Here is a 115343-nt window from a genome sequence, read left to right as displayed (position 1 = left end):
CAGTGCTAGAAGAAGCTTACTCTGTTGCAACAGGTACCGTACTAACTATCGATACTAAAGCGAAAAAGCTTTACAACGGTTCACAAGAGCTAGCAGACGTATCTGCATCATTTACTCCTCAGAAAATGGAGTTCATGAAAGCGGGTGGTTCTTACGCAGTAGTATTCGGTAAGCAGCTACAATCTTTCGCAGCACGTACTTTAGGTGTTAAAGCGCCAGCGGTTTATGCACCGTCGAAAGAAGTGTCTCACGAAGGCCAAGGTCTAACAGCGGTTGAGAAAATCTTTAACCGTAATGCAGTAGGCGTAAACTCAGATGCACCGCTTCACGCTGGTTCTGACGTTCGCGTTAAAGTTAACATCGTAGGTTCTCAGGACACTACGGGCCCAATGACTTGCCAAGAGCTAGAGTCAATGGCGGCTTCAACAATTTCTCCAACAGTTGATGGTGCTTACCAGTCGGGTTGTCACACGGCGTCGGTATGGGACAAGAAAGCGCAGGCTAACATTCCTAAGCTAATGTCTTTCATGAACAACTTTGGTGTAATCACTGCGCGTGACCCTAAAGGCGTTTACCACTCAATGACTGACGTTATTCACAAAGTGCTTAACGACATCACAGTAGACGACCGTGCAATTATCATCGGTGGTGACTCGCACACGCGTATGTCTAAAGGTGTAGCATTCGGTGCTGACTCAGGTACGGTAGCGCTAGCGCTTGCGACAGGTGAAGCGGCAATGCCAATTCCAGAGTCTGTGAAAGTTACCTTTAAAGGTAAAATGAAAGAGCACATGGACTTCCGTGACGTGGTTCACGCTACTCAAGCGCAAATGCTTAAGCAGTTCTCTGGCGAGAACGTGTTCCAAGGTCGCGTAATTGAAGTACAAATTGGTACGCTATTAGCGGATCAAGCGTTCACATTCACTGACTGGTCTGCAGAAATGAAGGCGAAAGCGTCAATCTGTATCTCTAACGACGAGACAATGATTGCGTCACTTGAGCTTGCGAAGAGCCGTATCCAGATTATGATCGACAAGGGCATGGACAACGAAGCGAAGATGCTTCAGGGTCTTATTGACCTTGCTGACAAGCGTATCGCTGAAATCAAGTCGGGTGAAGAGCCAGCGCTTGCACCAGATGACAACGCTAAGTACTACGCAGAAGTGGTTATCGACCTAGATCAAATCGATGAGCCAATGATTGCTGACCCGGACGTAAACAACGAAGACGTATCTAAGCGTTATACCCACGACGTTATCCGTCCAGTTTCTTACTACGATGGTAAGCCTGTAGATCTAGGCTTTGTTGGTTCTTGTATGGTTCACAAAGGTGACATGCAAATTATCGCACAAATGCTGCGTAACCTAGAGAAGCTTAACGGCTCTGTAGAGTTCAAGGCGCCGCTAGTTGTTGCGCCACCTACATACAACATCGTTGATGAGCTTAAAGCAGAAGGCGATTGGGAAATCCTTCAGAAGTACGCAGGTTTTGAATTTGACGACGCTAAGCCTAAAGAAGCGGCGCGTACTAAGTACGACAACATTCTTTACCTAGAGCGTCCTGGATGTAACCTATGTATGGGTAACCAAGAAAAAGCTGAGCCAGGCGACACAGTAATTGCGACGTCTACTCGTCTTTTCCAAGGTCGTGTTGTAGCTGACTCTGCTGAGAAGAAAGGTGAATCACTACTTGGCTCTACGCCGCTAGTAGTACTTTCAACGGTTCTTGGTCGTTTCCCGACGACAGAAGAGTACAAGCAAGCGGTTGCAGGCATTGACCTAACTAAGTTTGCTCCTCCTTCAGAAGACTTAGCAGTTAAGCCAAAGTTTGAAGCTGATGTAGCGGTTAAGCGCGTATAAGCACCTAACGCTTTCAAAAACATTTAAAAGCCCCAACCCCGGTTGGGGCTTTTTTGTACCCGAAACAAAAAATTGGGGTCAGAGTACATTAATAGGGTAATAAACCCTGCGGTAGCCAGCTAGAAATAATGGGGTCAGAGTACATTAATAAGAGTACATTAATACGATTGCAGGCCTAGTGGTACACAGCTAGAAATGTACTCTGACCCCATTACTTTTGTTGTAGGATTGAACAATACCGCTAAGCTACTACACTGAAGCGATATAGTGGTTGTTTTGTTCATTGTGTACTAGGGAAAGGTAACCTATGAAAAATTTAACGATATTCTTCTTCCTGCTCGGGTCAGCCATTTTGTTGGGGGGCTGTAGCACCACCAGTATGGTTCATACCGATAAGTGCATTGAGCAAGTAAACAAAGACGAAATTAACAGCGCCGAAGTGGCAAACACACGTTTGCAACATTGCCTTGATGAATCATATCAGGTTAGAAGAGCCGAGCGCTCCACAGCTGGAGCACTTTTCGGCGACCTTATGGTGGCCATTTTGGAACGTGCATTTACTAGTAGAAATTAAGTTGTCTAAAAATTGGGGTCAGAGTTAATTATTGAGAAAAGTACTCTGACCCCATATTTTTTCTGCAGAGTTGCTGTTTCGTACTTATACTGAGTTATCAGACATTTAATAATTATTAGAACGCCTAATGCCGAAGCAGTACATTACAGAGCCTGAATCACTTGGTGAAATTACCACCGCCTTGCGAAGTGCAGGTTTTAAAATTCTGCTGGTCTTTTCGTTACTTATTTTGGTCGTGATCGTCATCGCGCAACCCCAAAATGTTTATGTCGCGTCTTTTTTTGGTTTGTCCTGGTGTGCAATATCTATTGCAGGGATTTCGTTACCTAACTATAGGGAATGGTTCGCAAAGTTGTGGGCTGTACTCACTATCCCGGTGGCGCCCTACCTCGTCATAAGCAATGGACTTTTGCCTGCAACCTTGGTTCCTATCGCCACAATATTCCCTATATTGTTGCTTTCAAATGGATGGCGTGTGAGTGCGATGGTCGTCCTAGCGAGTTGCACGTTCTTAGTGCCATTTTTTGATGGTGACTATGACGAAGGCTTGTGGCTGAGGCTGTGTGTCACTAATCTGGTCGTATCGCTACTTATTTATGCACTTGCCAGCCAACTGGAAAAGGCACTGGTTGAGAGTAAAGAGAAAACGCGCGAATTAAACCGGGCGCTTGAAAGCGAAAAGCAGGCGTCGGCGGCACAGTCTAGGTTTCTCGCTACCATGTCTCACGAAATTCGTACGCCACTAAATGGAATATTGGGGCTTACTGATGTAGTGCTTTTCCATGAAATCTCGGAAAATGCTCGGCCTAATTTGGAGAAAATCCAGCGTTCAGGGCTCTCCCTTAATCGCATTTTGAACGACATATTAGATCTCTCCAAACTGAATGCTGGGAAACTCGCGCTAGAAACTATTTCCTTTGATTTAAAAACGACGGCCAAAGATTGCGTTGCTTTCTATGCGCAACTTGCAAAGAACAAAGGTATTTCACTGAGAATTAATGTAGATAAAACACTGAATACTAGTGTGGTGGGAGACGCAACGCGCCTCTCTCAAGTGCTCAATAATTTAGTGAGTAATGCGATAAAGTTTACACATCAAGGAAGTGTGACGCTTACTTTAGATAAAGGAGAAACCTCATCAACTCACCAAATTGTCAGGTTTTCTGTAAAGGACACAGGTGAGGGAATTGATGCATCTGAACAAGAACGGGTTTTCGAAGCGTTTACGCAAGCCAATAGCAGCATTAATAGAGTGCATGGGGGAACAGGGCTTGGGTTACAGATAGTTAAAAGCCTGGTCGAGGCAATGGGGGGCGCGGTATCTTTAAAAAGTGCAGTGGGTGAAGGGAGCGAGTTCTACTTTGAATTACCGTTCGAAGTTGCAGATAAAGTGGTATCTACTCGCGAGACAAATATGGCCCCGTCGTTCTCGAACCTCACCGTTCTGGTGGCCGAAGATAACGATATTAATCAGGTAGTAGCCAAGTCTTTACTTGAGGATACAGGACTTAACGTAGTGCTTGCTAATACCGGTAAAGAAGCGGTAGAGCTTGCGCAAAGCCAACCTTTCGACCTCATTTTAATGGATTTGCATATGCCGGAAATGAATGGTTCGGAAGCTGCGTTAGCACTGCGACAGGCAAACATCACCATTCCCATTGTTGCGTTCACAGCGGCGGTGGTGGTAGAAGAAATAAATAAAGCGTTAGCGTCCGGAATGAATGGGTATCTTACAAAACCGGTCAATAAAACGGAATTACACGCTATGCTGATTAAGTATTTACACCCTGATATGCCTACCGATAATTCTCAGATTGCCAAAGCCGTTCATACCGAGTAACGTTCCTTTTGAAGCGTTGCTCGCTTCACTCCCCTTGTTTTAGAAAAATTAAAATAAAAACGCGCTTGTTCAAATTGAGTAAACATTAAAATTTGAGAAACAAGAATTAGTACTCGATGTATGCAAGCGCCCTATAAAAGGATTTAAGTTTGAAGTCACAAGTTTATACTATTATTGCCGTACTCATTCTTGCTTTACCAAGCCTTTCAGTGAAAAGCGAGACAGGTAATAACAGTCTGCGTTACGAACTGAATATAGAGAAACTCCAATCTAAAGTGTTGAACGAACAGCGAGAAGTGGTTGTTCAGCTTCCTAAAAGCTATGCCGAAAACCCCGACAAGAAATACCCCGTTATTTATCGACTAGATGGTGCGGGCAATCTCACTATGATGAATGCAGTGCTAGAATCGCTTCAATCTCAGAATGCTGCACCGGAAGTCATTATAGTCGCCATTGAAAACACCGACCGTCTTCGCGATCTATACCCCACGGCGAATGAAGATCCAAACGGGCCCGTAGGCTATGGCGGTGGTGGTGCAAACTTTCTTTCCTTTATAACCACTGAGCTTATGCCAATGGTAGAGAAGAAATATCGCGTGCATGACTTTCGAGTGATAGAGGGTGCATCAGCCGCAGGCGTATTTGCGTTGTACGCACTTACCCAGAAGCCTGAACTTTTTAACGCCGCGCTGACTTACAGTGCTGCTGTGTGGTGGAACTATGGCGCATCAGCAAAAAGCACGGTTGCATTTTTAAAATCTGCCAATCTCTTAGACCACTTCATTTACACGTCTATCGGCAACGAAGGCGCGCCCATGCGCCCTTACTATAACGATATGATTTCTGGAATGCGGACAAACCAACCTGCCGGATTGAGATGGGAAAACGAAGCTTACGAGGGTGTTACACATAATTTGGTTTCAGCTGCTTCAACCTTTAGTGCTTACCACCATTTGTTCTTGTCAGCCTATTTAACCCCGCAGCAGTACAGTGGGAATATTAATAGCATCGACGAATATTATGCCCGTGTTTCAAAACAGCGGGGCGAGAAACTTGAAGCGCCGGAGTGGGTCATACGCGAGTTGGGCTATCACTATGTTCGTGCACAAAACTATGACCAGGCCATTTCCCTGTTCAAGCACGATATTGCTAAGTATCCTCAAACGCCAGATGCACACAACGGCCTGGCGTACGGATACGAGCAGATGGGGGAATATAAAAAGGCGCTGGAAAGCGTGAATAAGGCTCTAGCTCTTTCCACACCTGAGTACGATGGCCATAAGGTCTATGTAAATAGGCAACAACGCCTTCAATCGTTGCTTAAGGAATAGTTTAAGTGAAGCAAAGGCGCGTATTTGAACAGCTAATCTGGTATGTAAATGCGGCTGTAATTGTTGTAATTACAGCAAGTATAAGCGGCTGCAGTATGTTTACTAATAAGCAAACGGAACACTGCATTGAGCAAGCCAACAGCACAGATTTACATAGAGTTAAACTCCCGATGAGGAGCTAAATGCTTGTCTGGAAAATTACCAATTACAGCGTGACAATGAAAGAACAACAGGTGAAGCCATTGTTGAAGATGTAATTTTTGCCATTCTCGATATCGTTACTGACTAATACCGTTTCCCCTCACCAAATACGTTCTTTTGTTCAGTTAAAAAAGCGTCGAAGGCAGAGTAATTTACTCTGCCTTCTTTGTTTTCGCTTCTTTTCTAAAAGCGTTAAAGCAAGGTTTAACGATTTTGAGGAAGCTTCAATGCGATATTTTCTGACTGCTGTAAGTGTATTTTTAATCACTGCTATTGCTAACGTTAGTGCAAAGCCCAAGTTCGATGTTGTCGAAGGGCTGCAGCTTGCTAAGCAATACAATCAAAACCGCACAGTTATTAACGTGGCTGACTATTGGGTTAGTGAGAAGCTAGACGGTATTCGCGCAAGGTGGGACGGCACCGAGCTACGTACTCGCAACGGGAACAAGATATACGCGCCTGCGTGGTTCACGACTAACTGGCCAGAAGCAACTATCGATGGTGAACTCTGGATAGCGAGAGGGAAGTTTGAGCTTACGGCTTCCATAGTTCTTTCTAAGTTGGCGAACGTTGAACCTCACTCTTTAGGCAGCCATTTATCTGGCACTGAATCTACAAAAGGCGCTAAATCTGTAGCGAGCCACGAATTAAGTAGCCGCTGGTCTCGGGTTAGGTTCATGGCTTTCGACATGCCTGCGGCGGGCATTTCCTTTGATAAACGACTTAGCGCGCTCAATCGTATAGGCAAAGTCACCGCTAACCCAACATTTGCCGTAGTTTCTCAGTTTAAACTGGCAACCCTCGATGCGCTTGAAAGAAAACTAGATGAAGTAACGCAAGGCGGTGGGGAAGGGTTAATGCTTCATCATGGAGAAGCGCTATACGCAGCCGGTAGAAGTGATGATTTACTTAAAGTAAAAAAATTTGAAGATGCAGAAGCAAGGGTGCTTGCAATACTTCCGGGGAAAGGGCGGTTTAAAGACATGATGGGCTCGCTTCTAGTCGAAACGAGAGGTGGCATTCAATTCAAACTGGGAACGGGCTTTTCAGAGAAAGAGCGCCAAGCGCCCCCCGTCGTTGGCAGTTGGGTAACCTTTAAGTTTTATGGTGTGACGAAAAACGGTAAGCCGCGGTTTGCGAGCTACCTTAGGACTAGGCCATTGTCTGATTTGTCTTTGACCGACATGCCTTAGTAGTATGCCTGACCTTTTGAACAACTGACTTAAAACGACTGTTGTCTATCGTTTACGTTTTTCTCTTATTGCGATATCCCTGTCTAGCGCTAACCCTTGTCTTTATCTCTAAAAGCCTTATAACTTACTTATAGGTTAATTACTAAAGTCGCTTTATTGAATTTTAATTAATCGCTTTTTGCGTTTAAAAGTAATGCGATGAATAGCGATTATAAGTGAATTAAAAGGGCTTAAAATTTAAAAAATGAGTCCGTGAAGTTATACTGTTGATGATTTATTAAACACACCTTGCGTCAAGTGCGTACAAGACCGTTTACTCCCATTGCGCAAGCTAACTTAGAGGAAGAGACTGTGTTACAAGACTACCGCAATCACGTTGAAGAACGTGCCGCTCAAAATATTCCACCAAAACCACTTAATACTGAACAGGTAGCAGCCCTTGTAGATTTATTAAAGAATCCGCCAGAGGGTGAAGGTGAATTCCTTTTAGAACTGATTTCAGAACGCGTACCGCCTGGGGTTGATGAAGCGGCTTACGTTAAAGCGGGTTTTTTAAGTGCAATCGCTAAAGGCGAAGACAGCTGTGAGCTTATCTCTAAAGAAAAAGCCGTTGAGTTATTAGGTAATATGCATGGTGGCTATAACATTGCCACCTTAGTTGAGCTACTTGATGACGAGGCGCTTGCGCCGTTGGCGGCCAAAGAGCTAAAACACACCCTTTTAATGTTTGATGCTTATCACGATGTGGAAGAAAAGCACAAGGCGGGTAATGAGTACGCCACTGACATCATTAAATCTTGGGCGGAAGGTGAATGGTTTACGTCGCGTAAGTTAATGGACGACAAAATCACTTATACCGTATTTAAGGTGACCGGTGAAACCAATACTGATGATTTGTCGCCAGCCCCGGACGCATGGTCTCGCCCAGATATTCCTCTGCACGCCCTAGCCGCTTATAAAATGCCCCGCGAAGGTCTAGAGCCAGAAGAGCCAGGTGTTAAAGGCCCAATGGCGCAGATAGAAGAAGTCAAAAGTAAGGGGTATCCCGTAGCGTTTGTCGGTGATGTAGTTGGAACTGGCTCGTCACGCAAGTCGGCAACTAACTCTGTATTGTGGTTCTTTGGTGAAGACTTACCGGGTGTGCCTAATAAACGAGGCGGTGGTGTGTGCATTGGTTCAAAAGTCGCGCCTATCTTCTTCAACACAATGGAAGACGCCGGTGCGTTGGTGTTTGAAGCTGATGTAGACAAAATGAACATGGGTGATGTGATAGACATCTACCCGTTTGAAGGAAAAATCACCAACCACGAAACTGGTGAACTTCTCGCTGAATACAGCTATAAGTCGAAAGTGATTCTAGATGAAGTGCGCGCAGGTGGGCGTATCAACCTGATTATTGGTCGTGGTCTTACCGAGAAAGCGCGTGAGACATTAGGCTTAGGCCCGACGGACTTATTCAGAAAACCTGAACAACCAAAAGACAGCGGTGCGGGATTCTCGCTTGCCCAAAAAATGGTGGGTAAGGCGTGTGGTGTTGAAGGTATTCGTCCAGGCACCTACTGCGAACCTAAAATGACTACCGTGGGTTCACAAGATACTACAGGCCCTATGACTCGCGATGAGCTCAAAGATCTAGCTTGTCTTGGCTTTACTGCCGATTTAACCATGCAATCATTCTGTCACACTGCCGCTTATCCAAAGCCGGTGGATATAGAAACGCAGCACACGCTACCTGATTTTATAATGAATCGCGGTGGTGTATCGCTTCGTCCTGGCGACGGCATTATTCACAGCTGGTTAAACCGCATGCTGCTGCCTGACACAGTAGGCACGGGTGGTGACTCCCATACCCGCTTCCCATTAGGTATTTCATTCCCTGCAGGTTCAGGTCTGGTCGCGTTCGCTGCCGCTACTGGCGTTATGCCGCTAGATATGCCCGAGTCGGTACTAGTGCGATTCAAGGGTGAAATGCAGCCGGGCATTACGCTACGCGACCTAGTACACGCCATTCCGCTGTACGCCATTAAACAAGGCTTATTAACGGTCGAGAAAAAAGGCAAGATCAATGCCTTCTCTGGCCGTATTCTTGAAATCGAAGGGCTAGAAAACCTCACCGTAGAGCAGGCGTTCGAGCTGTCCGACGCGTCGGCGGAGCGTTCAGCAGCAGGTTGTACTATCAATCTATCTGAAGCGTCGATTGCTGAATACCTGCGTTCAAACATTACCATGCTTCGCTGGATGATTAACGAAGGTTATGGTGACCCTCGTACGCTAGAGCGTCGAGCGCAAAAAATGGAAGAATGGTTAGCTAACCCAGAGTTGATGCGCGCCGATGCAGACGCTGAATACGCTGAGGTTATCGAAATCGATCTTAACGAAATTAAAGAGCCAATTGTGTGCTGCCCTAACGATCCTGACGATGCGAAAACCTTATCTGACGTTGCAGGTGACAAGGTAGACGAGGTCTTCATTGGTTCATGTATGACAAACATTGGTCACTTCCGCGCAGCCGGTAAGCTACTTGAGCAGTACAACAAAACACTGCCCACCCGTTTATGGATGTCGCCACCGACTAAGATGGACAAAGCCCAGTTAATGGAAGAGGGCTATTACAACATTTATGGTCGCGTAGGCGTACGTACAGAAATGCCCGGCTGCTCACTGTGTATGGGTAACCAAGCAAGGGTGGATGCGGGAACAACCGTACTTTCAACGTCTACTCGTAACTTCCCTAACCGCTTGGGCGATGGGGCGAACGTATATTTGACCTCAGCAGAGCTTGCCGCGGTGGGTGCCATTGTTGGGCGCATTCCAACTGCTGAAGAGTACATGGAATACGCCAGCAAAATTAATGCAATGTCGGGTGAAGTATTCCGTTACTTAAACTTCGACAAAATGCCTAGCTTTAAGAAGGCTGAAGAAGAAGCGAAAGCGCGCATTATTCCAACATTGAATGTTGCTTAAAATAGTGTATAAACTACAAAGCCGGTGACCGTAATGGTGACCGGCTTTTTTATGGCGAAAAGGAATGTCTAATGGGAAAATCTTTCTTTATTGTTGCTGCACTTGTATTAACCTTAGGGTGTGCAAAAGCGCAGGTTGACCCTGTATCGTCGCTGAACTCAGTGGACTTCGAATCCATTACGCTGGAGATTGGCGGCAAGCACTATGAAGTTGAGTATGCCAAAACCTTTGAACAACGCGCGCAGGGCCTTATGTTTCGCAAAGCCTTGTGCGAAGACTGCGGTATGTTTTTTAAGTTTTCTAGCCCAAAATTTGCGGGCATGTGGATGAAAAATACCTTTGTTCCTCTAGACGTGGCATTTATCGACAGAAAAGGCGTAATAACGGATATAAAACCTCTCACTCCGCATAGCTTGGAGTCGGTCGGATCATCGAAAGAGGTACTTTACGCGTTGGAAATGAACCAAGGGTGGTTTGCCGAGAATAACATAAAAGTAGGCGACCAAATAACGATTGATTAACCGCGCAGATCGCGCGGTTGCCGCTAGCGAAATGCTAGTTTTATTCTGGAGTTAAATATAGTGACAAATGCCTTATCGATAGCTAAGTTCGGTGGAACTAGCGTTGCGAATTACGAAGTAATGCAGAACTGCGCCCGAATTGTTGCCGGTAATGACAAAACGCGCATTGTAGTAGTGAGTGCTGCGGCGGGTGTAACTAATCACCTGGTAAGCCTAGCGCACACACCTATGACGCAACAGCAAATTGAAGAGACCTGTCAGGCTATCATCAATATCGAGCTGGCCATTCTAAACAAGTTGAAAGACAAAGATGTTATTGAGCCAAAGCTCAACGACTTGTTAGATGAAATGCGAAGCTTAGCGTTTCACGAAGAGATCCTTCACCGTGATGATTTGAAAGATCAACTGCTTTCAATGGGCGAGCGAATGTCATCGCTAATGTTCTCTTCCGTGCTTGCAGAGCAGGGCGTAAAAACCATGAACTTTGACGTACGTAAGGTGTTACGTACGGACAGTGAGTTTGGTGAAGGCGCGCCACAAATCGAAGAAATCGAAAAGCTATCTAAACAATTGCTTGCGCCTGAAATTGAAAATGCAATTGTGGTTACTCAAGGTTTTGTCGGCGCTGATGAAGAAGGCCGTACCACAACATTAGGTCGCGGTGGCTCAGATTTTACCGCAGCGCTACTAGCCGAAGCGCTAGACGCTGAATCCTGTGAAATTTGGACTGACGTAACTGGTGTGTATACAACCGACCCGCGTATTACTGCGGCTGCACACCCATTACCTGAGCTTAGCTTTGAAGAAGCGGCGGAAATGGCCACCTTTGGTGCCAAGGTACTACATCCTGCCACTATGGAGCCTGCACTTCGCAAGGACATAAAGGTGTTTGTAGGCTCTAGTAAGGAGCCAGAAAAGGGTGGTACTTGGATTGTGCGTGATTGTGAGCACGAACCACCGTATCGCGCTATTACTCGCCGTAAAGAGCAGGTAATGGTGACAGTGAAAACACCGAAGATGATGTATGCGCAAGGCTTCCTACAGCAGGTTTTTGCCATCATCGCTAAGCACAAGCTAAGTGTTGATTTGGTAACCACGTCAGAAATCTCGGTATCGTTTACTCTTGATAACCCAGCCAACTCGGTGGCCCAGCGTTTGAATAAAGAGACCATTGCTGAACTTGAAACCATCTGTGATGTGAAAGTGGAAAAAGGCTATGACCTTGTCACCGTTGTAGGTAACAACATGCAAACCGCTGTGGGTGTTTCAAGTAAGATTTTTGCTGCGGTTTCAGACTTCAACCTGCGCATGATTTGTTTTGGTGCCAACCCGCACAACCTATCGTTCTTGGTTAACGAGACCGACAGTGACGACGTGGTTCGCAAGCTTCACACGGCGTTATTTGAATAAGCACCTACTGTGCTGAATGACCCCAAAAAACGGTCGCCTTAAAGGCGGCCGTTTTTATTTCACATCAGTTTGTAGATGATTTCAAAATGTCGACCGGTACAATGATTTCGTGACGTTTATTCCACGGTAGGGTGAAAGGCGAGTCGTAGCCCATATAGCTAGGTTCACCATCAAGCTCAATATTATTGTCCCTAAGGGCTTTAAGCAGTTTATTCGTATACTGCTTCTTATCGCTGTCCTTGTTGAAACCTGAATAACGAATAGCGGCTACCGTTCTCGCTGGTACAGTAACCAGCGATACATCTTTGTGCGTAGGCACAGGAGCGCTTTTAATGTCATATTTGCTGGGCAAGAAAAACATCATTGTTTCTGAAGATAAGACTTCGACAGGAGAGGTCATTGCAATTTCTTGAGAGCGCTTTCCAACTTCTACGGGGGACGTCATTGACACATTGCTACTGGATGTATTCTCACCAGAGATATAATTAAAGAGTAGCTGAAATGCTCCGTTATCTTCATTCCCACTAGACATTACGCCTAACGCTTCATTGTAATGCCTCACTTCAATATCTTCATCAAGGGTCTCGATAATGGAATAGGGAAGGGTTTCTGTATCTTTGTAATATGATGGCTCAGCCTGGATCATTGTTGACACCAATAAAGTAGTAATGAAAAGAGGCAAGCGAAAACGGGAAAATATCATTCTTTTTTAGTGGTTTGTTACGAATAGTCCTTATACGAATTAAAGCCGATTAATGCTCAGTTGAACGGTTCTAAAGTAACTATCTATGCATTCCTAAAGTGTGCCAGATTAATTGTTAGACACAAAAAAGGGGCTAAAAGCCCCTTCTTAAAACAGGTTTGTAAAAAGCGTTACACTTTAAACTGTCTAATAGACTGCTGTAACTCTTCAGCAAGTCGAGCCACTTCATGACTAGACTCAGACGTTTGCTGTGCACCAGCTGTCGTCTCTTCGGCTATACCTACAATAGTTTCAAGCTTTTCACTGATTTCTTGCGATACCGTATTCTGTTCACGTGCAGACTGCTCAATTTGAGAGCTCACGTCATGGGCTTTGTGAACTGCGTCTGAAATGATATCCAGTGCCTGTGTAGCCTTCTCAGTTTGCGCCACACAAGCTGCCGTTTGCTCTTTACCCTGATTCATCACTGCTACCGCTTTTTCAGCACCAGCCTGAAGTACTTCAATCATGGCATTGATTTCTTGTGTCGACTCTTGAGTACGGCTTGCAAGCGTTCTCACTTCGTCGGCAACTACCGCAAAGCCTCGACCTTGTTCCCCAGCGCGGGCAGCCTCAATGGCAGCATTCAATGCTAACAGGTTGGTTTGATCTGCAACACCGCGAATAACATCCAAGATGCCACCAATACTTGCGCTGTCTTGGTGAAGCTTATTAATAACATCAGCCGCTTCTTGAACGTCACGAGATAAGATCTCAATGGTGTTCTTATTTTCTAGTGAGATTTGGCGCACGTTCTCAGCCTCAGCATCCGCATGGCGAATTTGACTTAACGTATCTTCAGCGTTTTGCACAACCAGCTGCGACGTAGAGTGCATTTCTGTGGTTGCTGTTGCTACTTGGCCAATTTGTGATTTCTGATCCTGAATAGAGTGGGTGGTTTGCGCTGTTACCGCAGACGTTTGCTCTGAAGCCGCTGCCAACTGTTCTGCACGAACGTTAATAGCGGTGATAAGTTCCTTAAGATTGCCAATAAGTGTATTACAGTTACGGGCTAAAAGACCAAACTCGTCTTGTGCCGAATCGTCTAGACGGTGAGTAAGATCGCCTGATGAGGCCACTGTAAGAAGTTCATTTACACGGTATAGCGGACGTGTAATAGCGCGAACGGTTACATAGCCAATGAAGGCCGCTACCGCAATAGAGATAATAACTACAACTATGACAAAGGTGTTACCTGTCGCAATGGCACTATTCACCTGGCTTTCTACGTGTGACGCTTTCTTATCCGCTAGGTTAAGCAGGTTTTCCAAAGCCACAACAGCTTGTGCAATATTTGAATCTGATGCATTCAGCGCTTTCTCTGCATCGTTTCTGCGCTCTAGACGATCAACATGAAGCTGAACTACACCATCGTTAGCTTTAATCGCATTGATTGCGTTGTTAACCAAGTCGTTAATGTCATCAAGCGTGCCAGAGTCATCGCGACCACCTGCGGTTTGCATCATATCGCTTAACTGTGTCACTACTTTTTCAACAACCAGATCAACTTCGTTACCTAGTGTCTGCGAGCGAAGTAGTGTTTCGGTCTTAATGTATTCGTTAGAAACGGTTAATAATGAAAGCAATGACGTCTCAAGTTGGCCACCAATCTCAGCTGCACGTCGTAAGTTAGGGTCGCGCTGAACGGCGTCTAAGTCTGAGAAGTCCAGAAGGTACGTTGATGCATCGTCTGCGTTGTCTTCAGCGTCACCCAGTCTGTCTTGAATCGTGTTGCGAATATCAAGATACATTTGATGATTTTTATACATCGCCTCAACATTAGTGATATACGCTTCATAGGACTCTCGTACAGTGTTAAGCGTATTCTTGAGTTCCTGCTGGTTATCGACGGCTTGGGCAAGTTTCTTATACTCACTTTCAAAGTTATCTTTGGCTGAGTTAAAAGACGATCTTTTGTCTTTTAAGCCATTTAGATCTTCTTCGATGTAACTTTCAAAGGTAAGGCGGCCCATATTGAGGAAGCTTGCTTTGAGTGCATTACTACCTGCTACCGTGGGTAGAGCAACGTCATTAACTTCTTCCGTTGCTGAGCCAATTGAGTTGAGGTTATAAAGTGAAACAACACTAATGACGATCAGAAGTGCGCTAATCGCTACAAATCCCCCGATTACGCGTGTGGCTACCGTTATTTTCATCGGAACTCCTGGATGAGTGTTTTTTATTTTTATCCCTAACGATATTACCCGTCTCAGCAAACAAAATATAGCCATTAAACAAGCTACTTTGCTCTATTTCTGAACAGATAATTAAGACTTCATCGTTACTATCGTAAGTAATTGTATCGGCTACAGTGACTTAATGTTTATTTTATTTCGCACCTAAGTGTATAAACTTCAACTGGTAGTACCAGTTAGAGTGAAATTCTAAGGTCTGTAACCGCTTTATTAGGATAGCTCATGCGCTCGTTGAGCGTTATTTTACGCACTAACGCTCACAAGCGAAGAAGCATTGAGGTTTAGCAGCGTCATACTTTGACCCCACACATACCCTGTATCCAATCCTATAAACTGGGGGTTATTAGTTTGACCGGACAGAGCAGCCCAGTGTCCAAACACCACGCGTTGGTTTTGGTTTAGCTGTGTATTCTCTACATCGAACCACGGCTTTAAAGTACTACTAGTACTGTGTGAAACTGCGCTGGGGTGTGACTTATTGTCAAAATCGAGAGTGCCATCGGTATGAACAAAGCGCATGCGTGTACAGGCATTTACAATAAAACGCAGTCGCTCCTTGCCTTTAAGTTCACTCGACCAGTTACTTGGCTTATTCCCGTACATTTCTGAAAGAAAAGCTGCGTAATTGTCGGATTTTAGGATGTTGCTAACTTCGTCACTAAGTGAAACACACTCATCTATAGACCATTTAGGGTAAAGCCCCGCGTGCACCATTACTGACTGCTCGTCTAACTTCATTGCCAGCGGAAACTGGCGAAGCCAGTCAATGAGTTCAGTCAGTTCTGCGGCATTGAGTAGAGGCTCTAACTTGTCTGATTTTTTGGCTTTACGGATACCGTTAACAACAGCAAGCAGGTGAAGATCGTGGTTACCTAGAACACTGTTGAAGTTGTTACCAAGAGACTTTAAAAAACGCAGCGTACTTAACGAGTCCTCTCCTCGCGCGACCAAGTCTCCCACCGCGAGTAGCTTATCTTTTGATTCGTCGAATTTCACTTTATCTAGCGCTCGACGAAGGCCATCGTAGCAGCCTTGTATATCGCCGATGACGTACGTATTACCTTGCGACATAGACACCTTAATGAAGAATACTTGGAATGGCTAAACGAAAAACGTTAATAGGAACGCGAAAGCGCTCACCGCCTTCCATTTCCATCACGTAGTAGCCTTCCATATTCCCAACGGGTGTGTCAATGACAGCACCACTGGTATAGTCAAAGTGCTCGCCTGCTTTCATGATAGGCTGCTTACCTACAACACCATCACCTTCTACTTCTGACGTCTTGCCGTTTGCATCAGTGATTTTCCAATAGCGGCTGAGTAGCTGTACCGTATGGTCGCTATTGTTCTCAATCGTGATGTGGTACGCGAAGGCAAACTGCTTTGAATCTGAAGGGAGGTGGTCAGGAAGGTGGCGGGTTTTCACCCGCACCTTAATATCAAGTACATCCATAGAGAACTTACTGCTCTTGTTGGTGCTCTTTTGCCGATACGGCATTAGCGATCGTGGCAAAATCATTAAGTGATAGCACTTCCGCACGAGAGGTTGGGTCAATACCTAAATCTCGGATCTCTTCCTCACTCAAACTGTCTTTTAGCGAGTTGCGAATGGTTTTTCTGCGCTGATTGAATGCTTGTGCGCAAACGCGCTCAAGGGTATTTACCGACTCAACGTCTACAGGAGGAGTCCGATGAGGTACGAGCTTCACTACCGCAGAATCTACCTTCGGTGGTGGCTTAAACGCGCCTGGCGGAACATTCAACACTGGAATGACGTGGCAGTAATACTGGGCCATAACCGAAAGTCTGCCGTAGTTTTTCGAACCCGGCCCCGCGGCTAAACGATTTACTACCTCTTTTTGAAGCATGAAATGCATGTCTTCAATGCAGTGAGCGTGGTCAAAAAGATGGAACATCAGCGGCGTTGAAATGTTGTAGGGCAAGTTACCAAACACGCGCAGCTTCTTGTCTTTTATCGGCATCTCTTTCGAAAGGGCGCCAAAGTCCATGGTCATTGCATCTTGTTCAATAACCGTTAGCTTATCGCCATTAAACGGATGATGTCGTAATCGCTTGGCAAGATCTCTATCTAGCTCAATGACTGTCAGTGCGTCGACTTCTTCACAAACAGGGTCTGTTAGCGCACCTAAACCTGGCCCAATTTCTACCAGGTTTTGTTCATTTTTCGGCGCGATGGCTGCAACAATCTTGCCTATCACATAGTCGTCGTGAAGGAAGTTTTGACCGAATCGCTTTCTGGCCGTATGGCCTAAATGTGTTTTACTCATTGTTGATGATGTGCAAGCTCGATGGCTTTTTCCAATGCTTTTCTGAAACTACCGGCGTCGGCTTCACCAGTTCCTGCTAAATCTAACGCAGTACCGTGATCTACCGAGGTACGAACGAAGGGTAACCCTAGCGTGATATTCACTGACGCCCCAAAACCCTTATATTTTAGCACGGGTAAGCCTTGGTCGTGATACATAGCGAGTACCACATCAGCGTTTTCTAAGTATTTGGGCTGAAATATTGTGTCAGCAGGCAGAGGACCTGTGATCTTTAAGCCTTCTTCTCTAAGCTCGTTAAGCGCGGGAATGATAGTGTGGATTTCTTCAGTACCAATATGACCGTCCTCACCCGCGTGAGGGTTCAAACCACATACGTAGATATGAGGTTCTTTAACGCCAAACTTCAATTTAAGGTCGGTGTTGATGATATGAATGACCTTATGAAGACGTTCTCGAGTGATAGCCTTCGCCACATATTCAAGGGGAATATGTGTGGTAGCAAGTGCCACATTAAGGCCTTCAGTTGCCAATAACATAACCACATCAATGGTATTGGACTGATAGGCAAAAAATTCAGTGTGGCCGCTAAATGAAACGCCCGCTTTGTTAATAATGCCTTTGTGCACGGGGCCGGTGACTACAGCGTCGAAGTCGCCATCCATATTAGCCTGACACGCCTGGCGCAGGGTTTCGACCACATATAACCCGTTTTCGCTATCGAGCTCGCCCGGCGTAACATCAACGGATTTATCTATCTGCTTTATAAACAACGAACCCGCATCTTGAATTTGCGGGTTAGTGGCATCGTAATCGATTAGCGTTAAAGGCAACCCCAAGGTGCTTGCTCGCGCCCTGAGCATGTCGCCATCGGCAAACACGACAAGCTGTGCTTGCCATGTTTCTTGGGCCAGTTTGATTATCAAATCTGGCCCGATACCTGCCGGTTCTCCCGGCGTTATTGCTATTTTAATTGGTGTGCTCATGAATAACTTATAATTACGATTCGACAACTTCTACGTAAGCGGCATCGCGCATCTCACGTAACCAGTTTTCTGTCTCTTCTGCAAATTTACGGTTGAAGATCAGCTGATAAGCTTTGTCTTCTTTACGCTTGTCAGTGGCATCGTCAATGCGACGGTCGATAAGCTGGATTAAGTGCCAGCCGTGCACGGTGCGTACAGGCTCGCTGAACTCGCCCGGCTCAAGCTGTGCAAGTGCATCTTTAAATTCAGGCACGTAAACACTCGGATCTGACCAACCTAATTCACCACCGCGAAGGGCTGAGCCAGGATCTTCCGAATGCTCTTTGGCTAACTCTGCGAAGTCAGCGTCGCCGTTTTTCACTTCCTCTTTGAAGCGGTTAAGCATGGCTTTTGCTTTGTCTTCACTAAGAATGATCGACGGCTTAACAAGAATGTGACGAGACTTAACCTCTTCCACGGTGACTTTCTCTATACCGCGAGTATCTAGCACTTTTAGTATGTGAAAACCCGCACCGCTTCGAATTGGGCCAACCAGTGTATCTTTTTCTTTGTTTTGAATAGCTTCAGCAAAAAGAGTAGGCATGGCGTTAATATTTAACCAGCCCATGTCACCACCTTCTAGTGCTTCATTACCCGACGAAGATGCAATAGCAATTTTAGCAAAGTCAGAGCCAGACTCTAAAAGCGAAATTACTTTATCAGCGCGATCGCGCGCAGCTTGAATATCTTCATCTGTTGGTTCTGGTGGGAAACCAATTAGAATGTGGCCTAAGCGGTACTCTGCTTGCTCAGCACCTTGTTGCTCCATTAGGTCAACTAAGGTATCGATTTCTTGTGGCGTAATATAGACGCGACGACGTACGTTGGCACGGCGAACTTCACCCATGATAACTTCTTCGCGAATGTCTTCGCGATAATCGTCATAGGCTATACCTTCTGCTGCTAACTGAGTACGAAGCTCTTCTATGCTCGCATTTTGGTTAGCGGCAATGTTGCTAATGGTTTGCTCTAGCTGTGGGTCGCTGATACGAATACCCATACGCTCTGCCATTTGTAGTTGAAGGCTTTTTGAGATTAAGCGCTCAATAGCCTGTGTACGAAGCGCACGGTCTGACGGTAACTGTTGATTATTCGCTTCTGCGTTGCGTTTAACGTCTTGTATTAGCGCATCGATTTCGCTTTCAAGTATTACGCCTTGGTCAACAATCACAGCAACGCGGTCTAGCATGACCTCTTGCGCAATACTGTTAAACGAGAGTAGGGCACCTAACATCAATGCACGGATAATGAACTTCATACACACTCTTTTATTATTGGTTGATTGCATTTAAGCGCGTTTGAGCGCTCAACTGCGGGTTAATTTAAACTATAAGGCTGACGATAGCCAAACATACCGTCTTGAAGCATGCTTCTTTGAGTACCAGATGACCCAATGCCTTTGAAAATAAATTGTAGCGATATACCAGAGTCGAAATCGTCTGTGGTCTGTTCGCCGCTAGCGTTATAACGGTTATTTAGACTACGCTGTGCGACTAGTCGCACTGCCCAACAGCATGATTCGTACTGAATACCTGCGTAGGTTTCCACACTTCTATTGCGTTCAAGATCACGGTAGGTACGACCAACCCATTGCCAATTTTCAGAAATAGGCCAGCTTGCCGAAATACCAATTTGATCTATGGTTTCACCACTGAGATCGCGAACATAGCGATGACTTAATTGAATAAAGCGCGCATCATCTTGGCGGTATTCAATACCTACACTACTTAAGTCAACTTTGTCTGTGTCAGTGGTCACTTGCACATCAGAATGGAAGAACCAGTTTTTATTAAAGCGCCAGTCAACTTCAGCGGCGAGCGCTGAACGATCTTGATTCTTGGTTGCCGCTATGACCTTATTATCTTCAAGATAGAATATCTGACCCACGCTAAGAACAAATTGTTCCCGATTGTTTTTATCCAACATGCGTGTGGTCGCGCCAAGGGTGATTTGGTTATTGTCACTTATTCTATCTAAGCCAGTGAATTCCTGACCTCTAAACAACCCCTCAACGTCAGTTAGTAGTGGGGTCGAGTCATAGAATCCAATAGCAGTTTGGTCTTCATAAGATGTATAAAGATATTGCACTTTGGGCTCTAAGGTCATCGACATATCATCGCTGAACCACGACGTATCTCGTTCGAAATAAAGTGCCCCGTATAGACGGGCTTGACCCAGCGTTCGCTCTACATCTTCTTTTAAATTAGTACCTTCAACGTTGTCTTGTTGATAAACCGTCTGAAACAGTGTGGTTTCAGCCACGAGTTCACCCCATGCAGCGCGAAGCGGCACCGCTAGAGTAGGCGCAACGTGGAAACGGGTAGCCGTAGGTGCGGTATCCAGAGTGTTGTCAAAATGCGCAACCTCTGAGTCGAGGTTAAACTCTAAATATTCACCTAGGGCTTTGTTGTAGTTAATTTTGATTTCAGGAACGGCGCGATAACTATCTGCTGTATTGCCTAGTACTTCAAAGTCTTTTATCTGCATGCTCACGGATAAATTTTGAGAGTAGTAACTCAAGCCTACGCTACGATAAAGATGGGTGTCAGCCCGACTGTAATAGTCAGAACCCAAATCAACTAAATAGTTGTCATCACTTAACCCGTTGAAATCGACGTTGAGCAGCCAATCGTCAGCAATCAGCCCTTGATGTTCTAAGCGGTAAAAGTACCGATCAGGATTATCAGTGATATCTGAGTCGCTCGGCAAGTATTCAACATAAGCCTTACCCTGACTGCGCTCTGTTAAATAACGGAACTCAGTGTTTAGCTGCACACCGCGAAGGGTCATCAATCGCGGCGATATCGTCATGTCGTAATTAGGGGCAATGTTCCAGTAAAAAGGCTGCGTGTAGTCAACACCAGTTCTGCTTGAACTGGTTAGCTCTGGAAACAATAAGCCAGTTTGACGTTCGTTGCTTACAGGGAATGCAAAATACGGAAGATAAAACACCGGAACGTCGGCAATATAGAAGCGGGTGTGTTTGGCTTGACCCCAAACGGTCCCTTTTTCCAGACTTATTTCACTGGCACGTATCAGCCAATCTTCGTCACCTTCTGGACACGTGGTGAAGCTTACCTCTTTAAGCACTATACCTGTGTCAGTGTCTAAGACGATATCTTTTGCCGCCCCTTGGCCTACAAAACCCGTCAGTTGATAGCGGGTATTTTGCATCTCTAAACGCTCTTCTTCTGAACGAAGCGTTACTGCGTCGCTTTCTACTTTTAACTGCGCGTCTTGATAAGTTACGTCACCTTTTGCAATAAGGTCTCTGCCATTACCGTTAACTTGTGCTTGTGATGCACTGATCACCGCGGTGTCTGAAGTAATATCAACGTTTCCCGAAAATAAGGCGACGGTATTTTGAATTATTTCTGTTCGGTTGGCTTCAACTTTTACATGGCCTTTAGGCATTAATGCCTGGCTACTGAAAGTAACAGGTTCGACTGAGCAGAATGCAAGAGGCGCTGCATCTGACACTGATTTAGAATTTGAAACTGTCGTTTCCTGTGCAAACGCGACCGTAGGCAAAAGAGTCGCGGAAACAAGCATGGCGCAGGTGTTTTTCATGCGTTAATGGGCGGCCTGTTTTGTTGTATGTTGCTTTTAAACCCAAGTAAGACGGCAACCGTCCCGGTTAGTTCGACATAACGTTTAAAAAAACAGTGATTATGCACATTATTTCTTGGCAAAGAGATAATGTGGCGTTCACTCGCTATTACAATTTATATAAGCGCTCAATTCTAAGCACTTCTGGCACAATTACCAACCATTCAGACAAAAAAATGCACTTTTAAATACATTACTTATCAAACAGCGAACAAATAAAGGAGTGAAACTTGATTTTAAGTCACTCTGACCAAAAGTTTAACGTCTGGGGCGGCGTGAATGTTAACGTGCAATTTGTTGGTATTTCATAAGTCTTTTAATCGTCAAACGGTTCTGTAGCCCTAGTTAATTAATGTAAGCATTTGATATGATGATGTACTTATCGCGCTGAGCACGGCGTGTACTAATAACTGCACCATCGACTTTTTTGCAGTGCACTAATGGAGTATGACGCGATGTCAATTTGGGGAAAAATCCTCGGCGCCTTGTTCGGCTTTATGTTTCTTAAAATTCCTGGAGCGATCCTTGGGCTATTGGTCGGGCATTTTTTTGATAAAGCCTACCGACAGGATTTCAATCAACTAGGTGGTTTTGGCCGCTTTTTTACTGATCAGGATAACGTAAAGCAACAGGCAATTTTCTTTCACAGCCTATTTAGTGCGCTAGGTCACCTTGCCAAGTCAGATGGCAAAGTAACAGATCGAGAAATTCAAATAGCCACAGCGTTGATGGATGAAATGCGTCTGACAGGCGATGCTCGTCGTGAAGCGCAAGATGCATTTAGAGAAGGCAAAGCGCGGGACTTTCCATTAGTTGATACCTTAAAAGGTTTCTACGACGCCAGCCACGGTAGACGGGATATACTTCAAGTGTTCTTAGAGATCCTTATACAAGCCGCGTTCGCCGACGGTCAGCTTTCACAAGAAGAGTACAATGTACTTGAAAAAGTAGCGAAACCACTGGGCTTCAGGCGCCGTGATTTGGACTATCTTATTTCGATGTACGAAGCTGAGATTCGCTTCAGGCAGCGCTCTACATCCGGCTCAGGGCAACGCACTCATTCAGGTCAACGTCAGCACAGCCAATCAGCTTATTCAGAGCAGCAAAGTTTAGATGATGCCTACCGCATATTAGGTGTGGCGGCATCTGACGATGAAAAGACAATAAAGCGCGCCTACAGAAAGCGCATGTCTGAGCATCACCCAGATAAACTGGTGTCTAAGGGGCTACCTGAGCAGGCGATGGAAATTGCAAAAAAGAAAGCGCAAGATATTCAATCAGCCTACGAACTGATTAAGCAAAAGCGTGGCTTTTAAATGGCAAAAACTGAACGTGAGTTAACTTATGTGCCTGCGGCGAGTCAGGCGCATATCGATGGTTTTATCGAAATGCTATGGCTTGAGAAAGGACTGTCAGATCATACTCAACAAAGCTATCGCACCGACCTCACTAAGCTTGCTATCTTCAGCAACAATCAAGGCGTAAAAGATATTGCTGTGCTGACTACTGAACAGCTTCAGGATTATTTAGCCTATCGCCACGACCAAGGGATCTCTACGCGCAGCACCCAACGGGCGCTCAGTGCAATTCGGGCCTTTTTCGTCTTCCTAATCAGTAAGCAAGTACGTGTAGACAGCCCGGTGTCCGCGCTTTCAAACCCTAAAACGCCCAAAGCTTTGCCTTCTTCACTCAGTGAGCAACAAGTTGAAGATTTGCTGAATGCGCCTCTTACCGACGACCCTATTGAGTGTAGGGATAAGAGTATGCTTGAAGTGCTTTACGCAACCGGCCTTCGTGTGAGTGAGCTTATTGGGTTAACAATGGATCAAATAAGCCTTCAGCAAGGCGTGGTTAGGGTTGTGGGTAAAGGGAATAAAGAGCGCTTAGTGCCCCTTGGTGAAGATGCAATAGAATGGTTGCTGACCTATATCAAAACAGCACGACCAATACTCGCCAGTAAAGCCTCTGATGTGGTTTTTCTAAGCAAGCGCGGACAGAAAATGACGCGCCAAACATTTTGGCATCGCATTAAATACTATGCGGTGAAAGCGGGAATTGAGCAGCACCTTTCCCCCCACACATTGCGCCATGCCTTTGCGACACACCTTTTGAATCACGGTGCTGATTTACGTGTCGTACAAATGCTGTTGGGCCACAGCGACTTATCGACGACTCAAATTTATACTCACGTAGCGACAGAGCGTCTGCAAACGCTAATTCACAGTCATCACCCGCGAGGCTAAATGACTTAAAAGCCTTAAATTATAATGCTACAAATTGTGTACTGCATACGATGAGGTTAAGTGCGGGCATGTATAAAATAGTGCGGTCTATGTTAGGATACATGGAGTATATTTATATAAAAATGACTACCCTCACATTTTATTAAGTACACCAAGTTGCATGTTGCTGTAGCAAGGGTAAAAATCTGGTGGTAGACAGACAATTTGCATGGTAAATGCAATTTTTTGTTAGGTTTGGTGGTCTGACATAATAAGTGTGAAAATTTTCAGCGGTTGCCGTTTGCCATGGGGCACATAGTCGAGCAATCGCATTCTACGCCAATAAGCGAGAATGAGCTTAAATGGCATAATGGAGAGTTTTAGTGAAAGCAGTAAAGAAAGTATTGTTAGCCAGTGTAGTTGCGGCGGGATCATTATTAGGTCTTAGCGCGCAGGCAGCTGACGAAGCCGCTATCCGCAACAAGTTATCGTCAATGTTAGGGTTGGATGTAGAAACCATTGCCGACTCTCCAGTATCTGGCTTGGTCCAAGTATCTACAAACCGCGGCTTATTTTATGTTAGTGAAAACGGGCAGTATCTGCTTCAGGCCCGCGTGTTTAACATTGATGAAGAAATGCGTAACGAAACAGAGCTGGCGCTTTCAGGGCTGCGCAAAGAAGGCGTAAAAGAGATGGAATCATCGTCTATTACGTTTAAGGCCAAAAACGAAAAGCATGAGATAAGCGTATTTACCGATATTACGTGTGGTTACTGCCGTAAATTTCACAACGAGATTGATGAACTCAACGATGCAGGCATTACCGTACACTACCTCGCGTTCCCACGTTCTGGGCTAAACAGTGAAAACTACAACGACATGGTATCTGTTTGGTGTGCTAAAGACCCGCAAAAAGCGTTAACTAAAGCCAAAGCAGGTAACGACGTGGCTAGCGCAAGCTGTAAAAACAAAGTGGCAGAGCAGTACATGTTAGGTCAAAAATTAGGGGTGAACGGCACGCCAAATATCGTATTGCCAGACGGTTCACTTATTCCTGGTTATCAGCCAGCTGCGCTTCTTGCAAAAGCATTAGAGGAAGTTGAGTAGCCATTTAGTCCCTAACGTTAAATATGAAAAAAACGCACGCTCTGTGCGTTTTTTTGTTTTCTGCGGTATGATTCGTTCCCATATTTTCTAGCGTTTTTCGTATCGTTTTGCTTTACAGTTCACTCGGGCGTTTACTTGGAATCTGCACTAATTATCCAGTGTCCCGACTCCATTTTTTTATTTAGAGCCTGTTTGAACTGGCATCGACAACTGCATTTACAGTATTGGTTTAGTGGTATCTATGATTTTGCCTATTGTTCGCCGCGAAGTTTCCGGCCCCTCGTTAAGTTCAGATTTACACCCTGTTATTGATAGAATTTATCGCGGTCGTAATATTGCGAATATGGATGACTTAGAGAATGGCCTAAAAGGTCTTACTCACTTCAACGTATTAAAAGGGATGCCGCAGGCGGCGCAAATTCTCGCCAATGCTGTAGTGCAAAATAAACGTATTATTATTGTCGGCGATTTTGATGCTGATGGGGCAACCAGTACATCTGTATGTATATTGGCGCTTCGAGCCATGGGCTATCACAACGTTGATTTTCTTGTGCCTAACCGCTTTGACTTCGGTTACGGGCTTAGCGTGCCTATCGTGGATGAAGCTGCCAAACAGGGGGCAGAGGTTATTGTCACAGTGGACAATGGCATATCCTGTATTGACGGTGTAACCCACGCAAAGTCGTTGGGAATGCAGGTTGTTGTTACCGATCACCATTTGCCAGGCGATGTTCTACCTCCTGCTGATGCGATAGTAAATCCTAACCAACCTGGCTGCGAATTCCCGTCTAAGAATTTGGCTGGGGTAGGCGTTGCCTTTTATATCATGCTTGCACTTAAAGCCGAGCTACAGCAGCAAGGACATTTTGAAAAAGCGGGGTTAGCACCACCAAACCTAGCGTCGCTACTTGATATTGTTGCTGTTGGTACCGTGGCCGATGTAGTGGTGCTGGATAAAAACAACCGAATTTTAGTTCATCAAGGCCTTCAGCGGATTCGGGCGGGTAAGTGTCGACCTGGCATCAAAGCCTTGGTTGAAGTGGCAAACCGAGATTGCGCTCACTTAACCTCAACTGATTTAGGCTTCGTGGTTGGGCCAAGGCTTAATGCCGCGGGTCGATTAGACGACATGTCTCAAGGTATTGCGTGCTTATTAGAAGATGAAACCATTCAAGCGCGAATGATTGCCGCCGAACTCGATGCGCTTAATAAAGAACGCCGTGAAATTGAAACTGGCATGAAAGCGCAAGCGGAAAGCGTGCTAGAGCAAATGGCACTGGATGAAGGCGATATGCCAAGCGCACTGGTGGTTTATCGCGAAGACTTCCATCAAGGGGTTATTGGTATTGTGGCAGGGCGTTTGAAAGAGAAGTATCTTAAGCCTGTTATCGCTTTTGCCCATCAAGACGACGAGATCATTAAAGGTTCGGCGCGCTCGATTCCTGGCGTGCACATTCGCGATGTACTTGATGAAGTCAATACACGCTACCCGGGCGTTATCGAAAAATTTGGTGGGCATGCCATGGCCGCTGGATTGAGCTTGCCCGTAGCTAAACTTCAAGACTTCGAGCGGGCTTTTGTTGATATTGCGCGTGCGCATATGGAAAAGCTTGATGGTAATCATGCCTTACTTTCCGACGGGGACTTGTCGTCGGAAGAGCTGTGTTTACCCTTTGCGCATTTATTGCGTCAAGCAGGTCCGTTTGGACAGGGCTTTGAATCACCACTATTCGATGGTGAATTTGCATTACTTGACCAGCGCTTAGTTGGCCAAAAGCACTTAAAAATGGTGTTAAAAAGTGACGGCGCTAACGAGGTTGATGCTATTGCGTTTAACGTTGATTTAAAATCATGGCCGAATGCCATGGTTAAACGTGTGCATATTGCCTATCGACTTGATATCAATGTGTTTCGCGGTCAGGAAACCGTGCAACTTATTGTCGAGCAAATAGAAGCGCGTTAGCAGCAGCGAGTTCACACGCAGGCGATGGCAATAAGCCTAGCAAGCAATAAGTGTATGCAGTGGAAAAGGGGCAAGGGTGAAAAGCGAAAGACAGAAGCTGGTGGAAAAGCATAGTCAGCTGAATCAAACCGACAATGCTAAAGTGATTTCTCACGTTCAGCGGGAAGAGAAAGACAGCGACTGGGTACGCCACACCATTATGCTAGAAGGTATTGATGTTCCTTTTATCTACCGGCGCAAACAGCAATACCAAAGCTTAAAAGGCGCGCGGGTGAACGTAACCTATTATCGCCACGTTGAAGAGGTAGCTGGCATTGAGTTTGAAACCATGAAAGTGGTACGGATTAAACGCAGCTAATATTAACACTGCCACCGGCACCCCTTCGAGAACAACTAACACAGTGAGCAACAATGAATAATGAATGGTTAAATGCCTATGTATTGCATAGACGCCCTTACAGGGAGACCAGCTATATTGTTGACTTTTTTACCCTGGAAGAAGGGCGTGTTAGTGCAGTGGCGAAAGGGGTGAAGAACAGTAAATCAGACAAGAAAAGTCTGCTCCAACCTTTTCAACATCTCCGTTTACAGCTAAGCGGAAAATCGGAGTTAAAAAACTTACGTCACGTAGAAAGTGTCGCGCCCTCTATCAACCTTGTTGGGACAGCGTTGTTTTGCGCCATGTATGTTAATGAGCTAACCAATCGCGTTATGCCGGCAGGGCTTGCCAGTGATGGCGTTCACAGCGCTTATGAAAATGCGCTGCTGTCTCTTCGCGATGAGAGCGACATAGAGGTGACCTTACGTCAGTTCGAATTTGCACTGCTTGATGAAATGGGGCTGTTGCCTGATTTCACCACTGATGTCGAATACGAAATGCCCATAGAGGAAACTGGCAGCTATCATTTTCATATAGATGCAGGTTTTGTGAGACTGCCTGACGATATGGCTGGTCTCCGCGGTATGCGAGGATTTCCTGGACAAGCGCTGCTTAGTTTGTCACAAGGGGAGTTTACGCCGCTCAGCAAAAAAGTGGCAAAGGTGCTTTGTCGCGACCTACTTAAACCGCTAATTGGTGACAAGCCACTAAAAAGCCGGGAACTCTTTATGCCAAAGCCCCGTTAGTGGGTTTTTACCTAGTCCTTAAATGATCACATTTACAAGCGCTTAGTTTTTGGTAAAGCGTATTAACTACCCTAAAACTAGTCTAAATGCCTTAAATTATTTTCTCTTAACTCAAACGCTTAATAAGCACGTTCTACAAAAAAATTTGCTACAATTGCGACTTTCCTCAGAAGGGTATTTTTACCCTTAAAGTAACGTATTAAACACGAAGAGCAGGCCTCTTCTATCGCTCTTACAGGTTAGGTGGTGAAATGAGCACGATTCTATTAGGCGTTAACATCGACCATATCGCAACGCTACGCAATGCGCGCGGCACGCATTACCCAGATCCCGTGCATGCTGCGGATATCGCCGAGCGCGCAGGCGCAGACGGCATTACGGTTCATTTACGTGAAGACCGCCGCCATATTAAAGACCGAGATGTACGCATTTTAGCGCAGACCATTAATACCCGTCTAAATCTGGAAATGGCGGTAACCGAAGAAATGCTGGCAATTGCAGAAGAAGTAAAGCCTGTTTTTTGCTGCTTAGTACCAGAAAAGCGCGAAGAGCTGACTACCGAAGGTGGTCTTGATGTGGCAGGGAATTTTGACAACATCAAGGCGGCGTGTGAGCGACTCGCTAATGCAAACATTTTGGTGTCGTTATTTATTGATGCAGACAAAGCGCAAATTGACGCGGCCGCAGCATGCAACGCCCCTTACATTGAAATTCATACGGGCCAATACGCAGAAGCCACTAGCGAAGAAGAGCAGCACAAAGAGCTAGCGCGTTTAGTTGAAGGTATTGAGTACGCCGATAGTTTAGGGCTTAAAGTGAATGCGGGTCACGGCTTGCACTATCACAATGTTAAGCCTATCGCGGCTATCCCTCAGCTAATTGAGCTTAATATTGGTCACGCTATCATTGCCCGTGCTGCCTTCGATGGCCTTCACACGGCAGTGGCGGATATGCGAAAGCTTATGCTTGAAGCGCGAGCGGGCATTTAACCTTAAATACAAAAGGGTGTAGATAACGTGGCGATTGCAGGGCTAGGTACTGACATTGTAGAGATAGCGCGTCTTGGTAAGGGCGACGGTGCTAATGAGCGTTTGGCCAAGCGAGTACTTACGCCTGCCGAGTGGCAGCAATTTAGTGAGCACAGTACGCCAGTACGTTTTTTGGCCAAACGTTTTGCCGCCAAAGAGGCGGCGGTGAAAGCCTTAGGTACTGGGATTGGAAACGGGATAAGCTGGCAGCATATAGAAGTGCGAAATAATCACCTAGGTGCGCCAGAACTTCACTTCACTGGCGAGTTTGCTGCTTTGTGTGAAACCCGAAGCATTACTCGAAGTGTGGTCAGTATCTCAGATGAACAACATTACGCCGTCGCAACCGTTATACTGGAATCAGAATAGGCCAATAAGTTAAAAACTAAAGTAGCTGTCTTACGCACACGCTAATCATTGGCTTACTACACTGTAATTATGCAATTACGCGCTTTTTGAGCAAAGCTTGATGAGCCAAACTCGTTAGATCTAGCTTATTGAAGTTGTCCTATCGACATTAAGTCGGCGAAATCTGTTTGAGTAGCGCGTACAAGAATCTCTACTAACATCAAACCACGTTAAGCAAGTAACCGGAGTCACACTTGGCAAACCTTTTTAAACAATCTCGCAGTAAGCAAAAAAGTAAAACGTCTCTTACTGAACGTGGCGCTTCAAAAAAGGGGAATGCCAGAGCCAACGCGCAGGTCGCAGGACTTCGATTTGGGAAAAGCAAAAATGCAGCGGATACCAGTGAAAGTCAAAAGCCTAACACGGTCACCATTGAAGATTTAGACTGGATGGGCAATGGCGTAGTGCGCGGCAATCCGATGGTATTTGTTGAAGGTGCCCTCGTAGGAGAAACCTGCGACATAGAGGTGGTATCTAGCAAAAAGAAAGTCATTAATGCCAAGGCGACAAATATTCATTTGCCAAGTGATGAAAGACAAGCGCCTTTTTGCCCTGTGTTTGATGTATGTGGTGGGTGTCAGCTACAGCACATAAAGCCCGACGCTGCCCTTGTGCAACGTGACCGTGCTCTTAGAGTGATGATGGAACGTCATCTCGCGATGAAGCCAAACGTTTGGCAAGCACCTTTAGCAGGGCCGCGCCCTCAATATCGCAGAAAAGCAAGGCTGGCTATAGATGCCCGCAACCCCAATCAAATTAAGTTGGGCTTCCGTGAAGCAAATAGCAGTAACGTTATCAATGTAGAAACCTGCCCAATACTGGTTGACCCGCTATCTAAACTCATTGGCCCTTTACGGGATGCGCTTTCAGGGTTCGAGTCAGCGCGTCATATTGGGCATATCAGCCTTATTGCTGGCGATAACACCTCGCATCTTGTTATTAAACACACCAAAGCCCTTGAAGCTGAGCTTATTGATGCAGTGAGCGAACTGGTGAACACGAGTTCATCGGTTGGTGACTACGGTATTGAATTAAAGCTTGAAAATAAGCAGGGGCAAATTCGCAGTGTGGGTCGTGGTACTGATATGGTTATGAACACGGTAAATGGCTGCTCAATTTCACCTAGTGCTAACGACTTTATTCAAATTAATAAAGTGGTTAACGAAAAAATGGTTAATCAGGCAATAGGATGGCTAAACCCAAAGCCCAACGAACGTATCGCTGATTGGTTTAGCGGGCTGGGCAATTTTACTTTACCTATTGCTAAGTTAGGTGCAGAGGTTCAGGCGGTAGAAGGCGTGGCAGAGATGGTGCGCCGCGCCAAAGACAATGCACAGCAACAGGGCATTGAAAAAGTAGAGTGGCTGCATTTGGATTTGGCCGATAAGACCAACGTCGAGGCTTCATTACAGCAGGGCTTTGATAAGGTATTGCTAGACCCTTCAAGAGAAGGGGCGTTGACCGTTTGTCATGCGCTTGTAAAAGCACTACCAAAAACGATAGTGTATGTTTCTTGCAACCCAAGTACGTTTTCTAGAGACGCAAAGGTGTTGATAGACGGAGGTTACGAAATGGAAAAAGCGGGCGTAGCAGAAATGTTCCCCTTCACCCATCACATGGAAATGATGGCCTTGTTTACGCGAAAGCAGCAGTAACGAGTAAAGGATATGGTATCGACAAGAAAGGTCCACCAAGCCGACCGACCACCCTTTGAAGCGTGGTTAGATAGCCTTGAGTTAAGTGCAGAAACAAAAGAAAAACTAAGTGCAGTGTCATCTATTCCCGAGCGACTGTTGGTTGGTCAGGAAATGGTTGAGATTTTGTGTCAGCTCAATATGGATGACGCAACGCTTCAGGCAGCCTTGGTTTTTCCATATTGCGAACAGCACGCCTTAAGTGAAGACGATATTTATGAAGAATTCGGCGGGGAAATACGCGACCTGATCGTTGGCGTGCGCCGAATGGATGCCATCAAGTCGTTACATGCGCGTAAAGTAAAAGGTTCTGGCTTTGCAGAAAAGTCGGACGAACAGCACATAGACAGTATTCGTCGTATGCTGCTGGCGATGGTAGAAGACGTGCGTGCCGTTGTGATCAAAATGGCAGAACGCATTTGTGCATTGCAACAGGTTAAAAAAGCCGACGAAGAAACCCGCGTTATGGTGGCCCGCGAATGCGCTAGCATCTATGCGCCATTGGCAAACCGTTTGGGCATTGGTCAGTTAAAGTGGGAGCTTGAAGACCTTGCGTTTCGCTACCTACATCCCATCACCTACAAGCAAATAGCTCATCAGCTTGACGGCAAGCGCCGAGAGCGTGCCGAGTACATAGAAACAATAGTAGGCGACTTGCAAGGCTTGCTTGATAGCGAACAAATCCGCGCTGACGTATACGGCCGCCCTAAGCATATATTCAGCATTTGGAAGAAGATGCAGAAAAAGCGCCTTACGTTTGAGCAGCTTTTTGATATTCGTGCAGTGCGTATTATTGCCGAGCGACTTCAAGATTGTTACGCCGCGCTTGGTACGGTTCACGCCAGCTATAAGCACCTACCGAACGAATTCGACGATTACATTGCAACCCCTAAACCTAACGGTTACCAGTCTATTCACACGGTTATCGTGGGGCCTGAAGGGAAGTCGGTAGAGATTCAAATTCGCACGCAAAAAATGCATCAGGATGCAGAACTGGGTGTGGCTGCTCACTGGAAATATAAAGAGGGTAGCACGGGCAAGCAGTCAGGCTATGACGAGCGTATAAACTGGCTTCGCCGCATACTAGCGTGGCAAGAGGAAGTGGCCGAATCTGGCGATTTGGTTGAAGAACTTCGCAGTCAGGTGTTTGACGATAGGGTGTACGTGTTCACACCCAAAGGCGATGTTATTGACCTTCCCCAAGGAGCCACGCCGCTTGATTTTGCTTACTATATTCACAGTAATGTGGGCCACCGCTGCATTGGCGCAAAAGTGAATGGGCGAATAGTCCCTTTCACTTATTTACTGCAAAGTGGCGATCAGATAGAAGTACTCACCGGAAAAGAGCCAAACCCAAGTCGCGACTGGATGCACCCGGGCCTTGGCTATGTGCATTCATCACGGGCGCGTGCCACTATCCATTCCTTCTTTAAAAAGCAGGATAGAGACAAAAACCTGGCTGCAGGTAAAGAACTACTAGAACGCGAACTTCAGCGTGCTCATTTGCCTGCCAAAGTACCCAATGAGGCATTTGAGAAGTTTAACTTACAAACCCTCGATGACTTGTACACTGCGGTAGGTGCCGGTGATGTGCGCGTTATGCAGGTGATTAATTTTATTCATCATTTGCAGGAGCCGCCAGCCCCAGAACCCGAAATTAGCCCTAAGGTTAAAACGCGCAAAACTGCAGCCGGATCAGGTAAAAAAGATGCAGTGGTGGTGCAGGGCGTGGGGCACTTAATGAGCCAGCTGGCGAATTGCTGTAAGCCAGTACCAGGCGAAGCTATTTTAGGCTATATCACACAAGGCCGTGGTGTAAGCGTTCATAAAGAGAGCTGCGACCAGCTGCAACACTTGTTGTCACAACACCCTGAGCGTCAAATAGAAGTGAATTGGTCACAAGAGCTTAAAGTGGGCTTTGAGACAGGCATAGATATATTTTGTCACGATAGAACCGGGCTGTTGCGCGATATCACCACGGTGCTGGCGAATGAAAACGTGCCGCTTTTGGGAGTTAACAGCCTAAGTGATAAAAACAGACAGACGGCGCTTATCACCATTTCGATAGAGGTGCACGATCTCGACACCGTATCAAAAGTGTTAACCCGATTGCGACAGCTTAAAGGCGTGACTGATGCAAAACGCAAACAAAGCTAAGCTTAGTGAAACGCAGCGGCTGCTTGACATTATGGCGCAGCTGCGCGATCCGCAATCTGGATGCCAGTGGGATGTAAAACAAACCATGGAAAGCCTAACTCGCTACACCATAGAAGAAGCCTACGAAGTGGCTGATGCTATTGCCACTGGTGATATGCATGACATCAAAGATGAGTTGGGTGATTTGCTGTTTCAAGTGGTGTTCTACGCGCAGATAGCCAGTGAATCTAGCGTATTTACTTTTGACGATGTGGCGCAAAGCATTAGTGATAAGCTCGTGCGTCGTCACCCTCATGTTTTTGCTAACCCGCTCGCATCTGAGGGTGCAGGGGATACAAATGAAAACGTCACGGTCGAACGTACCCAATTGAACGACAGTGCTTTAAACGCGCAGTGGGATGCTATCAAAGCCCAAGAAAAGCAGCTTAAAAAGCAGCGTTTGAAGCAAGACGACGAAGCAATAGAGCCCAGTATTCTAGATAGTGTACCCAGAGGTATGCCTGCACTTATGTATGCGCAAAAGCTGCAGAAAGCCTGTGCAAAGGTAGGTTTTGATTGGCCTGATGCCGCTCCAGTCATAGATAAAGTGCGCGAGGAAGTGGAAGAGATTCAGCAAGAGCTAGACTTCAAGCAGCGAGCAGAGGGGGCACTGGATGCTGGTGTTGCACCTTTAAAAAGTGGCGTGCCCGACAACCAACAAGCAATTGAAGAAGAAATTGGCGATGCACTTTTTGCCATGGTTAACTTGGCAAGGCATTGCAAGGTAGATGCGGATACCGCTCTTAGAAACGCCAGTAACAAGTTTGCTAACCGTTTTAAAGGTGTAGAGCGCTTGGCGGCAGAGCAGGGCGAGAAGCTCGACGCATTGACGCTTGATGAAATGGAAGCGCTGTGGCAGCAGGTTAAACAGTCGTCCGATAGGAAGTAGTTTATCCTTCTACAACTTCACCGTTAAGGTTGAAAATAAGCCAGATAGTAAGGTCTCGGATTTGCTCATCACTTTTAACCGTGCAAATGTTAGTACTACAAATTTAGACCAATGAAGGTGGAAACCTAGTTATTTTGGCGTATGGTTAAAAGGTAGGTTTGATTTATAACAAGGCTACATAGATCCATACTATCTAAAATGACTGTATAAATTTAGCACTTCGGAAAAGTGTTCAGCGGGTGTGTGGTCACAGCACCTACCAAGGAATCGGCTAGCATTGGGCGTTGGTATTTCATGAAAAAAGTACTGTATTTATCACTCGGGTTGTTTTTTACCCTTCTAGGTATTATTGGCGCATTCTTGCCGGTAATGCCAACAACTGTTTTTTTGATAGGTGCGCTTTTTTGTTTTACTCAATCTTCACCACGCCTTGAAAGCTGGTTACTTCAACACCCTAAATATGGCCCCAGTCTTGTTGCGTGGCGAAAACATGGTGCAATTTCGAAAAAAGTGAAATGCATAGCGTGTTGCAGTATGTTGGTGAGCTTTATTCTGGTTTGCCTGTTCGCATCAATGCCTATTCCAGCTTACATAGGCATAGGTCTATTTATGGGAATAGGCGCGTACTTTGTTGTTACGCGCCCCAGCATACCTGCTGTATAATTTCTCTATACAGAATTTAGTTACCTTCGGCAGTAGCGCACAGTTTATTCGAACTGCATTGCTAAGCGTTAGGTGACAGGTTTAAAAACCTTTAACGGTTTCTACCCAGTCGCTCGTGACTGCTTACCCATTCGTCTGCGACGACTGCAGAACCTAGCGAGAGATCGCCACACAATACGGTCGCAGCGACAATTTCCGCAAACTTATTTACGCTGCCCCTTTCTGTGCAGCCAAGTACGCTTAAACATTCGTTTTGTGTCGCTAAACCGGTTCCACCACCGTATGTAGCAACGATTAACGATGGAATAGTCACAGAGAAGTAGTAGTCTCCATTTGGCGTAATTTCAGCGTAAGTAAACCCCGCCGACGACTCCGCCACATTAGCGACATCTTGCCCGCAAGCGATAAACATGGCGGTGATGCCGTTAGCGAAGTGGGCACCGTTATTAACACTACCTGCCATTAGTGCGCCCATATTTGAATACTGGCGCTGTTTAAATAATGCTTCTGGCGGGCAATGCATAATGTCCGTCATAAGTTTTTTTGGCAGGGTGATTTCTGCTACAACGCGCTTTCCGCGGGTATGCAGCGAGTTTAAGTGAGAGTGCTTTTTATCGGTATCAAGATTAGCGGCCAGTACAAAGTGCTCGATAGGGCGTGGGTAGTTCGCTTGTATCCACTCACAACCCGCTTTAGTGGCTTTACTTACCATGTTCTGACCAGCCGCATCGCCGCAGGTGAAATTGAATCTTAGCCAGCGAAGCTTAGACGCAGCGTACTGCTCGATATCCCTTAGTTTGCCCACGCTGGTGGTGTTATCACTGGCGCGTTTGATGGCTTCAAAGTTTTGCTCAACCCATTTGCCAAAGTCGAGGGCTTCTCTTGCGTTAGAAAACGCGAACATAGGCGCTCGCTGCATGGCATCATCAATGACTGTGGTAGTTATGCCCCCAGCCTCTCTTGTTAAGCGCATGCCTCTACTGTAGCTGGCGGTCAAGGTGCCCTCTGTTGTTGCCATTGGAACGTAGAACTCACCTTTGGCGTGCTCTCCATTCACTAGCATTGGCCCTGCGAAGCCAATAGGCACCTGTGCAACACCGGCGAAGTTTTCTATGTTTCCCGACAAAGTTTCAGGCGGTATAGAATAGTGTCCTAAGTGATTTAGCTGAGTGCCGGTTTCGCGCGCAATAAACTCGCGGCGTGTTCGGCTCATCTCTTGGGTATAGTCGTTGTCTGAGGAACGTGGGATTTTAGGCATTGGGCCACTCCTTTTTTCTTTCATAATAGGAGTGCTGATACCGAATGAGAACTGTTTACAATTTATACATGAGGATAAGTGCCACCTATGTATGCGCTTTTTATTTAGAAAGGCGTTAAATTCTCCTTTCTACACGCAAAAAGCGGGGATATTGCTTATTTCGAACTCATTTGCGACGCGCGATAGCCCCGCATAAAGCAAATGATACTATGCTTTTTTATCCAATTTTGCCTGAAGTATAGCAATCTCTTCTCTGCGTTTTTTATCGGCTAGAGGGCGGTTGGCTTTTTCAGGCGCGTTTTGAGCACGGATTAAAAACCCTTGGGCTTCTTCGTATTCACCATCGTCGAAAAGAAACTCAGCATAAAAGAAGTTTTGGTCCATAGCTTTTGGGTTAATTTCCAATGCGCGCTTAAATAATTGTTTTGCCTTCTTATCGCTTCCAAAGCTAACTGGCCAGCCTGGTACTTTATGATAAAGTGCCGCTAATACAGTGAGTGCCGTCCCCTCTAATACCGCTTCCTCTTTTTCAATGGCACGTTCTAAGTTTTCCTTCGCACTTTCAGCAAAGTCCAGGGCACCTAAACCGCCTTTCGCACTTGCAGTGCTTGATTGAGAGATAGCTAGCCAGGTCAGTGCTTCAGCGCTATTTTCTGATTGCTCGACTAACACTTTCGCCTGCGCTATCAATGTAGAAAATGCCTCTAATTGGGCTTCACCTTCAAGCTCATAGTTCGCTTTTGCCCACGCGTGTTGTAACGGTAGTAAATCAGGGGGGCTTGCATGAACCGTAGATATCGACAACGTAGTAATAAGGATGAATAGAAAAGGAGAGAAGAAATTCTTTTTCTGCATGAAAAGTCGCCTTTATAAGATAGAGGTAGTTAGGAATAAACGAGATAACTCGACGAAATTGTTAGTAATTTCATGAATTATCGTTGAATCGGCGGCTAATCTAACGGTATTTGCAGCGAAAATCTAATACTTGTTGAAAATGGAAAGGCAATAAGAGCATTGCCTTTCCCTGTATACCTTTGGGGTGACTAACTTTTTCTCGCTATCTTCGCTTCCAATAAAGCGATCTCTCTTTTGCGACCTGAATCTGCAATAGGACGATCTGCGCGCGCTGGGGCGTCGAGCGCTTTCTTGGCAAACTTGAGCGCTTGCTCGTATTTTCCATTATCGAACAAGTACTCGGCGTAGAAATAGTTGGGGTCTATCCCGTCAGGGTTTATTTCAAGTGCATGCTTCAGCAATTTCTCAGCTTTTTTGTCGTTACCAAAGCTAATAGGCCAACCCGGAAGCTTATGGTACAGTACGCCTAGACTGGTCATCGCTGAGCCCGAGAGTGCATTTTCATCTAGTCGCATTGCATGTTCGAAACTCTTACGAGCATCCTTTGCGTAGTCCAGAGCACCAAGTCCCCCTTTGGCACCGGCTGTACTGGATTGAATTATGCCTTGCCAAATCAATAACTCAGGGTTATTGGGCTCTGCCTTTACGAAAGATTTAGCGGTATTAATAAGGGCGACGAATGCTTTTTCCTTTTCTGCATCATCAAGTTCATAGTTAATATGTGCCCATTGATGCTGAAGTATCTTTAAAGGGCTGGTAGCCGTTTCGCTTAAGGCTGATGTCGGCGCTGTACTTTCTGTGACTTCGTTAGCTTGAGCCATAGCAGTGTGACTTAATGCCAGACCGAGTCCCAGAATTACCGTGGAGCTAAGCGTGGTTAATTTCTTCATAATAATGTCCTCGTGTTAAACCAGCTTGTTACCTAGGCGGGTATCGTTTTGAGCGCTGGTCTGTTTGTCTTGCGATTGCGTTTTTTGAAAGGCATAGCGTTTAATTGTTGGGAGTTTATTTGCCAGCGCATTGTCAACAACACTGGGAACTAGCGCGTTAAGCTTGGCAAAAAAGCGTTCAGCACGTCCGAGCGCGACCCTTGGCAAATTGTTTTCTAACTGTTTAATGAATGCTTGCGCTACTGCATCAGGCTCGTCTGTCTGGTTGCCCAATGCCTCATTTAGCGCATTAGCGCGTTCGTCATTTATATCGGTACGCGTTGCGCGTGGCGCTAGATAGTGAAATTTAATTTTGCTATCGCTGAATTCTCTGTGCATCGCTTCCGTCCAGCCTTTCAAAGCGAATTTTGTTGCGCAGTAGGTTCCGTGCGCAGCAAAACCTATGCTTCCAAAAGCTGAGCCTACATTCACGACGTGCGCAGACGGTCTACGTTCGAGTAACGGCAGTAGGCGTTGGGTTAGTAGCATCGGAGCCAGCATATTTGTCGACACAATTGACTCGATTGGGGTGCCCTCAAACTCGCCCACATAGGTAATGCCAGCATTGTTAACCAGAATACTTAAAGGAAGTCGTTGGCAGGCACTTACTACTCTATCTCTGCCTTCATCTGACGTAATGTCAGCCACAATGGCAGTATGATGAAGGGTTAAATTTTGTTGCAGCTGTTCGAGCTTTGCCTTACTTCTGCCAGTTAGGATAATGTGCGCACCTTTTTCATCAAGCGCCTTGGCTATTGCTTGACCAATACCGCCAGTTGCACCTGTAAGAAGTACCACTTGATTACGCCACTGAATATTCATTGTATTTACCTTTACGTGTTAGCAATTTACCTCGGCGCATAAGCACCAGAAGTAAACCCTTGAATTCAAGCAACCTGTTCCAAGCCGTGTTCAGGTGTTAATTCGCGAAAGATATCTCCGTATAAGCGATAAAACATGTTCGCGCTGTGAATGATCATTTGCTGCTCTTTGGGGTCAGTAATTTTGTTCATAAGCCCTTCAAAGAAAACAATGTGCTCTTGGTCTAGCGCACCGTGAGAGGTAAGGTATTTAAACGCTGATTTAGGCAGAGATAACTTGTCTTTGATTTGTTTTGCAGCCGCGTCGGCAAGCGCAATACTTGTGCCCTCTAAAACGAATACCATGCCGAAGAAATACAGTGGGCTTTTGCGTGCTATTGCATCAAAAGCATAGGCAACCATTAATTCGGTGGCGGGTGCAGGCTGACTTTTCCTCGCCTGTTCTTTATCAACGCCACAGGTTGCAAGGTCGTTAAGGATCCACTCTTGGTGACCCATTTCTTCTTCAATGTATTCACCAATTGCTTCTCTTAGCCATTCCTTATCTTCGTTGAGTTTGGCACCTGTAGCCATAAGCAGGGGAACAGTAAACTTAACGTGATGATAAGCCTGTTGAAGAAAGGCAATATAGTCGTTCAGGTTAAAATCACCGTTAAAGCAGCGTTGTATAATCGGCGCCTGTAAAAATGACTGTCTGGCATGTTCGGTGTTGCTTTGAAGTTGCTGATAGAAATTCATAAATTAGTCCTTGATAACAAATTGAGAAGAAAATGCTGTTGTACTTTGAACGCTGTACTGGTGTTGGTCTTGGCCCTGGTAGAGCATGTCTAAGTCAGTCGCATAGCGGGCAATTATTGCGTCACGCTTCAGTTTTCCCGTTGGGGTAAGCAGTTGGTTTTCTGGCGTGCAAAGACCGATGGTGGCGAAACTAACAACTTGCGCATAGTCAGGTAACTGCTTATTGATAAGCGCAAGGGCGCTTTGAATCTGTGTATTAGAAATAGTATTGGAAGCGGGTACGAGGAGCGCGACACAGTAGGGTTTAGCTTCGCAATACACCAAAGCCTGCCTAAACAGTCCCGTTCCCAGCAATAAAGATTCAATCCACTCTGGCGATACGTTTCTGCCAAAGCTGTTCACCATTATGTTTTTTATACGCCCATTCAGCGTAAGTGTGTTGTCAGAAAAGACGCCTAAATCGCCGGTTCTGACCTGGGTCGGATAAAATGAGGAAGGTTGATTCAGATAGCCCAGAAAGTGGTTGCCTGTAACTACGACTTCACCCTCTTCGATGTGCAGTTGATTATGACCAAGCGTTTTTCCGGCACTGCCCATCGTATTGCAATTGGGCGTGTTCAATGTTGATACTGATACCGCTTCAGATAAGCCATAACCTTCAAAAACTGGTAGTCCCTTCGCTTGAGCTTGCGCCAGCAAAGTGGGCGCTACATGCGCACCGCCAACAGCAATGAACATTAGTGATGAAGGTGGTGTCCAGCCCTGATTACATGCCTGTACTAGCACCATTAGCAAGTCGGGCACCAAAATCACAGACGATGGTTGAACGCGGTCTATCAGTGACAGCAGTGCGTTTGGATTGACGAGTTTGCTTCCTTGAAATCCGCGCTCAGATGCTGTGGCTAAATAAACCGTGCCGCCGTGGTACAGAGGGGCGTAAACACCTGCAATATTTTCAAGTAGGGTAGACAATGGCAATAAACACAGGTGGTTCACTATTTCTGGTTGAACAGCGCGCTCAATAGAATGGGCAACTTTCCATTGCGATTCAGTTGACAGGCACACGCCTTTCGGTGAGCCCGTAGAGCCAGAAGTAAAGGTTATTTTATTGGTTCCTACAGGTGTGTATACACGAGAGTCATGTTTGAGTGGATGAGCGACAATGTCGTTTTCGCTATCAAGAACAGCCGGTGACTCACTCCATTCACTTAGTTCACCACCGCGATTGGTCAATAAAAAGTGACACTGGCTCTCATTTAATACATGTTCTTGTTGGGAAGCGCTAAAAAATAGCGGAACGGGGACGCAGCAAACGTTAGCCTGTTGGCAGGCTAAATCAGCAATCACCCATGCAAAGCTATTGTCAAAGGCAATGCCGACCCTCTCGGCATTGTGGTTTGTTATCCAGCTTGCGAGGTTCTCGACGGCGCTCATAAGGGCGCGGTAAGTCATTGAACCGTCTTTGCATTTCAGCGCAACGTCATCGTCGTGCCCGTTTATATACTGATTAAGCAACATACGCTGTTTCCTTTTTTGTGCAGATATTTTGCGTTAACGCATCCACATTTGCGGAAATAAGCTCAATTGCACGTTGGTAATGAGCATTAAGTTCAGGGCAGCCAATGATGTGTTGGGTTACGTGATTTAGCGACAGGGCAGTAACCTGAGGAGCGGTGTCATAATAGGTGCCCCAATCATCGCTATTCCCTTTAAGTTTTGACGCATCGGCTTTAACAAGGGGGAGGAGTTGAATACCCGCGCCCATGAGTAAAGAGGTGAGCTGTGAGGTCGCACTGAAAACCAGATATTTGCTACCACATCGTTTTAAAACGAAGAACAGGGCAAATAACAAGGGGAGGGTATAGCGCGATGCACTGCTAAAAAGGTTACCAACTTCAGCAATATGCGCTCTGTTTACGGTTATCCCTTGTAAGGTGAGGGCAGTTTCTACCGAAGTGTTAAGGTATTGCTCTATAAAAAGAGAATTATACTGACCATCATAGGCGGCAAATCTTGCGCCTGCGGCGGCTTTAACTCCCTTAGCGTCAAGAGCAAACAGCATAGGCATAAAGGAAGTCACTCGTGCGTTGTAGCGAGCTTTAAAACCACTCGCTATAAACGCTTCAATACGGCGGCGGGCATTATGTCCATGTTTTGCCGCGATAAAGGTTATAGCGGGCTTTTCCTTTGAGACAATCGCAGATTGCTGACTAGCAACCTGGGTTGGAACAGAAGCTAAAACGTGACTCATAAACATGCTCATTGGTTTTGCGATGTTATGAGTATTTACGCGAGACCTTAAGAGAACCTTAAGGGGGAAAAACTTTTATAAATGTCAGCCCAAAATGTTAAGAACGCCCAAGCTAATTAATCGCTTGAGCCGTCATAGCTATTAAAAACTGGGCCGTTAGCTGGTAAATCACAGGTAACGTTCGCTGCAGTGGCAGGAAGCAATAACCATTCGTCACGGTGGGCTACACCCAGTGAGGTGGCTTGTGATAAGTCTACACATTGAAATTTGTAGTCACTTGGAACTAACAAAAAGCGTTGACGTATTGGCGGTCTAACCCGCTGGCCTGAAATCTTTGTCTGCTCGCGGTAAGGCTCGGAAGTATCGGTCAACCAAGCCCACGCTGTACCGTTTTCTACTTCTTTAGGGGTATGGTAACCAAAATGAGCCATTTTAAAGGGTGAATAAAGCAAATACTGTTCTTTAAAGCTGACTATCCCTACCTCGAAGGCAGTTAAATCCTTCGTCAACATATTACTTATTTGGCTTTCTGCACTTTGAAGGACTATACGGGGAGTACGGTAGTTGTTTAGCAGCCATGCACCGAATGTGGAAGGAATTACAGTTAAAATGAAAAGCCATGCCAGTAATTGGCGGGCGAGTAATTCTCCATCCCCTGCGTTACGCTTTTTATTGTAAACATAGTAGACAATATGAGTACAAAGCCCAGCGAAACCGAGTACAAGTAATACAATGCTTAAACGAACAAGGGTTTCGCTGTCGCTGTCAAAACGCGTCATCAGCTTAACAGCGGTGGGCTCGTGAAATAGCAGTGCTAAGCCAGCAATCAATAAAACGGCAGAGATTAACGAAGTAACTGCGCGCGCAAATAGCACCAACCCTCTTGATACAGTTGAATTCGCAAGTACCAGACCTGCAACCATACTCAACGCAGGCAGTGCCGGTAGAACATAAACACCACGTTTACCTGGGCTGATACTAAAGAAAATGACAACCAACATTACCCATATAAACAGCGATGAGTAAGCGGGGTTGTGAGTAAGTACATCTTTTAACGACTTAGCTTTTGATACAAGTATGCCAATTGGAGCTATCCAAAACACAGGGATAACTTCAACAATATAGTAATACCACGGCTCTATGTGGTGCCAGGCATTGGCATATCGCTCAGCGGTTTGTTTAAACAAAATATTCGACAAGTATTGTTGTATTTGAGGCTCTTGTTTTATCAAACCAAGATAAAGCAGAGGTGCAAGCCACATCGCCACAACTGATAGCATGATTAAGGGGCCAAACAACATGCGCAATGACCACTTGCCGCGATGTAAGCCGTTGGTAAATGCGAAAAATACAATGGGGATAAATAAAAGAACAGGTAAAAAGCCAACGCCTTTGGTTATGATCCCAAGCCCCATAAAGAACCATGCTGCAAAGTACCACCGCCAATTAACATGCACATAAAAGTGCTGAATGAGTCCGTAGACGCCAATCCAGATAAAGCAGGCGACAAGGGCATCTATTTGAGCGAATTTGGCTTGAATAAGAAACTGAGGGCTCAGTAGAAGTACGAGCATACTCAACATTGCCGCTCTTTCATTGGCAAGTCTTAGCGATAGCTTGTAGGTTAACCCCAACGTGACAAGGCTTGCGATAGCGTTAGGCAGGAGCATAGCCACCTTCAGGCTACCCGTTATAAGGTAAAAGAAGGCAATACACCACATAAACACAGGGGGCTTGTCTGGATAAATTTCGCCACCGCGCATGGGCACAAGCCACTGTCCGCTGTTCACCATCTCTTTTGCGACCAATGCGAATCGAGGCTCATCGGGTGGCCAAGCATCTCTTAAACCCAGACCAACAAATATCAGAGCACAGGCAAAAAAGAACAGGGTAGATGCATGGCTATTTGAATTAAGCACAAGCCTCACGACGGCTCACTCCTACGAGAAATGCCTGATAAGGATAGAAGTAGAAGAAGGCTAATGATTAAGCCACCAATTTGTAAAGGCTGTTCGAGGGAGCTGACAAATCGAGAACCGCTTCCAAGCAAGGTAAACAAAAAAGTTTGAGGCGCAAAGCCGATTGCACTTGCAGCAATAAACGGGACAAACGGAACGCTTAGCACACCTGCGACGGCGTTTGTGATTAGGTTGGAGCCAACAGGGAATAAACGAACAATTAGCACATTGCGAAAACTTCGCTTGGCCAGTTTGTTTTCAACAGGCTTTAATTTTGTACCTAAAAGACGGACGGCAAGTGAGCGCAGAGGGCCATTTGCTAATGCGTAGGCTATGCATGCAGACAATACCGTTAGCAACAAGGCAATTAATCCTCCCTGCAATGCGCCAAAGCCCACTCCGCAAAAAAAACTGACAGCCTGACGGGGAAAACCCATGGTTAAAAGTACAACACAACCACTCAGTATCATGCACAGCGATTGCCAATTTAGATTTGAAATATAGGCATTCAACCAATCTGTATCATCACCGTGCTTCCATACTTCACCAGTGACCTCAAGCGACACATAGCAGACAAGCGCGATGCTTGCTGCCCCGATGAAAAACTGTATGAATCTTTTCAGGCGGCGAATATTAGTCTTCATGACCAATTCCGCTGGCAATGTGATTAAGCTTATTTCTGTACATTAGCCATCTGACGCCAAGCATATCGATGATCCCTGCCCAGCCACGATTCCACGCTGTGTAATTTGATTTACCTTCTAAGCGCGCGCGATGATTAACCGATACACATACCACTTCTCCCCCAAGCCTTTTGGTTAAAGCGGGAATATATCGGTGCATATGGTCGAAGTAGGGCAAAAGTAAAAAGGTACTTCTTGGGAGGAGTTTCAAGCCACAGCCCGTGTCTGGTGTGTCGTCCTGTAGGATCCACTGGCGAACACGATTGGCAACTTTAGACTGAAATCGCTTCCACGGGGTATCTTTTCGCTTTTTACGATGTCCGATAACGCAGAAGTGCGCTGCATTAGTCTCTTTAGCTGCGCGAATCAGTCGCGGTACATCAGCAGGATCGTTTTGCCCATCAGCATCTAGGGTGATGATCCACTTGCCTTTTGCCTGTAAAACGCCGTGAAAAACCGAAGTGCTTTGACCGCAGCTCATAGGGTGGACGATGACACGACAACTTACCGGCAAGGTGCTTGAAAGGTTATGCAGCAAGGATAGGGAGTCGTCGCTGCTACCGTCATCAACAACAATAATTTCTGTTGTTGTACTTGGAACCACTTCTGCAATTTCTCGTAACAAAGCAGAAAGGTTTTTGGCTTCATTTTTAGCAGGTAAAACAACGCTGACGTCAAACTGGTGCATAAGAATATTTGGTAAATCATCGAATGACGTGCACTTTAAATGTTGAACCTTAAGGAAAGCTTAAGTTAGGCGCTAAAGTGCAAACTTCCATTAAAATTCGTATTCCAACGACATGCGAAGTGTGTGATCTTTACTGTCACCATTTAGTCCAGCAATGAAGCCCAGTTCCCATTTTAGCTGTTTCTGTCGGTCAAAGCGTTTTATACCCATGAATGCTGGACCAACCCCGATAAAGTCCTCTGCTACATACACTTCCAATCCAGGTTGTACTTCAGGGATCCAGCGATACCTAAACTTGGCTTTAAATTCGCTTTCCCATTCATTCTCAACAGTTTGACCCCACTCGTACACCAAGCTAACGTTAGTTGTTAAACTGAATTGGCCAAATTCTTTTTCTGTTAATATCCCCGCTTTAACTTCCCAGTCATCGGTATTGTGCTGCTTTTCCAGCTCAAACAGCGTTGCCCAGTCAGCCCAGTATCGCCCTTGTTCAGTCATCATCCAGCGTAACTCTACTTCGTAGCTTTCTAAGCCAAAATCTTCATTTTCATCCCGCGCACCGACAAGATATGTCTCAAGGATCATAAACTCTGAAAGTGCATGGCCGAAAGAGAAGCGCTGCATTAAAACATTGCCATCGTCATTTTGTCTTGAGGTAAGTCGCCACTCAAACTCACGTTCAAAGGGTAATACATAAGGGTGATAAACCTTATCTACGGTAAAATTATCTGCATAACCGTTACTTGAAAATACGGCGCATAATGCGATAGCAGTAAGGAGAAAACGTCTCACTGTGCGACCTCCTGAATTTCATCAGAGAATCTCTTTTTTGAAGAAAAGAAAGCAATTAAATTAGGCACGATAAGTGCGAAGAAAAACACCAATAAATAGCTCGTCGAGGGCGTAGCCTCATAGCCAACGAGAGAATTCAGAAGATGACCATATTCGCTATTGTCGCTAATTATTGTGCTGCTATCCCATAGCTGCCTTGGCGATGGGAAGGTGTCAGTTTGTTCCAATAATAATGCGATATTAGCGGTTTGAGCTGCCACAAATGTGGTTGCAAAAAAGTATGTTGCTCGCTTGCTAACAAAGTGGGTGAGCAAAATATTAAGTAGAATAGCGATGCTAATACTTATACCCAAACCAATGATAGTGCCCAAGAGCAATAACGTACTATCACTATTACGTGATAACTCGGAAACAAAATAAACTAAAAAGTGCAGCGAATTGGGTAAGCCAATACCTATTACTAGCAGGGTGAGGCCTAGACTGAACCTATTCGAGATACGTGACGGCAAAAGTACAACGAGGCACATACCCAACCACGCAATAAAAAACAGTATTGATTTGAGATACTCAAATCCGGCGCCTTCTGATAGCTGCGATACCAGCCCTAGCTGGGGGTAGGTAAATATAGCGAGCAATACCAGCAGCAACACCCGCCACGCAACGGCAAGCGTAGACACACGCGGCAGCGCCAGCAATACACTAATGAGCAGGAATATGGGCAAGGTGTCACGCAAGAAGAGAACGACAGTATTAATTAGCATCCAGCGTGTCCTCTTTGTTTTTAACTATTACCTTTCCTACGGCGCTATTAGGATGAAACTCGCCAAAAAAAGGATACTCACCGGCTTTTAATGGGCCAATAAAGATGGTCCCTCGGCTTTTCGCAAATATCACTTTTTCTCTGTTCAAAGAAAAGCTATCTATTTCTTCGGGAGTATCATCGAAATTGACAAAGGTTAGCTTTACTTTTTGCCCTGCAGGCACAATCACTTCCTGAGGAAAGAATAAGTGCTCTTTAATTTCCACCACTACTTCAGGTAAAGCGAACGCAAGGGGCGTATAAAAAGCACAAAGGGCTGAAAAGCAGAATAAAGAAATCTTAGAGTATGTAGTCATTGAAAAATGCCACCCTAACTTCTAATCCCCCGAGCGAACTTTCATCTAAAGAGAGCTCAGCACCGTGTAATACAACGATTTGTTCTACAATGGCTAGCCCCAAGCCGCTTCCCGAATGAGGGGAGCTGTTAGATGCTCTTTTGAACCGATTTAGCACGACAGCGCGCTGGTCAGCAGGGATGCCAGGCCCAGAATCGCAGACGCTTAAAATAAGCTCGTCTTTCCGTCGTTCAATCCTAATTATTATTTGTGCACCGCTAGGAGAGTATTTACTCGCATTGCTCACTAAGTTCTGAAGCAAGGTGTAAAGGACAAATTGAGAACTTAGCAACCAGGCCTCTTCTCCTTCCAGTGCTATTTCTTGGTTTTTATTTTCAATAGCGCCGTATAGGTCACCAATTACCTCTTGCGCGACCACGTGCACATTTACAGGTTCTCGCTGATCTGCAAACGTTTCTGGGCTGGTGCGAGTAAGCAAAAGGAATTGATTTACCGCGTGGATCATTCTGTCAGTGTCTGTTTTGAGCGGAGCCAATACGTGGCCTTTTTCACCTAACTCGTTCGCTATATTGTGAATGTTTATTTTCATCACGCTGAGCGGAGTTCTAAGCTCATGCGCCGCGTTTGATGCGAATTGCTGCTCTCGTTCGAACGCTGAATTCAGTCGCGTGAACATAGTGTTTAACGTAGTAACAACAGGGCTAAGTTCACTGGGCTCACGGGATAACGCAATGGTAGAAAAATCATTACCCTGTCGGCTGGCAAGGAGTTTTGATAGGTGTTTTAACGGCGATAGTCCCCAAGTTATGCCAAAAAAGAGAATGAGTGCAAGAATAGGCACACTAATTATAAAAGGGGTGATGGCGGCTACAGTTAGCGAGTCAGTTAAAGTGAAGCGACTACTTACGGGTTGAGCCACCATATACCAGCTATCATTATTCGGGTTAAACCGGGTATGTACCCGCCAGCGTGTACCCAGTGCGTTTACTTCAGAAAAGCCCTCGGAGAAGCTAGTTAATGGCGTGCTTAACGCATCAGTAGATGAGCTGGCCAGCTTACCTTGTTTCCATACCTGGAAGAAAAGTGTCTGTTGCTGTGTGCGGGTGCCGCTATCTACGTATGAGATTGCGCGGGATAGCTCAACTAACTCGTTATCTAACAAGGTATTCGATATATCCAGCGTTGCGCGGTAGCCTTTAAGTGCTGCACTAAATATCACTAAAACAAGCGCGCTGATCAGTGTAAGAATTAGAAAGCGGCGAATTGAAGACAATTCACTCCCCCGATTTTGAAATGCAATAACCGACGCCTCGAATAGTCTTAATAAACTCAGGAGGCATTTTCTTTCGCAAATTACTCACGTGTACTTCTATTGTGTTGCTTGCCACTTCCTCTCCCCACTCATAAAGTTTATTTTCCAGCTGATCTTTACTCAGTATGCGCCCTGCGTTTTCAATAAGCGCTTTTAGTAGCATGAGTTCACGTCGAGGTAAGTGAACGTTTTGATTGTCGATAGTAAGCGTATGATGGGCAGTATCAAGGCTAACATTCTTAACGCTAACAATGGTGTGAGATGCTGTGCTCAGACGACGCTCAAGTACTCTAATCCTAGCTAACAGTTCTTCTATTTCAAACGGTTTAGGTAAGTAGTCGTCGGCGCCTGCATCTAAGCCAGAGATTTTGTCTAGCGTTTTATCCCGTGCAGTTAAGATCAACACAGGAAGCGTTGCGTTTTTCTTTCGAATAGATTTTAGTACGTCGAGGCCATCTGTGTCGGGTAAACCCAAGTCAAGAATGACAATGTCACTTTGGCCCGCTCGAAGCGTTGCAAGGGCATCTGCGCCTGAATAAACACAGTCTACCGTAAAGTTGGCATTCTTTAGTGAAAGGGCGAGGGCGTCAGACAACGGCCTATCGTCCTCTACGAGCAGTACACGCATAAAAAACTCATTGATAAAAAACAAATCAAAACACTAAACGAGAGACCTTAAGAAAACCTTAAGTGCTTAGTGTTTTACTCTGACATCTCTTTTTCGAGTGCGCGTATTGCTAAATCTTTGTATTTATCCCACCGCGCGTAATCTAGTTTATAAGGTATTGTTGGGTTGCCGAGTTCGTGAATTTTTCTACTTTCAGCATCGGCAAGCATTTCTGCTTTTCTGTGCCCTTCGAAGCTATCGAAGATACGTTCGAGTTCTCCATCATCTAGAATCCTGACAAGACCTAATCTCAATCTATTCGCGAGGGCAGGGTTATCTGGGCTAACAAAAAAGTACTCATAGTTGGGGTATTTTAATAGATGGAACTGCTCTAAAGAGACATGTTTATCTTTGTGGCGTTCTAAATCGCGGTGTACTTCGATAATATTGCGGGGAAAGGCGTCGACAAGATTGCGAGAGACCATTGAATACATTGAGCCAAACCACGAACTCCAGTCTTCTCCTTCAACTTTGTACCCATTTGCCGTTAAGACGTCCATATCTGGCCAATCAGTGCCTTGAACCATTGTAAGGTTTTTCAAGGTTCGGCTATCGGCATCTTCGGTGAGTTCGCTTTGCCGTGATGGGTTAATAACAAGCACTCTGAATCCAGCAAAACCTTTGAGTAAAGGAAGCTTAATAGGAATGAGCTTTTGTTCTCGAGCCTGGTTCGTTACGCTCCACATTACGTCTGCTTCTCCCTTTAATAGGGATAGCATCTGACGACTTTGCGTCATGGGCTGAGGATGAGGGACAAGGGTTATATCGCCATATTCCTTTGTTGCCTTAAACACGGCATTGAGCACAGCTACATGATAATTGCCATAATCATCATCGGCAAACGCACGTGTGTATACCAATTCCTTAGCATTTACACCGGCGGCAAGTAGCGTGTGTAGCATCATCAATGAGGCTACGATACGAGACATTTTCATTTGTTTTTATATTGGTTCCGAACACAACAGTTTGACGTTACCTTAAATCTGTTTCTATGTCATCGGCAGATGATGGAATTTTATCCATATTTTTTGTTCTTAGGGGTTCGCATTTCCTTCAATTCCTGTATAATTCGCGCCCTGCCCAGTTACGCCCACCTTTGGGAAGGTGGAAGAATCAGCCGGCTCGAAGGGGTCATTGTGTTGATTTTAAGGTGATTTCTGGTGTTCAGAAATCAGTAACGACGATATTATTCGGGTGAATTTGAAAATGAAAACTTTTGTTGCTAAGCCAGAAACGGTACAACGTGACTGGTATGTGGTAGACGCCACAGACAAAACTCTAGGCCGTTTGGCTTCTGAAATCGCACTACGCCTTCGTGGTAAGCACAAGCCAGAGTACACACCTCACGTGGACACTGGTGATTACATCGTAGTAATCAATGCTGAGAAAGTTGCGGTAACAGGCCGTAAAGCGCAAGACAAAATGTACTATGCGCACTCTGGTTACCCAGGTGGTCTTAAAGAGACAAACTTTGAAAAACTAATTGCTCACAAGCCAGAAATGGTTATTGAAAAAGCAGTTAAAGGCATGTTGCCAAAAGGCCCTCTAGGTCGCGCAATGTTCCGTAAAATGAAAGTTTACGCAGGTGCAGAGCACAAGCACACCGCACAGCAACCACAAGTTTTGGACATTTAAGGAGCTATTAACATGGCAGATACTCAATACTACGGCACAGGCCGCCGCAAAAGTTCTACTGCTCGTGTGTTCCTACGTCCAGGCACAGGTAGCATTAAAGTAAACCAACGCGCTCTTGACGAGTACTTTGGTCGTGAAACAGAGTGCATGGTTGTTCGTCAGCCACTTGAACTTGTTGAAATGACTGAAAAGTTTGACGTATACATCACTGTTAAAGGTGGTGGTTCTAACGGTCAAGCGGGTGCAATCCGTCACGGTCTTACTCGTGCTCTTATGGAGTATGATGAAGCACTACGTCCAGCACTTCGTAAAGCTGGCTTCGTTACTCGTGACGCACGTCGCGTTGAACGTAAGAAAGTTGGTCTACACAAAGCGCGTAAGCGTCCTCAATTCTCAAAGCGTTAATTTTTACGTTTTTTGTATTGCAAAAACCCGGCTTATGCCGGGTTTTTTATTGCCTGTGTTTTACTGAGAGTCTTTGTGCCTTGGTACAAAGCAAAGCTCGCGTGGTTCTATTTTTCATAACAAAGGTTTAATTTGTAGCCGCTATCTTACCTAATATTGTCCAAAACCTTGATTTTAGGCCTTTCCCTCACTAAACCTAAACACACCTTTTGAATTAAATTGTCGCTTAAATATCAGTAAAACCTTGTGTTTATAAGGGCTTTTCTTTTATCATTTGCGGTCGAAAATTTTGAAAACTTTCGTGACTTCGTAAATCAGTAAATTTTTGCTGTTACGTCGCTGTCATGACAAGCCATATGATGCATGACGCAAGCGTGATAAAACCAGTATAAGCTTGGGTTACACATCATAATTATCCAAACCTGGAGAAATGTGGATGAGCAATGTATCTGTAGATGCAACAGAGTCTGCACACAATGAAAACCAGCCAGAAAACAACACTCGTCGTCGGTTCTTGACCGTTGCCACGTCGGTAGTTGGTGGTGTAGGTGTCGTTGGTGCTGCTGTGCCTTTTATTGCGTCCTGGAATCCGAGCGCCAAAGCGAAAGCCGCCGGTGCTGACGTTGAAGTAGATATCAGCGGGATTGAGCCTGGACAGTTAGTACGTGTGATGTGGCGAAGCAAGCCTGTGTGGATTGTACGTCGTACGCCTGAAATTCTTGAAGAACTAGGCGCACACGAAGATAAGCTGAAAGATCCTAACTCTGAAGCTGAGCAGCAGCCTGCCTTTGCTCAAAACCGTTTCCGTTCAATGAAGGAAGAGTACCTTATCCTTGTTGGTATCTGTACTCACCTGGGTTGTTCTCCACAGCACCTTAAAGACGGTGCATTTGAAGAAGTGGTTGAAGGCGTTCCAGATGGATTCTTCTGCCCGTGCCACGGTTCGAAATTCGACATGGCTGGACGTGTATTCCAAAACGTTCCTGCACCGTTGAACCTGGTTGTACCGCCATATCAATTCGTTGATGACAATAACATCATCATCGGTTCAGAAGCGGAGGCCGTGTAATATGAATGCTTTCCTAGGTTGGATTGAAGAACGCATCCCAATGATGCGCGTTGCGAATATGCACGCTCTTCAATATCCTGCTCCAAAGAACATGAACTTCTGGTATGTGTTCGGTTTTCTAGCAACTATCGTTTTGGTGAACCAGATTGTTACTGGTATTTGGTTGACCATGAACTTCGTTCCATCTTCAGAAGGCGCATTTGCTTCTGTTGAATACATCATGCGTGAGATCGACTACGGTTGGATTATCCGTTACATGCACAGTACTGGCGCATCGGCGTTCTTTATTGTGGTATATCTACACATGTTCCGTGGCATGATTTACGGCTCTTATCAGAAGCCTCGTGAGCTTCTATGGGTGTTTGGTATGTTTATTTACCTAGCGCTTATGGCAGAAGCTTTCATGGGTTACGTACTACCTTGGGGACAAATGTCTTACTGGGGTGCACAGGTAATCGTATCGCTATTTGGTGCTATTCCTGTTGTTGGTCCTGACCTTGTTATCTGGCTACAGGGTGACTACGTTATCTCTGGCGCAACACTAAACCGCTTCTTCGCATTACACGTTATTGCGTTGCCATTGGTTATTGTTATTCTTGTGTTCCTTCACATCATCGCACTTCACGAAGTGGGTTCTAACAACCCTGATGGTATTGCTATCAAGCATAAGAAAGGTTCACTGCCTGAGTCTGAAAAGACGAAATATGAAATTCATGAATACTACACAAGCAAGTACGACATTGCCGATGACGTATTGCCGTTCTTCCCGCACATCGTGCTTAAAGATCTAGTGGCGTTCTGTGTATTCTTAGCATTGTTCACTTACGTGCTGTTCTTTGCCCCTGAAATGGGCGGTAAATTCCTAGAGCACCCTAACTTTGAAATTGCTAACCCACTTAAAACACCAGAGCATATCTTCCCTGTTTGGTACTTCACACCGTTCTACGCGGTACTAAAAGCGGTACCTGATAAGCTATTCGGTGTATTAGCAATGTTCGGTGCAATTGCTGCGCTATTTGCCCTGCCTTGGTTAGACCGTGGTCGCGTTAAGTCATGGCGCTATCGTTGTGGCCTACACAAAGTAAACCTTATCGTGTTTGCAATTGTGTTTATCTTCCTAGGTTACCTAGGTGGTACGCCACAAGAAAACTGGAAAATCATTGCGTCGCAAGTTGCAACGGTAATGTACTTCGGTTTCTTCGTAGCACTGTTCTTGTACAGCAAAAACGAAAACACTAAACCTGTGCCAGAGAGGATTTCTAAATGAAAAAAATGATGTGCTTTTTAGCCTTCTTCCTACCTGGCGTAGCGCTTGCGGCAGGCGGGAACGTACACCTAGATAAAGCGCCTATCGATTTAACCGATAAGGCGTCTTTACAACGCGGTGCACAATTATTTATGAACTACTGCTTAGGCTGTCACTCAATGAAGTATCAGCGCTATCAGCGTTCATTCCAAGACTTGGGTATTCCTGACGAACTAGGTCAAGAATACCTGCAGTTTACGGGTAAAAAAGTGTCTGACTACATTACTCGTGCAATGCCTGAAGAGGCGGCTGCTGGCTGGTTTGGTGCTGCTCCACCAGACTTAACGCTAGTGGCTCGTGTTCGTGGCGAAGACTGGATTTACACTTACCTGCGCTCTTTCTATGTTGACGAAAGCCGCCCATTTGGTGTGAACAACACAGTATTCCCAGAAGTAGGTATGCCACACGTACTTCAACCACTTCAAGGTACACCAACACGTACTTATGAAGAGCAAATGGTTGATGGCGAAATGGTTAAGCGTTATGTAGGCATCAAGTCAGATGGTACTGGCGCAATGTCTCCTGACGAGTACGACCAAGCCGTTGCTGATATCGTGAACTTCCTAGAGTACACAGGTGAGCCTTCTAAACTTGAATCTCACAAAATCGGTAAGTGGGTACTTATCTTTATCGCAGTATTGTTTGTATTTGTTTACTTACTGAAGAAAGAATACTGGCGAGAAGTGCACTAATCGCGCAGATTTATGTATAATATGAAAAGGGGGCTTCTCGCCCCCTTTTTTTGGTATTTACTCGTGCTACCTGAAAACCCTTCTCAATAGGCTCTTCAGGTAGCACGAGTTAACGTAATAAGCTTACCGTTTGTAAGCGTAAACTTGTTTCTCGACGGAGGAAATTGAATGGCCGTAGCCGCGAATAAACGTTCTATTATGACGTTGTTCTCTGACACAATTGATATTTATAGCCACCAGGTGCGTATTGTGTTGGCAGAAAAAGGTGTGGGTGTTGAAATCAGCTATACAGATCCTAGCAACTTGTCTGAAGATCTGTTGGAGCTTAACCCTTACGGTACTGTTCCAACTCTAGTTGATCGCGAACTTGTACTTTACAAGTCGCACATCATCATGGAATACCTTGATGAGCGTTTCCCTCATCCACCACTTATGCCGGTTTACCCAGTATCACGTGGTCAAAGCCGTCTTATGATGCACCGCATCGAGCAAGACTGGTACTCGCTTGCTGCCCGTATTTTCCGTGGCGAAGGCGACGTAGAAGCAGCGCGTAACGAGCTACGTGAAGCATTGCTATCACTAGCGCCTGTATTTGGTGAAATGCCTTACTTCATGAGCGAAGAGTTCAGCTTAGTAGATTGCTACCTTGCTCCGTTATTATGGCGTTTACCTGCACTAGGTATCGAACTAAACGGCGCTGGCAGCAAAGAAATTAACGCTTACATGAACCGTATTTTCTCTCGTAGCTCATTTAAAGCGTCTTTGACTGACCAAGAGCGTGAGATCCACAACCCGCTATGACATCTATGACGTCAAACCAGCCCTATTTGCTTAGGGCTTTTTATGAGTGGATTGTTGATAACGATTTAACGCCGTACATTGTGGTAGATGCAACCAACGAATTGGTTGAAGTACCTCAGGAGTTCGTGAAAGATGGTCAAATCGTCTTAAACGTATCGCCTAGTGCGTGTGTTAACTTTTCTCTTGATTTAGATGGCTTATCGTTTCAAGCACGCTTCTCTGGGCAACCCAGAAGATTAAGCATGCCTTGTGAAGCGGTAATGGCAATTTACGCAAGGGAAAATGGTGCAGGTACGGTATTTGCCACTGAAGAAGATGTGGCCCGTACTCAGCAAGAGCGTACAGATACGTCTGAAGATACGCCTCAACCTAGCGGTCCAACGTCGCTGGAAGATGCTGACGCAAGCGACGTTAAAGACGCGCCTGTTCCACCTAAGAAGGGTAAGCCTACCCTCAAAGTTATTAAGTAACTTATTAAATAGCTAATTAAATAGCTTATTAAGTAGCTTATCAAATAACGTATTAGCCTGGCTTTGTGAAGTTAGCCACTCATCAAAGCCAGCGCTTATCTCCTCTTTTTCTGTGAAGTTGTCATTCACACTCCAGTCTCTTCTCGCCATATCGTAAAACGACGCGGGGAAGCTTATAAAAACACCCCATTACCAGTGTAATAGGGCGCTTTAATGCGTGTTTGCCTTTTAGATAAGTTAACGGGTTCGTGTTATTACCACGCGGCTGGTTGGAAAGTCGAAGCGATGAGCTTCGGTTAACACTGACGTAGACAGCCCTTCACGGCTTGGGTCATTAGCGTTTGCATTAGTTACTACACCTTGATGAAGCCTCACTGCATCGGCAAGGTCGTCTCTTGCCACATCGTAACCCGCTGCTTCACCACCGCCACCGGCTGCACCAGCGGCAGGGCCTGGCATAGTAGCAGCTGTTTCAGTGTTTGCCTCTGTTCCCGCATCCCAGGTTACTGTCATGAAGGTTTTACTATCACCTATTGCCATATTACTTACATTTGCCGCATTCAAACCGGTAAACCCATCGTTAGTGTTGACCAACATGGTGGTTACGGTAAGACGCAAAGCATCAGCGTCGAGTTCAGGCACCACAAGGGTTAGTTCTTCGCCCATTGAACGCGGACCCAGTATTCCTCCTGAGTTTTGCGCATCCAAAAAGTCTGTTGAGTCCATGGCTTCGGTGATAACCATTGACGGGTCGCCGCCCTCAGCCATAATTTCTATGCCCATGCTGGCAGGTTCGCCCTCTTCGAAAGCATTGAAGCCAGGTTCATGTAGTATTACGGCGGCAGGTGCAAAAGGCTGAGAGTAGGTTAAGTTCGTAATTTGAACGGTATAAACCGCTGAATTACCGTTGATACCATCTTGGCCGTCTGCACCGTCTTGTCCATCAGCACCCGCTTCCCCTTGAGGGCCAGCCGGACCTTGCGGGCCGGTATCGCCATCGTCTCCACAGGCAGTAAGCAGAGCTGAAAATAACAATAATGTACTGAGTTTTATTATTGAATTATTCATTATCTTGGCTCCTTATGGGGCAGGAACAGTAATAACAACGCGGGCAACTGGGTTTAACCAACGGTGTACAGTAGAGTCCAAATCACTCGCCCCAGCAGCGTTGTCAGTATCGCCTAGTGTATTACGGTGGATGTGAACGGGGCCGTCTTCGCCATCTTCAATTTCGCCGTTAACGATTTGTGCGCCAACGCCAGTGCCACCAGTACCCAAGTCGACAATGCGAGTTGGCGCGCCGCCGCCTGCAACACCAGGTACGCCATATCCACCTAATGCATTTCCAGTTTCGGCTTCAACAACGTCTGTACGGGCGCTGTTTAGCTCATCATTAAGCTCGGTACCTGCGTCATATGCATTAAGGTAGTAGGTATAGGTACCTGGCTCGGTTGGAATTTCAATACTGTCCATGCCAACAAAAGCATCATTAGTAGGTATTAACATGGACAGTAGCGAAAGATAAGGTTTGCCCATAGTGTCAAACGGATAGCTTAAGGTTGACTTTGGCGCGAGTAGACCGTCAAATCGATGCCACGTGTTTGCACCATTGTCAGTATCAACTGGGCCAAGCAACGCTTCAAAGTTCATTCCGCTTGAATCAGCGTTTTGCGCGTCATCAATCACACCTGCTTCAGCTAACCACGCTAGTGCAGTTGATGCGGGTTGCCCTACTTCAAAGGCATCGACCGTGTCGTCGTGGGCAATAACTAAGCGCGGTGTAAAACTTTGCGCCTGAGTTAAGTTGGTAATTTCAATATCTAAGGTAACCGCATGGCTTAATGATGTTGTCGCAAGCGTTAGTAACGCTACACTGGCAAGTTTATTGAGTTTCATTTCATAGTCCTTGTTTATGGCTTAAAACGCATAAAAATTTAGGCCAGTAGAAAGTCCAATTCATCACGGAACTATCACAAAAAACACAAAGATCTGTCTCAAGAAATCACAGAACTGTTAGAACTGCTTTATTGAAGATCATGTAAAAAAATTATTATTAGTGTGGAATAAAAATACGACCGCTCCGGTCTTGGTTGTTATCGGCGAACTAGGAGCGAGATATGATCCTTCTCATCTACAGTGGAAATAAGTTTCAACAGAACATATCCCAATGCTTAGGTAAGCATTGCTTTCTACACGATGCAGTCTCTAACTTTCACTCAGCAGAATCTCTGCTTAGAGCACAGCATTATTCGCTCGTTATTGTGGAATCACACAGAAATGTTATGTGTCATCAGCGTGTTAAAAACTTGGTAGAAACTGCACCAGAAAGCTGGGTAATGGCGGTGGAGAGTGATGAAACGGTAATACAGGAAGCTGACCATGCTGTAGATGAGGCTAATTACTACGAAGCAGGGGTAGATGACTATCTATCAGGTCCTTTTAATGAACGTATGTTCTCTGCCCGTATTCGGTCTCATATGCGCAGAAGTATTCTTCACCAGGAACAGTTTAGAGCTTCTCAAGATATCGAGGGAAGCATTGAAGTAGGACCGCTTAAGGTAGATCAGCGTTATCATAGTGTAACGATAAACGGCCAAGTGCTGTCGTTAACGGCGAGAGAATTTACGTTACTGGATTACTTTTGTCGTCATCCAAATCAAGTGTTTTCACGCAATCAGTTGCTCAGTGAGGTATGGGGGTACAATCATGAGGGGTATGAGCATACGGTAAACACCCATATCAATCGGCTGCGCAGTAAGCTCGACAAAATAAACAGTATTGAAAATGGTGGTCAGCTAGTAGAAACCGTATGGGGTGTGGGTTACAAACTAAATATTAATGGCTATATAGCTAGAGCATTGAGTGCCTGAGTTCTACTTTTAAACCCAGCCAGACTTTATCTGTTACACCCTCAGTGTAGGTTTAAATTAAAAACAGCGTTGCAGTACCTAAGAAGGCAAAAATACCTACTACATCGGTTATTGTGGTTAAAATAACGCTGCCAGCAAGTGCAGGGTCTATTTTAAGCCGCTTCATGATCATGGGTAAGGTTGCACCGGCAAGGCCTGCAGCAATCATATTGACCAACATAGCGAAGGCAATAATAACGCCAAGCATATAGTCTTGCTTCCACAATGCAATAACAGAGGCGATAAGCACTGCCCATATTGCACCGTTCAGAAAACCGATTGATAGCTCTTTTGTGATAAGCCATCGACTGTTACTGGCGTTAACATGGCCTAGTGCCATACCGCGTATAACAAGGGTTAACGTTTGGTTACCGGCTACACCACCCATGCTGGGAACAATGGTATTTAAAATAGCCAATACAGCCAGCTGGCTGAGCGTTGCTTCAAATAGGTCACTCACCATGGCAGCCATGAGCGCTGTCACTAAGTTAACTGCCAGCCATACAGAGCGTCGTTTGGTACTTTGCATAACGGGTGCAAAGGTATCTTCGTCATCATCAAGACCGGCCATACTCATCATAGAGTGCTCGGCGTCTTCACGAATAATGTCAACCACGTCATCGATAGTAATTCGACCTACTAAGCGGTGATTTTCATCAACGACCGGTGCAGAAAGCCAATTATAACGTTCGAAAAGACTCGCCACTTCATCGTCTGGCATATTGACGGGGATGGCTTCCGATTCTTCGTCCATAACGTCAGAGACTTTCTCGTCGGTATCGGCGGTAAGTAAACGGGTAACAGGCACAATACCAACGAGGTTGTCAGTTCTATTAACAACGTAAAACGTATCGGTATTTTCTGGCAGCTCGCCTTTCAAGCGAATGTAACGCAAAACCACGTCTATGGTGACATCAGGACGCAAAGTGATGGTGTCTGTGTTCATGATGAAACCAGCGGTTTCTTCACCATAAGACAGTGCCTGTTCTGCGCGAACACGGTCCTGTGCATCCATTGAATCTAGAATGTCTGCCAATACCGGCTCGGGAAGGCTGCTTAGCGTTTCCGCCAAGTCATCGGTATCCATTTCTTCAAGTGCATCAACTACATTGGCAGGAAGCATCTTGGTAATGATACCGTTTCGAACATCGTCAGAGAGTTCCTCTAAAATATCGCCGTGGAAGTCGCCATCAATAAGCTCCCACAGCTCGTCACGAGTTCGGCTGGGGCTAGATTCAAGGATATGGGCAACGTCAGAAGGAGGTAACTCAAGCAGAAGCTTACGTACAGATACAAATTGCCCGTTGGTCAACGCGGCGTTAATTGCGCGTAACTGGGTTTGTACGTATTTAGAAACAAGCGCTTCTGCCATAAGGCGTTATTCCTACAAGCTAAAAGATGAACAATGCAGGCCATTGAGCCTAAGTGGGCGTAGAATATCGCAATTATGATGAGTCTGTCATGATAATTGCGTAGGTTTTGCGCAGGATTTTAAGATAACTGCGCTAAGTGTTGATTAATTCGTCAACGTATAGGACTGGGATGACTATTCGTCTTCGTTAAACCTACCCTCGATAAGCTCTTCAATGGCAGCAAGGGCATCAACAGCATCATTCCCATCCACTATCACATCAACCTGTTCACCCTGATGGCTTTCAAGCATCATTAACCCCAATACACTGCTTGCGTCTGCTTCTTTATCGCCTTTTTTTAAGATGATTTTAGCGTCGAACTGATTAGCAAGTTTAACCAATTGAGTTGCCGCTCTTGCGTGCAAACCCAATTTGTTGACGATAGTTAGCGTTTTTTGAATAGTCATTACTGATTCAGCTCTCTATGGCGTATTTGGACATCGGGGTGAATTTCACTGAAAGTTTTTGACAAGGTTTGTGCGATGTAAACCGAACGGTGTTGCCCACCAGTACAGCCTATCGCCACGGTCACATAACTTCTGTTATTGCGCTCTAAATGTGGAAGCCAAGTAGTAATTAAGTTTTGAATTTGCCATACAAACTTAGTCACTACGGGCTGTGAGCCTAAAAATACTTCCACAGGCGCATCTAAACCAGTCAAGTGCTTAAGATCGGGCTCCCAATGTGGGTTTGGTAAAAAGCGCGCGTCAAAAACGTAATCTGCGTCTTTAGGAATACCGTGCTTAAAGCCGAAAGATTCAAAAACAAGCACAAGGCGTGAGCTCTTCTTACCCAGTATGCGCTCTCGAATCAATTCAGCCAATTGGTGAATGGTCAGCTTATCGGTATCTAAGTATAAATCTGCTCGCTCTGCGATAGGTGCAAGTAGGGCAGATTCAGCTTTAATCGCCTCAGATAACGATTTATTGAGCTTAGCAAGGGGATGAAGGCGTCGGGTTTCGCTAAAGCGCTTAACCAATACGTCATCGCTTGCATCAATGTAAACGATGGTCATCGACCACGAAGAAGGAAGGTAGTCTAGTATTTCTACCAAATCGTCAGGATTCTTAGGCAAGTTTCGAACATCAATACTTACCGCTACCTGATCATACTCATCAACAACAGTATGAGTTAGTGTGGGAAGCAAGTTTACTGGGATATTATCAACACAGTAATAACCTAAATCTTCCAATGCGCGGAGTGCGACAGATTTACCAGAACCCGAACGACCACTGATTATGATCAGCTTCACCTAATTTCTCCCTAATACTCTGGTTTTATCGCATACACGTTGTCGAATTACGCGCCTAACTATCAATACTTAGGCGCACAATGATTAACTTAATGCAGAAAGAATTTCGTCGCTTGTCGTTGCGCGACGTATAGCTTTAATCGTTTCTTTGTCGCTTAGTTTGCCAGCCACGGTGGCTAGCGTTTGTAGGTGTCCTTCGGTTTGCTCCTCGGGAACGAGTAGCGCAAAAAAGATGTCTACGGGCTTTTCATCAAGGGCGTCAAAGTCGATAGCTGGCGTGCTGGTTACAACAATGGCTATCACTTTCTCAAGACCCGCTAAACGGCCGTGGGGCAGGGCGATACCATTGCCTATGCCTGTACTACCCATGCGTTCTCGAGCCATTAAACTGTTGAGTACTGTCGCCTGATCGATGTTCTCGTTTTGCTTGGCGGCAATATCAGCGATGATCTCAAGAATTCGCTTTTTACTATTACACTGAACCGCACACTCGGTGCGGTCCAGACTTACGATGGCTTGTATATCCATGCTTAATTAACTACTAATGTTTTTTCAGTTTTTCCTTATGCTTGATTACCTGCCGGTCGAGTTTATCAACCATGCTGTCAATCGCCGCATACATGTCGGTATTTTCTGAGGATGCGAATACTTCAGCGCCACTTAAATGAACGGTCGCTTCGGCTTTTTGATTTAATTTTTCAACGTTCAGGATGACATGCACATTAGAAATGTGATCAAAGTGACGTTCAAGTTTGCTGAACTTCGTATCGACATAATTACGCAAAGAGTCGGTGATTTCGACATGATGACCAGTAAGGTTGATTTGCATATTTCGTCTTCCTTATATTATTAAGCCCGTTTAAATAAGGCTCTTGCGTTGGTTCGACGGCGGGATCGACAACGATTCCCGGTACTTTGCTATTGTTCGCCGGGCAACTTTAATGCCTTGTTCGGCCAACAATGAAGCAATCTTGCTATCACTTAGCGGCTTGCTAGGCTTTTCAGCTGCCACTAATTTCTTGATCAATGCACGAATCGCTGTAGATGAACATTCACCACCAGACTCAGTTGCAACGTGGCTAGAGAAGAAATACTTCAATTCGAAAATTCCACGTGGCGTATGCATATACTTTTGCGTTGTCACACGCGAAATAGTCGATTCGTGCATATCTACCATTTCTGCGACATCATTTAGCACCATTGGTTTCATCATTTCCGGGCCGTGCTCAAAAAAGCCCATTTGTTGCTGCACAATGCAGTTTGCAACCTTCATCAAGGTTTCGTTACGAGATTCAAGGCTTTTAATGAACCACTTGGCCTCTTGCATGTGTGAGCGGATGAATTGTGAGTCGCTACTATTCTTCGCACGGCGACTCATTGCAGCGTACTGTTGGTTTACGCTTAATTTAGGCAGACTGTCGGGGTTCAGCTCAACCACCCAACGGCCATTTTTCTTGGTTACTGAGACATCAGGAATAACATACTCAGGCTCTTTAGTAACTAAAGCACTACCTGGGCGAGGATTCAAGGTTTGAAGTAAACGCATTGCTTCGCGTAGCTGATCTTCTTTCAATCGGCTTTTACGCATTAGGGTGCGGTAGTCTTTGCTGCTCAGTAAGTCAGAGTACTCTTCAATCAGTTGTTTCGCTTCAGCAAGCCACGGCGTGTCTTCTGAAAACTGACGCAATTGCACCATAAGGCACTCTTGCGGAGAGCGAGAACCTGAACCAATGGGATCAAACATTTGAATGCGTTTCAGCACACATTCAACTTCGTCCATTTCTATCGGCTCTTCCATATCATCGTCGTTAACTGCTTCTAAAATATCGTCTAGCGTAACGGTCAAATAGCCTGACTCGTCAATAGAATCGATGATAGCCGTGGCGATAGCGCGGTCAGTGTCAGAGAAATGAGTAAGGCGCATTTGCCACAGAAGGTGTTCTTGAATGTCTTCTGTGGTCTCACCTTGAAAGATTTGCTCGTCGTCATTAGACGGGCCTGGAGCTGGCGCAGATGAAGCTGAGTAATATTCATCCCACGTGCTATCGATAGGTAGCTCGTCGGGAAGGTCATTTTTCTCTAGTGCATCGCCCGCTTCTAACGTGTCACTAGACGCAGAAGCAGTGGCCTCAGAGCCGCTGTCATCGTTGTCGATATTATTCTTTTCTAACTGTGGCTCGTCGTTACCTTCTTCAATTTCCAATAGCGGATTAGAGTCGAGCGCTTCTTGGATCTCCTGCTGAAGATCAAGTGTAGAAAGCTGCAGCAGTTTAATGGCCTGCTGAAGCTGAGGTGTCATGGTAAGTTGTTGGCTAAATTTTAGCTGTAAAGATGGTTTCATCTACGTCTTATTTAAATGCTCTAAATTGAATATACCAGAGCGAAACTGAAAAATGACAATTCGGTTACATTAACTATAGCCTGAATTGTTCGCCTAGGTATACATCCCTTACTTTTTGATTACTTAAAACCTGTTCCGCTGTTCCTTGCGCAATAAGCTCGCCATGACTCACAATGTACGCCTTTTCACAAACATCCAATGTTTCTCGTACGTTATGGTCCGTGATAAGGATTCCAATGCCCCTATCGCGAAGATGTTGTATTATCTTCTTTATATCATTAACTGATATCGGATCAACACCAGCAAAGGGTTCGTCTAACAAAATAAACTGAGGTTTCGCAGCCAGTGCGCGTGCAATCTCAACACGACGGCGCTCGCCCCCTGACAAACTCATTCCCGTACTATTACGTATATGGTTAATATTAAATTCATCAAGTAGCGCATCCGCTTCTTCTTCTTGCTGCTGTGAATTTAAATCTTTACGGGTCTGCAAAATGGCCATGATATTTTCATGCACCGTTAGCTTTCTAAAAATAGACGCTTCCTGTGGAAGGTAGCCAATTCCGCGGCGTGCGCGCTCATGCATAGGCTGATGAGTAAGCTCATTGTCGTCTATTTCGATCTTGCCCTTATCTAAATTAACCAAGCCAACGATCATATAAAATGTAGTGGTCTTACCAGCACCATTTGGGCCGAGAAGACCAACAATTTGACCGGTTGAGACAGAAAGACTGACGTCTCGTACTACTTGTCTTGATTTGTACGCCTTAGCAAGGTTTTTAGCGCTTAAGGTAGCCATTGCTATTCATTGCCCTCGTTGTCGTTTTTGTCTTTCTTTGACGACGTTTTTCGAATGGATTCAGGGGTAAATACAGTAGTTACTCGACCTTCTCCATCTTTACCAGCACCGCCAGTGGCAAGTAATTGCTCGGTAATCATATCGAATGTGATGTTGTCACCTTGCACTCTACTGGTGTCTTGTTTCAATTCTGCATTGCCAGCTAAGGAAATAGTGCGATTTACCACCTCGTAGCGTATTTCATTGGCCTTTGCTGATACAGGGGTACCATCTTCTAATTTTTGCGAGTAGCTTGCTGGTTTGCCTCTAGCGATAAATATTTCGCGACCGCCACCGTCAGTGGCAATAACTTCCACTTCGTCAGCTTCGATAACCAGAGAGCCCTGAGTAATGAGTACGTTGTCTTTGTACAGTGCGGTTTTATTTTTGCCATCGATAAACTGGCTATTCGAACCTATTTTAATGGGCTGCGAAAAATCATCTTCACTGGCGTGCACCGCACCGCTTGCAATGGCAAGCAATAAACTAGTTACTAGGGGAATAAGTGGTTTGTACATGATCTAAAAGCTCGTATTCTTGTGTGCGTAAATTCGCGTTAAACCCATTGCTTAAAATGACGTATTGCGTGCCCACTATCTCAACGGGTTGATCAGACGTCATTTGCTTGGTTTCTAAATTAATTTGAATGTACTCGGTCGATATACTTCTGACAAAGTCATCGCCAGTTTGGTTCTCAATATTAACCTGGTTTTCCAATTGGATTAGCTCGTTGTTGTACAGCGTACCTTCTGTTGCCGTTACCACCCAAGGTGACGACGCACTTTCCGTATAAAGGGTGTACTTAGGCTGCTGAAACAGTACAAAACCTAGTTGATCATAGTGTTCCATGGATTCTGCAAACACTTTGTGGTTCAACTCACCGTCGTGGTTGTAAAGCGTAGTCGTTAAATTCTTAGCCTTGTATGCGGGCTTCAACGCATCGTTTTCACGATTGCCCTGTGTTTCGGGCTGCTCTTCCATCCACGTAGGGATGTACATCAACATCGCCAAAATAAATAGCGCTGATATACTCAACCCTAAGCGATTAAAGCCGAACAGGCTCATACACTTGCTCCAAAAATCTCGTTCGTAATTCCTTTGGCCTGCAAAATGGTATCCGAAATTTCTCTGACCGCACCAAACCCTCCAGGAAGGGTGGTAATCCAGTTTGCTTGTTTTGCCACATAAGGATGGGCATCGGCAACGGCAATTTTAACCGCCACGTGTCTGTACATACCTGTATCGGGCATGTCATCACCCACTGCTGCCACTTCATCAGCGCTTAACTCAAGACTTTCCATAAGCTCGCCAAGCGCATCAGCTTTATTTTCTTCGCCCTGAATAATGTGGGCAACATTAAGTGCCTTCATTCTATTTTCTACGATAGCAGAGCGACGCCCAGTAATAACAGCAACATTCACGCCGTTGCTTACCAATGCCTTTACGCCATATCCGTCGCGGGTGTGGAAAGCTTTAAGCTCTTCACCGTCATTGCCCAGATAAATTCGGCCATCTGAGAACACACCATCAACGTCACACACAAGCAATTTGATTTTGGCTAGTTTTGCAAAAAGCGGACCGTCTATTTCCGTGTACAAAGTAGTGATCATTTAAAGCACTCCCGCTTTAAGCAGCATATGCATGTTAAAGGCTCCAATGGGTTTGCGCTCGTTGTTGGTAACCATCAGAGCGCTAATTTTGTGGGTTTCCATTAAATTAAGCGCTTCTACAGCCAGTTGATCTGCAGACGTGGTTTTACCGCCTTTGGTCATCACCTCTTCCACTGTTGCGCTATGCACATCAATGCGGGCATCCAGAATTCGTCGCAAATCGCCGTCAGTGAATACGCCGCTCAGCGTTCCATCTACCGCAACTACGCCTGTCATTCCCAAGCCCTTCTTGGAGATTTCCAACAATGCATCAGCTACTGAAGCGCTTGCATTGATAAGAGGGATATCACTACCGCTTAGCATGATATCGCTGACTTTAAGCAGAAGTTTTCTGCCCAAACTACCGCCAGGGTGCGAAAGCGCAAAGTCATCTGAAGTGAAACCTTTTTGATCGAGAAGTGCTACCGCTAAAGCGTCACCCATGACCAGTGTGGCAGTGGTGCTTGAAGTAGGCGCTAGCCCCAGCGAACAAGCTTCTTTCTCTACACTAATATCAATAACGACGTCGGCGTGCTGCCCTAATGAGCTAGAAGCACTGTTGGTCATGGCAACCACTTGTATGCCCAAGCGTTTAACAACTGGCAGCAAGTTAACCAGTTCGTTGGTTTCACCAGAGTTAGATATCGCTAGTAAAACATCCCCTTTACTCAACATACCTAGGTCGCCATGGTTGGCCTCACCTGGGTGCATAAAAAAAGCAGGCGTTCCTGTACTGGCTAAGGTAGCGGCAATTTTATTGCCGATATGCCCAGATTTTCCCATACCGCTCACGACCACTTTTCCCTTGCAGGCAAAGAGAATATTGCAGGCAGCGATAAATTCACTGTCTAAGCGATCTGCTAAATTAGCGATGGCTTGCGTTTCAATTTCAATAACGCGCTTTGCCGAGTCGATATAGTTCATCTGAGTTTGTGTATTCATGATTATCCGAACAGCCAGAATTGATAGCCGATAAAACAAGCCAGAAGTATGAACCCATTTGTTCTTGATATTGTACGTTTGCCAATTAAATCAAAGCTGAACAAAAACAGTATTAACGTTAAACCAAGCATGACGTACATATCCCGGTTATAAACGTCAGGGTCCAGAATACCAGGAGCAATTAAGCCTGGCATGCCAAGTACCGCAAGCAAATTAAAGATATTTGAGCCAATGATATTACCTAGCGCTAAATCGTCTTCACCTTTAAGTACACCAGCTACACTGGCGGCCAATTCTGGAAGACTGGTGCCAAAAGCGATAATTGTCAGTCCAATAACCAGGTCAGAAATACCCATGTACCTTGCAATTTCTACTGCTGAGTTCACCAAGAAGTGAGCACTTAATGGCAGTATTACAAGGCCAACACCAATCCAAATAAGCGCAGAGGTGTTTGAAACGCCTTTCGGAATTTCGTCAGCGGTTTCGGCAACAAGCGGGTCTTCTTTATCTACCTGCAGCGACAACCAAGCCATCATCGCCAATACGAAGATGAACAAGCCCAGCAAAATAATCCCTTCATAAGACTTCAGTTCACCATCGAACATAAAGCCTATAGCGATTAACGAGATAATAAGAAGTGCAGGGAGCTCGCGTTTTAACGTGGTGGACGAAACCAGTAAGGGTTTTACGAGCGCCGTTATACCTAATACAAGTGCGATATTTGTAATGTTAGAACCTAGCGCGTTACCCACTGCGGTATTCATGTTGCCATTCGCAGAGGCAATGGCGGAAACCACAATTTCAGGTGCAGAAGATCCCATGGCGACAATCGTTAATCCGATCATCATTGGAGAAATACCAATGTTCTTTGCTAATGCTGAGGCGCCATAAACAAAACGGTCGGCGCTCCAACTAAGAACAATCAGCCCAACAAGAAAAATGACAATGTTTAAAAGCACAACAACCTGTAATAGAAAGTATTTCGCTAGATTGTCGCAAAAAGAGTGCCATTTGCCTATGCTCGCGGCGGTTTATTTTCACCAAATGCTGTCAATTGACGTAAAATTCCGCTGAAAACGTTAAGCGTCATCTACTATCGCTCAGTGTGCATCGTGTTCAGTTTCAGTTAAGAAACAACAAAATAGGATGGTATTAGGATTGACTTGGGAGGCTTGTAGCATACTAGATGGGCACTTGGGCGCGAGATACCTAACATTCGTCTTAATCGAACATAACTTGTAACTTTTTGGCTTTGGAGAGCGCCTTGAAAAAGCGTACAATGACACCAAATTACACCGCCCAGACAGTGTTCTCATTGATACGTCTGGCGAACGAAGGTGAAAAAAGTACACTGATGAGTAAACTTTTTTGATTTTAAGCGCTCATAAAGTAAACTGTGCAGTAAACCTTAAGAGTGAATACAGGGTAAAGGCACAGAAATTGTATACTCACATTGCTCTTATACATTTAATATTTTCTAAAAGGATTGAACGCGTCGTAAAAACGGTCTCAGTCCAACGTCAGGGGTCGACATTTAAGTAACTATGGATCATTTAGTTGAAGTAGATAACCTCACCTTTAAGCGTGCAGATCGCATCATTTATGATGGGATTTCATTAAAGGTACCTAAAGGTAAAATTACTGCGGTAATGGGACCAAGCGGTATAGGTAAAACCACGTTGCTGCGCCTTATTGGTGGGCAGTTAACGCCAGATGAAGGCGACGTACGATTTGACGGCGATTCAATTGTTTCTATGTCGAGAAAATCGCTTTATGAAACTCGCCGTCGAATGAGCATGCTTTTTCAAAGTGGTGCGCTTTTTACCGATATGAGTGTGTTTGATAACGTGGCATTTCCACTTCGTGAACACACCAAGCTTTCGGAAGACGTGATTGCTACAATTGTCGCTTTAAAGCTACAGGCAGTTGGCCTACGCGGTGCTGCTCAACTAATGCCTAGTGAATTGTCTGGCGGTATGGCGCGCCGAGCCGCGCTGGCAAGGGCAATCGCGTTAGACCCAGATTTAATCATGTACGATGAACCTTTCGCCGGGCAAGATCCTATCTCAATGGGCGTGCTGGTGAAGCTTATTCGTGAACTAAACGACGCGCTTAGTCTAACCAGTATTGTAGTAACTCACGATGTGACCGAAGTGCTTACTATTGCCGATTATATTTATATCCTGGCCGACAAGCGCGTTATTGGCGAAGGAACGGCGCAGCAAATTAGAGAGAGTGATTCTGAATTAGTACAGCAGTTCCTGAAAGGTAAGGCCGATGGACCGGTACCGTTTCATTATCCAGCACCTGATTTGAAAACCAGTTTTTTAGGGGCAGATAAATGAAGTTTTTCCAATCGATAGGCGCTAAAACGATAGCGAAGGTTACTGCGGTTGGACGTGCTGCGCTTATGCTATTTGGTGCGTTGATTGCTGTTCCACGGGTTAAGAATATTCCGTTGGTGATTAAACAGCTTTACGTAGTTGGGGTTCAGTCGCTACTGATCATTATGGTGTCGGGATTGTTCATCGGCATGGTAATGGCCCTACAAGGTTACACCATATTAGTGGATTACGGTGCAGAAGGGAGTTTAGGTCCCATGGTGGCGTTGTCACTTCTGCGTGAACTTGGTCCAGTGGTAACGGCATTACTTTTCGCTGGGCGAGCTGGTTCAGCGTTGACTGCTGAAATTGGCCTTATGAAAGCCACTGAGCAGTTAAGTAGTTTAGAGATGATGGCGGTAGATCCACTAAGGCGTATTGTTGCTCCTCGCTTTTGGGCGGGGATGTTAGCAATGCCAATGCTTGCCATTATTTTCAGTGCAATTGGTATTTTAGGCGGTCATTTAGTGGGCGTTGACTGGCTAGGGGTTGATGCAGGCAGTTACTGGTCAATTATGCAGTCGACAGTAGATTGGAACCAGGATGTCGTCAACGGCGTAATAAAAAGCCTCGTGTTTGCCTTAGTTGTGACGTGGATTGCCATATTTAAAGGTTACGATTCCATTCCAACATCGGAAGGGATCAGCAAAGCGACTACCGAAACGGTGGTCTATTCATCATTAGCAGTATTAGGGCTGGACTTCGTGCTAACCGCCCTTATGTTTGGTATCGAGTAGGGGATTGGAATGAATAAGTATAAAACGGAAGTAATGGTTGGTGTGTTTGTCACGCTTACTATAGGTGCGTTGTTGTTATTGGCACTTAAAGTAGCAAATCAAACGGTAGCGACCGAAGGCGATACCTACACGTTATACGCTAAGTTTGACAATATTGGCGGCTTAAAGCCGAGATCGGCAGTAAAAGTAGGGGGTGTTACGGTTGGTCGCGTGTCGTCAATTACCCTTGACCCAGAAGATTTTACGCCAGTAGTAGAACTGTCAATTTTAAATGAATACAACGGTTTCCCTGAGACTAGCTCAGTGTCTATTTTGACGTCTGGATTGCTGGGTGAGCAATACGTTGGCTTCCAGCCTGGGTTCTCTTTTGACGGTGTTGCCAATTTACAAGACGGTGACTACCTACAAGACACTAAGTCTGCATTGGTTCTTGAAGACCTTATTGGGCAGTTCTTATTTAATCGCGGAAGTGACGAGAATTAATCGCGGTATGGCGTCTACCCGTATTCAACATAGTTGTTAATTTATTCCAGCGGCGTGATGAAACTAATCGGGTTGTCATCAGGTCTGCTAAATAGAGTTTTAAGTTAGGAGAGTGATTTTGAAAAAGTTTATGGTAGCAATTGGCATCTTTATGATGTCTGTAGCGGGCATAGCGAACGCACAAGAAGTTAACGAACAGAACCCATATGAGCTGGTTCAAGACGTGGCGAATCGCACGTTCGAGCGCATCAAAGCGAATCAAGCGGCGATTAAAGAAGATCCTGAGATGCTACGCACCATCATGGAAGAAGAGTTGGTACCTCATATCGACTATAAATTCGCAGCGTTTATGGTGCTAGGTAAACATTTTAAATCAGTTCCTCAAGAAAAAATGGGTGAATACATCAGTGTATTTCGCCAGTACCTAGTTACTACCTACGCCGTAGCAATGGGGTATTACGACAATCAAGAAGTCGTTTTTGAGCCTGAATCATCGTTTGATGATAAGAAATCGGTAACCGTTCGCGCAGTGGTTCAAGATCCTAGCCGTCCTGAAATCAAAATTGCTTTTAAAGTTCGCAAAGACAATAAAACGAACGAGTGGAAAGCTTACGACATGGTTGCTGAAGGTATTAGTATGCTGAACAGCAAGCGTAGCGAATTTGAATCGATCCTTCGTCAAGATGGTATTGATGCGGTTATAGCATTAATGCGCGACAAAATTGGTAAGCCGGTAGAGCTGAAGCAAGGTGAGCCAATTAAAATCGAAGGAGAGGCTGAGTGAGCCTATTCGAGGTAAACGACAAGGGTAATGTTGTAGTTCACGGTCACCTCGACCGTGATACCCTGTCTAAAAATTTCTGGGAAAGTTTAAACGGAAACGAGCGTAGCACCTTGGTCAGCAATAAAAGGTGCCTTGTTGATTTAAGCGATGTAGAGCGTGCAGATAGCGCAGGTTTAGCTTGGCTTATTAATGCTGTTAGGGATGCAAAGCAAAATGGTGTTAGCATGACGCTATATAAAATGCCTGAGAAGCTGCGCAAGCTTGCGAAAATAAGCGACGCAGATAGCTTTTTACCCGTAGAATAAACACCCGTTAGCGAATTAAGAAGTAAGTTATGGAATTGTCTGAAATTGAAAAAATCTTGAAAGATGCGCTAGACCTTCATGAAGTCCACGTAAAGGGCGAAGGGTCGCATTATAATATCATTGCGGTAAGCGATGCGTTTAGCGAAATGAGCCGAGTAAAGCGCCAGCAAGCGGTATACGCGCCTTTGGCTGATAAAATTGCAGACGGCAGCATGCATGCAATTACTATCAAGACGTTTTCAGTAAAAGACTGGGAGCGTGAGCGCCAGTTTAATATCCCTCAATAATAGGCGTAACACGTGGATAAACTCGTAATTAAAAAGAGCCCTGCGCTTAACGGTACAGTGCGTATCTCTGGTGCTAAAAACGCGGCGCTGCCATTGTTGATGACAAGCCTACTTACCGATTCACCTTGTCGTTATACCAACGTTCCTCGTCTTCGAGACATCAATACAACCACGGCGCTGCTGCGCGAGTTGGGTGTAGAAGTTGCGCTACCGGCGCCTAACGATATTGTTATTGATGCCAGCACACTGCAAAGCGTTACAGCGTCTTATGAGTTAGTACGTACTATGCGTGCATCTATCCTGGTGCTTGGGCCGTTGCTAGCTAAACAAGGCAAAGCAAACGTGTCTTTACCTGGCGGTTGTGCCATCGGTGCCCGTCCAGTAAACCTTCATTTGACGGGCCTTGAAAAGATGGGCGCAAAGATTGAAGTCGATGAAGGCTACATCCGTGCTGAAGTTGATGGCCGCCTGAAAGGTGCGCGCATCTTTATGGATATGGTGAGTGTAGGAGCAACTGAGAATCTACTCATGGCGGCGGCTTTGGCTGACGGCACCACTATCTTAGAAAATGCGGCACGCGAACCTGAAATTGTTGATTTGGCAAACTGTCTTATTCAGATGGGTGCGAAAATCACTGGTGCTGGAAGCGATAAAATTACCATTGAAGGCGTAGAAACCTTAAACGGGTGCGACTATGCAGTATTGCCTGACCGCATAGAAACGGGAACTTTCTTGGTAGCTGCCGCGGTAACAGGCGGCAAAATACGCTGTACTCATGCTGCGCCAGATACATTAGATGCTGTGCTAGACAAGCTAGAACAAGCCGGTGCCAAAATCACCACAGGTGAAGACTGGATTGAGCTAGACATGGAAGGGCGCAAGCCGCAAGCAGTGCGTGTTAAAACCGCACCTCACCCAGCATTCCCCACGGATATGCAGGCGCAGTTTGTTACCCTAAACTGTGTTGCCGAAGGTACAGGTGTAATCACAGAAACCATTTTTGAGAACCGCTTTATGCACGTGCCTGAGTTACAGCGCATGGGCGCGGAAATCGCATTAGAAGCGAATTCAGCGGTATCGAAAGGCAGCTCGAGTCTTAAAGGTGCGCCGGTAATGGCAACTGATCTTCGTGCGTCGGCAAGCTTGGTAATAGCCGGCTTAATTGCAGAAGGCGAGACTCACGTAAACCGTATATATCACCTAGACCGTGGTTATGAAGCTATTGAAGAGAAGTTAGGTGGCCTAGGTGCCATCATCGAACGAGTAAAAGAATAACTCGAGGCTTTACGCTCATAAAAAAGCGCCAAATAGATAGCCTATTTGGCGCTTTTTTTATGTCTTCAATTCGTGCTTTATGCGTTTACAATCAATGCCTTCCCCTATTGCTAGGTAGACTTATTGGCCAGCGCGAAGTTCAGCCACAGTTGCTGTAATAGTAATTGAGCGGCCGTCGCGGCTAAGTTCAATTTCAAGCTCTGTACCGGGCTCGGTCTCGGCAATCATATCCAGTGTTTTAGAGGCGCTTTCCAGGCGTACTCCGTCAATGGCTACTATGATATCGCCAGGTCGAATTCCCGCGATATCGGCAGGGCTGCCTTTCGCGACTGCCGACACATCTATGCCAGGGCGATTGCGATTCTCACCACCTACAAAGCCAAGCTGTCCACGGACAACTCGTCCATTGCTGATAATTTCATCCATGACTCGCTTAGCCAGTTCGTATGGTACAGCAAAGTTAATACCGTCCACGTTACGTGCGCGATTATTAGAATCTAACACCTGAAAATTAGCATTGGTAATGCCGAGTAAAATACCATTGCTATCTACAAGTGCGCCGCCGGAATTACCCTGGTTTAATACTGCATCGGTCTGGATGAAGTCGACATAGTTCGATAGGCCGTTTCGTCCCGCCCTGCTCACTATGCCTTGGGTAATGGTCTGCCCTAAATCGAAGGGATTCCCGATAGCCATAACCACATCGCCCACATGGGTATCAGGTTCGGCAACCTGAGGAATAATATGCAGGTTGTCGGCTGTAACCTTTAATACGGCAAGGTCTGTAAGGGGGTCGGTACCCACAATTTGCGCCTCTAAAATGCGCCCGTCTTGTACCGCTACGTAAATGCTGTCGGCATCGGCGACAACGTGGTGGCAGGTAAGCAAGTAGCCGTTTTCTGTCATGATAACGCCTGAACCAAGGTTAGTGCGTCCACGAGATTGATTTCTAAATAGCCCTGAGCCGTTTTCAATACTTACGCTATAGATATTTACAACCGCAGGTGCAGAGCGACTTAACGCCGTAAAATAGCTTTCGCGGCTGGCGCTTACCGAGGGTGAGTTAAAGAACCCTTGCGTAAGGCCTTTACCTTGACGAAGATCGGGAAGGAAAACTAATAGAAGTGCAGCAACAGCTACGCCAAGAAATACAGATTTTAGTATGAAGTTAAATATTGAGCGGCCAGTCACAAGTCACACTTTTTGTTGTCCGTCGCACTTACTTATATGTGCCGCAAAAACAGCACTACTTCACAATCTTAAAGCGCAACATTCTTAAATTATCATTCTTACGTTAAAGGATATCACTTTATTCAATAAACTACCGTAATGAAAAGTAATTTTTGTGCAACTTGAATAGCAAGCTTTTTTCTTTCTCAGCTTGCTCATAGAACTTTTGACTTTAGGTAGTCTTAATTCCAGTCCGCATAGATCAATACCCACCCAGCGAGAGTTAAAATCTATACCCTAGAAAACAAAACGGCGCTCACGTGGCGCCGTTTTAAAGTTAACCCTCTGCTCAAACTATAAAATGCCAAGAGAGAGGTATTCCTTGGTTTAAATGCTACTGCCTGATAACCAAGTAAAGCGTTGAGTTACCGCGTTTCACGTTAAGTGCAATAACGCCTTTCGCTTCGTCTAGTGCATTTCTAAACTCTGCAACCGTTGATGTGCGTACCCGGTTAACACCAATAATCACGTCTTCAGGCTGAAGGCCAATTCGCGCTGCAGGTGCGCCGCGCTCAATATCCGACACTACCACACCGGCATTACCAGCGTTGTCTGTACCGTTAGCAAGCGTTGCACCTTCAAGAGCAGGGTGAATTTGAGCTGCAGTTACCGTGGTATCTGTTGCGTCGTCTAATACAACCTCAACATTCATTTTCTTGCCTTTGCGCATAACGGTAAGTTCAACTTCAGCGCCGGCTCCCATACTCGCAATTTTTGCGCGTAGTTCTTGGAAGCTATGCAGTTTACGACCGTTAATGGCAGTAATGATATCACCGGCTTGTAGGCCGCCTTTTTCTGCCGCAGACTCTGGCTGCACTTCACTCACAAAGGCGCCAATATTTACCTCCGCGTTCATAGCTTCGGCAAGACCTGCGTCTATGTCGCTACCTAAAATACCCAATAAGCCACGGCGAACTTCACCAAATTCTGCAATTTGATCCACAAGGCTTTTCATCATATTGGCAGGAATAGCAAAGCCAATGCCGACGTTGCCGCCGTTCGGGCCGAAAATGGCTGTATTAATACCAACCAGTTCCCCGCGAAGGTTGACCAATGCGCCACCTGAGTTACCTCGGTTAATTGCCGCGTCAGTTTGAATGAAGTCTTCGTAACCACCAATGTTTAAACCAGAGCGACCTAAAGCACTAACGATACCTGAGGTAACGGTTTGTGATAGACCGAATGGGTTGCCAATGGCTACTACGAAATCACCAACGCGCAGGGCGTCAGAATTAGCTAAGGGTAAGGCCTTTAGGTCATCAGGTTCAATTTTAAGTAGCGCGATATCGCTTTGCTCATCTGAACCTAGCTTTTTCGCCTTAAACTCGCGACCGTCAGTTAACTTAACAGTGATTTCATCTGCATTATCAACAACGTGGTTGTTGGTAACGACATAACCTTTATCGGCATCTATGATGACACCAGAACCAAGACCTCGGAAAGGGCGCTCTTGAACCTGTTCTTGCGGAGCACCGAAGAAGTAGCGAAACATCTCTGGTACACGCTGCGTAGAGGTTTGCGTTCCTTCTACCGCAATGCTTACTACCGCGGGGGTAGCTTCTTCAAGCATAGGGGCTAACGAGGGAACTTCATCTTTCTTATCAGAAAAGAACGGTAACGCCGCCTGTGTGCTAGCAGTAAAGCCCAATGAACTTACAACAACGGCAGACGCCAATAGACAATGGCGGAAAGACATTTTCATGTTCGCTTACACTCCTTCATGTTATATGCGACATAGCATGGTTTCACTAAAAGAGTCCGAGGTCGTGATAAAGTTCCCGATGTTACTGTTTTTCTGCGGTATTCTTATCAGATCCGCCGACGAACAGCCCAGAACCTGAGTTTGCGAAGTCTCTTGGCTGTGTGTCAGATACACGCTGAACTCTCGATTTGTCAGACCCTTTTAGGTTGTTACGTAAATACGTAGTTGCTTGTTCCCCATAAAAAGGAACTTTGCTGTCATCATCGCTGCCTTGCTCAAGCAGCAATTCATACTCTTCAATTTGTTGCTTTAAGGTTTCGCACTGGCTTTCAATGCTCTCTAAGCTTTGACGAGTTTGATGAATGTGGTGTTGTGCCTGCTGTGCGAGGATCTCCTTAACTTGCTTCTCAGTCTGTGCAGTATTGCCTGCGCCTTGCTTTTGTTGAAAAAAGCGACCTGCGAAAAAGCCAATAATTAACCCAACTACTAACAAAGCAAGAGATACTAACAATTCCATTATATTCTCCGAATCAATCTACATCTTGCAGCCGACCTTTACTTCTACGATCTAAAAGCTGCTTTCGACCATACGCTGAATATAGCAAGGTCGAACCCGAAAAGCGCATACATCGTGACATTTATTCGGTGTATGTCGAATTTCAATGTGAGATTCTACCGTGATTTCCATTAAAATTAAGGTCATAATTGAGAAATTCAAGCAGGTCGGTGCAGCAAGCGCCGCTATTGACTTTTGTACGGAGTGGTTTCGGCGATGACGCCATGGGAAAAATATCAGCTAGATCTTCAGTCGTCTGACTTTCATTACGATGCGGCGCAAGAAAATGCAGTAAAAGAACTTCAACGTTTGTTTGATGAACTTACCCAGCCTGAAAAGAAAACGACGTGGCGGGTAAAGTTAAAAGCAGCGTTTGGAAAAGGCCACGCAAAGCCTGGCATTCAGGGCATTTACTTTCACGGCGGGGTAGGGCGAGGCAAAACCTATTTGGTAGATACATTCTACGACTGTTTGCCATTCGAAAAGAAAATGCGCGTACATTTTCACCGCTTTATGTACCGTGTACACGATGAACTAAAGCAGCTTAAAAACGCACAAGACCCCCTAAAGCTGGTAGCCGCTAAGTTAGCAAAAGAGGCGCGGGTAATATGTTTTGACGAGTTTTTTGTGTCTGATATTACGGATGCCATGATTTTAGGCACGTTAATGGAAGAGCTATTTGGTCACGGCATCGTGCTGGTGGCGACTTCGAACATAGTACCTGACGATTTATATAAAAACGGATTGCAGCGTGCGCGGTTCTTACCTGCCATCGATCTACTAAATCAGAATACTCGTGTGGTAAATGTTGATAGTGGTATTGATTATCGTCTTAGAACGTTAGAGCAAGCTGAAATTTATCACTATCCCCTTGATGATGAAGCCACGGAAAACTTACATAGCTACTTTTCGCAGCTAGCGCCAGAGGAAGGTTCTAAAGGCGAAGACATTGAGGTTAATAACCGCAAGATTGCCACCCTTAGAAACGCTGACGGCGTATTAATGATCGAATTTAACGCGTTGTGTGGCGGACCCCGTAGCCAGAGCGACTATATCGAGTTAAGCCGTTGTTACCACTCCGTTCTTTTAGCCAACGTTAAGGAAATGGGCCAGCATAATGACGATGTGGCGCGCCGATTTATTGCCATGGTAGATGAGTTTTACGAGCGAAATGTAAAGTTAATCATATCGGCAGAAGTAGCGCTGGAAAGCTTGTATACTGAAGGACTACTTAACTTTGAATTTAAGCGTTGCCTTAGCCGCTTAAAGGAAATGCAGTCCCACGATTATCTGGCAACCGAACACTTGCCGTAAGCATAAATATATGGGGTCAGAGTACATTTTGAACTCAATGAAAATGTGAAAGCTACCAACCTGTCGCCTTTCTAGGGGCGTTCACATTGGTATTACATGAAAATTAAGGTAGAATTTCGCCCAAATTTTTTGTGTCGCTTAGCCAGCCGTTATTTTTGGCAATGTTTCGCTTGGCAATTTTCAGCACTGTCGCGTTCGACCATTTATAGAAACGTCGCGTTCGGCAAGGCTGCCAAGTAAGGCAGAGCGATGCAGCCTGGTTCAATGGTCAGGCAAATAGTAGCCCGATAAAACCCAACGCAGCATTTCAAATTGCGAGAAAGAGAATTTTAAGATGGGAAGAGCATTCGAAGTTCGTAAAAACGCCATGGCAAAAACTGCCGGCCAAAAAACTAAAGTTTATTCTAAATACGGTAAAGAAATTTACGTGTGTGCGAAAAATGGTGGTGCCGACCCAGACACTAACCTTTCGCTTCGCCGCCTAATGGAAAAAGCAAAGAAGGACCAGGTACCAAGCCACGTTATTGAAAAAGCCATTGATAAAGCCGCTGGCGGTGCAGGTGAAGACTTCCAGCCTATGCGCTACGAAGGCTTTGGCCCAGGTAACTGCATGGTAATTGTTGACTGCTTGTCTGACAATGCAAACCGTACTATCACTGAAGTACGTAACTGCTTCACTAAAACCAACGCAAAACTTGGCGCACAGGGTGCGGTATCGCACATGTTCGATCACCAAGCTGTTTTCCAATTTGAAGGTGACGACGAAGACGCCATCTTAGAAGTGCTAATGGAAGCAGACGTAGACGTAACTGACGTTGAAGTTGAAGACGGCAAAGTGACGGTATACGCACCGCACACTGAATTCTATCAAGTAAAAACAGCACTTACTGAAGCTTACCCAGACATTAGCTTTATTGCAGAAGAAATGAGCTGGATACCTCAGACTGAAACTGAGATAAGCGAAGAAGACATGCCGATGTTTGAAAAATTCATGGACATGCTAAACGACTGCGACGACGTACAAGACGTTTACCATAACGCAATTACGCCGAACTAATTGTTCTTTCGTTAGATTGATACTAAAAACCCTCGATAACTCGAGGGTTTTTTTATGCTTATAATCTCTGTGTTGACGAGTAATATACAAAGCCTAAACCGTACACCAATTTTTTTAGCGTTCGCGCTTAATATGCCCAGCTTTTGGCGTTGAATGCTTACTAATGCAAGAAATACTGTTCAGCTAGTTGTTGATGAATATCGGCAAAATCAATTTGTAGTTCATCAATGTAGTTGTGCAGAGCCCGACCTCGAAGTGACGCAACAGGCTGCTTTTCCAAATCGTTAATGCTGTGATCAATACGCTCTATCATTGCCTCGTTGTCGGGCAAGTTGAGGAACAAGCTCTTTAATTTGTTCAAGCAGAACAACACACTTCGCGGAAACTCTTTACTGTGTAGCATGAATAACAACACGTCGCCCGGACGTATGCGAACGCCCATTTTTTGGCGATACATTTGGTAGCCGCTCAGGCTTCGAAGTACACTCATCCACAAGATGTTTTCAAAAGGCAGGTCGCTCATGTCTTCGGTAAGAGTAGAAGAGCGAACATCAATTATCCTTGATGTCATATCAGCCCTTTCTAATGCCGCACCAAAGCGCCAGAAGAAATAGCCTTCGTCGTGGCTCATGCTGGCATCCATGGTTCCAAACATCAGTAAACACTGGTTGATTACCTGCTTTAAACTTGCAAAGCGCCCGCGTTTACTTAGAAAGCTTGTACTGTTCTCTTTTACCGATAAGTGAAGTGCGTTCAGCGTTTCCCACACTTCTCTTGGAATAACGTCTCTGATTGTGCGCGCGTTATCTCTAGCAAATTGAAGCGAGTTCAATATGGAAGAAGGGTTGCGGGTGTCTACAGTCAGAAACTTTACGACGTTCTTCTCGCTGTATTCAGTATAAATGGCTTCAAATGGCTCGCGATTTCCCGTTATGTCTAGCAATGGCTCCCAGCCTGGCGAAAACCCTTTGGGTAAGTCCATCAGCAGGAGGTTGTTTACATTAATCAGGCGGGCGAGGTTTTCAGCTCTTTCAACGTAGCGCGCCGTCCAATAAAGCGTTTCAGCAACTCGTGATAACATGTCAGTCCCTCCTAATCCACAATCCAAGTATCTTTACTACCACCGCCTTGTGATGAATTGACCACGAGGGAACCTTTAACAAGGGCAACCCGGGTGAGGCCTCCCGTTGTTACGTAGGTGTGAGTACCTGATGAAAGAATGAAAGGTCGAAGATCCACATGTCGCCCTTCAATCACATTGCCATCGATAGTAGGAACAGTAGATAAATTCAAAGTTGGCTGTGCTATCCAGTTTCTCGGATCCGCTTTTATTTGAGCAAGGGTTTCTTGCTGCTGCTTTTTGGTTGATTTCGGACCGATTAGCAAGCCATAGCCTCCCGACTCATTGGCAGGTTTGATCACAAGCTTGTCGATGTTGGCTTCCACATATTTGAAGTCTTCGGGCTCGTAACACCGGTAGGTTTCGACGTTAGGCAGCTTAATTTCTTCATCCAAATAATAGCGAATCATGTCGGGTACATAGGTGTACACCACTTTATCGTCTGCCACGCCAGCCCCCGGCGCATTAACCAGTGTTACCTTGCCTTTACTCCACGCTCGCATTAGCCCGGGCACGCCCAGCATCGAATCTGGGTTGAATGCTTCTGGGTCTAAAAACATATCGTCAATACGGCGGTAGATAACGTCGACCCTGCGTAGGCCTTTAATCGTCTTCATGTAGACGCAGTCGTCTTTTTCTACGGTTAGGTCTCGACCTTCTACTAGCTCACAACCCATTTCCTGAGCAAGATAGCAGTGTTCAAAGTAGGCAGAGTTGTAGATACCGGGTGTAAGCACCACTACTTCAGGTTTATCCTGAGGACGTGGTGATAGACTCGACAGCATATCGAACAGCTGTGAGGGATAGTCGTTTACCGGAAGAATATCCATTTTCTCGAACATGTCTGGAAAGACACGCTTTAGCACCGAACGGTTTTCCAACATGTAAGATACGCCAGAGGGGACGCGCAGGTTGTCTTCCAGTACGTAAATCGTGCCGTCGCTATCACGCACTAGATCAGAGCCGCAGATATGTGCCCAGATGCCGTTTGGCGGAGAAACACCTACACACTGCTTTCGAAAGTTCACGGACTTGTCGAGAAGCGCTTTAGGAAAAACGCCATCTTTAATAATCTTCTGATCGTGATAAAGGTCGTCGATGAACATATTAAGGGCTTTTACGCGCTGCTTAAGCCCTTCTTCTACGCGTTGCCATTCTTTATTTGGAATAATACGAGGAATGATATCAATGGGCCACGCACGGTCTATTGAGCTTCCTTCACCATAAACCGTAAAGGTAATACCCATTTCTTTCACCACCAACTCGGCGGCATCTTGCGCGTTCTTAAGTTCTTCTTCACTTAGTTGCGACAAATAATCCATTAACGGCGCACCGTGAGGGCGGGGTTTTCCATTTTTATCTATCAGTTCATCGTAAAACTCGGAAAAATTGCAGTGTTCCAGACTCACAGCTTTCGACATCGTCTGACTTTGTTTTTGGCTACTCAAACTACGCTCCTTATTGTCCGCGATTCATATCCACTGAAACGTCTAAAACCTGATTTCCACCACCAAACATAATGCCTTTAAGCGGTGTGATATCTGCAAAATCTCGTCCGACAGCTAACGTAACGTGCTGGTCGTAGGGTTTCAAATTGTTGGTCGGATCGTAATCAATCCAACCAGAGCCCGGTACAAAAAGCGCAACCCAAGCGTGGGTGGCGTCTGCACCAGTAAGCTTTTCCTGACCCGGTGGTGGAATCGTTTCGATATATCCACTTACATAGCGCGCCGCCAAACCAATACTGCGTAAGCAAGTAAGCGTTAGGTGGGCATAGTCCTGACATACGCCCCGCTTGTGCTCAAACACATGGCTTACTGGGGTATTAATCGTCGAAAAGGATGGGTCAAAGGTAAAATCGTTAAAAATGCGGTTCATTAAGTCGTCGCACGACTCCACAATGGGGCGGTTAGGCGTAAACGACGCCAAGGTATAATCTAAAATCGCTTTATTGGCCTGAGTAAGGCGGGTGGGAATACTGAAAAACTGTGCTGCCAACATGCTCTGATCCACCGGGTAGCGGATTTGATCTCTCACGTTTTCCCACTGCGTATTGTGAGCAAACAAACCTTGTAACGGCGCACCTTGAATTTCTACCTCACTGGTTGCGATAACCTGCATTTCTTCATGCAGGGTGGGTATTTCAAACACTGTTACCGTGTTGTCAAAGTAGTCTCTAAACTCTGCCTGATAGTCAGGTTCAGGCACAATAGTGACACTGGCGCTAATCCTTTTTTGATTGAAGGTGTTTAGCGGTATTAGGCGGGCGTGATTTTGTGTCAGGCTCACCTTGTTGGAATACTTGTAAGTAGTGACGTGACGAATGGTGTACTTCATTTTTTCACCTCACTTTCATTCGGACTACTGGCATCAGGCGCACTGGCTAACGGAGCTGTCGCTTTCTCATCTATCGGTTTTTCAACGATCTGTACAGACGCGGTGCCAATGCCAGACCAATGCAGCTGTGACGCAGGCTTAGTGTGGCTAAAGTACTGGGTTTGCATCATTTCACTGAACTTCTGAAGTTGTGATGTCACGCTTTTTAGCAAAGACACTAAACCCGATGGTGTCTGGTTTGTGTTGATGTTCAAGGTCTGTCTGTCTGCCAGCGCGAAGCTTGCTTTTAACTGCAACAGAATTTTCTCTGTGGTACTTAAAAAGCCGGGCTTGGCACTTACCGGTAAACTTTCGCAAAGCTCGGTTATTTTTTGAATTTGATGGGCTAATGAGCGTGGATATTCGGCATCCAGAAGCAAAAGCTCTAATCCCGTTTCGATACTTTGGAATGCACGGTATCGGCGCCTATGTGTAATCGCGCTCACTTGCGCCACCAACACGATTTCCAGCACGTTTTGTTGCTCAGCTTCAGGAAGCGGAAATTGCAGCAAATTTTGCACCATAGATACAAGCTGTTTGCTGCGCTCTAACCGACGACCAATTTCTATCATAAACGCGCCATTACTCTTAGACAGGCTGTCTTGAATAGAGCCGTTAAATGCCATGGTAAGCCCAATTAATTTATCCAGCGTACTTTGTAATCTGTGCGTCGGCGTCTGCTCGGTAATGGTGCTAAATTCGTGATGTTCCTCTTCTAGGCTTTCAATAATGCGCAAGCTGTCATAAGAAAGAAGCTCCCTCACTTGCAGCGCACTTTGCACTACCATATTAATGCTGCTGTAAAGGCCACCAGCGAAGGCGTTGTCTTTCAATAGTGATATCACCAGCTCTTTAAAACCGACTTCGCTATCGCCTAAATTTGGTGTATCTGGTGTAAGGTAAGGGTAAATTAACGCCTGCTGTTCTAAGCCGGTTTTAAATCGAAGCAGGGCATTTTTGTGCGCCTCATCGGGGTAAATGGCAAGCTCAGTAAATTTGTCTATAAATACCCTAACCAACCGGATCACGTTTTCACTGCGCTCTACCGCGCAGCCCAACCAAAATAGATTTTCTGCCGTTCTGCTAGGCAGTAACCCTTCAACTAACGCCAGATCTGCATCTGATTGAAGTGATTTTGGAATAGAAGGCACACGCTCTTGAGGCGGGCCAATGGTTTCTACCCACGTATCTTTTATTTCGGTTTTGCCATCGATGCGCGCCGCCTTGGGCGTAAAACACATGGCTGAAGGGAGAATAAAAACCTGCCCTTGTGAATATAACGCATAGCAACGCATGATCACGGGTTTACTTACCAGCCCTGCATCGTGCCAAAACGGCGTATGTGAAAGTTCTACTTTTTTGCGCCAAAATAGGTCGGGTAATGCGACCGTTTGAAGTGTATTTGCGATGGTGTCAGCGTCTTTATCACCGTCTAGTTTGAGTTCGGGGTCGACATAGCTCATCAACTCAAACCCAGGCCAATCGCTTTGCATAATGCTGTCTGCAGGAAAGGTTTCTTGCTGGCGAAGCAGTAAAGGTTCACCATTAAAAAACTCGGCGGCCCGATGTAAATTGTTTTTGATCGCAGGAATTTGAATAGCCCCATTGCCCAACGGGTTGAGCAAAACCACGTTTTGAGTACGGACTGCGTGAATTAGACCCGGGATTCCGAAAGCTGAATAGTCAACTTGTTCCAGTGAATCTAAAAACCTGTCTTCAATCCAACGCAAAATTACGTCAACTTTTCGCAACCCGTCTAAAGCTTTAAGCCAAACTTGTCCTTTCCTCACCGTTAAGTCAGCACTTCGCACCAGCGTGTAGCCCATGTAAGTGGCAAGATATGCCTGCTCAGAATAATACTGATCGTCTGGACCTCTGCACAAAATGACAATGCGCGGGTCATTAATCGCCGCGGTTTCTTGGTCAATAGCATGCTGAAGCTGCTCGAAAAAGCCTGCTATTCGCTGCACACCACATTCTGCAAACTCCTCACTCATCACCCTTCTTGCCACAATCCTGTTTTCCAGCAGCAGTCCAAGACCGCGAGGGAACTGGCAGTGATCGTTTAGCATGAAGTACTCACCGTTTACATCTTGGGCAATGTCGAACGCACTTAAGAATAGCCCGTTATTCAACGAGGTAAGTGTGTGACTTTCGGCAAGATAGTAGGGATGACGCATTAAATGGCCGGTGGAGAAAACACCGCTAGTTAGTGTTTGCCTGTCTGTGTTTAAGTCTAAAAGCACTTTATTAAGCAGTAAGACTCGCTGTTCAATACCGCGACTGATTACATCCCAATCTTGGCTTGAAATAAGCATCGGCAAGGGGTCTAGCTGCCAATTTTGGCGTTCGTCAATATCTGCAAAACCACTGTTTCGCATTAGTCGACGAATTTCATTTGCTCTAAAGGAGACCTCGTCACTGTTAAGGCCTGACAAACGAGAAAATAACGTATTGAGCAGACGTTTGCTCTCATCCGCAGCAGTGCTCGAATTGATATAGCTGCTAAGCCATTCTGGCATGGTGAAATCTTCACTCATAAAATCGATTGTCACTTAAACTATAGTGTAGGAGGCCGGCGCAAATCCAGCGTATTTGGATATTCTTCATTCTCGGCTTCTTCCAAAGGTAAATCAAAATCACTGTGACCTTCATGGTCAACCACATACTGTGTTGCTAAGTGAGGCGACCACTCAGGCATGGAAGGTGACGCCACCGACGGGGTATGACCGTGATCCCAGAATCGGGCAATACGCCTTCCTTCTGCCTCAAAAGCGTTCACCGGCATAGTAGAGAAGTTACGCCCGCCCGGGTGACTGACATGATAAGTAAATCCGCCCAATGAGCGACCCGCCCAGCTGTCGTAAACGTCAAAGACCAACGGCGCGTGCACGCCAATGGTCGGGTGAAGCGCCGATGCAGGGTGCCATGCTCTAAAGCGAATTCCGGCTACATGTTCTCCGCGAATATTGGTGGGTTTTAACGGTAATCTGCGGCCGTTACACGACACTATGTATCGGTCTGTATGCATGTTTGAAACAGTGAGCTGGACGCGTTCAAGGGAGCTGTCAACATAACGCGCAGTTCCGCTTCCTGTCGCTTCTTCACCCAGTACATGCCAAGGCTCTATAGCGCTAAAGAGGTCTAGCTTAATTTGACCGACTTCACGGCTACCGCAGCGAGGGAATCGAAACTCAAAAAACGGATCGAACCATTCAAGCTTAATGGGAAAACCTGCTGCGTTTAGGTCGCTACATACCTCAGCAATGTCTTGCCGAACGTAATGGGGCAGCATAAAGCGGTCGTGAAGCTCTGTGCCCCATCGCACCAGTTTCTTCTTGTATGGTTGTTTCCAAAACCACGCTAGCAGCGTGCGCAGAAGAAGCATTTGCATCAAACTCATTCTGGCGTGGGGAGGCATTTCAAAACCGCGAAACTCTACAATGCCCAATCGCCCGGTGGGTGAGTCGGGGTTGAATAGCTTATCGATACAAAACTCTGCACGATGGGTATTTCCTGTCAGGTCAGTCAGCAAGTGCCGAAGGAGGCGGTCAACTAACCAAGGTGAGGGAACTTCGCCATCGGGAATTTGAGAGAACGCAATTTCTAATTCGTAAAGCCTTTCATCCCGAGCTTCATCGACGCGAGGCGCTTGGCTAGTCGGGCCGATGAAAAGGCTCGAAAACAAATAGGAAAGCCCAGGGTGATGCTGCCAATAGGTAATAAAGCTTCGAAGAATGTCTGGACGTTTTAAAAACGGGCTCTCTAACGGTGTCGGCCCACCCATGGTCACGTGATTTCCGCCTCCTGTGCCGGCGTGCCGTCCATCAAGCATGAATTTTTCTGTTCCTAGTCGACATGACTTGGCCATGGCATAAAGGGCATGGGTATTTTTTACCAGAGTATGCCAATCGGATGCAGGGTGAACGTTGACCTCGATAACACCGGGGTCGGGGGTAACCGCAAACTTTTCAACGCGACTGTCGTAGGGCGGGGTATAGCCTTCTAATATCACGGGAATATCAAGTTTATCAGCGATGGACTCAATAGCGTTTAACAGCAGCGCATAATGCTCAAAGTGGCCTACAGGCGGCATAAATACGCATAACTTTCCATCGCGCACTTCTATACAAAGGGCGGTTAATACTGACTTTTCACCAATATATCCTTTGTGAGACGTTGGGGATGAGAGCGAGCCGGTCATGTCTGCCGGATCCCGTTCAGCTAGCGTATCCGGACTGCCTAAGCTGCTCAACGGCAGGCGATAACCTAATGGAGAGTCGCCCGGTAATAAGAAGCAGTGCCCTCGTTTAAATGACCATACACTACTTTGCCATCCGTCAAAAACCGTGTCGTAGGCGAGGGGAATAATAAAGCCCACGGGTTTATCTAAACCCTGCTCCAGTTTGGCTAAAAAGCCTTTGCGGGTCATTGCGTGAAGCAGTTCTGGGGCGTCGGGTGACGGGTCTTGCGGCAGGTTACCCTCTTGCCATAAATGATACAGCACGTCTTCATAAGCGGTGACGACAACCTTTTCACTTAAACCCAACGCCGTAGCTAGTTGAGTAGCAAATGTTTGCGCCTCGTTTTGTGAGAAAGAGTAAGTGGCGTTGTTGTCAGCAAGTAGCGCTTGATCATGCCAGATAGGCGTTCCGTCTTTACGCCAGTAACAGGCATATTGCCAGCGAGGTAATGGCTCTCCTGGATACCACTTACCTTGTCCATAATGGCGAAAGCCAGTATTACTAAAGCTTTCCACCATTTTCATGAAAAGCGTGTGCGCTAAAATGCGTTTCTCCTTGCCGTCGGCGGCGGTATTCCACTGTTCGCTTTCCATATCATCAATGGAAATAAACGTAGGTTCGCCGCCCATGGTGAGGGTTATTCCTGCATTAACTAAGTCCTTGTCTATTTGGCCTCCAAGCCTATCGATAGCGGCCCACTGGGCATCGCTGTAAGGCTTGGTTACTCGAGGCGGTTCGTGCAATCGTTGTACGTTGTTGTAGAAGCTAAACGTCGATTCACATTGATCGATGGCACCGGTAACCGGCGCTGCCGACAGTGGTTCAGGAGTACATGCCAATGGAATGTGCCCTTCACCCGCGAAAAGCCCAGACGTAGGGTCAAGGCCAATCCATCCCGCACCGGGTACGTAAACTTCACACCATGCGTGCAGGTCGGTAAAGTCTTTTTCCGGGCCGCTCGGCCCATCAAGTGACTTTTCATCGCTTGCCAATTGAACCAGATAGCCCGAAACAAATCGCGATGCCAGCCCTAAATGCCGAAAAAGCTGAACCAATAGCCAAGCCGAGTCACGACACGAGCCGCCCTTTTTCTGTAGAGTCTCGTCGATGCTTTGGACTCCGGGTTCCATGCGCACACCGTATTCAATCAGGTCGTATACCGCGCGGTTTACACCCACTAAGAAATCGACGGTAGCAACAGGCTCTTTAGGCTGCTGATTGTCAATTAACTGCTGAAACAAAGATGATGCTTCTTCTGTCTCAAGATAGGGTGTTAAATCTCTCGCCAGCCTTTTTTCATAAGAAAAAGGAAAGGTTTCAGCGTAAGATTCTAAAAAGAAGTCAAAAGGGTTGATAACTGTCAGTTCGGCAACAAGGTCTACGGTAAACCAGAACTTTTTAGTCTTCTCAGGAAATACTACGCGTGCAAGGTAGTTACCAAACGGGTCTTGCTGCCAATTGATAAAGTGATTCTCGGGATAGACTTTTAAAGAGTAACTTTTTATCGGTGTTCGGCTATGCGGAGCAGGGCGAAGGCGGAAAGTATGCGGTGACATACTGATACTTCTATCGTAATGGTATTCAGTATGATGTGTGATCCCTACAGTGATTGTCATGCTATGGCTCCATTGCCAATTGATATACAAACAGCACAAAAAATCACCTTATATCCAAGTGAGTAAACTTACAAGAAGAAGCGATGGGCAGAAATGTAAAACCCCAAAATTATGTGCTTCAACGGTAATTTCGTTACTCATGATATTGGTTAATGTATACTCGCCCCAATATAACGCATTAACACAGCGTGTGTTTTTAGCGCGACTTTTCCTTCACATACAGACAATTCACTACTTTGAGAGCACTAAACTTTCGCCACGGGTTTTCGTCCTACATGCCGCTTTTCATGGCATGGGTACTCTCGTGCCTCATCCTCAGTGCAAGCTTCCAAAGTGGTCAAATTAATAATGAAGTTGAAGTAAGTCAGCAGTCACCACTTGCCCAATTTAATTACGCGGGCAAGAGCTATTCGTTACGGTTTACCGGCACTAAGCTAGAAAACAGTGACGATCAAGGCGATGGACCTGAGGCAATTGTTGAATTGACCTTGGGGTTTGTTCTTCTGGCTATTGTGCTGTGTTTGGGTATGGCAAATGTTGTACCCCGTGCTCGCCAATACTACCGCCAACCTTCTCGCGGCCCACCTTTATCCCTGAGCTAATTCTTTTTTTGCCTTAATGCGCTAGCACGTTCGCTTAGCGGCATATTAAGGCGCTTCAAAAAATTAAATTATTCAGGATTTTAAAATGGCACGATTTTCATTTCGTGGCTTTGTGTATGTGCTCATCGTTATGCTCGGTTTACTGAGCGCTGCGCCCAACATATTGCCACAATCAATTAAACAGCAACTACCTACATGGTACACCACTTCCACCCTATCTTTAGGCTTAGATTTGCAAGGTGGTTCGCACCTGTTATTAGCCGCAGACACCAACGCATTGTTTGAAAAGCAACTCAACAGCTTTTCGAGCGACTTACTTAGCGAATTGCGCAGTGAAAACGTGCGCTATACAAAAACGTCTCATTCACTCGTCCACAAAGATAGTCGTTCTGGAAGTGTGGTTTTTACCTTGCGTAGTGCAGATGATGCGAGAAAGGTTAAAGACGCGGCATATCAAATTTCGGCTCAGCCAAATGGTTCAAGCGCACTTGATGTAGAGATAAAGCAAAGCACCGTTACCCTTACGCTTAACGAGCTATATACCGAGCAACTGGTTAAAGACACGTTAAGCCGAAGTGTTGAAGTAGTTCGAAAGCGTTTGAACGAAACGGGGCTTACTGAGCCTAGCGTTACGCTACAAGGTAAAGACGCCATTTTAGTTCAGATGCCGGGTATGTCTGACCCCACTCAAGTTAAAAAATTATTGGGCACTACCGCACAAATGACCTTTCACTGGGCCGCGAACAGCCAGTCTGAGCAGGTAATGAATAAGCAAGATGCGGCGGGTAATACCTATCGCTTAGAGCAAAAAGTGGCGCTAGAAGGTGAGCACATTACTGACGCGGCAGGTGTCTTAAGCAGTGAAAATGGCCAGCCAGTAGTGACGTTCCGATTAGACAGCGCAGGTGCCAAGCAGTTTGCCACTATGACACGTGACAACATCGGCCGTGTGCTTGCTATCGTCCTTGACGACCAAGTGGTTACAGCCCCCGTTATTAATAGCGTGATCCCAGGTGGTCGTGGTGAAATAACCGGTAACTTTACATTGCCCGAGGCGGGCAACACCGCATTAATGCTTCGCACTGGTGCACTACCTGTGCCACTTACCATTATAGAAGAACGCACGGTCGGGCCTGATTTAGGCAGTGATGCAATTCAAACCGGAGTGGAAAGCGGCGTGGCAGGTGCGTTACTGGTATTGGCATTCATGGTGGCGATTTACGGCAGGTGGGGCGCTATCGCAAGTTTTGCTCTTTGTATCAATATGGCATTGGTGTTTGGCGCATTAACCCTGTTTGGCGCAACGCTGACACTACCGGGCATTGCAGGTTTGATCCTGACCATGGGCATGGCGGTAGACGCGAACATTTTGATTAATGAACGTATTCGTGAGGAAAGTAAAAAAGGCCGTCCGGCAGCCAGTGCAATAGAAGTGGGCTTCGATAAGGCGTTCGCAACTATTGTAGATTCAAACTTCACCACATTAATAGCGGTAAGCTTGTTGTTTATGTTTGGTAGCGGCCCTATTAAAGGGTTTGCGATTACTATTGCCCTTGGTCTGGTGTCCTCGGTATTTACTGCTGTAGCTCTAACTAAAATGTTAATGCTAAGAGTGGTTAAGTCGAAGCAAAAGAATGCGCGAGATCGCACGCAGCAGCGCCTTCCTTTGCGCTTCTCATCGCCGCTTTTACGGTTAAGCGATACGCTTAGCGGTATTAATTTTCTGGCAAAACGTAAAATTGCACTCGCTATTTCGGTCGTGTTAACAGTGCTTTCAATTGGCTTGTTTGCTAAGCCTGGCTTACATTATGGCGTCGACTTTACCGGTGGCACCATGATTGAGTTGACCGCACCAACCCTTACTACCGATGAGCTAAGGAGTGTGATTGAAAGCAATGGCTTTGATCAAATAGCAATTCAAGAATATGGCAGTGAACATCACTATTTATTGCGAGCCCCTGTTCTAGATAGCAGTGGCGAGCTTGAAAATAGCAACGCAAAGCAGACTGACGCACTAAAGCGTGCAATTTCGCAAGCCGACAGCGAGGTAAGCTTTGATAAAATTGATATAGTTGGACCCAAAGTCAGCGGAGGCTTCGCCGAGCTATCTATTCTAGCACTGCTTATCGCAGGTGGCGGCATGTTGGTGTATCTGTGGGCTCGCTTTGAAGCGCATTTTGCGAGCGCAGCGCTGCTCACCGTTATACTCGATTTAACCAAAACCATAGGCTTTTTCGCGTTAACGGGCATTGAATTTAACTTAACGGCTGTCGCAGCATTGTTGGCACTAATCGGTTATTCTATAAACGATAAAGTGGTGGTGCTTGATCGCATCCGTGAGTTATTGCGTTTAGACCCAAACAAGCCATTGGCAGATACCATTAATGAAGCAGTAAACAGTACGCTAAGCCGCACGGTATTTACTTCCGTTACCACGCTGCTAGCGCTGCTTCCAATGGCTATCTTTGGAGGGGACGCAGTAGAAAGTTTTGCAGTTCCTATGGTTTTTGCTGTCGTGATTGGCACGTCATCAACCTTGTTTATCACCTCTACGCTGTTGTATTTATTGGGCAGCAGAAGAGAGAAACAAGGTAAAGCACAGTTAAAGCCCACTTCAGAAGAGATTAAGGCGTCGTTGTCGCACATCCCTTAGGCGGCAAATATTCCTTAACCTCATACCTTAAGGCTTTCGTGAACTTAAGTCGCGCGCAAGTACCTTAAGAAAGTACCTTAAAAAAGTACCTTAAGGTAGCAGTATTTACAGGAATCTTATATGCATACGCGTCGTTGAAGCGTATGCATTAAGGGCGATAAGGAATGTAGAATGTTCGCAGTTGATCACGTTATCTTAATCAGTGCCGTACTTGCCATTCTTGGTGTGTTGGCAAGCAAGTTATCTCCCCGTTTTGGCGTGCCGGTATTGGTTTTATTCCTGGGTGTAGGCATGCTGGCTGGCGAAGACGGTATTGGGCGAATCTTTTTTGATAATGCCGATGCAGCACATGCCATTGGTACATTCGCTTTAATACTTATTCTGTTTGACGGTGGCCTGCAAACGTCTAAGAAATCCATAGTACAATCATGGAAACCCGCTGCATTACTCGCTACCTTCGGTGTGATTGGCACCGCAGTGCTTACCGGTGTGGCAGCCATGGTTATTCTCGATTTACCGCTCTACAAAGGCTTATTACTTGGCGCTATCGTGGGGTCAACGGATGCAGCGGCGGTGTTTTCCGTTTTGCGCAACGCAGGCATACGCATTCCGGCTAAAATAAAGTCCACACTAGAGCTGGAAAGTGCCTCGAACGATCCCATGGCCATATTTCTGACTATAGGGTTAATAACGCTTATTCAAGACAGCTCAACTAAGCCCGTTGATTTACTCTCACTCTTTGCCAGTCAAATGGGTGTGGGGGCAGCGGTCGGACTGGCCGTAGGCGGTGTTGCAGTATGGCTTTTCAGGCGCGTTACCTTAATGGCCATCGGCTTGTACCCCGTATTTGTGATGCTGTTTGGCGTATTGTCTTTCGGTTTAGCTGCGAATTTAAACGGCAGCGGTTTCCTAGCTACTTTCATAACGGGCGTAATAGTGGGTAATAGCCGCTTTGCGTATCAACGTAACACCTTTGTATTTCTCGACGGCTTGGCGTGGCTTGGACAAATCGCTATGTTCGTTATTTTAGGTTTGTTGGTAACGCCTACCGAACTTTTCGTAAACTGGAAAGAAGGCCTTTTGATTGCATTCGTGCTTATTTTTATCGCCCGTCCGCTGGTGGTTATGCCTATTTTGTTACTCTCTAAGTTCTCGTTCAAAGCCTCGCTGCTTATTTCATGGGTAGGACTGCGCGGCTCAGTGCCCATTATCTTAGCTATTTTCCCGCTGATATTTGGCATGGCTTACGCTGAGCTTATTTTTAATGTGGTGTTCTTTATCGTGCTAATTTCAGCTCTGCTGCAAGGTTCCACCTTACCCTATGCAGCGCGTAAGTTAGGCTTGGTATTAGAAGATGAAGTGAAAGAATCGAGCACGCTGGAAATTGTGAAAGTCGCTAAGAGCAAGCGAGAACTGATAGAAATTGAAGTATCAAAGCTATCGCCGGCACTACATAAAACCATTAGTGAATTAGCTCTGCCTGAAAACACAGTCGTCGCGATGATTGCCCGTGGGGATGAGACCCTCATCCCAAAGGGCAGTACGAAAATAGAAATAGGGGATCAAATTTTTATAATCACCAAACTAAATGACAAAACCTCCGTTGAGAAGTGCTTTTATAGCGCGCAGGAATAGGGTGCTATTGTAGGGCACTTCATGTAGAATGCGCCGCGGAGTTGGCCAGGCAATCGCCGCTTTCGTAAGAAAGGGGAGGAAAGTCCGGGCTCCAAAGGGCAGGGTGCCAGATAACGTCTGGGCGGCGTGAGCCGACGACAAGTGCAGCAGAGAGAAGACCGCCTAAGCATGTTTACATGCCGGTAAGGGTGAAAGGGTGCGGTAAGAGCGCACCGCACCTCTGGTAACAGAGTGTGGCAAGGTAAACTCCACCCGGAGCAAGACCAAATAGGATCCCTCAACGTGTGGCCCGCATGGGGATCGGGTAGGTTGCTTGAATCAGTGAGTGATTGCTGATCTAGAGGAATGATTGCCCACGACAGAACCCGGCTTACGGCCAACTCCACTCTTTTCCGAAGTGACTTTTCAAAAGCTCTTTTAGGTGAGGCATTCTTCTTAAGCAGGTGAAGCCTCTACCCGAGAGTATATTCCCCCAGGCAGAGAGGTTTTATCGTCCGTTACTGAAAGAAATAACGGAAGGTTGCGCCTACAGTGCGTGGCTGATTAACGGTAAACCCTAGGCGAGCTCGTCCACCACGCTCTCTGTCAAACGATAGCTGCGCGTTTTCATCGAGCAGATTGTTGGCGTATAACAAGATTTCATAACTATCGTAAGTTAGGCCAAAGCTCATATTAAGCGTGCCGTAATCGTCTAACAACAAATCTAATTCCGTTGTTTCTGCACCAGTGGCACCGCCAAAGGCAAGGCCTGAGGTGAACACACCGGCACCTGCAACCTGGTCACTAGGCTGAGTGATGCGGTCACCTACGTATTGGTAAGAGCCTTGGAAATAGGTACTGTTTGACGAGAACAAGGGCTGCGCTAAATCGTAGGTAAATGCGATAGCGAAGCTCTCTTCAGGAACTGAAGCTAATCGGTTACCGTCTTCAACACCGCCTAGTACTGCGCCATCACCGTCAACAACAGTTGAATCAAATTCAGCTTCAATGATGCTACCGGTTAATGAGAAAAAGAGTTGATCAGTAAACTGGCGTGTTAGCTCAAATTCAATACCTTGGGTATGCGCTTCAGGTACGTTAAACGACACACGTGACGAGCAAGAACCCGCATCTAAAGTAACCTGAAGATCTTCAATATCGTTATAGAAAGCCGAGATGTTAGCCGTCCACCCACGACCTGAAGACTTCATGCCAATCTCATAGTTAGTGAGCTTTTCATCGTCATAGTCTTGGAATGAACCAAAGATGGCTTCATCTTGGTCGGTACACAGGCTTCTATTTAGCGGGTCGTTAACGCCGCCAAGTCTGAATCCTTGAGACACCTGAGCATTTAAATTCACGTTTTCGTTTACGCTATACTGGCCAATAACACGGGACGTAAAACCGTCTGACTCTGTGGAATCAGTCTGGTTGTCGCCGTTGGCAAACAAGCCCCCAGAGATAAACTGACGCTCTTCTTCGTAATCGTAAAAACGCGAGCCTACAGTCATCTTGAAGTCATCGTTGACTTGGTAATTTACTTCACCAAACACAGCAAGTTGCGTTAAATCGTATGGCAGGTAGGCGTTGTAAGGCGAATCCTCTCCAAAGCCGTTGGCAACGGCTGCTGATGTGCCTTCGCCTAACGTGGCATCGGTGAACGCATCATACCCTGGCGTAGGCAGAGATTGATCGTAAACACGGTTGGTTGACGAGTAGAAAGCGCCAACTAGCCAATCTAGTGCGCCATCGCCATTAGATGCAGCGCGAAGCTCAAAGGTATCTTGCTCTACTTCTGTTCGGTCCAAAAGATTCGACGGTAATAGTACGGCTTCATCCGGAAACCCTAAGTCAATACTTACAGAGCCCGAAAGCGCGCTGGCATCACGACTTACAAGAATATCGCGGTCGGTATAGCTATACACGAAAGTGAAGTCAGCAACGTCAGCCTTATATTCAGCAGTTACGTCAGCAATCAAGGTATCGTCAGAGAAGCCTTCTTCTAGTAGTAAGTACTGCTCGCGCTCACCCAATTGTATAGCTGGGCGGGTCGTGGTGTAAGGGTTAGCAAAGACATTGTACACTTCCTGCCTGTTAAACCCGTTCATCTCTAGTTCTTGGAAGATAAGTCGTGGCGTAATGGTGAGTTTATCGTTAGGGGCGATAACGAAGGCCACACGTCCACCAGTTCTGTCGCCGTCGTTAACGTCTTCGCTAAACGCGCCGTTTTCACCTAACGCATCTATAAAGCCTGCGTAATCAGTGCGGTATACCACCGCGCGCATGGCAATGGTGTCGGAAATAGGTACGTTTACCATGCCCTTAACATGACCACCCACACCGCCGTCTGTCACGCTATTAAGGTTAGCTTCAAACTTACCTTCAAAGGTGTCGAGCTCGGGCTGGTTGGTGATATAACGAAGGGTTCCGCCAATAGAGCCAGAGCCAAACAGTGTACCTTGCGGACCGCGCAGGGTTTCAATGCGATTAAGATCAAAAAGGTCGAGATCAGGGGTAAACAGAGACAGCGAGATCACGCTTTCATCAAGATATACGCCTACTTGCTCTTTAACGCCAGGTTGGTCTCGTACAATCTGACCTGCTGAAACGCCACGCATAGATACTTGGCTTTGGCCTGGGCCTAAGTTCTGAATAGACACGCTCGCCACGTTTCGTGCGACGTCTTCTAAATTTCCTGCACCGCTGCGTTCAAAGTCTCGTTGTGTTTGTGCGTTGATTGAAAAAGGGATGTCTTCAATGGATTCTGCGCGTTTTGTCGCCGTTACAATGATCTGCTCAAAGTTATCGTTATCCGCTTGTTGTGTATCCTGTGCTATTGCGCCAGTACTAAGCAGGCTCATTACCGCAATGCTAAGTGTGCTTCGTCTAAACGACGATTTTTCTAATGTAAACATAAGTCCATCCAGGTTGGTTGTTTCTATTTTGTTATCAGGCAAGGGCGTAATGTGGCAAAAATATTCAGTCATTTCTAGGTATGATGAAATAAATATTTCAACTTTAGTCTAATAATTTTATTTTCATTTCAAATGTTAATTCAGGGTTAATTTGAATTGTGCTGGAAATGTGCGTCTAAAAGGTCAAAAGAAGCGTCTATCTGGCTAATTACAAAACCATTAATCTCAGTATGATTAGATAACTGATTCGCTTTGATTTTGAAGGCACTGATTTATCAACGATTTAGGTGAGTCATGAATAGCTGTTTAAAAACTCGTCAGAGGCGAAGTAAGTAGAGCACAACGTAAATGAGCGAAGCTTTTGTGGAGAATAGAAAGTGAATAAAGCAGTAGAAAACGCAGTAAGCACAAGCGACGCACTAAAGGGCGTATTTGCAATTGTTGTAGCAAGTTTCTTGTGGGGAACAACAGGCACTGCGGCCCAGTTTGCTCCAGATATCAGCCCACTTGCCATCGGTGCATTTGCCATGGGTATAGGCGGCGTTTTACTGTGCTTAACTGCTAGGAAATCATTGGTAAAGGATGTGAAACTGCTTGTTTCTAAAGCGCCTACTTTTTCGTTTGGAAGCGCCTGTGTTGCTATTTACCCTCTAGCATTTTATAGCTCAATGCGATTGTCTGGCGTTGCCATTGGCACCATTGTGTCTATTGCGAGTGCGCCCCTGTTTGCCGCGCTTTTAGAATACTTTTTAGATAAAAAGCCCGTATCGTTAAAGTGGGCTGTAAGCTTCGTGCTAGGTGCGTTGGGGATAGGGCTATTAGCAATGGGCAAAGCGCAGGGAATGCTGGTGATGCCTGAGTCTCAAAGTGCTCAAGTATTTGGCGTAGTGTTAGGGCTTGTTGCAGGCTTAACCTATGCGGGATATTCGTGGGCTGCGAAGCAGCTTATTAATACTGGCGCTAACTCAAAATCAGCCATGGCTGGACTCTTTGGCTGCGCTGCGCTCGTTCTGCTCCCATCACTTGCAATTACCGGTCAGAACTTGTTTGCCAATATTACTCATACCAGTGTCTCTCTCTATATGGCCATAGTGCCTATGTTTCTTGGATATTTGTTATTCGGCTACGGCCTTCGCACTACAGAGGCAAGCAAAGCCACATTGATCACGCTAATTGAGCCTCTGGTTGCCACACTGTTTGCTATCTTTTTAATTGGCGAAGTATTCAAGCCGGTGGGATGGGTTGGAATGACGCTAGTCTGCCTTTGTCTTTTCATTCAATCAGTTAAACTACCAGCGGCGTTAAAAATAGCTGGTCGCAACACAACGGTTAAGTGTTAATGGTAGCGCTTGTGTCAGCGCCTTCTGAGTGAGCAATTATCTAAGCGGATTGGTATAAATTAAATCTTAAAGGCTATCATCGATTTATCAGAGATTGAGGTTAACTAAGCGGAGAATTAAGGTATCGCTAGGATTAAGACTAACGCGATGAAACACGGTTCTTCATAGCGAAAAGTCCGAATACTTATCAAGTATTTGTTTGATTTGCCCGGTTTGATGCAGATAGGCAATTGCGCTGTTAATAGCAGGCATTTTATCCTTGTGTCGATTATGAACGCGTAAAGCCAGCTTGCCTTGCGTGTGAACAGGGCCTAAGGCAATATCAATACCGTGAATTGAAGACCAGTAGCGCGAGGCAGCTTCTTCCATGATGATGATGTCTATTCGCTTTTTACCAAGGGCTAAAATAAGATTACTTTCCTCTTGAAAGTCCATCCTTACGAACTTGTCTGAATTAAAATAAATATAGCCGGAAATCATTCCCACGGTTTCCCCATAAATAGAGGCTACGTTGGGGTATCGGCTGCGATTTTCGGGCAGCGTAATAAAATATTCAGTGATGTCGAGAATGGGGGCTGAAAAAGTAAAGTCGCCAGAGGGCTCATTATCAGACAACCAGCTAGGGCTGAAGAAGTCGAAATCGAGCTTACCTGTTTTAAATGCGAACATGGCACGCTTTGTAGAAAGCATGACTTTTTCGGTCTCGATACCGGCTCTATCCATTATAAGAGGTAAAATTTCAACTAAGATGCCGGCTCTATTTTCGTCTACAGCATTTTCGTACGGTATGGAGCTGCCAGACGTTCCTAGGTTGTACCTCAGTACTTCATCTGCAGTGGCTAGATCGCAAATAAGCAAAACGTTAATTAATAAACTAAACGATGACGGTCGTTTAATGAAACTTATAATTCTCAATAATGCTTTCAATCAGGGTTTTCCACAACAATGGTACTAATGGACAGCGTTTTCTTCGCTGTTTCTTTCAACACTTGCCCAATGCTCAACTTTGTCTATAAGGTCGGCAGCATCGAAAGGCTTGCTTAAATAGTCGTCCATCCCTGCATTAACACAGCGTTCTTTGTCTCCCTTCATAGCGTTAGCGGTTAACGCAATAATGGGTACGTCTAAGTACCGTGCTCCCGCTTCGCCATTTCTAATTCGCTGAGTGGCTTCGAAACCATCCATTTCTGGCATCTGACAATCCATCAAGATAACATCAAAGGTGACTTTCATCTTATTCAAGGCTTCTAGCGCCTCTAAGCCTGATTTTGCGCTTAGTGTTGTATGATTGCTAAGGTGTTGTTTAACTATAATCTGATTAATGTCGTTATCTTCAACAATAAGTACTTTACGTTTCTTACCTTTTTCAAGCTTCAGTCCAGGCACATGGTGAACGGGCTTAAGCGATGCCTCGTCGGCTTCTTCCAGTGAAATAGTAAACGCAAAGGTACTTCCTTGGCCTTTTACGCTTTCAAGCGTAATGTTGCCGCCCATGAGCTCACAAAGTTGCTTGCTTATCGATAGGCCAAGACCCGTTCCGCCAAACTTGCGCGTTGTGGAGAGATCTTCTTGCGTGAAAACATCAAAAATGGTGCTTTGTTTATCTTGCGCAATGCCAATTCCGGTGTCTTTCACACTGCATAAAAGTGTAAGAGTACCGTCAGCGTTTTTCTTGATACTGGTCGTTACTTCAATGTGTCCGGTATCGGTAAATTTAACGGCATTCCCCAGAAGGTTTGAGAGTATTTGTCTAAAGCGTACATCATCACCCTGTACAACGTGGTAGCCTTGTAAATCAAAGTGAAAATGTAACTCTAACCCTTTCTCTTGGCACATAATGGCGTATTGGCTTTGAAGGTTCTCAAGTGACTCCAAGATATCAAATGGGTTTGCTTCAATCTGCAGCTGGCCAGCTTCAATTTTAGAGAAATCCAAAATATCGTTAACGATATGAAGAAGACCCTGAATACTGAATTTAGCAAGGGATAGGTAATGCTTTTGCTCTTCACTAAGTTCAGAGCTGGCCATTAACTGTAAAACGCCCGATATACCGTGTATAGGTGTGCGAATCTCATGGCTCATACTTGCCAGGAAGCTAGATTTCAGACGTGCAGACTCTTCTGCTTTTTCGCGTGCTTCTTGTAGATATTGTTCTGTTTGTCTTTGCTGAGTAACATCCTGTTGAAACCCGATATAGTGAGTTACTTCACCGCTAATTTTAACAGGGGTTAAATTCAAACGGTTGTAAAAGGTGCTGCCGTCTTTTTTATAGTTAAGCAGCGTAGTTTCAATAGGCTCGCGTGTTGCTACCGCTTTGCGAATTTGATCAACCGTGTGTTTATTCGTTTCTTTACCCTGCATTGACCTGCAGTTTTGGCCAATAATTTCTTCTCTGTTATAGCCTGTGAGTTCTTCAAATGCACTGTTTACATAAATAACAGGTTGACCTACACGCCTAATGTCAGAAATGATGATTGACACGGTGGCTTCGTCCATCGCGTGAGTAAGTACTTTGACATGGCTTTCCAAACTCCGCTGTTCAGTTTCGTCACTACCCACATAAATATCGCCACGGATATTGCCGTTAGCATCGGCCAGTGATGTTTTAGTCCAATGGACATAGTGCTCTTGTCCTGTAGATACGGAGAAGTGGGTAAGTTCACTACTCTGCGAAGACGCGAGCTTTTTCATAATGAACTTTAAAATACCGTTCTTTTCACCATACTGATCGTTGCAAAAATCGTCGAAGCGCTTATTAGAAAGCAAAATTTGTTTGTCTTGGTCGACCACAACAAGCATGTCGCCCATTGATTCTAATACATTGGAAAACTGTTCGTTCGACAGCGACACTTCAGTCAAATCCCAAATCAATTTGTCGAAAGCTTCTCTAATATCCGCTAGCTCTTGGGCTTCAACTTCACTATCAAGGCGAAGTGAAGTCGATTCATCGCTGTTCAGGCGATTTTTAATATCGTTGTACAAGGTCGAAAGTGTGCGTTCGGCAAGCGTTCCTGTCATGCTAACCATATGCAAGATGATAAACACAAAGCCTACAATCATTGCCAGCAATACAATTCCCGTCCACGCGGCTTCTCTGTATGCGGTGATGGTAGGTTTAACACTGTACAACGTAAGATTTTGCCAATCAGCCTGTTTTATTGAGTAACCGCTGTCATCAAAATCGGAAAAGGACGAGTTTGGTGCAATGAGTGACGGCTCACTGCTAAAAAGCACATGACCGCTAGAGTCAGTAACAAGTTGATTAGTAAGTCGAGGGTAGGGCGCTAGCAAAGACTGTAAGCTGTCCACATACATAACAAGTGCGCCTTCAGCGACGCCTCTTAATAACACCGGAACGCTTATTAACACGCCATACTGAGACACCGAAGAGAAAGTATTTGACGAGCCCAGCGTTTGCTGACGCCAAGCACTGCTGAGCGATTCAGGAATAACCGCATTCCAGTTTTTATCTATTACCCGGTTTCCAGCGAAATCAAACAGCGCAAACTCTACACTTTTTGCCTGCGTTAGGTTTAGCGAGCGGAAAAACATGGGCAAATAATTATCCCGCTGCTCAAAATCTACCAGCGAATTAATAATAATGTCATTGGCTGCCAAATCTGCCAACTGCCTTGTGGTGTCACTGACGATGTAATTGATGTCTTGTTCTAAACCATCTACAGACTGCTGTTGAAGCTGATCGGTTTGCTTAACAATGAAATGAAATGAAAGTGCAAATAGTAAGATAGACAGCACCGCGACCAGTAAAACCAGTCGCGGAAGCATGCTCGAAAGCAGAAGAGCGCGTAACCTTGGAGGGTGCTGCTGCATTATTGCGCGCCCGTTGTTACCAAGTAGCCTTTTTCGTTAAACTTAGTCATAAAATAATCCTTTGCCCATAGCGCGTCATGTCTGTCTACAGAAAATGGGGCAGAATAGTGCTTAACCGCACCCTGTACATTCTCTAGGGATTCTAGCGCTTCGCGTAATGCATCTACATCTATACTATCAGCTTTATCGGCAGCCGCCGCTATTAAATGAACTAAATCATATGCATGGGCTAATCCTGTCACGCCACCAATTGCAGTAGCATCAACCAAACCGTACTTATTATAGTAGGCTTCTAGCAAGCTTTTTGCCTTGCTATTTTTCTGGTGGTTAAAGTGAAAGGTTTGTAGCACTGATACATTGTAATTACCGATGGGCACGGCAAGTGCTGAGGCAAACTGGCCTGACGCAACGCCCCAATGTGATATCACGGGAAGGGATGTCATTTCTTGCTTCGCCATTTCATCAAGTACTACAACCCCTTCTGGGACATTGGTAACTAAAATGATTGCCTCAGCTTTCGCACTTTTTATCGCGGCCATGTCCTCAGAAAAGTCTTTTTGCTGCCAGTTTATCCAGTGGGTTGCGGTAATATTGATGTCTTTCTCGTTTGCCGCTTGGGTTAATGACTCTAAGTTCGAGCGTCCCCATCCCGTTCTCTCAAGCACTAGTGCGATATTGGATAATCCCATTTGCTTAACGTGACTAATAAGAACTGACGCAGCCTCTGCATCGCGAACCGATACCCGAAATATATTATTTGGCGAATGCCCGTTATCTATAATAGGTGTACCCGCAGCCCATGGAACTAACATCAGAAGATTCTTTTCATGAACAAGATCGATTTCAGCGAGGACGACCGGCGTGTGAACGCCACCTACAACGGCGAGTAAATTCGGTGTTTGAGAAAATTGCTCAATATTATATACGCCGCGGGCTGGGTTGCCGCGATGGTCTTTTGCCACTACCTTGATTTGGCGACCAAGTATACCGCCTTTAGCGTTTATTTCGTCAACGGCAAGCTCTACACCTCTTGTTATGGCAACGCCGCCTTCGACCGCTACCGCTGAAAGATCGGCATCGATGCCAATAATGAGGGGGTCAGTTGAGCTAAATGCTTTGCTTGCTGTAAAAATAGAAACAATGTAAATCAGCGAGAGAAAGAAAAAAGATGCACGCATGAATAGGCTACCTAAACGATAATCTTAAAAGTGTATAGCAATGCGCCCAGTCTTTTAGCGCAAACGTCTTATCCTTTAGTATAAGTTTTGCAATTTTTGAAGGAATTTCGCTGTTTTTTCCAAGGTGTCGTGGTTTTTTGTGTACGACAGGTACTAAAACTCGGCGTAATAAATGTGGCACGATTCTGCCATCAGCTTGTATTAAAAAATAGAGTTTGTATGTTTACCGGACAGTTCGCGAATATGATCAGTTATTCTGTCTGTGTTCTGGTGGCAGTGTAACCGCCTGGTGAAAACAAATAGCGGGCCTTGCAAACAAAGATGAACAGCGGTTTGGAGTGTGAGTGCGAAAAAATACCCTGCCAACAATAATAGACATTGAAGCAAGTGGATTTGGCGCAGCGAGTTATCCTATCGAAATAGGTATCGTGCGCTATGATGGTGCAAAGTGGTGTAAGTTGCTAAGACCCTTTGATTCTTGGGTACACTGGGACAAGAAAGCAGAATCATTGCACGGCATAACACAACAAATGCTACAAACGCGGGGGGAAGACCCGCGTAAAGTGTGTATTGAGCTAAACCACTTTCTGGGAAATACGGTGGTTTATAGTGACGGTTGGGTGGTAGATAATCCTTGGCTAATTAAGCTTTACGCCGCAGCGCAGATAGAGATGTCTTTTACCTGTAGAGCCCTTGAATATATTCTGTCCGAAGCCCAAATGAATCAATGGCATGATGTTAAAAATCGCCTTGCAAGGCAACTTGATGTTAAGCGTCATAGAGCAAGTTCTGACGCATTGGTTATTCAACAGACTTACGCGAAAACTCAATTTCAATGATAGCATCGAAGCTATTTGGCACATTTAACAAGTGAAGTATGAGTTCGACATGTGCATCTGAAGCGCATGACTCAATTAAAAGCAGGCCTTCCCTAAAATAAGTAATTCACACCCAAAGAAAGGGCCATATTTTCTTCATCCCCAACTTGTCTGTGCTCAATTTCTACCGCCATGTTTAACCCTTCACTTTTTCCTAGAAGCCAGCCAAGCCGGGTGAACGTGCCAACATCATGAGGCAAATAGAGCCACTCAGCATAATGCTGAAAGGCAGTATTATTTGTTTTGTAGGTTGCATAGACCTTTTGCGGAACCCAAGTATCGAAACGACGGCTAGCGCTGAACATGCCTTGGGAGCCAGCTGGATACGTATAGCTGTTGTCGTATAAATAAGTTTCGGTAGTAGATTGAACGCGGTACATACTATTTAGCTGCCACCGGGCTATTTTCTTGCTTTTGAACTGAATAGGACTGTAGTTGATATCATTCGTGTCCGCGATTACAGGAGCAGCCGTCATAGACGCAGCCAAAGTAAGTGCCAGAAAAATACCAGTAACCACATTCATGGAAGGGCCCAAGTTGTTGTTATCATAGCTTGTAAATAACAAGGAAATACAAGCAACGGTGTGTTCGTTTAATAAGCATAGCCGCAAAAAATAAATGATGAAAATATTCTTCACCACTTTTTATATGCCAAATTAATTTGGCTTGCTCGCCATCACCCAATAAAAAACGCCGCGAGTTCATATAACAGCTTTAGATCAAAGTGTTACAAAAACTCAGCGGCGTTTTCAACAAGCGCTTTTTAATATCGAATTAAATCGATGCTTTTAACGCTTCTGCTTTATCTGTTGCTTCCCAAGGGAATTCGTCACGACCAAAGTGACCGTATGCAGCTGTTGGGCGATAAATTGGGCGCTCAAGGTCTAGCATTTGGATAAGGCCATAAGGACGCAAGTCGAAATGTTCGCGCACCAGTGCAACGAGTGTTTTCTCATCGACTACGCCAGTGCCAAAGGTATCGATACTGATAGACGTTGGCTCTGCTACACCGATTGCATAAGACACTTGGATTTCGCAACGCTTGGCAAGACCTGCTGCAACAATGTTCTTAGCAACGTAACGACCCGCGTATGCTGCACTGCGGTCTACTTTTGATGGATCTTTACCAGAGAATGCACCACCGCCGTGACGGGCCATACCACCGTAAGTATCAACAATGATTTTACGCCCGGTTAAGCCACAGTCGCCCATTGGACCACCGATAACGAATCGACCCGTTGGGTTGATGTGGAAGCGTGTATTTGCATCAATCCACTCGCTTGGAAGCACAGGCTTGATGATTTCTTCCATTACCGCTTCGCGAACTGTTTCCGTGCTTACTGAATCGCAGTGCTGAGTTGATAGCACAACCGCGTCGATGCCTACAGGCTTGTCGTTTTCATACTTGAAAGTAATTTGGCTTTTCGCGTCTGGGCGCAACCAGTCTAGCTTACCAGACTTACGCACTTCAGCTTGTTTTTGAACAAGGCGGTGAGAGTAAGTGATTGGCGCTGGCATTAGCACATCAGTTTCGTCGCTGGCGTAACCAAACATTAGGCCTTGGTCACCCGCACCTTGTTCTTCAAGGCTTTCACGATCAACACCTTGGTTGATATCGGGAGACTGTTTACCAATTGCGTTTAATACCGCACATGAGTCGGCATCAAAGCCCATGTCTGAGTGCGTATAGCCAATTTCTTTGACTGTTTTACGAGTAAGCTCTTCAATGTCTACCCATGCAGAAGTGGTAACTTCACCACCTACCAAAACCATACCGGTTTTTACATACGTTTCGCAGGCCACCCGAGCGCGAGGATCTTGTTCTAAAATAGCGTCAAGAACCGCATCTGAGATCTGATCAGCAATTTTGTCCGGATGTCCTTCAGACACTGACTCGGATGTGAATAAATGCGTGGCCATAAATGCTCCGTAAGCGTTAAATTATCAAAATAGTCGTATATTGTACTAAAACAAGTTATAAATACCAGTCTTTACTTCTAGACGTCTAAAAGTCTCTTCGTTACGAATAGTTGACACAACCCGATCACTAATGGGGTTATTCAGGACGAAATTGGCAAAGCGAATGATGTACTAGTAAAACCAGACGTTAGATATAACCGTTTTTGCTGTATTGGGAATACGTGATGGTTAAGGTATAGACCATTTTTTACTATGACTTTCACTATTGGCAATCAAAACCCATTGAACTGTAAGGTGGCATAGGTAAGAATAACGCCACATTCATTCGTATAAAGAAGTAGAGCGAACGCCTTACCTCTACGCTCGTCTAGCTTGCCTAGCCCGCTAAGATACGAAACAAAAGATACAAAATAAATCAGGAGACAACATGCCCTCTCGTCGTGAACTCGCCAATGCAATCCGTGCATTAAGCATGGATGCCGTTCAACAAGCTAAATCTGGTCACCCAGGTGCCCCAATGGGGATGGCTGATATCGCACAGGTACTATGGGGTGATTTCTTATCACACAACCCTGCAAACCCATCTTGGGCTAACCGCGATCGCTTTGTGCTTTCAAATGGTCACGGCTCGATGCTGTTGTACTCTCTTCTTCACCTTTCAGGCTACGAACTGCCAATTGAAGAGTTAAAGAACTTCCGTCAATTGCATTCAAAAACGCCAGGCCATCCTGAGTATGGTTATGCGCCAGGTGTTGAAACGACCACTGGCCCACTAGGCCAAGGTATCAGTAATGCTGTGGGTATGGCACTTGCCGAGAAAGTGCTAGCGGCACAATTTAACCGTGACGGTCACAATATTGTTGATCACCACACCTACGCATTCTTAGGCGACGGCTGCTTGATGGAAGGTATCTCACACGAGACATGTTCACTAGCCGGCACACTAGGCCTTGGTAAGCTTATCGCGTTTTGGGATGACAACGGCATTTCAATTGATGGCGAAGTAGAAGGCTGGTTCACTGACGATACACCAGCACGCTTTAAGAGCTACGGTTGGGAAGTGATCGATGGCGTTGACGGTCACGATGCAGAGCAAGTAAAAGCCGCTATTGAAAAGGCGCAAGCGAACACCGCGCAGCCTACGCTTATTTGTTGTAAAACCACTATTGGCTTCGGCTCGCCTAATAAAGAAGGTACCGAGTCTTGTCACGGTGCACCACTAGGTGAAGATGAAATTGTAGCCACTCGCGAAAAGCTTGGCTGGAGCCATGGCGCGTTCGAAATTCCAGACGATATTTACGCGGGTTGGGATGCTAAAGAGAAAGGTTCAAACGCGGAGAGCGCGTGGAATGACGCTTTCGCAGCATACGAAGCCGCTTACCCAGAGCTTGCGGCAGAGTTCAAACGCCGCGTAAATGGTGAGTTGCCAGCAGATTTCAGCGAAAAAGCAGATGCAATTATTGCTGAGCTTCAAGCTAACCCACAAAATATTGCTTCACGTAAAGCGTCGCAAAATGCACTAAACGCATTTGGTCCACTACTTCCTGAGCTATTAGGCGGCTCTGCTGATCTTGCAGGTTCTAACCTTACTATTTGGGAAGGCAGCAAAGGCGTTGAAGCGAACGATGCGTCAGGTAACTACATTTATTACGGTGTACGTGAGTTTGGTATGTCTGCCATGATGAATGGTATTGCCCTTCACGGTGGCTTTAAGGCATACGGTGCAACCTTCCTAATGTTTATGGAATATGCACGCAACGCGGTACGCATGGCTGCACTAATGAAGCAGCCTGCAATTTTCGTTTACACCCATGATTCAATTGGTCTAGGTGAAGACGGTCCAACGCACCAGCCGGTAGAGCAGGTGGTTGCGCTACGTGCAACGCCTAACCTTGATAATTGGCGTCCTTGTGATCAGGTAGAGTCTGCTGTGTCGTGGAAATCTGCTATTGAGCGCACTGATGGCCCAACAACACTAATCTTCACACGCCAAGGCTTAGCGCAGCAAGAAAGAACGGCTCAACAAGTTGCAGATATCGCTAAAGGCGGTTACGTACTTAAAGACTGTGAAGGTACGCCAGAGCTTATTCTTATTGGTACCGGTTCTGAGGTTCAGCTAGCCGTTGAAGCCGCAGCGAAACTGACCGAGCAAGGCAAAGCCGTTCGCGTAGTGTCTATGCCATCAACTGACGTATTTGACCGTCAGTCTGCTGACTACCGTGAAAGTGTACTACCTTCTAGCGTTGTTAAACGCGTAGCGGTTGAAGCGCTGTCTAAAGATAGCTGGTACAAGTACGTTGGCTTTAATGGCGCTATCGTAGGCATGGACACCTTTGGTGAATCTGCACCTGCGGGAGACCTGTTTAAGCACTTCAACATTACCACTGACGCTGTAGTAGAGGCTGCACTGTCTCTGTAAGAGGTAATAGATAAGCCTATGGTAAATATTGCCATAAATGGGTTTGGTCGTATTGGTCGTAACGTGTTGCGCGCGCTGTATGAAAGTGGGCGCAACAACGAATTTAACGTGGTGGCCATTAACGACATTGCTAAACCCGAAGGCATAGCACATTTACTTAAATACGATACCGCCCACGGGCGGTTCCGTTTTGATGTGGCCTTAGAAAATAAAACGCTAAATGTCGCAGGCGACGATATTACACTGCTCGCGATAAGCGATATTAAAGACCTACCGTGGAAAGACTTGGGCGTTGATATCGTGCTTGAGTGTACGGGCAAGTTTGATGACAGAGCATCGGGGCAAGCACATTTAGATGCAGGCGCTGGTAAAGTGCTTTTCTCATCACCCGGGTCACCAGATTTAGACAATACGGTCATTTTCGGAACCAACGAAGACACGTTGACCAGTGAACAAAAATTAGTCTCTAACGGCTCTTGCACCACAAACTGCATTGTTCCTGTTATCCAAGCACTAGACGCTGCGTTCGGTGTGGAAAGTGGTACGATCACAACTATTCACGCGTCTATGCATGACCAGCAAGTTATCGACGCCTATCATGAAGACTTGCGCAGAACGCGCGCTGCAAGTCAGTCAATTATTCCTGTTGATACACGACTTGCTGCCGGTATAGAGCGCATCCTGCCTAAGTTTGCGGGTAAGTTCGAAGCCATTGCGGTTCGGGTTCCTACCATCAATGTTACTGCCATGGACTTGAGCGTAACGCTTCAATCTAAGGTAACTATTGAGCAAGTAAACCAAGCCCTTCGCAATGCAAAAGCAGGGCGTTTACAGGGCATTTTGGATTACACCGAAGAGCCATTGGTATCGGTAGATTTCAATCACGACCCACACTCGTGTATTGTAGATGGCACACAAACAAGAGTCAGTCACAAACAGCTAGTAAAAACACTGGTGTGGTGTGACAACGAATGGGGTTTTGCAAACCGTATGCTCGACACAGCAAAAGTGATGTTCGACGCAAAGTAAAGCATTGATGCTGCCAAGGGTTGGTAGCACCAGCCCGCGCAGCTTTCACCGTTAATTTGAGCGTGTCTTACCTTTAAAACACGCTCTTCTAAATTTAAATTAACATAGGAAAGACGATGGCAATTCCAAGCATGAGCGATATGGCCCTTAAAGGTCAGCGCGTATTAATTAGACAAGATTTAAACGTGCCGGTAAAAGACGGCAAAGTAACCTCTGATGCGCGTATCAAAGCATCTATTCCTACTATTAAAGCAGCGCTAGACGCAGGTGCAGCGGTTATGGTGATGTCTCACCTTGGTCGCCCTACTGAAGGCGAGCCTGCTGATGAGTTCTCTCTTCAACCTGTTGTTGATTATCTTAATGACGCCCTAGATGTGCCGGTAAAGCTAGTAAAAGATTACCTAGACGGTGTTGAGCTTAGCGAAGGTGAGCTCGTCATTCTTGAAAACGTTCGCTTCAATAATGGCGAAAAGAAAGACGACGAGACACTGGCAAAGCAGTACGCTGCACTATGCGACATCTTTGTAATGGATGCCTTCGGGACTGCTCACCGTGCACAAGCGTCTACCCATGGCGTTGCTAAATTCGCACCAAAAGCCTGTGCTGGCCCATTACTTGCTGCAGAATTAGACGCACTTGGCAAAGCGCTAGACAACCCTAAACGCCCAATGGTTGCTATTGTGGGTGGCTCTAAAGTATCTACCAAGTTGACCGTGCTAAAAACATTGGCTGAAAAAGTTGACCAGCTGATTGTTGGTGGCGGTATTGCCAACACTTTCATTGCTGCTCAAGGCCATAATGTAGGTAAGTCACTAGTAGAGATGGACCTTACCGAACAAGCCACGCAGCTTATGAACGAAGCGCAAGCGAACGGCGGAAATATTCCTGTACCGACTGACGTTGTAGTGGGTAAAGCGTTTGATGAAAACACCGAAGCTACGCTTAAACTTGTCAGTGAAGTTGCTGACGACGACATGATTTTTGATATCGGTCCAGACTCGTCAAAAGCGTTAGAAGATATCATCAAAAACGCGGGTACTATAGTATGGAATGGTCCTGTAGGTGTATTTGAATTTGAACAGTTCAGTGCGGGTACAAAGGCGCTGTCTGAGGCGATTGCGGCTAGCGACGCATTCTCAATTGCAGGTGGTGGTGATACACTAGCGGCAGTTGATAAATACGGAATTGCCGATAAGGTTTCTTATATTTCAACAGGTGGTGGCGCGTTCCTAGAATTCTTGGAAGGCAAAACATTACCAGCGGTAGCAGTACTAGAAGAAAAAAATAAATAAGCCTGAGCGCTGCTTGTAAACGCAGCGTTTTAAAGCTCAAGATAGCTAGGCCTAGTACAAATGTTACCCCATAGGTGTCACGCTCAGTAACAGCATTTTTGAGCGTGACCTTTTAATCGGAAACGATTACACCTGCGAAACAGTGAAGTACGCAGGCATAAATACCAATTTTATTACAGATGTGTTTACTTAAGGTGCTGGCATGCCGCGTCTGAGACAAACAGATCTTTAATAGAATTGGTATAACAATAAACCCTACACCTGTCTATTAAGGCAGTAATATACAAAAGGAGTGTTGCAATGGCATCACAAGCTCAGCAGGCAATGCTGGATAAACTGAAGACGCAAACCGGTTTTATTGCAGCGTTAGATCAAAGCGGCGGTAGTACCCCTAAAGCGTTACGCTTATATGGCATCGAAGAGTCAGAGTACAGCTCAGACGAAGAGATGTTTAATCTTGTTCATGAAATGCGTACGCGCATTATCACCAGCACCCCTTTTAGCGGCGAGCGCGTTCTTGGCGCAATCTTGTTTGAAAACACCCTTGATAGAGAAATTGAAGGCATGTCTTCTGCACACTACCTGTGGCAGAAAAAGCGTGTTATTCCTTTCTTAAAGGTAGATAAAGGACTAGCTGAAGAAAGCAATGGCGTTCAAGTAATGAAGCCAATGCCTGGTCTTGATGCACTGCTAGCTAAAGCGGTAGCGCAAGACGTGTTTGGCACTAAAATGCGTAGTGTTGTTAAGCTTGCGAATCACCAAGGTATTAAAGATGTTGTTGCTCAGCAATTTGAAGTGGGTAAGCAAATCTTAGCCGCAGGCCTTGTTCCGATTATCGAGCCAGAAGTAGACATCCACAGCCCACAAAAAGCGGAAGCTGAAGCTCTTCTTAAATTAGAGATACTAACGCAGCTAAACCTTCTAAACGAAGGCCAGGAAGTTATGCTTAAGCTAACGATTCCAACAGAAGCTAATTTCTACAAAGAGCTTGTTGATCACCCTCGCGTGCTTAAAGTTGTAGCGCTTTCTGGCGGCTATAGCCGTGAAGAAGCAAATGCGAAACTGGCAGAAAACCAAGGTATGATTGCGAGTTTCTCTCGAGCATTGACCGAAGGCGTTTCTGCAAAGCAGTCTCAAGAAGAGTTCGAGGCAACGCTAGATAAAGCGATTGAAGATATTTACCAAGCCTCTAAGGCGTAATCTTCCCTCTTGTCAGCACTTCTAAAGAGCGCCTAATGGCGCTCTTTTTCGTTATGAGTTCTTTTGAAGTATTGTGACACCTTCAACTTAATAAGCTCATCTTTATAACCTTGTTAAAGGGATGCCTCTGGGGAATTAAGGTCTTCACTAATACTTTTACATGTGGCTATAAAATACGCCCGCCCACAACACACAGGCAATAACGATGGATAGAAAAACGCCTGCTGATGCTAAGTCTTTTGCTAACCCTGATAGGGCATGAAACTCCGTACCTATTCTGTCGACGGTGACTTCAATGGCGGTATTGATGATTTCCGCAAATAAAATGAAAAAAATGGAAGACATTAAAATTGCACGTTCAAGAAAAGGAATTGACCAAAAAACAAGAACCACGAATGCCACAGCGGCTAGACTGAGTTCTTGTTTAAATGCAGCTTCGTTCTTAGTAAGCCAGCTAAATGCTCGAAGTGAATTCTTTAGAGCCTTAAATACTCGACGCAGGCCTTTTGGTTTGTTACTTGGGTCGAAGTGCGAGGTGGTACTAACCACAGGGTTTGATTCATTTAGGCTTCGCATTGTTTAAAGATATCCATAGTAGGTTGGTAAGTAATACTCTTTACACTTGATAAACCAAGTAACGTGTCAAACAAGTTGTCTTGAGAGTAAGGGTGGTTGGCCAGGTTTTTAATACAATTTCGGTAGCCTGAATCTTCAAACTTCGACGCCCAAAAAAGCATAGGAATGTGAGTCTGTTCTTGCGGTGCAATTTGATAAGGGAATCCATGTAGATAGAGTCCTTTTTCACCCAAAGATTCACCGTGGTCAGACAGGTATAGCATGGAAGCGTTTGGCACGTTTTTTAGTGTATTAACAATCTCTCCAAGTACATAGTCAGTGTACGCAATGGTATTGTCATACGTGTTGATAAGCGCCTGCGAATCACAGTTTTGAATATCACTTCTAGGACAGTCGGGAGAGAATTTGGCAAATTCAGCGGGGTATCTTCGATAGTAGGTAGGGCCGTGAGAGCCTATCATATGAAGAACAATAACCCTGTTAGTTGTCGCAGGTGATGACAAAACGTCCTTCAAAAGCTCGTTGAGTAAAACATCGTAGCAAAAATCACCGTCACATAAACTAGGGTCTCGGGATGGGTCAAATGCAATAGTTTCAACTCTTTTGCACACCCCCTTGCAGCTACTATTGTTGTCTATCCATGTCACATCAGCGCCAGCCCGATGTATGATATCAAGCACATTATCCTGACTTTCCGCAATGCGAACATCATAGCTTTGCCTTGAAAGTCGAGAAAACATACAGGGTACTGACACCGCAGTAGCGGTCCCGCATGAGGTCACGTCGTTGAAACTTACCGCGCCTATGTCGTTCATAAAGGGCGTGGTGTTTCTGCTATAGCCATTACTGGCAAACTTGTCTGCCCTTGCTGTTTCTCCAACAACCAGTACAGTCGTAGAAGGCAAAGCGTTTTTTCTATTTATTATAGAAGGTGTCTTGTCCAGTACCTTGTAAGGAAGTGGCGGATAAAAGTAGGTGTCTCTGAGATATTTGTAGCCAGAATCGTAAAATGCATAAGGGATAATATACTTGGCCAAATCTTTATTATTTCTACCCACCGCAGCATAGTCTTTATAGAGGCCGGCAGCGATAACGATTATTCCAACCACTGCTAATACGTTGAGCTTAAGTAAGTGCTTAACTCTAGCAACTAATTTTCCATTAATTTCCTGATTAAAGACGGCAACAACGGGTACCAATCCTAACAAGAAGAAAAAGAGTAAAAGCGTTGAGTTTAGATAGGCAAATGCTTCACCAGAATTGGTCTCCATCACATTTTGAATCATACTCTTATCAAATATCACGCCGTAAGCGACCGTACCGTATAAAAGAAGTGAACTGACTAACAGTGTCACTGCCACTGTCAATCTTGGCAAAAGAATGGCGCCTAATAGGCTAAGGGCGATGATATTGAAAAAGGTAAGCAACAATGGAACGGACAGAAAAAATATCCACTGGCCTACTGTAGTTGGCGACACAGCGTGATAGACATTTGAAATAAAAGGGAAGTTGAAAACCAGCGTTATTAAGACTGATGCAATAAAAACAAAATTGGCTAATGAAGGGTTTAAATTTAACGAACGTGGAAATTTCAAAGTCAGTTCTCTTGTGTACTACTTGCAGCACAAGATAACTTTCAAAACTTAAATAAAGCTTAAGCAAAACTTTGGGATTAGCGTTAATGGCAATTTTTATCTAGAACCAACAATTCCAGATGGTTTCCCATTGCAACTACTTGTTATACATAGAGAAACGGCGTGCAGTTGCACAAAAAGCTTCCTAGGTCGTCACTTTCTATCGTTAATTAATTCAATATTATTCTCGCCTTCAGTTTATCTTAAGATTGAGATCATAACCTTAGCGAGGAATAAAAATCGACCAATGAAACATGAGAATACTCCTTATAGAAGATTCATTGTCTTTGAGAAATAGCCTGAGCTTAGGTCTAGAAAAACTTGGCCATTCAGTTGATTTAGCTGCCACAGGGCCCGATGGTTTGAGTATGGCGCTTCTTGGTAGCTACGACATTATTGTATTAGACCGCATGCTGCCAGAACTCGACGGGATGGCTATCTTGAAAACGCTAAGAAAAAGACGGGTAGAGACCAAGGTGCTCATTTTGTCTGCACGTGCCGAACCTGAAGAGAAAGTTGAAGGCTTGTTAGCAGGCGCTGATGATTATCTATCTAAGCCTTTTTCATTTGAAGAGTTGTCAGCGCGACTTCTCAGTTTGATGAGACGGGGCGTAACAAACTGTATTAACGATCAAATTACTATTAATGGATTGATATTGGATATTCAGGCCAAGTCTTTTTTATTTGGAGAGCAGGCGATTAGTTTAACGCCGAATGAATATCGCATAGTAGAGTGCATGTTCCTAAACAAAGGCAAGGTCGTCACATCAGAAAAATTAAGTGAATTTATTTCCGGTAGTTATGACCATATCTCAAAAAATGCAATTGAAGCGCACCTCTCTTCAGCGCGAAAAAAAGTAAGGGCGTGTGGCGCTACACTCCCCATTAAAAGTAAGCGAGGATTTGGCTACGTCGTGGTGGAAGGCGATGAAGTCAATACGTAAAACCTTAACGCGACGCCTTTCTATCACTATTTCTTTGCTGGTGATTGTCGTTTTACTCGCCGCAGATATCGGAGTTGACACCTGGGTCCAAAGAGAATTTAACCAAGGTCTAAAAGCCAAAGTTGGCATGCTTCAAAGCTTAGTCAATGAAGATTTAGACGGCGTTGAGTTTGAGTTTGCCGGCGAGTATTTCCCTGAGTTCGAGGGTGCTTCTTCTCCAGAATACTTTCAATTGTGGTACAAAGGGCAGGTTTTCGAAAAGTCGGAATCCCTTGCACTGTACACTGTCGACGAGCTGCCGTTTGAAAACTTAAGTTTAAACGAGGCGGTGATTAACGACATTACGCTGCCAGATGGTCGTTCCGGGCGTATTATTCACACCAAATACGTGCCTCAAATTGACTCTGAAGACCGCGAAGCATTCTATAGCGTCAGAGGCGAAGAGCAGCGCGACCCCATGGTTATCGCATACGCAACCTCCACTGAACTGTTGAATTTTACTCTTTGGTTTATCGATATCGCATTTTTAGTGGCGCTTATTGTAATTCCGTTAATGGTAAGATTCGTCGTGCGCAACACGGTGTCTTACGCGTTGGCACCACTTGATGCATTAAACAACAATATAAGAACTCTAAGGTTTACTGCCACAGACAAGCACGAAGCATTCTCTACAAACGTTTCAGAACTAGAGCCAATCGTCAGCAGCTTGAACCATTTTATAAACGATAACTACGCCCTATACCTTAGAGAGAAAAGACTTACCTCTGACATTGCTCACGAACTTAAAACGCCAGTTTCCGAACTTATCAATCTGGCGGAAGTAGCCATGAAGTTTCCAGGAGAGGAGCGACTCGAAAAAGATTTTAAACCGCAGATTCTTCGCATTGGGATGCGAATGAAAAACATCATTTCCGGTTTGATGTTAATCCAAAAGCACAGTGCTAAGCAGACTCAATTAAGCGACCTTATTAATATTAAAGAGCTCGTTGATCAAGTTGTCGCAAGCAAAGCGGTAGATA

General features: G+C 45.5%; 102 protein-coding genes and 1 other RNA gene (2 of these 103 running past the window's edge). 49 read left to right on the top strand and 54 right to left on the bottom strand.

Annotated elements, in window-relative coordinates; all coding sequences use genetic code 11:
* The 8 genes from BGK61_RS03390 to lysC all read left to right on the top strand — a co-directional run.
* Positions 1-1859, top strand: the 3' portion of a protein-coding gene (locus BGK61_RS03390; RefSeq protein ID WP_076011209.1) for a bifunctional aconitate hydratase 2/2-methylisocitrate dehydratase. The gene continues 952 nt to the left of window position 1, outside the view; 1859 of the gene's 2811 nt are visible here — the last part of the coding sequence; the start codon falls outside the window, past its left edge; its stop codon occupies positions 1857-1859.
* A gap of 307 nt (positions 1860-2166) precedes the next feature.
* Positions 2167-2433 carry a DNA ligase gene (locus tag BGK61_RS03385; protein ID WP_076011208.1) on the top strand — a complete coding sequence of 89 codons (267 nt, stop codon included), beginning with the start codon at positions 2167-2169 and terminating at the stop codon, positions 2431-2433.
* 127 nt (positions 2434-2560) lie between these two features.
* Positions 2561-4273 carry an ATP-binding protein gene (locus BGK61_RS03380; RefSeq protein ID WP_076011207.1) on the top strand — a complete coding sequence of 571 codons (1713 nt, stop codon included), beginning with the start codon at positions 2561-2563 and terminating at the stop codon, positions 4271-4273.
* A 149-nt stretch (positions 4274-4422) separates the two neighbouring features.
* On the top strand, positions 4423-5604 hold the full coding sequence (locus BGK61_RS03375) for an alpha/beta hydrolase-fold protein (protein ID WP_076011206.1): 1182 nt from the start codon (positions 4423-4425) through the stop codon (positions 5602-5604).
* Between the two features lie 428 nt (positions 5605-6032).
* Positions 6033-6998 carry a DNA ligase gene (locus BGK61_RS03365; RefSeq protein WP_076011205.1) on the top strand — a complete coding sequence of 322 codons (966 nt, stop codon included), beginning with the start codon at positions 6033-6035 and terminating at the stop codon, positions 6996-6998.
* Between the two features lie 351 nt (positions 6999-7349).
* Positions 7350-9962, top strand: coding sequence for a bifunctional aconitate hydratase 2/2-methylisocitrate dehydratase (acnB, locus tag BGK61_RS03360; RefSeq protein WP_076026009.1), 2613 nt, complete (start codon positions 7350-7352; stop codon positions 9960-9962).
* Between the two features lie 71 nt (positions 9963-10033).
* Positions 10034-10483, top strand: a complete 450-nt coding sequence (locus BGK61_RS03355; RefSeq protein ID WP_014948302.1) for a DUF192 domain-containing protein — start codon at positions 10034-10036, stop codon at positions 10481-10483.
* Between the two features lie 60 nt (positions 10484-10543).
* Complete coding sequence (gene lysC / locus BGK61_RS03350; protein WP_076012424.1) at positions 10544-11893, top strand: lysine-sensitive aspartokinase 3; 1350 nt, start codon at positions 10544-10546, stop codon at positions 11891-11893.
* Between the two features lie 64 nt (positions 11894-11957).
* Here lysC and BGK61_RS03345 read toward each other — a convergent pair whose 3' ends face one another.
* The 8 genes from BGK61_RS03345 to lptD form a co-directional block, all read right to left on the bottom strand.
* Positions 11958-12539: an SOUL family heme-binding protein gene (locus BGK61_RS03345; RefSeq protein WP_076012425.1), complete on the bottom strand. Its 582-nt coding sequence runs from the start codon at positions 12537-12539 to the stop codon at positions 11958-11960.
* Between the two features lie 227 nt (positions 12540-12766).
* Entirely contained in the window at positions 12767-14791 is a 2025-nt protein-coding gene (locus BGK61_RS03340; RefSeq protein WP_076012426.1) for a HAMP domain-containing methyl-accepting chemotaxis protein, read from the bottom strand.
* A gap of 282 nt (positions 14792-15073) precedes the next feature.
* Positions 15074-15901, bottom strand: a complete 828-nt coding sequence (locus BGK61_RS03335) for a symmetrical bis(5'-nucleosyl)-tetraphosphatase (protein WP_076012427.1) — start codon at positions 15899-15901, stop codon at positions 15074-15076.
* 7 nt (positions 15902-15908) lie between these two features.
* Entirely contained in the window at positions 15909-16283 is a 375-nt protein-coding gene (gene apaG, locus BGK61_RS03330; RefSeq protein ID WP_014997351.1) for a Co2+/Mg2+ efflux protein ApaG, read from the bottom strand.
* A gap of 7 nt (positions 16284-16290) precedes the next feature.
* On the bottom strand, positions 16291-17118 hold the full coding sequence (gene rsmA / locus BGK61_RS03325; protein ID WP_076012428.1) for a 16S rRNA (adenine(1518)-N(6)/adenine(1519)-N(6))-dimethyltransferase RsmA: 828 nt from the start codon (positions 17116-17118) through the stop codon (positions 16291-16293).
* Positions 17115-18101, bottom strand: coding sequence for a 4-hydroxythreonine-4-phosphate dehydrogenase PdxA (gene pdxA / locus BGK61_RS03320; RefSeq protein WP_076012429.1), 987 nt, complete (start codon positions 18099-18101; stop codon positions 17115-17117). The genes rsmA and pdxA overlap by 4 nt, the downstream gene beginning before the upstream one ends.
* Positions 18102-18114: 13 nt before the next feature.
* Entirely contained in the window at positions 18115-19428 is a 1314-nt protein-coding gene (surA, locus tag BGK61_RS03315) for a peptidylprolyl isomerase SurA (protein WP_267889387.1), read from the bottom strand.
* A 29-nt stretch (positions 19429-19457) separates the two neighbouring features.
* Complete coding sequence (lptD, locus tag BGK61_RS03310) at positions 19458-21710, bottom strand: LPS assembly protein LptD (RefSeq protein ID WP_014997355.1); 2253 nt, start codon at positions 21708-21710, stop codon at positions 19458-19460.
* A 494-nt stretch (positions 21711-22204) separates the two neighbouring features.
* Between lptD and djlA the strand changes: the two genes are divergently transcribed.
* The 12 genes from djlA (at position 22205) to BGK61_RS03250 (ending at position 35043) form a co-directional block, all read left to right on the top strand.
* Complete coding sequence (gene djlA, locus BGK61_RS03305; protein ID WP_014997356.1) at positions 22205-23065, top strand: co-chaperone DjlA; 861 nt, start codon at positions 22205-22207, stop codon at positions 23063-23065.
* The gene (gene xerD, locus BGK61_RS03300; protein WP_076012431.1) at positions 23066-23992 is read left to right on the top strand and encodes a site-specific tyrosine recombinase XerD; all 927 of its coding nucleotides are present in this window, start codon (positions 23066-23068) and stop codon (positions 23990-23992) included. It begins immediately after the preceding gene.
* A 362-nt stretch (positions 23993-24354) separates the two neighbouring features.
* Complete coding sequence (gene dsbC / locus BGK61_RS03295) at positions 24355-25077, top strand: bifunctional protein-disulfide isomerase/oxidoreductase DsbC (RefSeq protein WP_014997358.1); 723 nt, start codon at positions 24355-24357, stop codon at positions 25075-25077.
* A gap of 241 nt (positions 25078-25318) precedes the next feature.
* Positions 25319-27040: a single-stranded-DNA-specific exonuclease RecJ gene (recJ, locus tag BGK61_RS03290; RefSeq protein WP_014997359.1), complete on the top strand. Its 1722-nt coding sequence runs from the start codon at positions 25319-25321 to the stop codon at positions 27038-27040.
* A 76-nt stretch (positions 27041-27116) separates the two neighbouring features.
* On the top strand, positions 27117-27398 hold the full coding sequence (locus BGK61_RS03285) for a hypothetical protein (RefSeq protein WP_014997360.1): 282 nt from the start codon (positions 27117-27119) through the stop codon (positions 27396-27398).
* Between the two features lie 53 nt (positions 27399-27451).
* The gene (gene recO, locus BGK61_RS03280) at positions 27452-28165 is read left to right on the top strand and encodes a DNA repair protein RecO (protein ID WP_076012432.1); all 714 of its coding nucleotides are present in this window, start codon (positions 27452-27454) and stop codon (positions 28163-28165) included.
* A 251-nt stretch (positions 28166-28416) separates the two neighbouring features.
* Positions 28417-29154, top strand: coding sequence for a pyridoxine 5'-phosphate synthase (gene pdxJ / locus BGK61_RS03275; RefSeq protein ID WP_014997362.1), 738 nt, complete (start codon positions 28417-28419; stop codon positions 29152-29154).
* 27 nt (positions 29155-29181) lie between these two features.
* Complete coding sequence (acpS, locus tag BGK61_RS03270) at positions 29182-29562, top strand: holo-ACP synthase (protein ID WP_014997363.1); 381 nt, start codon at positions 29182-29184, stop codon at positions 29560-29562.
* Between the two features lie 233 nt (positions 29563-29795).
* A complete protein-coding gene (gene rlmD, locus BGK61_RS03265; RefSeq protein WP_076012143.1) occupies positions 29796-31256 on the top strand; it encodes a 23S rRNA (uracil(1939)-C(5))-methyltransferase RlmD in 1461 nt (486 codons plus the stop codon).
* 12 nt (positions 31257-31268) lie between these two features.
* Entirely contained in the window at positions 31269-33452 is a 2184-nt protein-coding gene (relA, locus tag BGK61_RS03260; RefSeq protein ID WP_076012142.1) for a GTP diphosphokinase, read from the top strand.
* Positions 33430-34380 (top strand): nucleoside triphosphate pyrophosphohydrolase, encoded by a 951-nt coding sequence (mazG, locus tag BGK61_RS03255; RefSeq protein WP_076012141.1) that lies wholly within the window; start codon positions 33430-33432, stop codon positions 34378-34380. The genes relA and mazG overlap by 23 nt, the downstream gene beginning before the upstream one ends.
* 294 nt (positions 34381-34674) lie before the next feature.
* Positions 34675-35043: a YbaN family protein gene (locus tag BGK61_RS03250; protein WP_076012140.1), complete on the top strand. Its 369-nt coding sequence runs from the start codon at positions 34675-34677 to the stop codon at positions 35041-35043.
* A gap of 91 nt (positions 35044-35134) precedes the next feature.
* On the opposite strand, the gene BGK61_RS03245 is transcribed toward BGK61_RS03250, so the two are convergent.
* The 16 genes from BGK61_RS03245 to BGK61_RS03170 all read right to left on the bottom strand — a co-directional run bounded on the left by BGK61_RS03245 (position 35135) and on the right by BGK61_RS03170 (position 50046).
* The gene (locus BGK61_RS03245; protein WP_083648699.1) at positions 35135-36301 is read right to left on the bottom strand and encodes a hydroxymethylglutaryl-CoA reductase; all 1167 of its coding nucleotides are present in this window, start codon (positions 36299-36301) and stop codon (positions 35135-35137) included.
* Between the two features lie 207 nt (positions 36302-36508).
* Complete coding sequence (locus BGK61_RS03240) at positions 36509-37156, bottom strand: tetratricopeptide repeat protein (RefSeq protein WP_076012138.1); 648 nt, start codon at positions 37154-37156, stop codon at positions 36509-36511.
* Positions 37157-37344: 188 nt separating this feature from the next.
* Positions 37345-38046, bottom strand: coding sequence for a tetratricopeptide repeat protein (locus BGK61_RS03235; protein ID WP_014997369.1), 702 nt, complete (start codon positions 38044-38046; stop codon positions 37345-37347).
* A gap of 15 nt (positions 38047-38061) precedes the next feature.
* The gene (locus tag BGK61_RS03230; protein WP_076012137.1) at positions 38062-38907 is read right to left on the bottom strand and encodes an SDR family oxidoreductase; all 846 of its coding nucleotides are present in this window, start codon (positions 38905-38907) and stop codon (positions 38062-38064) included.
* A gap of 65 nt (positions 38908-38972) precedes the next feature.
* Positions 38973-39644: an iron-containing redox enzyme family protein gene (locus BGK61_RS03225; RefSeq protein ID WP_014997371.1), complete on the bottom strand. Its 672-nt coding sequence runs from the start codon at positions 39642-39644 to the stop codon at positions 38973-38975.
* A 3-nt stretch (positions 39645-39647) separates the two neighbouring features.
* A complete protein-coding gene (locus BGK61_RS03220) occupies positions 39648-41162 on the bottom strand; it encodes an AMP-binding protein (protein ID WP_076012136.1) in 1515 nt (504 codons plus the stop codon).
* The gene (locus BGK61_RS03215) at positions 41152-41895 is read right to left on the bottom strand and encodes a thermostable hemolysin (protein WP_076012135.1); all 744 of its coding nucleotides are present in this window, start codon (positions 41893-41895) and stop codon (positions 41152-41154) included. The genes BGK61_RS03220 and BGK61_RS03215 overlap by 11 nt, the downstream gene beginning before the upstream one ends.
* Before the next feature lie 116 nt (positions 41896-42011).
* On the bottom strand, positions 42012-43823 hold the full coding sequence (locus BGK61_RS03210; protein WP_076012134.1) for an ArnT family glycosyltransferase: 1812 nt from the start codon (positions 43821-43823) through the stop codon (positions 42012-42014).
* Positions 43820-44497, bottom strand: coding sequence for a TVP38/TMEM64 family protein (locus BGK61_RS03205; RefSeq protein ID WP_076012133.1), 678 nt, complete (start codon positions 44495-44497; stop codon positions 43820-43822). The genes BGK61_RS03210 and BGK61_RS03205 overlap by 4 nt, the downstream gene beginning before the upstream one ends.
* Positions 44487-45224, bottom strand: a complete 738-nt coding sequence (locus BGK61_RS03200) for a glycosyltransferase family 2 protein (protein ID WP_076012132.1) — start codon at positions 45222-45224, stop codon at positions 44487-44489. The genes BGK61_RS03205 and BGK61_RS03200 overlap by 11 nt, the downstream gene beginning before the upstream one ends.
* Positions 45225-45314: 90 nt before the next feature.
* Complete coding sequence (locus tag BGK61_RS03195; protein ID WP_014975717.1) at positions 45315-46016, bottom strand: hypothetical protein; 702 nt, start codon at positions 46014-46016, stop codon at positions 45315-45317.
* On the bottom strand, positions 46013-46777 hold the full coding sequence (locus tag BGK61_RS03190; RefSeq protein ID WP_076012131.1) for an FTR1 family iron permease: 765 nt from the start codon (positions 46775-46777) through the stop codon (positions 46013-46015). Before BGK61_RS03190 ends, BGK61_RS03195 begins: the two co-directional genes overlap by 4 nt.
* Positions 46767-47132 carry a cupredoxin domain-containing protein gene (locus BGK61_RS03185; protein WP_039219674.1) on the bottom strand — a complete coding sequence of 122 codons (366 nt, stop codon included), beginning with the start codon at positions 47130-47132 and terminating at the stop codon, positions 46767-46769. Before BGK61_RS03185 ends, BGK61_RS03190 begins: the two co-directional genes overlap by 11 nt.
* Positions 47116-48405, bottom strand: a complete 1290-nt coding sequence (locus tag BGK61_RS03180) for a sensor histidine kinase (protein WP_076012130.1) — start codon at positions 48403-48405, stop codon at positions 47116-47118. The genes BGK61_RS03185 and BGK61_RS03180 overlap by 17 nt, the downstream gene beginning before the upstream one ends.
* Before the next feature lies 1 nt (position 48406).
* Positions 48407-49072, bottom strand: a complete 666-nt coding sequence (locus tag BGK61_RS03175) for a response regulator (protein WP_014975721.1) — start codon at positions 49070-49072, stop codon at positions 48407-48409.
* A 74-nt stretch (positions 49073-49146) separates the two neighbouring features.
* Positions 49147-50046, bottom strand: a complete 900-nt coding sequence (locus BGK61_RS03170; RefSeq protein WP_076012129.1) for a transporter substrate-binding domain-containing protein — start codon at positions 50044-50046, stop codon at positions 49147-49149.
* 271 nt (positions 50047-50317) lie between these two features.
* Here BGK61_RS03170 and rplM point away from each other — a divergent pair, with 271 nt between their 5' ends.
* The 7 genes from rplM (at position 50318) to BGK61_RS03135 (ending at position 55489) form a co-directional block, all read left to right on the top strand.
* Positions 50318-50746 carry a 50S ribosomal protein L13 gene (gene rplM / locus BGK61_RS03165; protein WP_014948329.1) on the top strand — a complete coding sequence of 143 codons (429 nt, stop codon included), beginning with the start codon at positions 50318-50320 and terminating at the stop codon, positions 50744-50746.
* A 12-nt stretch (positions 50747-50758) separates the two neighbouring features.
* Positions 50759-51151, top strand: a complete 393-nt coding sequence (gene rpsI, locus BGK61_RS03160; protein ID WP_014948330.1) for a 30S ribosomal protein S9 — start codon at positions 50759-50761, stop codon at positions 51149-51151.
* Between the two features lie 436 nt (positions 51152-51587).
* A complete protein-coding gene (gene petA / locus BGK61_RS03155; protein WP_014948331.1) occupies positions 51588-52220 on the top strand; it encodes a ubiquinol-cytochrome c reductase iron-sulfur subunit in 633 nt (210 codons plus the stop codon).
* Position 52221: 1 nt separating this feature from the next.
* Positions 52222-53487, top strand: coding sequence for a cytochrome b (locus BGK61_RS03150; protein ID WP_014948332.1), 1266 nt, complete (start codon positions 52222-52224; stop codon positions 53485-53487).
* Positions 53484-54218 carry a cytochrome c1 gene (locus tag BGK61_RS03145; RefSeq protein ID WP_014997381.1) on the top strand — a complete coding sequence of 245 codons (735 nt, stop codon included), beginning with the start codon at positions 53484-53486 and terminating at the stop codon, positions 54216-54218. Before BGK61_RS03150 ends, BGK61_RS03145 begins: the two co-directional genes overlap by 4 nt.
* Before the next feature lie 168 nt (positions 54219-54386).
* Positions 54387-55019 (top strand): stringent starvation protein SspA, encoded by a 633-nt coding sequence (gene sspA, locus BGK61_RS03140; RefSeq protein ID WP_012517332.1) that lies wholly within the window; start codon positions 54387-54389, stop codon positions 55017-55019.
* Entirely contained in the window at positions 55016-55489 is a 474-nt protein-coding gene (locus tag BGK61_RS03135; RefSeq protein WP_083648698.1) for a ClpXP protease specificity-enhancing factor, read from the top strand. Before sspA ends, BGK61_RS03135 begins: the two co-directional genes overlap by 4 nt.
* A gap of 237 nt (positions 55490-55726) precedes the next feature.
* Here BGK61_RS03135 and BGK61_RS03130 read toward each other — a convergent pair whose 3' ends face one another.
* Positions 55727-56557 carry a spondin domain-containing protein gene (locus BGK61_RS03130; RefSeq protein ID WP_076026008.1) on the bottom strand — a complete coding sequence of 277 codons (831 nt, stop codon included), beginning with the start codon at positions 56555-56557 and terminating at the stop codon, positions 55727-55729.
* A 12-nt stretch (positions 56558-56569) separates the two neighbouring features.
* Positions 56570-57385: a spondin domain-containing protein gene (locus tag BGK61_RS03125; protein WP_076026007.1), complete on the bottom strand. Its 816-nt coding sequence runs from the start codon at positions 57383-57385 to the stop codon at positions 56570-56572.
* Positions 57386-57606: 221 nt separating this feature from the next.
* On the opposite strand from BGK61_RS03125, the gene BGK61_RS03120 reads away from it, so the two are divergent.
* Entirely contained in the window at positions 57607-58359 is a 753-nt protein-coding gene (locus BGK61_RS03120) for a winged helix-turn-helix transcriptional regulator (RefSeq protein WP_076012038.1), read from the top strand.
* Between the two features lie 52 nt (positions 58360-58411).
* Here the strand turns inward: BGK61_RS03120 and mgtE are convergent, their stop codons facing one another.
* The 12 genes from mgtE to BGK61_RS03060 form a co-directional block, all read right to left on the bottom strand.
* Positions 58412-59770, bottom strand: coding sequence for a magnesium transporter (gene mgtE / locus BGK61_RS03115; protein WP_014997386.1), 1359 nt, complete (start codon positions 59768-59770; stop codon positions 58412-58414).
* Between the two features lie 174 nt (positions 59771-59944).
* Positions 59945-60217 (bottom strand): HPr family phosphocarrier protein, encoded by a 273-nt coding sequence (locus BGK61_RS03110; protein ID WP_014997387.1) that lies wholly within the window; start codon positions 60215-60217, stop codon positions 59945-59947.
* Entirely contained in the window at positions 60217-61062 is an 846-nt protein-coding gene (gene rapZ / locus BGK61_RS03105) for an RNase adapter RapZ (protein ID WP_014997388.1), read from the bottom strand. The genes BGK61_RS03110 and rapZ overlap by 1 nt, the downstream gene beginning before the upstream one ends.
* A gap of 84 nt (positions 61063-61146) precedes the next feature.
* On the bottom strand, positions 61147-61590 hold the full coding sequence (gene ptsN / locus BGK61_RS03100; RefSeq protein ID WP_014997389.1) for a PTS IIA-like nitrogen regulatory protein PtsN: 444 nt from the start codon (positions 61588-61590) through the stop codon (positions 61147-61149).
* Between the two features lie 13 nt (positions 61591-61603).
* Positions 61604-61891: a ribosome hibernation promoting factor gene (gene hpf / locus BGK61_RS03095; RefSeq protein WP_012517338.1), complete on the bottom strand. Its 288-nt coding sequence runs from the start codon at positions 61889-61891 to the stop codon at positions 61604-61606.
* 30 nt (positions 61892-61921) lie between these two features.
* On the bottom strand, positions 61922-63403 hold the full coding sequence (locus tag BGK61_RS03090; RefSeq protein WP_014997390.1) for an RNA polymerase factor sigma-54: 1482 nt from the start codon (positions 63401-63403) through the stop codon (positions 61922-61924).
* A gap of 73 nt (positions 63404-63476) precedes the next feature.
* A complete protein-coding gene (gene lptB / locus BGK61_RS03085) occupies positions 63477-64202 on the bottom strand; it encodes an LPS export ABC transporter ATP-binding protein (RefSeq protein ID WP_014948343.1) in 726 nt (241 codons plus the stop codon).
* A 2-nt stretch (positions 64203-64204) separates the two neighbouring features.
* Positions 64205-64759, bottom strand: a complete 555-nt coding sequence (gene lptA / locus BGK61_RS03080) for a lipopolysaccharide transport periplasmic protein LptA (protein ID WP_014997391.1) — start codon at positions 64757-64759, stop codon at positions 64205-64207.
* Positions 64728-65306 (bottom strand): LPS export ABC transporter periplasmic protein LptC, encoded by a 579-nt coding sequence (gene lptC, locus BGK61_RS03075; protein WP_014997392.1) that lies wholly within the window; start codon positions 65304-65306, stop codon positions 64728-64730. Before lptC ends, lptA begins: the two co-directional genes overlap by 32 nt.
* Complete coding sequence (kdsC, locus tag BGK61_RS03070) at positions 65303-65851, bottom strand: 3-deoxy-manno-octulosonate-8-phosphatase KdsC (protein WP_076012039.1); 549 nt, start codon at positions 65849-65851, stop codon at positions 65303-65305. The genes lptC and kdsC overlap by 4 nt, the downstream gene beginning before the upstream one ends.
* Entirely contained in the window at positions 65852-66832 is a 981-nt protein-coding gene (locus BGK61_RS03065; RefSeq protein WP_076012040.1) for a KpsF/GutQ family sugar-phosphate isomerase, read from the bottom strand.
* Positions 66833-66834: 2 nt separating this feature from the next.
* Positions 66835-67791, bottom strand: a complete 957-nt coding sequence (locus BGK61_RS03060; RefSeq protein ID WP_014997395.1) for a calcium/sodium antiporter — start codon at positions 67789-67791, stop codon at positions 66835-66837.
* A 585-nt stretch (positions 67792-68376) separates the two neighbouring features.
* On the opposite strand from BGK61_RS03060, the gene mlaF reads away from it, so the two are divergent.
* From mlaF to murA, 7 genes are all read left to right on the top strand, one after another.
* Complete coding sequence (gene mlaF, locus BGK61_RS03055; protein WP_076012041.1) at positions 68377-69177, top strand: phospholipid ABC transporter ATP-binding protein MlaF; 801 nt, start codon at positions 68377-68379, stop codon at positions 69175-69177.
* On the top strand, positions 69174-69950 hold the full coding sequence (mlaE, locus tag BGK61_RS03050) for a lipid asymmetry maintenance ABC transporter permease subunit MlaE (protein WP_076012042.1): 777 nt from the start codon (positions 69174-69176) through the stop codon (positions 69948-69950). The genes mlaF and mlaE overlap by 4 nt, the downstream gene beginning before the upstream one ends.
* Positions 69951-69959: 9 nt before the next feature.
* Positions 69960-70433, top strand: coding sequence for an outer membrane lipid asymmetry maintenance protein MlaD (gene mlaD, locus BGK61_RS03045; protein ID WP_014997398.1), 474 nt, complete (start codon positions 69960-69962; stop codon positions 70431-70433).
* A 118-nt stretch (positions 70434-70551) separates the two neighbouring features.
* Positions 70552-71217 carry an MlaC/ttg2D family ABC transporter substrate-binding protein gene (locus BGK61_RS03040; RefSeq protein WP_014997399.1) on the top strand — a complete coding sequence of 222 codons (666 nt, stop codon included), beginning with the start codon at positions 70552-70554 and terminating at the stop codon, positions 71215-71217.
* A complete protein-coding gene (locus BGK61_RS03035) occupies positions 71214-71522 on the top strand; it encodes an STAS domain-containing protein (protein ID WP_014997400.1) in 309 nt (102 codons plus the stop codon). The genes BGK61_RS03040 and BGK61_RS03035 overlap by 4 nt, the downstream gene beginning before the upstream one ends.
* Before the next feature lie 29 nt (positions 71523-71551).
* Positions 71552-71809, top strand: a complete 258-nt coding sequence (locus tag BGK61_RS03030; RefSeq protein WP_014997401.1) for a BolA family protein — start codon at positions 71552-71554, stop codon at positions 71807-71809.
* Positions 71810-71821: 12 nt separating this feature from the next.
* Complete coding sequence (gene murA, locus BGK61_RS03025) at positions 71822-73084, top strand: UDP-N-acetylglucosamine 1-carboxyvinyltransferase (protein WP_014997402.1); 1263 nt, start codon at positions 71822-71824, stop codon at positions 73082-73084.
* Between the two features lie 120 nt (positions 73085-73204).
* Here murA and BGK61_RS03020 read toward each other — a convergent pair whose 3' ends face one another.
* From BGK61_RS03020 to BGK61_RS03010, 3 genes are all read right to left on the bottom strand, one after another.
* Positions 73205-74275 (bottom strand): trypsin-like peptidase domain-containing protein, encoded by a 1071-nt coding sequence (locus tag BGK61_RS03020; RefSeq protein WP_014997403.1) that lies wholly within the window; start codon positions 74273-74275, stop codon positions 73205-73207.
* A gap of 373 nt (positions 74276-74648) precedes the next feature.
* Positions 74649-76010 (bottom strand): DegQ family serine endoprotease, encoded by a 1362-nt coding sequence (locus BGK61_RS03015; protein WP_076012046.1) that lies wholly within the window; start codon positions 76008-76010, stop codon positions 74649-74651.
* An 88-nt stretch (positions 76011-76098) separates the two neighbouring features.
* The gene (locus BGK61_RS03010) at positions 76099-76533 is read right to left on the bottom strand and encodes a ZapG family protein (protein WP_014948358.1); all 435 of its coding nucleotides are present in this window, start codon (positions 76531-76533) and stop codon (positions 76099-76101) included.
* A 255-nt stretch (positions 76534-76788) separates the two neighbouring features.
* Here BGK61_RS03010 and zapE point away from each other — a divergent pair, with 255 nt between their 5' ends.
* Positions 76789-77886: a cell division protein ZapE gene (zapE, locus tag BGK61_RS03005; RefSeq protein ID WP_076012043.1), complete on the top strand. Its 1098-nt coding sequence runs from the start codon at positions 76789-76791 to the stop codon at positions 77884-77886.
* A gap of 334 nt (positions 77887-78220) precedes the next feature.
* Positions 78221-78943, top strand: a complete 723-nt coding sequence (locus BGK61_RS03000; RefSeq protein WP_014997406.1) for a YebC/PmpR family DNA-binding transcriptional regulator — start codon at positions 78221-78223, stop codon at positions 78941-78943.
* 160 nt (positions 78944-79103) lie between these two features.
* Here the strand turns inward: BGK61_RS03000 and BGK61_RS02995 are convergent, their stop codons facing one another.
* Genes BGK61_RS02995 through BGK61_RS02975 form a run of 5 tightly spaced genes read right to left on the bottom strand, consistent with a single transcriptional unit; the run spans position 79104 to position 88299 of the window.
* The gene (locus BGK61_RS02995) at positions 79104-80024 is read right to left on the bottom strand and encodes an alpha-E domain-containing protein (RefSeq protein WP_014997408.1); all 921 of its coding nucleotides are present in this window, start codon (positions 80022-80024) and stop codon (positions 79104-79106) included.
* Between the two features lie 11 nt (positions 80025-80035).
* Positions 80036-81511 carry a circularly permuted type 2 ATP-grasp protein gene (locus BGK61_RS02990; RefSeq protein ID WP_014997409.1) on the bottom strand — a complete coding sequence of 492 codons (1476 nt, stop codon included), beginning with the start codon at positions 81509-81511 and terminating at the stop codon, positions 80036-80038.
* Between the two features lie 10 nt (positions 81512-81521).
* Positions 81522-82400 carry a transglutaminase family protein gene (locus BGK61_RS02985; protein ID WP_076012044.1) on the bottom strand — a complete coding sequence of 293 codons (879 nt, stop codon included), beginning with the start codon at positions 82398-82400 and terminating at the stop codon, positions 81522-81524.
* Positions 82397-84979: a circularly permuted type 2 ATP-grasp protein gene (locus BGK61_RS02980; protein ID WP_076012045.1), complete on the bottom strand. Its 2583-nt coding sequence runs from the start codon at positions 84977-84979 to the stop codon at positions 82397-82399. Before BGK61_RS02980 ends, BGK61_RS02985 begins: the two co-directional genes overlap by 4 nt.
* Positions 84980-84999: 20 nt before the next feature.
* On the bottom strand, positions 85000-88299 hold the full coding sequence (locus BGK61_RS02975) for a transglutaminase family protein (protein WP_076026006.1): 3300 nt from the start codon (positions 88297-88299) through the stop codon (positions 85000-85002).
* Between the two features lie 287 nt (positions 88300-88586).
* Here BGK61_RS02975 and BGK61_RS02970 point away from each other — a divergent pair, with 287 nt between their 5' ends.
* The 4 genes from BGK61_RS02970 to rnpB all read left to right on the top strand — a co-directional run bounded on the left by BGK61_RS02970 (position 88587) and on the right by rnpB (position 93577).
* Positions 88587-88901 carry a hypothetical protein gene (locus BGK61_RS02970; RefSeq protein WP_234349556.1) on the top strand — a complete coding sequence of 105 codons (315 nt, stop codon included), beginning with the start codon at positions 88587-88589 and terminating at the stop codon, positions 88899-88901.
* Between the two features lie 85 nt (positions 88902-88986).
* Positions 88987-91554 (top strand): protein translocase subunit SecD, encoded by a 2568-nt coding sequence (secD, locus tag BGK61_RS02965; RefSeq protein ID WP_076026005.1) that lies wholly within the window; start codon positions 88987-88989, stop codon positions 91552-91554.
* A 171-nt stretch (positions 91555-91725) separates the two neighbouring features.
* Positions 91726-93189 (top strand): potassium/proton antiporter, encoded by a 1464-nt coding sequence (locus tag BGK61_RS02960; RefSeq protein ID WP_076012925.1) that lies wholly within the window; start codon positions 91726-91728, stop codon positions 93187-93189.
* Positions 93190-93226: 37 nt separating this feature from the next.
* Positions 93227-93577: RNase P RNA component class A (gene rnpB / locus BGK61_RS02955), an RNA gene on the top strand.
* A gap of 109 nt (positions 93578-93686) precedes the next feature.
* Here the strand turns inward: rnpB and BGK61_RS02950 are convergent.
* Entirely contained in the window at positions 93687-96083 is a 2397-nt protein-coding gene (locus BGK61_RS02950) for a TonB-dependent receptor (protein WP_076011299.1), read from the bottom strand.
* 377 nt (positions 96084-96460) lie between these two features.
* Between BGK61_RS02950 and BGK61_RS02945 the strand changes: the two genes are divergently transcribed.
* The gene (locus BGK61_RS02945) at positions 96461-97423 is read left to right on the top strand and encodes a DMT family transporter (RefSeq protein ID WP_076011297.1); all 963 of its coding nucleotides are present in this window, start codon (positions 96461-96463) and stop codon (positions 97421-97423) included.
* A 162-nt stretch (positions 97424-97585) separates the two neighbouring features.
* Here BGK61_RS02945 and BGK61_RS02940 read toward each other — a convergent pair whose 3' ends face one another.
* The 3 genes from BGK61_RS02940 to BGK61_RS02930 are packed head-to-tail and all read right to left on the bottom strand — an operon-like array spanning position 97586 to position 102432.
* Positions 97586-98350 carry a substrate-binding periplasmic protein gene (locus BGK61_RS02940; protein WP_076011296.1) on the bottom strand — a complete coding sequence of 255 codons (765 nt, stop codon included), beginning with the start codon at positions 98348-98350 and terminating at the stop codon, positions 97586-97588.
* Positions 98351-98374: 24 nt separating this feature from the next.
* Positions 98375-101254, bottom strand: coding sequence for an ATP-binding protein (locus BGK61_RS02935; RefSeq protein WP_076011295.1), 2880 nt, complete (start codon positions 101252-101254; stop codon positions 98375-98377).
* Positions 101254-102432 (bottom strand): ABC transporter substrate-binding protein, encoded by a 1179-nt coding sequence (locus BGK61_RS02930; protein ID WP_014997420.1) that lies wholly within the window; start codon positions 102430-102432, stop codon positions 101254-101256. Before BGK61_RS02930 ends, BGK61_RS02935 begins: the two co-directional genes overlap by 1 nt.
* A gap of 344 nt (positions 102433-102776) precedes the next feature.
* Here BGK61_RS02930 and BGK61_RS02925 point away from each other — a divergent pair, with 344 nt between their 5' ends.
* Complete coding sequence (locus BGK61_RS02925; RefSeq protein ID WP_076011294.1) at positions 102777-103271, top strand: 3'-5' exonuclease; 495 nt, start codon at positions 102777-102779, stop codon at positions 103269-103271.
* A gap of 92 nt (positions 103272-103363) precedes the next feature.
* Here the strand turns inward: BGK61_RS02925 and BGK61_RS02920 are convergent, their stop codons facing one another.
* A complete protein-coding gene (locus BGK61_RS02920) occupies positions 103364-103834 on the bottom strand; it encodes a hypothetical protein (protein ID WP_014997422.1) in 471 nt (156 codons plus the stop codon).
* A 250-nt stretch (positions 103835-104084) separates the two neighbouring features.
* On the bottom strand, positions 104085-105230 hold the full coding sequence (metK, locus tag BGK61_RS02915) for a methionine adenosyltransferase (protein ID WP_076011293.1): 1146 nt from the start codon (positions 105228-105230) through the stop codon (positions 104085-104087).
* A gap of 427 nt (positions 105231-105657) precedes the next feature.
* Between metK and tkt the strand changes: the two genes are divergently transcribed.
* From tkt to BGK61_RS02895, 4 genes are all read left to right on the top strand, one after another.
* The gene (gene tkt / locus BGK61_RS02910; protein WP_076011292.1) at positions 105658-107649 is read left to right on the top strand and encodes a transketolase; all 1992 of its coding nucleotides are present in this window, start codon (positions 105658-105660) and stop codon (positions 107647-107649) included.
* 18 nt (positions 107650-107667) lie between these two features.
* Positions 107668-108678, top strand: a complete 1011-nt coding sequence (gene epd, locus BGK61_RS02905) for an erythrose-4-phosphate dehydrogenase (RefSeq protein ID WP_076011291.1) — start codon at positions 107668-107670, stop codon at positions 108676-108678.
* 116 nt (positions 108679-108794) lie between these two features.
* Positions 108795-109970, top strand: a complete 1176-nt coding sequence (locus BGK61_RS02900) for a phosphoglycerate kinase (RefSeq protein ID WP_014997425.1) — start codon at positions 108795-108797, stop codon at positions 109968-109970.
* Between the two features lie 300 nt (positions 109971-110270).
* Complete coding sequence (locus tag BGK61_RS02895; RefSeq protein ID WP_076011290.1) at positions 110271-111170, top strand: fructose bisphosphate aldolase; 900 nt, start codon at positions 110271-110273, stop codon at positions 111168-111170.
* 156 nt (positions 111171-111326) lie between these two features.
* Here BGK61_RS02895 and BGK61_RS02890 read toward each other — a convergent pair whose 3' ends face one another.
* The gene (locus BGK61_RS02890) at positions 111327-111746 is read right to left on the bottom strand and encodes a diacylglycerol kinase (protein ID WP_076011289.1); all 420 of its coding nucleotides are present in this window, start codon (positions 111744-111746) and stop codon (positions 111327-111329) included.
* Positions 111734-113341: a phosphoethanolamine transferase gene (locus BGK61_RS02885; RefSeq protein WP_076011288.1), complete on the bottom strand. Its 1608-nt coding sequence runs from the start codon at positions 113339-113341 to the stop codon at positions 111734-111736. Before BGK61_RS02885 ends, BGK61_RS02890 begins: the two co-directional genes overlap by 13 nt.
* 293 nt (positions 113342-113634) lie before the next feature.
* Here BGK61_RS02885 and BGK61_RS02880 point away from each other — a divergent pair, with 293 nt between their 5' ends.
* Both BGK61_RS02880 and BGK61_RS02875 read left to right on the top strand, forming a co-directional pair.
* The gene (locus tag BGK61_RS02880; protein WP_014997429.1) at positions 113635-114324 is read left to right on the top strand and encodes a response regulator transcription factor; all 690 of its coding nucleotides are present in this window, start codon (positions 113635-113637) and stop codon (positions 114322-114324) included.
* On the top strand, positions 114308-115343 hold the 5' portion of the coding sequence (locus tag BGK61_RS02875) for a sensor histidine kinase (RefSeq protein WP_076011287.1). It continues 389 nt past the right edge of the window; the window shows 1036 of its 1425 coding nt (coding positions 1-1036); the start codon lies at positions 114308-114310; the stop codon falls past the right edge of the window. The genes BGK61_RS02880 and BGK61_RS02875 overlap by 17 nt, the downstream gene beginning before the upstream one ends.

Origin of the sequence: Alteromonas abrolhosensis (assembly GCF_001953635.1) — a bacterium.
Lineage (GTDB): Bacteria > Pseudomonadota > Gammaproteobacteria > Enterobacterales > Alteromonadaceae > Alteromonas > Alteromonas abrolhosensis.
The sequence above is the reverse complement of the archived record's forward strand: the minus strand, read 5'-3'. Positions and strand labels throughout refer to the sequence as shown.

Coding starts and splice junctions, on each gene's coding strand:
- BGK61_RS03385 (WP_076011208.1), top strand. CDS start 2,167: ATGAAAAATTTAACGATATTCTTCTTCCTGCTCGGGTCAGCCATTTTG.
- BGK61_RS03380 (WP_076011207.1), top strand. CDS start 2,561: ATGCCGAAGCAGTACATTACAGAGCCTGAATCACTTGGTGAAATTACC.
- BGK61_RS03365 (WP_076011205.1), top strand. CDS start 6,033: ATGCGATATTTTCTGACTGCTGTAAGTGTATTTTTAATCACTGCTATT.
- BGK61_RS03355 (WP_014948302.1), top strand. CDS start 10,034: ATGGGAAAATCTTTCTTTATTGTTGCTGCACTTGTATTAACCTTAGGG.
- BGK61_RS03345 (WP_076012425.1), bottom strand. CDS start 12,539: ATGATCCAGGCTGAGCCATCATATTACAAAGATACAGAAACCCTTCCC.
- BGK61_RS03340 (WP_076012426.1), bottom strand. CDS start 14,791: ATGAAAATAACGGTAGCCACACGCGTAATCGGGGGATTTGTAGCGATT.
- BGK61_RS03335 (WP_076012427.1), bottom strand. CDS start 15,901: ATGTCGCAAGGTAATACGTACGTCATCGGCGATATACAAGGCTGCTAC.
- apaG (WP_014997351.1), bottom strand. CDS start 16,283: ATGGATGTACTTGATATTAAGGTGCGGGTGAAAACCCGCCACCTTCCT.
- rsmA (WP_076012428.1), bottom strand. CDS start 17,118: ATGAGTAAAACACATTTAGGCCATACGGCCAGAAAGCGATTCGGTCAA.
- pdxA (WP_076012429.1), bottom strand. CDS start 18,101: ATGAGCACACCAATTAAAATAGCAATAACGCCGGGAGAACCGGCAGGT.
- surA (WP_267889387.1), bottom strand. CDS start 19,428: ATGCAATCAACCAATAATAAAAGAGTGTGTATGAAGTTCATTATCCGT.
- lptD (WP_014997355.1), bottom strand. CDS start 21,710: ATGAAAAACACCTGCGCCATGCTTGTTTCCGCGACTCTTTTGCCTACG.
- djlA (WP_014997356.1), top strand. CDS start 22,205: ATGTCAATTTGGGGAAAAATCCTCGGCGCCTTGTTCGGCTTTATGTTT.
- xerD (WP_076012431.1), top strand. CDS start 23,066: ATGGCAAAAACTGAACGTGAGTTAACTTATGTGCCTGCGGCGAGTCAG.
- recJ (WP_014997359.1), top strand. CDS start 25,319: ATGATTTTGCCTATTGTTCGCCGCGAAGTTTCCGGCCCCTCGTTAAGT.
- recO (WP_076012432.1), top strand. CDS start 27,452: ATGAATAATGAATGGTTAAATGCCTATGTATTGCATAGACGCCCTTAC.
- pdxJ (WP_014997362.1), top strand. CDS start 28,417: ATGAGCACGATTCTATTAGGCGTTAACATCGACCATATCGCAACGCTA.
- relA (WP_076012142.1), top strand. CDS start 31,269: ATGGTATCGACAAGAAAGGTCCACCAAGCCGACCGACCACCCTTTGAA.
- mazG (WP_076012141.1), top strand. CDS start 33,430: ATGCAAAACGCAAACAAAGCTAAGCTTAGTGAAACGCAGCGGCTGCTT.
- BGK61_RS03250 (WP_076012140.1), top strand. CDS start 34,675: ATGAAAAAAGTACTGTATTTATCACTCGGGTTGTTTTTTACCCTTCTA.
- BGK61_RS03245 (WP_083648699.1), bottom strand. CDS start 36,301: ATGCCTAAAATCCCACGTTCCTCAGACAACGACTATACCCAAGAGATG.
- BGK61_RS03240 (WP_076012138.1), bottom strand. CDS start 37,156: ATGCAGAAAAAGAATTTCTTCTCTCCTTTTCTATTCATCCTTATTACT.
- BGK61_RS03235 (WP_014997369.1), bottom strand. CDS start 38,046: ATGAAGAAATTAACCACGCTTAGCTCCACGGTAATTCTGGGACTCGGT.
- BGK61_RS03230 (WP_076012137.1), bottom strand. CDS start 38,907: ATGAATATTCAGTGGCGTAATCAAGTGGTACTTCTTACAGGTGCAACT.
- BGK61_RS03225 (WP_014997371.1), bottom strand. CDS start 39,644: ATGAATTTCTATCAGCAACTTCAAAGCAACACCGAACATGCCAGACAG.
- BGK61_RS03220 (WP_076012136.1), bottom strand. CDS start 41,162: ATGTTGCTTAATCAGTATATAAACGGGCACGACGATGACGTTGCGCTG.
- BGK61_RS03215 (WP_076012135.1), bottom strand. CDS start 41,895: ATGAGTCACGTTTTAGCTTCTGTTCCAACCCAGGTTGCTAGTCAGCAA.
- BGK61_RS03205 (WP_076012133.1), bottom strand. CDS start 44,497: ATGAAGACTAATATTCGCCGCCTGAAAAGATTCATACAGTTTTTCATC.
- BGK61_RS03200 (WP_076012132.1), bottom strand. CDS start 45,224: ATGCACCAGTTTGACGTCAGCGTTGTTTTACCTGCTAAAAATGAAGCC.
- BGK61_RS03190 (WP_076012131.1), bottom strand. CDS start 46,777: ATGCTAATTAATACTGTCGTTCTCTTCTTGCGTGACACCTTGCCCATA.
- BGK61_RS03185 (WP_039219674.1), bottom strand. CDS start 47,132: ATGACTACATACTCTAAGATTTCTTTATTCTGCTTTTCAGCCCTTTGT.
- BGK61_RS03175 (WP_014975721.1), bottom strand. CDS start 49,072: ATGCGTGTACTGCTCGTAGAGGACGATAGGCCGTTGTCTGACGCCCTC.
- BGK61_RS03170 (WP_076012129.1), bottom strand. CDS start 50,046: ATGAAAATGTCTCGTATCGTAGCCTCATTGATGATGCTACACACGCTA.
- rplM (WP_014948329.1), top strand. CDS start 50,318: ATGAAAACTTTTGTTGCTAAGCCAGAAACGGTACAACGTGACTGGTAT.
- rpsI (WP_014948330.1), top strand. CDS start 50,759: ATGGCAGATACTCAATACTACGGCACAGGCCGCCGCAAAAGTTCTACT.
- petA (WP_014948331.1), top strand. CDS start 51,588: ATGAGCAATGTATCTGTAGATGCAACAGAGTCTGCACACAATGAAAAC.
- BGK61_RS03150 (WP_014948332.1), top strand. CDS start 52,222: ATGAATGCTTTCCTAGGTTGGATTGAAGAACGCATCCCAATGATGCGC.
- BGK61_RS03145 (WP_014997381.1), top strand. CDS start 53,484: ATGAAAAAAATGATGTGCTTTTTAGCCTTCTTCCTACCTGGCGTAGCG.
- sspA (WP_012517332.1), top strand. CDS start 54,387: ATGGCCGTAGCCGCGAATAAACGTTCTATTATGACGTTGTTCTCTGAC.
- BGK61_RS03135 (WP_083648698.1), top strand. CDS start 55,016: ATGACATCTATGACGTCAAACCAGCCCTATTTGCTTAGGGCTTTTTAT.
- BGK61_RS03130 (WP_076026008.1), bottom strand. CDS start 56,557: ATGAATAATTCAATAATAAAACTCAGTACATTATTGTTATTTTCAGCT.
- BGK61_RS03125 (WP_076026007.1), bottom strand. CDS start 57,385: ATGAAACTCAATAAACTTGCCAGTGTAGCGTTACTAACGCTTGCGACA.
- BGK61_RS03120 (WP_076012038.1), top strand. CDS start 57,607: ATGATCCTTCTCATCTACAGTGGAAATAAGTTTCAACAGAACATATCC.
- mgtE (WP_014997386.1), bottom strand. CDS start 59,770: ATGGCAGAAGCGCTTGTTTCTAAATACGTACAAACCCAGTTACGCGCA.
- BGK61_RS03110 (WP_014997387.1), bottom strand. CDS start 60,217: ATGACTATTCAAAAAACGCTAACTATCGTCAACAAATTGGGTTTGCAC.
- ptsN (WP_014997389.1), bottom strand. CDS start 61,590: ATGGATATACAAGCCATCGTAAGTCTGGACCGCACCGAGTGTGCGGTT.
- hpf (WP_012517338.1), bottom strand. CDS start 61,891: ATGCAAATCAACCTTACTGGTCATCATGTCGAAATCACCGACTCTTTG.
- BGK61_RS03090 (WP_014997390.1), bottom strand. CDS start 63,403: ATGAAACCATCTTTACAGCTAAAATTTAGCCAACAACTTACCATGACA.
- lptB (WP_014948343.1), bottom strand. CDS start 64,202: ATGGCTACCTTAAGCGCTAAAAACCTTGCTAAGGCGTACAAATCAAGA.
- lptA (WP_014997391.1), bottom strand. CDS start 64,759: ATGTACAAACCACTTATTCCCCTAGTAACTAGTTTATTGCTTGCCATT.
- lptC (WP_014997392.1), bottom strand. CDS start 65,306: ATGAGCCTGTTCGGCTTTAATCGCTTAGGGTTGAGTATATCAGCGCTA.
- kdsC (WP_076012039.1), bottom strand. CDS start 65,851: ATGATCACTACTTTGTACACGGAAATAGACGGTCCGCTTTTTGCAAAA.
- BGK61_RS03065 (WP_076012040.1), bottom strand. CDS start 66,832: ATGAATACACAAACTCAGATGAACTATATCGACTCGGCAAAGCGCGTT.
- mlaF (WP_076012041.1), top strand. CDS start 68,377: ATGGATCATTTAGTTGAAGTAGATAACCTCACCTTTAAGCGTGCAGAT.
- mlaE (WP_076012042.1), top strand. CDS start 69,174: ATGAAGTTTTTCCAATCGATAGGCGCTAAAACGATAGCGAAGGTTACT.
- mlaD (WP_014997398.1), top strand. CDS start 69,960: ATGAATAAGTATAAAACGGAAGTAATGGTTGGTGTGTTTGTCACGCTT.
- BGK61_RS03030 (WP_014997401.1), top strand. CDS start 71,552: ATGGAATTGTCTGAAATTGAAAAAATCTTGAAAGATGCGCTAGACCTT.
- BGK61_RS03015 (WP_076012046.1), bottom strand. CDS start 76,010: ATGTCTTTCCGCCATTGTCTATTGGCGTCTGCCGTTGTTGTAAGTTCA.
- BGK61_RS03010 (WP_014948358.1), bottom strand. CDS start 76,533: ATGGAATTGTTAGTATCTCTTGCTTTGTTAGTAGTTGGGTTAATTATT.
- zapE (WP_076012043.1), top strand. CDS start 76,789: ATGACGCCATGGGAAAAATATCAGCTAGATCTTCAGTCGTCTGACTTT.
- BGK61_RS03000 (WP_014997406.1), top strand. CDS start 78,221: ATGGGAAGAGCATTCGAAGTTCGTAAAAACGCCATGGCAAAAACTGCC.
- BGK61_RS02995 (WP_014997408.1), bottom strand. CDS start 80,024: ATGTTATCACGAGTTGCTGAAACGCTTTATTGGACGGCGCGCTACGTT.
- BGK61_RS02985 (WP_076012044.1), bottom strand. CDS start 82,400: ATGAAGTACACCATTCGTCACGTCACTACTTACAAGTATTCCAACAAG.
- BGK61_RS02980 (WP_076012045.1), bottom strand. CDS start 84,979: ATGAGTGAAGATTTCACCATGCCAGAATGGCTTAGCAGCTATATCAAT.
- BGK61_RS02975 (WP_076026006.1), bottom strand. CDS start 88,299: ATGACAATCACTGTAGGGATCACACATCATACTGAATACCATTACGAT.
- BGK61_RS02970 (WP_234349556.1), top strand. CDS start 88,587: ATGGCATGGGTACTCTCGTGCCTCATCCTCAGTGCAAGCTTCCAAAGT.
- secD (WP_076026005.1), top strand. CDS start 88,987: ATGGCACGATTTTCATTTCGTGGCTTTGTGTATGTGCTCATCGTTATG.
- BGK61_RS02960 (WP_076012925.1), top strand. CDS start 91,726: ATGTTCGCAGTTGATCACGTTATCTTAATCAGTGCCGTACTTGCCATT.
- BGK61_RS02950 (WP_076011299.1), bottom strand. CDS start 96,083: ATGTTTACATTAGAAAAATCGTCGTTTAGACGAAGCACACTTAGCATT.
- BGK61_RS02935 (WP_076011295.1), bottom strand. CDS start 101,254: ATGCAGCAGCACCCTCCAAGGTTACGCGCTCTTCTGCTTTCGAGCATG.
- BGK61_RS02930 (WP_014997420.1), bottom strand. CDS start 102,432: ATGCGTGCATCTTTTTTCTTTCTCTCGCTGATTTACATTGTTTCTATT.
- BGK61_RS02920 (WP_014997422.1), bottom strand. CDS start 103,834: ATGAATGTGGTTACTGGTATTTTTCTGGCACTTACTTTGGCTGCGTCT.
- metK (WP_076011293.1), bottom strand. CDS start 105,230: ATGGCCACGCATTTATTCACATCCGAGTCAGTGTCTGAAGGACATCCG.
- tkt (WP_076011292.1), top strand. CDS start 105,658: ATGCCCTCTCGTCGTGAACTCGCCAATGCAATCCGTGCATTAAGCATG.
- epd (WP_076011291.1), top strand. CDS start 107,668: ATGGTAAATATTGCCATAAATGGGTTTGGTCGTATTGGTCGTAACGTG.
- BGK61_RS02900 (WP_014997425.1), top strand. CDS start 108,795: ATGGCAATTCCAAGCATGAGCGATATGGCCCTTAAAGGTCAGCGCGTA.
- BGK61_RS02895 (WP_076011290.1), top strand. CDS start 110,271: ATGGCATCACAAGCTCAGCAGGCAATGCTGGATAAACTGAAGACGCAA.
- BGK61_RS02890 (WP_076011289.1), bottom strand. CDS start 111,746: ATGCGAAGCCTAAATGAATCAAACCCTGTGGTTAGTACCACCTCGCAC.
- BGK61_RS02880 (WP_014997429.1), top strand. CDS start 113,635: ATGAGAATACTCCTTATAGAAGATTCATTGTCTTTGAGAAATAGCCTG.